The following is a 113,090-nucleotide window of genomic DNA, read 5'->3' as shown; positions in this document are numbered from 1 at the left end:
TAAGTCGCAGCTGGTGCGACCGGGTCAGGAAAACGGCTGGTGGGCCGATCTCTTCGAGATGGCCTCGGGTCTACCGGAAGCGACCGCTATCAATGACATGTACGATCCGGCGACGAGCCCGCTGCCGCTTATCAAGGCTCCCGCCTTGAACAATCTGCTGGTTCCAACCGCTCCCGGAAGCTTGGCGCCGTTCGGCTTGTCGAAGTCCGGCAACACGTGCACCGCAGATGGCGGCTTCAACGCTGCCGGCTACCTCATAAGCGGTGTCGCCACCGTGCGCATGAATACCTCGAACGTCGTTCGCGACGTCGCCGTTCCCGGCATTACCGCGCACGAAGCCAACACGATTTCCGAGCCGCAAAATAATACGTGCGAACCGATCCCCGGCATTCCGGGACTGCTTGCGGCCGTCGTCGACGGTGAGGCGAGCACGTTCTGGCCCGTGCTGGGCAGCTTTGCGCACATGGGCTCGAACCTTACCGAGGTGCGCGCCGCGGCATCGCTGCATCCGACTTTGGCGACCGTGTGGCTGGGAGCCAACGACGTCCTGAAGTACATGGGCAGCGGCGGACGCTTCGTCGGCGGCGACAACACCGTCGCTCAAATGAAGGCCGACGAACTCAACGCCATTCAAACGCTCAAGTATGCCGGCGCCAAGACCGTCGTGCTCAATCTGCCCGACGTGCTGCGCACGCCGTACTTCCTGAATATGGCGATCCCGAAGCGGTCCGCGTGCACCGCGTCGCCGGCGCACACTCCGGTGCAAACGTACGCATTTTGCGTGCTGGTCGGGCTCGGGCTCTTCACTCCCGCGCAAGCCAAGACGACCATCGAGCAGTTCGCGACCGCCTACCATCTGACGACGCCCAACGGATGCAAACCGGGAACGGTCGCGACCGCATGCGGCTATCTGACGCTTCCGGGAGCTCTCGACGCCCTCAACTACTACCTCGCGCATTCCTCGACGTTTCCGAATCTCGACTGTTCGGGACCGAATTTCACTAAGCCGTGCGTAGCCGGCAGCGGCATAGGCTCGTACTACATCACGCCGCAGTTCGCCGGTAAGATCCAGCAGCTCAACGACAACGTGAACACGGGTATCGGCGAAGCTGCGACGTACACGCAATCGGCCTTCATCGACGTGCGCGCGATCTTCGACGGAATTCTCAGCGGAGATCCGTCCAATCAGTACTTTGCCAAGGCCATCTCGATCAATCCCGGAAAATGCTGCACGCTGGCGTCCGCCCAAGGACTGGTGAGCTTCGATGGTCTGCATCCGTCGAACACGGGCTACGCGTTGATCGCCTACTATGTCATCAAATCGATCAATCAACGGTACGGCCAGCACATCCGCGAGATTAACGTCAGCGCTGCCTACGCCGGAACGCGGTGCTCCAACAAGCTGGAGTGCTTCCCCGACGTCTACGCGCCGCACTAATGGACGAACGCATCGGTCCGCGCGAGCTCCAAGCTCGCGCGGCCGAACTCAAAGTCTTCGACATTCGCAAAGAGCCGGACGACCAAAAGATTCCCGGATCGATCCCCTTTGAAGGCGCGGCCATCGAAATCGGCGCCGACGTTCCATTCGGCAAGGACGATGAAGTCGTGCTCTATTGCGGCAGCGGCAACTCGTGCAGCCGTATCGCCAAAACGCTGCGCGAGCGCGGATATAACGCGGTCGCTCTTGAGGGCGGTTATAAGGGTTGGGTGGCCGAGGGTCTGCCGACGGATGAACGCGGCGAGGCATAAGCTTCTCGCGCTAGCCGCGCTCGCCGGCGTCTGCGCGTGCAGCGCTCCGAGCGCGGGACCAATTTCCGCATTACCGGCCGCATCCTCATCGCATCGCGCCAGCGAACGCAGCCGCGGATTGCTCTCAACGATCGTCGGCGTCGGCGACAGCCTCACCGCCGGATATCAAGCGGGTGGATTCCTCGGCGCGACGGGAATGAAAAATCCGCTGTATCCGGGCCAGCTCGTTCCACCCGGACAAGAGAACGGGTGGTGGGCCGACGTCGATGAGATGGCATCGGGATTGCCCGAAGCGACAGCGATCGATCGCATGTACGATCCGTCGACGAGTCCGCTGCCATTAATTAAAGCGCCGGGTCTCAACAATCAACTCGTTCAGACCCTGCCTAGCGATTTCGCACCCATAGGCTTGTCGAAATCCGGCAACACGTGTAGGGCAGACGACGGATTTAACGCCGCGGGATACGTGCTGGGCGGCCTTCCAGCGGTTCGCATGAATCCGGCTTCGAACCTCATCCGTAACGTAGCGGTTCCCGGGATCACCGCGCACGAAGCCAACACGATCGCGATGCCCCAAAACAACACGTGCGAGCCGATACCGGGTATTCCCGGACTCCTCGCAACCGCCGTCGACAACGAGGCCAGCACGTTCTGGCCGGTTCTGGGCAACTTCGCTCACTTGGGACCGAAACTCACTATGGTGCAGGCGGCAGCATCGCTGCATCCCACCTTGGCGACGGTGTGGCTCGGCGCCAACGACGTGCTCAAGTACATGGGCAGCGGGGGCCGCTTCGTCGGCGGCGACAACAGCGCCGCGCAAGCAAAAGCCGACGTGCTCGACGCGGTTCAAATCCTGAAATATGCGGGCGCCAAGACCGTCGTCCTCGATTTGCCGGATGTGCTTCGCACTCGTACTTCATGAACACGGCGATTCCAAAGAACTCTGCGTGCAAGCCGCCGACGCAAACGTACGTTTACTGCCTACTCACCCAGAAGAAGCCGTTTGGAGTTGGGGTCTTTTCGCATCAGCAAGCGAAGGCTATTATTCGACAGTTCGCGGCCGCTTACCATATCGCGAGCCCCAAGGGATGTCAACCGGGAACCGTCAGAAACGCGTGCGGTTATTTAACGCTTCCTGGTGCGCTAAATTCGCTCAAGTACTTTTTGCACCATTCGTCCACGTTTCCCGACCTCGACTGTACCGGGCCCCACTTCACGAAACCGTGCGTCGCCGGCAGCGGCCTCGGATCCTATTACATCACGCCGCAGTTCGCCGGCAAGATTCAGCAGCTCAACGATAACGTCAATACGGGCATCCGGGAAGCGGCAACGTATACGCAGTCCGCGTTCGTCGACGTGCGCATCGTCTTCGACGGCGTCCTTAGTGGCGACCCCGCGAATCCGTACTTCGCAAAAGCCGCAGCGGTTAATCCAGGCACTTGCTGCAATCTTGCCAGCGGAGGCGGGCTCGTGAGCTTCGACGGCCTCCATCCTTCGAACACCGGTTACGCGTTAATTGCTTACTACGTCATCGCAGCAATCAACGAGCGGTACGGCCGGCACATCCGCGAGATCGACGTCACCAAAGCGTACGACGGAACGCGCTGCTCTAACAAACGGGAGTGCTTCCCCGACGTCTACGCTCCACACTAAGGTCGTGCGTTAAGCGTATATTCCGCGCAGCTTAAGCGCCTTCACCACGCGATCGATCGCCAGCGTGTACGCGGCAGTACGCAACGTAGCGTGCCGCGAGTTAGCGATCGTACGGATCTCGTGGAGGTTCGTGAGTAAGAAATCCTCGAGGCGTTCGTTGACTTCGGATTCTTTCCAAAAGTAGCCGGCGCGGTCTTGTGCCCACTCGAAGTACGAAACGGTCACGCCGCCGGCGTTGGCCATGATGTCCGGAATGACGACGATGCCGCGCTCCTTGAAGATGCGGTCGGCTTCGGGCGTCGTGGGACCGTTGGCGCCCTCGACGATGAGTTTGGCTTGGACGTTGGCGGCGATCTCCGGCGTGAACACCTTTTCGAGCGCCGCCGGCACTAGCACGTCGCACTTGCTGGTCAAAAGGTCGGCGTTGGTGATCTTGTCGCCGCCCTTGAAGCCTTCGAGCGTTCCGTGTTTGGCGGCGTGCTCCATCGCACCGTTTACGTAGATGCCTTCTTCGTTATAGTAAGCGCCGGTGACGTCTGATATGCCGACGACCTTACAGCCGCGTTCTTCGAAGAGCTTCGCCGCGTACTTTCCGACGTTGCCGAAACCTTGAATCGCAACGCTGCTCTGCTCGGGCTTTAGCCCCATTTCGCTCATCTCGTCGAGCGCGCAGATCGTCACGCCGCGTCCGGTCGCTTCGGTGCGCCCGCGCGATCCGCCAATCTCCAGCGGCTTGCCGGTGACGACGCCGGGGACGTTCTGCCGCACGTGCATCGAATACGTATCCATGAACCACGCCATGACTTGCGGCGTCGTGTTGACGTCGGGCGCCGGGACGTCTTTGTCCGGACCGACGACTTCCACCAGCTCGGCAGCATAACGGCGCGTGATGCGCTCGAGCTCGTTCATCGAGAGCTGGGTCGGGTCGCACGTGACCCCGCCTTTTCCACCGCCGAACGGAAGGTCGACGACGGCACATTTCCACGTCATCCAGAACGCCAGCGCGGTGACTTCGTCGAGTGTCACACCAGGATGGTAACGGATGCCGCCCTTCGCAGGACCGCGCGCGAAACTAAACTGTACGCGATAGCCGGTGTAGACTTCGAACTCGCCGGTGTCGCGCTGGAACGGGATTGAAAAAATGATCTGCCGCGAAGGGTTGGTCAGGATACGGCGCATTCCACCATCGAGTTCGAGCAGGTCGGCTGCATCGTTGAAATAGGCGATGGCGTCTCCGAAAACCGAGACTTCGCGAACGGCGGTACTCATAACGTTTTGTGTGCCTCCGGCCTGAAGACTTGGGCGTTGTGTCACCCTGAGCCTGTCGAAGGGCAAACCGGGACTCGTCGCGCGCTACACGTTGAAGCGGAAGTTGACGACGTCACCCTCTTGCATCACGTACTCCCGGCCCTCGCTCCGAACCAGACCGGCGGAGCGCAAGGCATCCATGGTGCGATATTTGACGTAGTCGTCGTACGACACGATCTCGGCGCGAATGAAGCCGCGCTCGATGTCGCCGTGAATCTTACCGGCCGCTTCGGGGGCCTTGGTGCCGCGATGGATCGTCCAGGCCCGGACCTCTTTCTCGCCGGCGGTCAGGAACGTCATGAGCCCCAGCCGATCGTACGCCGTCGCCGCGAGCTCGTCGAGGCCGCTGCGCTCGAGGCCCAGCTCGGCGCGGTACTCGATAGCCTCCTCCTCGGACAGTCCGGCCAGCTCGGCCTCCACCTTGCCGCTGAGTACGACGACCCGGCTTCGTTCCACGCGGCCGATGGCCTCAAGCGCCTGCGCCAACGGCCCGGGGCGCCCGATCTGCGCCTCGTCGACGTTGGCGACGTAGAGCAACGGCTTGGCGGTCAGCAAGAACGACTCCGCGGCCACCGCAGCCTCGACGCTTCCTTCCGGAAAGGTTCGCGCCGGGGTGCCGGCCTCGAGCGAGGCGACCAGCCGCTCCGCGGCGCCCAGGCTCTCGCGCAGCTTCGGGTTCACGCGCGCTTCGCGCTCGATCTTTTGAAGGCGTTTCTGCATCGTGGCAAGGTCGGCAAGTGCCAGCTCGATGTTGACGATCTCGACGTCGCGCTTGGGATCGGGATGCGTCTCGACGTGCGTGACGTTTTCGTCTTCGAAGCAGCGCACCACCATCGCGATCGCGTCGGTTTCGCGAATATGACTGAGAAAGGCGTTTCCGAGCCCCTGGCCCGAGCTTGCGCCGCGCACGAGTCCTGCTATGTCGACGAAGCGCACCGTCGCAGGGACGACGCGCTGGCCTGCGACGAGCTCCTGGAGCACGTGCAAACGCGCATCGGGCACCGCCACCTCACCAACGTTAGGCTCGATGGTTGCAAACGGATAGTTTGCGGCGAGAGCCTGCGCGGAGCGCGTGAGCGCGTTGAAGATGGTCGACTTGCCGACGTTGGGCAAGCCGACGATGCCGCATGAGAGTGCCATAAAGAACCGCCACCCGTTCGGCCGGCCATTCGGACGGACCTACCAAGCATGGGTACAACGCTCTTGGAGGCACCGGTGGCGGACGCGTCGGATAACGCTGACATGCGGCAGATGAAGGTCGACAAACTGGGGATCGACCTCTTGACACACGACCCCGTGGTCATTCTCAAGGACATGGACGGATCGCACTATCTGCCCATCCTCATCGGTCCGTTCGAGGCAACCGCAATCGCACTGGCGTTGGAAGGCGCACCGGTACCTCGGCCGCTATCGCACGATCTCATGCGTAACATCCTCGAGACGCTCAACGCTAACCTCGAGCAAGTCGTCATTCACGACATCAAGGACTCGACGTTCTTCGCAAAGCTGGTCGTGCGGACCAACGGCGACCTTCAAGAAATCGACGCGCGCCCGTCCGACGGCATCGCGCTTGCCTTGCGCGTGCAAGCGCCGATCTTCGTCTCCGACAAGATCGTCCTCGAGGAGGCGACCGCGGAAAAGAAGCCGGCCAACGACAACGAGATGCAGCGCTTCAAGAAGTTTCTCGACGACTTGAAGCCCTCAGATTTCAACCGTTAACCGCTAGACTTCGTTACCGCTTGGTTTAGACGCAGCTCGACGACCGTGCCGGCCGGCACTTGCACGTCGGTCTTCAGCGTCTGCGATAAGGCGTAGCCGCCCGCCGCACCCATCAGGCCGCCGTGCTTGCGATGCGTCATATGGCCGGCGATCGCACCGCCGAACATCATGCCGATCGTACGCAAATGGTGCGTCTTTGGATCGAACTCTTTCCACGAAACGATCGAAGCGTTTACCGGTTCCTTCGTCCCGTCCGGCAAGCGAATGTCGTCGAAGACGATCGTCATCGCCGGATTGCGCATCGGGCCGGCCGCGCGCACGTTCTCGACGTGCGCGTCGATCACGGCACCGTCGAGCGCGGGATTCTTATGAAAAAACGTATCGGTGTGCGTCAGGGTGAAAGTGTCGCCGTCGTGACTGACCTTCGTGCCGATCGCCTTGTCCAGCTTACCGTAATACGTGGTGCCGGCATTGACGACGACGGAGCCGCTCGCATTTGACGCCGCGTTTCCGCCGGCGTTCTGTGAGCTCACGTGGCGGTGTCCGCACGCGGCGAGCACTACCACCGCCGCCAGGGCGGCAACAAATCGCGTTTTCATCACAGCCTACCTACCGATTCTTTCTAGACTTTGTTGCAGGTGTCGTCTTCGATCTTGCGTCCGGGGTCCTGCTTACCCTTGATGGCCCAAAAGTGAAACGCGTAGTGCGTCGGCGTCACGCCGTAAAAAATTGCCCGCGTATTGGGCGTCGCGCGATCGGCCACGTCGAAGCCGTACTCGGTCCATCCCTCGCCAACCGGGCCGGGATTGTACCAAAATCCCATGCTGCCGTCGCTGCCGGTGAACACGCCTTCGAACGAGTCGCTTGCCGGGACGTAGGTCAGCATGAAGTTCGCCTGGCCGCGCGGCGTCGAGATGTACTGATCGATGACGGACTTGGACGGATACTTCCAGTGAAAACTCGTTTGATACGTTACCGGCGCCTTGAGTCGCGGAGCGTGCGCGACGCACTGCCAGGTGCCGATCAAATACGCGTACTCGGCAATGGAATGATGCCGCGTAGCCGCCGGTGCCGGCGCCGCCGAAAGAGCCGCGAACGCTGCCGCGAAAATTATTGCAATAAACCTGTTCACTAAATGTCCCACTCCCATGCGTTCCACCAAGGTGTTGCCGTCATGTTCGGGCGGTAGTTGCGTAAATCATCCGATCGCACGATCAAACGCCTGCCCTCAAATTGGCGCAGAGCATCGCAACGGTCTGCATCAGAGGTCCAAAATGTACGTTTTGAGATCGTGCTCGTTTTCAGGTGTTTTTGGAACGATGCCGAGGTATTGGAAGCCAAGTTTTTCAAAGACGTGGGCTGCGCGATCATTTTCAACGAAGCAACAGCCTTCAATCTGCTGAAGGCCGAGAGATTCCTTGGCAAAAGCAAACACCGCCTTCAAGGCTTCGGTAAGGTAACCGCGATTCCGATACGGCTTAGCGATGATGAAATGAACCTCGCCCTTCGCCTTGTCTTTATCCATCGGAAGATCAACGAATCCAACAAATGCTCCGCTCCGGTCTAGGAGCACCCAAAGAACAGCTTGCCCTCTGACAAATAGAATCTTGCGTAAGTAAAGAAGTGTGCTGACCTTACCAACGTCAGCCGGTTGGAAGTAGACGGATTGTGCGACCTCAGGGTCCTGATGCAACTGAAAAATATTTTGAGCATCCCCCATTTGAACAAGGCGTAAGTCTAGCCGTTCCGTTTGCAGGGAATGGTTCATGAGGTTAGCTCGTGTCGTTTGCGGACAATCTCAATACGCCCACTCGTTGCGCGGCCACGCCCAGTGTAGTATTCGCCGTCAAGATGGACCTTTGAGTCCTTCGACCTTATGTCAAACCAGATGGTGCCGCGATGAGCGTGCATTGATCCAATCGCAGCGCTTGCCGGTTCATTCCAATATTCGTAAACTAGACGCGGCACGTCGGTATCCAAGACGCTGATTCCGGTAACACCGTTAAACGAATGCGATTGCGGAAACTGGCCGCGAATAATGATCTTCGTCCAGGTCTGGGTAATCGTAAAATCACACTTATAGCTCTCTTCGTGGTCGTCATGGCTGGTCCAAAGGTGGCCGTGGTATTGGCCACCCAGATACGGGATTTTGACGATGCCAAACCTTCGTAGCAATCCCCAGCGCCAAATACAATTCGAAAATAAGCCGCGCAAGAACAGATAGATCGGCATAGGGGTCGGCAACGACATCCACCACGGCATTTGAAAATGGAACGCCTCTACGATCTTGTACAGGAGATAAGCGAGAGCCACAGCGATGACCGCAAAGACGTACGCCAAGGTGTCACGTTCGTTTGAATCGGTAGAATAGGGATAAAAGCGGCTAATCATTTGCCCCAATCATTCCACGCCTTGATGGCAGCCGTCTTAAATGCCTTAGCGTTGGCTATGGGCCAGTAGTCCGGCTTGTCGCGACAGAGCCAGAGAAGCCCACATTGTGCAACGAGTTTGCCCCATTGCTCGTCCGTCAATCCATTCATCCATTTGAGAACTGCTACGACCGTATCCTCGTGCCGGGGTTTGAATAAATCGGTCGGTGCGTTGTAGATCAGGCACGAAACAAAATACGACGGAGCAACGCCATCTGCAATAAGATTATTGGCGGAGCAGTGATTACGAAGATTCTTGAAAATGCGGACGGTTGGTTTAAAACGATAACTAGTGTTCTTGTTCATTACGACCCCATTATCGTAGTGCTGCCTGGGGTAGTTGATAACTTGACGGGCGGCATTACGAGTCCAAAACGTGATGCCTTCCTTTGGCGTCGGAAGACGCGCTGACTCATCCTTTCGGAAATCACGATATCGAACGCAGGGCACTACATCAGCATCAAGGCGACCAGATTTTCCAGTTACCTGGATGCACTTATTTCGCAATGTTATGAGGCTTGACCCGTAGTAGTCCGTTAGAGTCCGTTCTACGGCGCTGCGAAAGTCGTTGAACGAATGCGAAGGCGACCCGGGAAACTGACGTTCAAACTCAGCCTTTTGAGACTCCGTGAGGTCGTCAACGTCTTTATAGAAAAAGTCCGTTGCCTCGACGACAACATCTACGTCCATGTCACCGTAAATGCTCGTTGAGTTACGATACGACCCTTGCAGATATACGTCGTAAGAAAACTCTTTGAGCGCCGTCGATTTTGCCGCGTCGGTTGCCGCTTTGATCGACGCGTAAGTGCTTTCGGCGGCTTTCTCAGCGCCGACGTTCGCCCACGTTTCCAACTGCTTTTCGGGAATTGCCATCTAGGCCGACCTCCTCGGTCAAATCGGTGTTTGTACGGCTCTATGATGGCTGACGCGGGTGCCATATGGTTGGCATTCAACGCCGCTCGAACAGATGTTCGATGCGCGATGACGTCGTCCCTTGGCCGGTAGCTAGCCGAAGCCTAGAGCCGTTGCGGCGCGCCGTTGGCGGTGGATGCAGCGGGACACTCAAGCGACCGCCCTTTGGCGAGCTTGGGGACCATTGCGCCCACCTCTTCGCCACTGAGCGTCTGGCGCTCCAGTAGAGTTTCGGCAATCCTAGCGATCTGCGGCCCGTAGCTCCGAAGGAGATGATTGGCCAGCGCGGCTAGGTGGCCGGCATGGGCCCGCGGTCGCCATTTCGCAATGCTAGATTCGGTAGAAGTAGAACCGATACGCAGCGAGCCCCGACGACAAAAACGTGACCCATTGCAAGTGCTCGTGGTGTTCACAACCACCATGATAGCGGAATCCGTAGTGATGGTAGCCACCATGGTAGTCGCCGCTGCCACTCAGATAAGGCGCCGCAACTAGCAGCAGAATGATGGCGATAGTGTCTGCGATAATGCCGCCCTGAGCATTAGACTGGGCTGCTGGCGTCGTTGGTGTGGCGCGGCCATAGGTAAGGGTCCTCTTGGAATCAGTATAGCAAGTTAATGGGTGCGGGTAGTGCCGATATGGCGAAGAATGCTGAGGGCGGATTGAGACCAATGGCCCACACAGAGCATGTTGACGGCTGACCAAACCGGAACCGCTTATTTCATGGATTCGACAAATAAGTGTCGAACTGATGGTACCGGCTTCCGGGGCTAAGCAAATGACGGTTAGATGGAATTAACGATATGGGCTTTTTGAAGAAGCTCCTTGGGGGAGGCTCCGATAAGGCTACTCAACTTGAGCCGCCGCCGACTGATGCGGAGTTCGAGGAGGCTGAACAGCGTCTTAGCGAGGCCATGGAAAAGTCACCACACAGGGCCAGCCCGGAGATCACTACTATGTCAACAGCATTGTACGAACTTTACTCAAAGCGTGGAGATTACCTAAAAGCGACTGGAGATACGCAGGGCTTTCTGCTCAATACAGCAGACGGTTTGAGTATGTATACCATGGCCGCGCAATCAAACTATCACACGGGTTGGTTTAGAAAGGCTATTACGGCGCTTGAGACCGGCCTCGCGTACGCAAATGAGGCCCGCAAAGTAGCGTCTTCGAGCCCTCATATACCTGCGATCAATGAAGAACAGCAGGGGATTGAGGACCTACTCAAGACTTATTCATTGGAGTTAGAGGAGGGCCAGCAAGCGGTCTTGAGCATTTGCACGGCCCTTCGCGACGCTGGCACTCGGGTCACGAGTGATGGGGACCCCATTTGGAAGGTTCGCGGACTAAAAGCGTACGTTCTTGCCCTGAGCGATGCCGTAGCGTCGGTCGTTTACGCAGTTGTCGCTCCTGGAACGTTTGGCCCTTATGCCGATATTTGGAAACAAGATAAAATTGTATTTTGGGAGTTGGCGTCATTCCTCGGATACTACTTCGCCACCAGAAGCCTGACAGAAGACTCGGTGATAAATAATGAGGGCGACACGATCTTGTCAGTGATCGCTTCGATCTGGCCGCCAAATGAGCGCATGCAGGCGATACTCGGTCGATATGAGGAGTTAATCAAAAACCCCCAGGAGATGAAGGATCGCAGAATTCTTTGGCACACGCACCCCAAAGCCAACGACGACAATGCGCGCAACGTGGTTTACGAATATATCGTCAACGAGCTTATAAACGGCCCTGATCTCGGTGGAAGCTTCGAAGGAAACCTCGACAGTCCGGAGTGCATCCTTCCTTCAGAAGGCATGTTCATGAAAATATACATGCAAAATATGGCTATGCAACACATCAAGGAACTGAAGGCTATTGCGGCTGGTCTGTAGCTCTCTGAACTAAGTATCTCGCTCACAAATGGCTGACGGGCTTCTAAAAAGGGACCTTTTGCTGGGTGTCCCAAAACGGTTTTTCGGCACTAATAGGGTGGCCGGGGTGGTAGCTAGCCGACGCCCCACACCCGCGTCTGGATCGGTTCCCCCGGCTCTCTTTCCGCAATAAAAAATCGCGTCTTTTTGGGCGATTTTTGCTCTCCTACTTATCAATTTCTCGTATCCCACTAATAGCGAAAAACGGGGACGGCAGCACACGTTACCCTTATATATCCCACTCCCAAGCGTTCCACCACGGTGTGGCCGTCGTGTTCGGGCGGTAGTTGCGTAAATCATCCGATCGCACGATCAAACGTCTGCCCTCATACACCGGAATATAGGGGACGTCGTTCCACATCAACAGGTTAGCTCTTCGGTAAACCGGCGCGCGAACCGCCGGATCGTCGCTCCGCAGTCCCGCGAGCTCCAAAGCGTCAAGTCGCGGGTCGCAGAAACGATAAATGTTTTGTCCCTTGGGGTACCAACGATCGCAGCCGACGAAGTTCGAGATGTCGGGATCCCAATTGATCGTGTTGCTGTAGAACGCCGTGTCATAGGTTCCGCCGTAGACCGGCCCGTCGGGCGCGAAGATCGTGCGGTAGGGATAGTTCTTGATGGCCAGCGCCACGCCGGTTTCGTGCAGCGCCGCCTGAAGCAAAAGCAGCGCGCGCTGTGCGTTGGTGAAGCCGGCGATCGTCGCTACGGTGATCTCGAGCCGCACGCCGTCGCGAGCTCTGATTCCGTCGGACCCTCGGCGCCACCCCCGCGCGTCTAAAACGTGGTTTGCGGCTGAAAGGTCTTGGCGACGCAGCGGTAACACTTCGTAACCGATCGAGGTAGGAGCGACGACATTGCGCGCCTGTTCGTACAAACCAAAGGTAACGTCGCGAAGGATGTCGTCATAGGGAACGCTATCCGCAATCGCTTCGCGCACCGCAAGGTCGTGCAACGCAGGTTTGCTCGCGTTGATGATCAGCGCGGCTTGAGTGTTCCACGGGGCGGTACTCACGAAGACCCCCGGTACGGCTTTGTACGTCGAGAGCAGCGAGGTTTGAGGCGCGACGATCAGATCGAGCCGGTGCGCTTGCAGTTCGTTGGCTATCGTCTGGTCGGTAGGAATGAAGCGCAGCTCGATGCGCTCGAGCTTCGGGCGCCCCCTAAAGTAGCGATCGAAGCGTTTTAGCACGATGCGGTCGCTGCGCTCCCACGAAACGAACTCAAACGGTCCCGTTCCGACGGGATGGGCGGAGAGCGTTCCGGTGTTGAAACTCCCTTCGCTCCCGAGCACGTGCGCGGGCAGAATTGGTTTTCCGCCCTCTTGCAGCGGCGCGAAGAAGCGCGAAACGAAAGGAGGATAGCGATCGCGCAAATGCACCACGACCGTGTAAGCATCGGGAGCATCAATCGAAGCGACGCGGTCGTAGCCTTCGTGTTCGAAGGTATTATTGTGCGGATCGATCACCGCGTGCCAGGAAGCGACGACGTCCTTGGACGTAAACGCTGCGCCGTCGTGCCACAGCACGCCGCGACGTAAACGATACACGTACGTTCGCCCGTCGCGCGAGATCCCGCCGTTGGTTAGGCTCGGTACGGTCGACGCGAGATCGCCGATGAGGCGTCCACGATCGTCGGCGACGACGAGATACGAATAGATCAGCGACGAGACGTCGTAGGTGACGTCCATCTCCGAGAGATACGGATTGAGATGATCGGGATCGGAAAGATCGGCGATGCGCAGCACGTGCGGGACGGTCCAGGGATGACGCCCACCCGCTCCCGTCGACGCGGTGCGCGTGCATCCGGTCAGCAGCGCGAGCGACAGTGCAACAAATACGGCATACCTCATCCCGCGTAAAACTTCGAGGGGACCCGCGCCGCACCTCGAAAGAGCCGCGCGATGGAACAAAGCGCCGAAATCGGAGTTTTTGGAGGATCGGGCTTCTACTCGCTGCTGGAACGTCCGCAAGAGCAATGGATCGAGACGCCCTACGGTTTGCCGAGCGATACGGTACACCTCGGCGAGATCGCCGGGCGACGCATCGCTTTTCTGCCGCGACATGGACGCGATCATCGGTTCCCTCCGCACAAAATCAACTATCGTGCGAATATGTACGCAATGAAGTCGCTCGGCGTGAAATGGATCGTCGGTCCGACGGCCTCGGGGTCGCTCAAAGCCGGCTATAAACCCGGCTCGATGGTCGTCTGCGACCAGTTCGTCGATCGCACGTCGGGACGCGTGGACACGTTCTACGACGGACCGCGTACGACGCACGTCAGCGTCGCCGATCCGTATTGCCCGACCCTGCGCCCGATTGCGATTTCGGCCCTGCGCTCGCTCGGTATCGAGACGCACGAGCGCGGAACCGTCGTCGTCATCCAAGGACCCCGCTTCTCGACGCGCGCGGAGTCGAAGTGGTTTCAAGACCAGGGTTGGGAAGTCATCAACATGACCCAATATCCCGAGTGCTACCTGGCACGCGAACTCGAAATGTGCTACGTCAACATTTCGCTCATCACCGATTACGACGTCGGACTCGAGGGCATGCCGCCGGTCTCGCACGTTGAAGTGATCGAGATCTTCAACAAGAACAACGCGCGCGTCAAAGAGGCAATCGGCACGATCGTTGCAGGCGTTCCGGTCGGCGCGGATTGCAGTTGCCGGCACGCGCTCGACACCGCGAGGTTATAGCGTGTCGTTCAAGCGGCAAATGCCCACCGTAGATCTCGCCATGTACGTACGAGCGATCCCGCTTCTCATTAAGCATCCGTCAATTCTCGCTTGTCCGCTGTTGGCGGCGGTCCTGGCGATTCTCGTCAATGCGGCGGTCGCGCCGCTGCTGACCAACGCCCTAGGTGGCGCCGGAGCCGGCCTCTTCGGCATTATCGTGCAGCTGATCTATCTCTGGGCGTTCGGGATCGCCATCATACAGGCCAGTCAAATTTGGCGCGGCCGGAAGGGCTCGTTCGACGAAGCGTGGGAAGAGGGGCGCGCCAAGTTCGGGGGCATTCTGCTCGCGGCCATCGGCTTTCAGTTCGTCGTTTGGGCGGCAAGTTATATCGGCTCGTTCTTCGGCGGCGTTTTGGGTTACGCGCTCTTAGCCGTAGCGGCGTTCTTTTTGATCTATACGATGCCGGCGGCTGCAATCGGCGGGATGCCCGGGTCACTCGCGATTTCCGGCTCAATCCGCGCGGTGCGTGCAAACGTGCCCGGCTCTATTCTCCTAGCAGTCGTGTTCTTCGTGCTGTGGTACGTCGTGCCGCCCTATCTTCCGTACGTTATCGGAAATCTTTCACAGGTTTTATTCAGCCTCATTATGGCCGTGTACGAAGCGATCGTTCTGAGCTACATGGCGTTTCCGTTTGCAAAGCAGTACGACGACGTCGCGTTCAGGGGGCGTTGGTAATCGCCATCCGTACGATTTCGCTCACCATCGCGGGGCTGACGTTGGTGCGCGCCAGCCGCTGAGCGTCGCCGATCTTGGCAAGAATCGCCACCGTCGCGCGATCGTCGAGCGCCGGCAGCTTCGCCAGACTCTCGGCATAATCGCGCATCAGCAGCCCTTTCCCGCCATTCGTGCTCAGCACTGCCCAGTCGCGCACGAGCGTTTTGATCGTTTGCAGACCGTCTTCGAGCGTTTCGCGCGTAGCCCAGGTTTGCTGGGGCGACTTGCCGTCGACGCTTTCGAAGAACCAGCGCGCGACCTGCGCGCGCAGGGAGTCTTCTTCACCTTCCAAAGCGGCCAAGGCTTGCGTCACGCTGCCGCCTCCAAGCGCCGCTCCTAGCTCCGCCTCGGATTGCGAGCGGCCGATACCGAGCAGAATCTCGCGTACGTGCGACTCGTGCAACAGTGCAAAGCGCACTTCGACGAGCCGCGAGCGGATCGTCGAAAGCAATCGCCCCGGCACCGGCGTGGTGAGCAGCATGATCACGTTGCGCGGGGGCTCCTCGAGAAACTTGAGCAGCGCGTTGGCTGCGGGCGGGCTGGCGAAATCGACGTCGCCGAGGAGCAGCACGCGCATCCCGCCGCTGTACGACTGCATCGAGAGCTGCCGCACGACGTCGCGCGCGGTGAGATCCTCACCACCGGCAAAGCCGGCGGCAACGTCGCGATCGCCGATCTTGAGCTGGCCTTCGTGTTCGAAGAAGTCCGGATGCCGCGCGTTCTCGCCCGCACCGAACAGCGCGCACGACGAGCACGTTCCGTCGTATCCGAGTACGCCGGTCTTGGGATGCGTGCAGAGCAGCGACTGCGCTAATCGCCGCGCGAACGTCTTCTTTCCGACGCCGGCCGGCCCGGCGAACAGGTAGGCGTGTCCCAGCGTCTGCGGCGTCAATCCGGAAAAGTATTTTTTGGGGCCTTCGAGGTCGACGACGTCGAACGTCAGCTCGCTCATGCAATGGCCTCGGCGGCGCGATCGATCAAGGTCGCGCCGTCCAGGGTAGCGTCGAGGACCAGATAACGATTCGACCCGCGCGCCAGCTCTAAGAAACCGTGCCGCACGCGCTCGTGAAATCCGTCATCCTCAGATTCCATGCGGTCGAGTTCGGGATGCCGCGCTCGCGTTCGCTCGCGCGATACCGCCACGGGCAAGTCGAGCAATAGCGTGACGTCGGGCTCGAGACCGGCGGTCGCGATGGCGCACAGTTCGCGCAGCATCGGCAGATCCAAGCCGCGGCCGTAGCCTTGGTACGCCAGCGTGGAGTCGACGAAACGATCGCACAGAACGAGCTTGCCGCCGGCCAATGCCGGGGCAATGACGTCGATCACGTGCGCGGATCGCGCGGCGTTGACGAGCATCGCTTCGGTCAGTGCGTCGATGGCGATCGCGCGATCCAGGAAGATCGAGCGGATCTTGTCGCCAAGGGGCGTCCCGCCGGGCTCGCGGGTGACGACGAGCTGCCGGCCGCGCAGCCGCTCGGAAAGTCCGGCGAGCAGGGTGCTCTTGCCGCTTCCCTCAATCCCCTCGATGGTGACGAACATGTATCGTTGCTCATTCTTCCACGAGGCGCGCGCCCATGCCTGAAGCATCCGGTGGATCGATCTTAGGGGACATGGTGGAGTGGTTTCTCGGACGTGCGGGCGACCGCCGGCAATATAAACGCCGCACCGGGACGTTTCATTTGTGGTGGCAAGCCGGAACGGTTGAGAAACCGGACATGAAGCCGGGAATCGGCATCGAGCTCTCACCCAACGGAATCCAGTTCCTTTTGCCCGACAAGATTGCGTCGGCGGAATACAATCTCGTGCTGCGCATTCACGATCACAAAATGCCCGTGCGCGTGCGGCACGTGCGCAACGATCAAGTGACGCACCACGGGCGCACGTGGAACCGCTACATGGGCGAGTTTACCGGCATCGCGGCCGACAACTGGGATCGCCTCTGCCGCTACGTCAACGAAGAAGACGAGCCGCAGGACCGGCGCAAGATGCAGAATCAAGAAATGGCCAAACAAACCGACGACGCGTACCGGCTGCTTCCCAAAGCGGTTCAGGACAAGATCGTCGACATGCTCGTCCAAAAGCATCGCATCGACCGGCCGCAGCCGGGGCAGACGCCGCTGCTAAAGCTCTTCTACGGCGGACTGGTAAAGCAGGCCGGAAAACCGCCGGCGCACCGCGTCAACGTCCACAGCCGTCTCTCGGTCAACGGCGAGTTCACGGCCTACGACACGCGGTTCCTCGTCAGCGACGACGGCACCGTAACCTTCGCCTAAGGCCGGCAGCAATAAGTCCGGCGAACGGTCTCAAACGAAGCCGCCGGCGACACCGACGCGACGCAAGTCGGCGCAGGCCCCCAGCGATCCGTCCGGCTCGCGCCACGCCATTTGGAACGATCCCATGTGAAAATCGTAGGCGTTCTCGGACTGCAGACGGACGCCCATTGCGGTCAGCTTCGTTCGCGTCGACGCGGGCAAACGCGACTCGATCGTCAGCGAGAAGTCGTCGCCAAGCCCGAACATCCGCGGCGCTTCCACCGCCTGCACGTACTCCAGCTTCCGATCGATGATATTCGCAAGCATCTGTGCGACCGTCCAATGCGGATTTCCCGGCGTTCCCAACGAAAAGACCGGGCGTCCGTCCTTCATCGCGATCGTGTTGCCGATCACGCAGCGCATCTTTGCGCCGGGAGCCAGCCACGTGTCGATCCACGCCGACATGTTGCCGAACGACGCGTGCGAGCCCACCATCGGGACGCCGTCGACGACTTGTCCCGGAATGCCGCCGCTCTGCAGCGTGTTCATCATCTGCACCCAGTTTCCGTCCGCGTCGACCACCGCGAGTTCGCAGCTTCCTACGGGCTGCTTCTCCTTCATCGAAACTCCGGCGGCTGCGAGCTTTTGCGATCCCCACGTCTTTTCGACGTGTCCGCTGAGATCGACCCTCGGACGGCTGCGATTGACGATGTTGCCGAGATGCGCGTGGAAACTGCGATCGAGCCACACGTCGAGCGGCGTCTCGAAGATCAGCGGATCGTTGACGAAACCGCACTGCTGCGCCGCGATGCGCAGCGCGTGCGCCATCGCGTAGACGGCTTCGGCGGAATCGGCGGCGTCGTACGCACCGTCGATGAAATCGAGCATTCCTAAGACGAGCGCGCAGAAGACGCCGGTTCGCTGCGGAAGCGGCAGCTGAACGATGTCGTATCCGCCGTGCGGATATCGCACCGGATCGCTCCAGCGCGGCGGCACGTCGGTCATATGATGCGCTTCGATCTTCCAGCCCATCGCGTTGGCGCGTTCGACGAAGCGCTGCGCCCAACGGCCGGTGATGAAATCGTCGGGCCCTTCTTGCGCGAGGCGCCGCAGCGTTTGCGCCAGCTCGGGATTGCGAAAGCGCGAGCCGACCGGACGCGCGAAACCGTCGGGCGCGAAGAGCGCGCGTCCTTCGGGAAAATACGTGTACAGCTCCCAGCCGTACATGGTCGCGGTGTGCTCAAAGGTCGAGATGTAGTGGCCCTCCTCGGCCCAATAAATCGATTCCTCGACGAGCGACGCCCACGGTTTGGAGCCGAATCGCTCGTAGAGTGCCTTGAGCCCCGGCATAAATCCCGGAATGCACGCGGACGGCTCGTGGCCCGGCGACGCGAAGGCGTTGTTGATGCCGACGATCGGCTTGAACGGCGGAAGGTCGTGCGGCATCGTGCCCTGCGAGTCGAGCGCGTAAACCGTTCCGGTTTTCGCTTCGTAAACGAGCGCCGTAACCAATCCCGCATGGTTGGTCATGAACGGCTCGACCGTCCCCTGCATCAAGCAGCCCGTGATGGCGGCATCGACGGCGTTGCCGCCGTCGCGCAAAACCCGCAGCATGGCGTTGGTTACGGCAGCGTTATCGCTGCTGCACACGGCGCGCTGGTTGCGCACGACCGACGTCGTACCTTGATCGCGAATCAAGGACGCGTCGTCGACGTCGGGTCGGAACGCCGTCACTTTAGGTAGCTGCCGCGCTCTCCGACGTCTTGAAGATCCGCACGCGACGGTTGGGCTCGAGTCCCGTGCTGCGCGATTGCAGACGATACCGCTCGGCTAACTGGTGCTGCATTCGCCGTACGTACGACGTCTGCGGCGACAGCTCGATCGCCTGATTCGTCAGCAGCACTTGGTAGATCGCCTCCTCCGCCTCGCGCAGACCGATCTCTTCCTGATCGATCGAGCCGAGGTTGAAGACGTCGCGAAGTGCGGATTGAATCTGGGTCGTGGTGTTCGTCTTGATCGAGTACAGCGGAACGTTGTCGGCGGCGATCTGCTTGAGCTTGGGCTGCTGCTTGCGCTCGAGCGTCTTGAGCGTCAAGACGACGTCGGCTTCGTCCCAGTTCCGGGCGATCGCCGCGTTGACGCGCAGATTGTGTATCGCCCGCTCGATCTTGTTGCGGGAGACGCCGTACGGGAAGATCGAGATCGGCCGTTCGCGCTCGTCGGCTTCGTGTTCGTGCTCGTAGGCGTCGTGAAGCTGCGGCATCGACTCGGTGTCGGCTTCCTGAACGACCGTGACTTCGCCGCTGGGCTGGCGCTGACGGATCTCGGGCTGCGGCTGGTACCCCCGCAGCAGCGCGTCGATCACATCCGCGGTGTTCTTGTGGATCGCCAGCCGGTCGCGATCGTGAATTTCGATCACGACGTCGAACGTTGGCGGCGCTTTTCGCTCGAGCACCGTCTTGCGGGTGCCGCGGCGACGCGCTTCTTCGTCCGAGAGCGTGACCGCGCTGATGCCGCCGACCAGGTCCGAGAGGGTCGGGTTCATCAGCAGGTTTTCCAAGGTCTGGCCGTGCGCCGTGCCGATGAGCGTGACGCCGCGTTCGGCGATGGTACGGGCGGCTGCGGCTTCGGCCTCGGTGCCGATTTCGTCGATGACGACGACCTCGGGCATGTGGTTTTCGACCGCTTCGATCATGACCGCGTGCTGCAGCGCCGGATCGGCGACCTGCATGCGTCGCGCCAAGCCGATACCCGGATGCGGAATATCGCTGTCGCCGGCAATCTCGTTGGACGTATCGACGATGACCACGCGTTTGCGATCTTCGGAAAGCACGCGCGCACACTCGCGCAGCATGGTCGTTTTGCCGACGCCCGGACGTCCGAGCAGACAGATCGACTTGCCGCCGCGCAGTACGTCGAGCAGAATGTCGATCGTTCCGTAAACGGCCCGGCCGACGCGACACGTCAAGCCCACGATCTTACCGGTGCGATTGCGAATCGCGCTGATACGGTGAAGCGTTTGCTCGATGCCCGCGCGGTTATCCGCACCAAACGGCGAGATGCGCGAGCAGACGTGTGCGATGTCTTCGTGCGTCACCGGCGTGTCGGTGAGATACGTAAAGTCATGCTCGAAACGGGCCTCGGGCGGACGCCCAAGGTCGAGTACGACTTCGATGATATCTTCGATGTTGCCGAGACGGACGAGCGCTTGCCGGATTGCGAGGGGGAAGATGTCCAGGAGTTGGGAGAGTTCCCAACTCGGGTTAACGGATGTGGCTCTGACCGCCAATACTGACCCTCACTTCCCTGAGGTAGTTTTGCTGGCCTTATCCGCTTTGCGCATAAGTCCCTGCCGCGAACAGGGGCACCCCGAGTGGGGGCGCGCAGGTGCTGGGTAAACACCGTGTCATGCGCGATCGAGATGTCCAGCGAGAGACCGAACGGAAGAACGCCGAGATGGAGCGCCAACGGCAGTTAGCCGAAAAAGAGCGGGTCAAAAAAGACGAGCGCCTTGGCGAAACCGACAAAACCGACGCGGATTCGTTTCCGGCGAGCGATCCGCCGACGCCGCCGTAGTTACGACTCTTTGACGACTCGGATGACTTTGAGTTCGTCGTCGTAAGGACCCTGAATGCGCACGCCGGCCTTGAGCTCGAGATGAAGATAGTCGAGCAAGTCTTGCGTGATCTCTTCCCCGGGCGCGATCACGGGAATGCCCGGCGGATACGGTGAGATCGTTTCCGCGCAGATGCGCCCTTTGGATTCCTTAAACTTGACGAACTCGGCCGGCGCCAGAAACGCGTCGCGCGGCAGCATGCGAATCGGCGGTATCTTCGGCAACTGGTAGCTGCCCCGATTGAGGCGTACTTCCAGGATGCCCGACGGGGCGTACATGTCGACGGGCCGATCGTCGCGGGCCATTTCCTCAAACGCCGTCACCAGTTTATCGGCCGCCTCGTGCGTCGTTCCGATCGTAAAAAGCGCGACGACGTTGAAGAGATCGGCCAGCTCGACTTGGATGTTGTAGCGGTGCCGCAGCAGCTCGGACGCCTCGTAGCCGGTATAGCCCAAACCCTTCACCGTAATCGCAACCTTGGTGGGATCGAGATCGAAGACGCCATTGCGGCCTTGCAGCTCCTCGCCCATGCAGTAGAGCCCCTCGATGCGATTGAGTCGCCGCCGGGTCTCCTCGGCGAGCTCGATCGTACGCGACAGCAGCGCCGCACCTTCGGTGGCCATCTGCTTGCGCGCGACGTCGAGGGACGCCACCATCGGCAGATTCGGCGACGTCGAAAGGAACATCTTGAGAACCGCCTTCAGACGGTCGAGCCGAACGCGATCGCCTTTTTGATGCAGCATCGCGCACTGGGAAAACGCCGAGAGCATCTTGTGCGTCGAGTTGATGCACAAATCGGCGCCCGCAGCGGTGGCCGAGAGCGGCAGCGCGGGATGAAAGTGAAAGTGCGGTCCCCAGGCCTCGTCCACGAGCAGCAGCTTCCCCGCATCGTGAACGATCCGTTCGATCGACGCGAGATCGGCTGCGACGCCGTAATACGTCGGCGAGACGAGGTAGACGGCGACGACGTCGGGATGCTCTCGTAACGTCCGCGCGACGGTCTCCGGCGTCACGCAGTGATCCATGTGCAGCTCTTCGTCGACTTCGGGCTGCATGTAGATCGGCGCGGCGCCGCTCATCACCAAGCCGCCCAGCATCGATTTGTGCGAGTTGCGCGGCACGGCGATCTTGTCGCCGGGGTTCACCGCGGTCATCATCATGCACTGATTGCCGCTGGTCGAGCCGTTGATCAGAAAGAACGTGTGATCGGCACCCCACGCCTCGGCGGCCAGCTCTTGCGCTTCGCGAATCGATTCCAACGGCTGCAGCAGGTCGTCGATGCCCGGCATCGGGGTGAGGTCGATCGCGCAGATGTTGTCGCCCACGAACTCGCGGAAGGCGAGGTCCATTCCGACGCCCTGAATGTGGCCCGGCGTATGGAACGGCTGCACGCCCGAATCGACGTAATCGAGCAGCGCTTGGAAATACGGCGTCTTATTCTGATCTAGCGGCATTGAGAGACGAAGGAAATCCCCAGGACGCGCCGCTTTTCCTGCTCGGCGGCTAGGTCTTCTCCACGCGCTCGTCGATCGAGACGTTATAGAGGAACAAGAACTTGCCCCATTCGTCGGGCAACGTATTGCGCTTGATTTGAATCCACGGAATGTACTTCGGCTGCCGCGGCTTGCGCTGCAGCGACATGTTCGCCTCGTCGGGCGTACGGTTGTTCTTACGGTTATTGCACCGCATGCAGGCGCAGACGAGATTCTCCCAGGTCGAAGCACCGCCGCGGCTCTTGGGCACGACGTGGTCGACGGTCATCAACCGCTCCCCGTGAAGGCCGCAGTATTGACAGGTGTGGTCGTCGCGAATCAACACGTTCTTCTTCGTCAGCGCCACCTTTTGCATCGGACGGCGGATGTAATACAGCATGCGGATGATCGAGGGCATCCGCATTTCGTACGTCGTCGAGGCCAGCACGCGATCGCGGCCGTGCAGCAGCTCGGCTTTGCCCGAAAAGATCATCTTCACGGCTCGCTGGAAGCTCGTGATATTCAGCGCTTCGTAAGTGAAGTTCAGGACGAGAACGTCGCTCATGCACAAAACTCTCTAGCGGTGCGATTCAGAAAGCGAGGCATCTACATGCCTCGCTTTCGTACAAACGTCATTCGCGTCTCGGTTAGCATTTGCGTTATTGCTAACCGTTGTTCGGGCCGCAACCTGTCTTTGACTCGTTCGAAGGCTGAGGTTGCAACGTCGATGGCGACTTCCGCCGAGGCGCGATCCGGTTGCTGCGCGTCGGATTCCGTGAGATATGCGTGGGCGGCCAGCGAGAGCGTGGCTATCACCTCGGTGAGCAGCGGCTCTACCGCGGGGATCTGGCCCTGAAACCCCGTTTGAGCTTCGGGCACAGTATCGGCCTGCGAAGTCATCTTGGGCACAAGAGTTAAGCGGCGGGGCAGTCCTTCCCTCGCAAAAGCGCTTCTTCTACCATCCTCAGAAAGTATTGGTGCACGCGCGGATCGCTCGTCAGCTCGGGGTGAAACGACGTTCCAAGCACGTTACGCTGACGCACCATCACGCCGTGGCCGCCTCGCTCGGCAAGCAGTTCGACCTGCGGCCCGACACGTTCGATCCACGGGGCACGAATGAAAATCGCGGGAAACGGCGGCTCACCCAACGCGGGCACGTCGAGATCGACTTCCGCCGATTCGTTCTGGCGGCCGAAGGCGTTACGCCGCACCGTGACGTCGATGAGATCGAGCGTCGGCTGCTCGAGATCCGCCACGTCGTGTGCGGCGACGATCATGCCCATGCACGTGCCCCAGAACGGCATGCCGGCGCGCACGCGGCCGACGATCGGATCGACGAGTCCGAAGCGGTCGAGCAGCTTCATCACCGTCGTCGATTCGCCGCCGGGAACGACCAGCGCGTCGACGCGGCGCAAATCGTCGAGCGTCTTCACCGGGATTGCCGTCGCACCGGCGCGCGCGAGCGCGGCGGCGTGTTCGTCGACGTCGCCCTGCAGCGCTAAAACGCCGACAACGGCCCTTCGACTTCGCTCGCTTTCGCTCGCTACGCTCAGGATGACACCTAGTTCCCTCGCGACGCCATTAGCTGCGATTCGTCGAGCGATCGCACGTCGAGTCCGGCCATCGCTTCGGCGGCGCCGAGCGAACGGCTCGCGTCCATGACGACCTTCGCGTCGGCGAAGTGGGTCGTCGCGTCGACGATCGCTTTGGCGAAACGCTTGGGATCGTTCGACTTGAAGATCCCGCTGCCGACGAAGATGCCTTCCGCGCCGAGCTGCATCATGAGCGCCGCGTCGGCCGGCGTCGAAACGCCGCCCGCACAGAACAGCACGACCGGGAGCTTGCCTTCCTTTGCAACGTCTTGCACCAGCTCGAGCGGGGCGCCCAGGTCGCGCGCGCGCGCCACGAGCTCTTCCTTCGGGACGACGGTCAGTTCGCGAATTGCATCGCCGATCGCGCGCATGTGGCGCACGGCCTCGACGATGTTGCCGCTGCCGGCTTCGCCCTTGCTGCGAATCATCGCGGCGCCCTCGGCGATTCGGCGCAGCGCTTCGCCGAGATCGCGCGCACCGCAGACGAACGGCGTCTTGAACGCGAGCTTGTCGACGTGGTACTTGTCGTCGGCCGGCGTGAGCACTTCGGACTCGTCGATGTAGTCGATGCCCAGCTCTTGCAGCACTTGCGCTTCGGCGAAGTGACCGATGCGCACTTTGGCCATCACGGGAATGGTGACGGCGTCCATAATGCCGCGGATCAGTTCGAGATTGCTCATCCGCGCGACGCCGCCGGCCGCGCGAATGTCGGCCGGAATGCGCTCGAGCGCCATCACGGCAACGGCGCCGGCTTCCTGGGCGATAACCGCGTGTTCGGGGGTGACGACGTCCATGATCACGCCGCCCTTGAGCATCTGCGCGAGTCCGCGCTTGACCGTAAGCGTTCCGGTATTTTCCATGTCCCTATCGTATCAGGCGATATTGCCGCCCGCCAATAATTACAATGGGGACGGTGACGGGGAGCTCGAGGGAGACTCGGTCGGTCCCTCGGTCGGCGGCTGATACGGGGTGGCGGTCGGCAGCGGCTTCTGCCGCCAGATCGGGACGTTGGGGTTGATCGTGGGCGTGGCGGTCGCGGTCGGCTTAGGCGTCGGCGGCAGCGTCGGCAGCGGCTGCGGCGGTATCCGCGGATCCGGAAAGCGTGGATCCGAAGCCGCCGAGAGCGTTTCCGAGCGCTTCCAGTCGGGCCCGTAAGGACCCGAAGATGCGTACGGCTCGGGCGTCACCACCGCTTGAATCGAGGGCAGAGCATGCTCGGTCGCCTGGCCGAGAACCCGGTCGCCCATGCGCTGGCCGATGCCGATAGCGGCGAGCAGCACGACGGCGCCCGCGGCGAGGACGAGGGTCGCAAAACGATTGGTCGGGTCGAGCATGAGCCGGTGGTTATTAGACGCGGGCTGCCGCAGGCACTACATCGAGCTTGGCCGCTCTTGCCCGCCGGTCCGTCGGCCGGCCGGAAAGGTTGAGTTGGAGCAGGTCGCCCGGGGCCATGTCCACGCGAGCCGTGTGCCCTCGGAACTCCACCAGGACGTTGCGCGCCTTATCGAGGTGATTGCAGAGAAAAATTCGGATCGCGCCCTGCTCGTCTTCAAACGCGATCGCCCCGACTTCCACGGGCGACGTCGTCACCTCGTCGCTAACGTCGCGGCCCGCGTACACGCACTCGAACGGCTCTTCCGCCGAGAGCTCCGGCATGTTGCCGTAGATCGTACTGTTGCGCAGATCGATGACGTACGTGCAGCGCTTGCCGCCCCAGTGCACGCGCGCCGCCGCGACCCATTGCCAGTCTTTTGGGCGCAACGGCGTCAGGTGCGGGCGCCCGCTGGTGCGATAGCCGTCGAGACCGCCCACCGTTTCGGCGACGCACCATAAGTACTTCGCGCCGGTCCAAGGCGAGAGATACATTCCGCGGTTGGAAAGCGATCCGCCGTCGAACCATTCGCCGAACTCGCCGGGGACGGTGTTGCGCGGACTGCCGCCTTCCATCGCCGCGTAGACGACCGCGAGAAACTTGACCGCTTGATCGATGCGATCGTTGCGTGCCAGCGCGAGCGCGAACCATAAGGTCAAGTCGGGCCAGATGCCGCCGAGCAAACCGAACCCGTACGACGGAAAGTACCAGGCGTCCGCGGTCGAGATCGTGCGCAATCCGACGGGTGTGACGAAGTCGGCCTCGAGCAGCCGGTCCAGAATCGCTTTGCGCTGCGGTGAGTCGGCGACGTTGAAGAGCACCGGAAAAATTTCGTCGGCCGTAAAGTTGTCCTGGTAGTTGCGATCCTGATCGTAGTTCAGGACGAACGCGCCCGTGTCGTCGTTGAAGAGATAGTCCATCATCGCTTCGCGCATGCTTTGCGCTTCGGCGCTGTACTTTTCCCAATGGTCGTTGTCGCCCGCGACGGCGCAGAGCATCGCGGCGGCGTCGAGCGCGAACACCGCTTCGGCGTTGATCTCGGTGACGGCGCCGTCGAGCGTGTAGTAGGGAATGATATTCCGCCACGACGAGATGCCGTACATGTCGACGCCCTTCGCGCGGCAGAAGATCAGCCCCTGATCGTCGCGCTGCGTGAGCATGTAGTCGGTCAGCTTGACCACGAGCTGCAGGCGGTCGCGCACCCATGCGTCGTCGAGCGTCGCGTTGTAGTAGTGCAGCATCGCGATGAGATGCAGCGGCGTGTCGTCGTTGATGTTCAGGTCGTAAGCCGTTTTGTAGCCGCTGACGCCGCGAATGTACTCGATCATCAGACCGTTCTCGTCGATGGCGTTATTGAAGACTTCGAGCGCGTCGCGGCTGAACTCGGGCCAAAAATAATCGAAGCCGTGCACGAACCACGACGTGTCGCGCGACACCAAAATGTCCGACGGCGGCGAGTTGGTCGATCCCCAGCCGTGCGGATACTCCTTGACGATGCGCAGCATGTTGGCTTTCGCCCACGCAACTCCGCGGCTGATTTCCGGCGACGGCGTCATGAAGCGCGCGTCGGCGAGGCGCTCGGCGAAGTATCGCTGCGTGTCGTGCAGCGCGCGCGGATCCTTGAGGAGCGCCTCGAGAACGGGCCGGCTCTTCTCGGTGCCGTCCTTATGGTAGACCACCGCCAGACGCAGCGACTCGCGCGCGCCGGGCGCCACCTTGATCGCGTATTCGAAAGCGCCGAAGATACGCCGGCTCACCAGCTCGGCCAGCTCCGGCGTGACGTCGCCGAAGTGCTGCACCGACTCGTCGGGCAACAGCGTCGCCGAACGCATGTACTCGAGCAGCACTTGCTCGCGCAGCGACAACTCGACCGCGGCGGGTTGGCGCGAGCCGCCCCACCACCGCTCGCTGCCGGTTTCCAAGTTCTTCGAGCAGATGAACCGGCCATCGTTCCACGCGCGCACTTGGTGCTCGGGTTCGCCGTAGAAGCGCTGACCGACGAGCATCGCCCACGGAAAGAGTGCGACTTCGAGCTCTTGCGCCCCGGGGTTGTAGAGCGTGACGTCGACGACGAACGCCACCGAGCGATCGAACGACGGGCCGTGCGGCACGTAGAACGCTTCGGTGACGTGCAGGCGGTTCTCCAGCGTGAACTCGGAGATCTGCGCGTACGGAAGAAACGTCAGCTCGCGCTGGATTTGATGCGGGAAAAGCGTGCCGTGGGCTTTCTCGTCGCGCAGCCGATACGCGATGTGATGCGTTCCGAAAATGATTTGGTCGGTGTCGGCGTCCCATAAGCCGCGCACGCCGCCTTTGGCGGTCGATTGCGCGTATGACTTAAAGTTGCCAAGCAGCAGTCCGTACGGTGTCTGCGATTCGTGCAGGACGTACGCGCAAAATTCGTTGTGCTGTGCGTCGTAGCTAATCGAGCCCATCTGTTCTTAGCGTTCCTCATGCGTCGCGCGAACCGGAGGCGCCTTCTGTCGGCGCGCCAAACCAAGGGAGCGTGGCCCAAGTCCTGTTTGCCCCCGCGAAGATCAATCTGACGCTCGAGGTGCTCGCGCGCCGCGACGACGGATACCACGGCGTCCGCAGCGTCATGGTGCCCCTCGCCTTGGCCGACGAACTGGCGATCGAGCCCGCAGCGGCCTTTTCGTTCGAGTGCGACCGGGGCGATCTCGGCAACGAGCGGAACTTGGCGGTGCGCGCGCTGCGCGCACTCGGGCTGGAGCCCAACGCCGCGCTGCGCCTGCGCAAACGCATTCCGTCGGAAGCCGGACTCGGCGGCGGCTCGAGCGATGCCGGCGCGGTACTGCGCGCTGCGGCCGATGGCGCGTTCGGACCGGTACCGGCGTGCGATTGGGTGGCCGTCGCGCGCTCGTTGGGCTCGGACGTCCCCTTCTTTCTCGCGGGAACCGGCGCGTTGGTCGAGGGCACCGGCGAGCGAGTCACCGCGGTCGGTGCGCTGCCGGCTTGGCACGCGTTGGTCGTCAAACCGCCGGCCGGCGTCTCCACGGCCGTCGCGTACGCCGAACTCGATAAGCGCGAACGTACGATTCGGCCGCGGAACGAGTCCGTCTCGCTTCGCATGGTCGAAGCGCTGCAGCGCGCCGAATTCGGCACGGTCGAATCCCTGATGCGCAACGACTTTCAAGACGCCATCGCCGCGCTGGTGCCCGAGGTTCGCATCACCTTGGACGCGTTGCGTGCCGCGGGCGCCGGGAACGCGCTGCTGGCGGGCTCCGGCTCGTGCGTTTTTACAATTGCGCCGGATCCGGCGCACATCGCGGAGGTCGATCGCGCGCTCGCGCTCGACGCAACGTACCGGCGCTTCGTCACCGCCTTTGCGGCGACGCCCGCCTGGCGTCCTTAGTGACGTACGACGCCGTCGTTTTGGCGGGCGGCCCGGTCGACGCGGTCGCGCAGCAGCAGCCCGGCGCTCCCAATAAAGCGTTCGTGGAGATCGCCGGCAAGACGCTGGTCGCGCGCGTGCTCGAACCACTGCGCGCGTCGGGTTCGATCGGTCGCATCGTCGTCGTGGCGCCCCCGGAGGTTCGCGGCCGCGCCGATCTGGCCGCCGCCGACGAACTCCGCCCGGACGGACGGCGCATCACCGACAGCTTGCGCAGCGGATTGTCGGGGTTTGACCCCGACGCCGACGTGCTGATCGTCGCATCGGATCTTCCCATCCTCAGCGTACCGGCAATCGATGACTTCGCCGCGCGTACGAGCGCGCTGAACGCCGACGTCGTGTACGGCTGCGTGGAGCGCAACGTGCACGTGGCGAGCTTTCCGCAAGTGCCGCACACGTGGGCGCGTATGCGCGACGGAACGTTCTGCGGCGGCGGCATCGTCGCGATGAAGCCGCGCGCGCTTCCGCTGCTCGAGCGCTTCATCGAACGCCTCGGCGCGGCGCGCAAACGTCCGATTCGGCTTGCGTCGCTATTCGGCTGGGACGTGCTGCTGCGGTTCGCGGTGCGGCAGATGACCGTCGCGCAAGCCGAGGCCCGTGCCACCAAGATTCTCGGCGCGCCGGTGCGCGCGCTGGTATCGCCGTTTGCGGAAACCGGAGTGAACGTGGACCGCGTCACCGACATTGCGCTCGCCGAAGCGCTCGTGAACGCGCGCAACCCATAGATGTTGCTCGATCTCTTCGACGGTGCGCTTGCCGATCGCGCTCGGGCCCACGCACTCGACGACCTGACGCACCGCGAGCTTCACGACGGAGCCTTACGCGTTGCCGCCCGTTTTGCCGAGATCGGCGTACGGGCCGGCGATCGGGTCGCGATCTACAGCGAAAATCGCCACGGATTCGTCTACGCCTACCTTGCCGCGCTCCGTCTGGGTGCGATCGCGGTGCCCGCCAACGTGCTCTACCGTGCAAACGATCTCGCGCATCTGCTCGGCGACAGCGCGCCGTCGTTGATCGTCTGCTCGTCGGCGTCCGCGCCGTTTTTAGCCGAGATCGAAACCGGCACGCGCGCGATCGACATGGCGGAGGTCGAGACGTGCGCGCGCGACGGGCACGTGCGACCGCTCGACGTGCCGCATCGGCCGAATCCCGAAGATCCGGCGCTGATCGTCTATACGAGCGGCACCACCGGCGCTTCGAAAGGTGCGGTGCTCTCGCATCGCAATCTCGCGGCCATCGTGTCGCAGCTGCGAGCCGCGTGGCGCTGGGAATCGAGCGACGTGCTGCTCGTCACGCTGCCGCTGTTTCACGTCCACGGCTTGATTGCGGGACTGACGTCGTCGCTGGCCGCCGGCGGCCGCGTGCTGCTGCGCGAGCGTTTCGATGCCGGCGACGTACTGGAACGGTTGAGCCGCGGCGACGTCACGATGTTCTTCGGAGTTCCGACGATGTACGTGCGCCTGATCGAACGCTTGCGCGAGACCGGCGCGCAGCCCCCGCCGCCGTTACGGTTGTACGTCTCGGGATCGGCGGCGCTATCGGAGCAGACCCACGCGGATTTTGCGTCGCTCTTCGGCGCGTCGATTCTCGAACGGTACGGCGCGACCGAGTTCGGCTTCGCGCTCGGCAACCGGTACGCCGGGCCGCGCGTCGCGGGCAGCGTCGGCATTCCGTTCCCGGGCGTGAGCGTGCGCATCGACGGCGAACTCGGCGAGCTGCTCGTTAGCGGGCCTAACGTTTTCTCCGGATATTGGAAGCGCCCCGAAGCGACGGCGGCGGCGTTTTCCACCGACGACGACGGCACGCGATGGTATCGCAGCGGCGACATCGCAGCGTACGATGCCCAGAACGACGCTTATAAAATCGTCGGGCGGATCAAAGAGCTGATCATCACCGGCGGCTTCAACGTCTATCCGCGTGAAGTCGAAACGACGATCGAAACGTACGACGGCGTGCGCGCGTGCGCGGTCGTCGGCAAACCGGACGCGGCGCGCGGCAAGCTGCCTATCGCGTTTATCGAAGCCGAAGGCAACGTGGATACGGCCGCGCTCGATGCATGGCTGGGCGAGCGGCTCGCAAGCTTCAAGATTCCGAAGGAGATTCGCGTCGTCGAACAACTCCCGCGCAACGCGATGGGCAAACTCGACAAACCCGCGCTAAGGACGATGCTTTAGAGCGATGTGTACGTAGCGCTCGCCATCGCCCCCAAGATTTGACCAGCCACGGCGGTCGTCTCTTCGTCGTGCGGGCCCAGCATAGCGCTCAGATAGAACGCGAACGCCACGTGGTGACCGTTGCGCGTTGTCATGTATCCCGCGAGGCCTTTTTCGACCACGCTTCCGTCGTTGAGCCAATCGGTGCCGCCGTTGGTTCCGGTCTTGGCGTGCACTTTGCCGCGGGCCGGCGAGTGTTTTTGAATGTCGACCAGCGTACCGTCGACGCCCATGATCGGCAAGCCGCGGTAGAGCATCGGATACCACGATTGCTTGTGCGCCCACGCGAGATAGTGCACCATGAAATCCGATGTAAAGTACGCGAACGCGCCTTCACCGTCTTGCTGCGCAGCGCTTCCCAGATCGAGTCCGGCGCCGCGAAGCATCGAGCGTTCGCGGGCGAAACCGGCGCGCAGATAATCGCTCTTGGCGTGCGCGAGATACACCGCCCACATAAAGGGTAGGAGCGCGGCGTGCAGATTGTCACTCACCTTGAGCGTGATGTAGGTATCTTCGGAAAGCGGCGGCGAGACGTGCTGCGCGACGAGGGTCTGGGTCCCGTACGGCAGCGGAGAGGCTTCGGCCGTCGCGGTAGCCGGTGATTCCGGCTGCATCGATACGCCTGCATCCTGCAAGGCTTTCGCAAAGGCATCCTGCGCAAACCGCTTTGGCTCGGGCACGCGGTACGCGTAGAGAATGCTCGGACCGGCAGGCTGTACGCCCTTGATCGTAACGGTGTGCCGGCCGTCGGCACCGGTAACGTCGTCGCTCATGTCGATGGTCGCGTCGGCCTTCGACCCCGCCGTGATCGCTTTATTAACGAAGGTCACGTACGCGGTTTGCGGCGACACGGCGATGGCGACCGGATCGCCGGGGTTCTTCCCGGGCGTCACGATGACGTCGACGACGTTGTCGTTCACAACGATCGGCGAGACGATGCACCCCGTCCCGCCTTCGGGCCCCTGATCTGGAAAGAGCGATGCGTCGACGAGCACTCGCCCGTCGATCGATTTGATTCCGGATTTTACGACCTGAATCGCCAGCTCACGCAAGACTGCGAGCGGATCGCCCGGCACCGCCTTGGTTCCCGGCGATCCGTCGTACGCGTGATCTTCATTTTCGAACGCGAGCGTCCCATTGGGCTGAATTCGTTGCGACAGATTTGGATCGCCGCTGGCAACCAGAACCAAGTCGCCGTGAAGTACGCCGCCCGTGTCCACCGGGCCCGTGCGATAGACCGGCGTCGTGTAGCGGAAGTTTGGTCCGAGCAGCGCGAGGCTCGTCCCCTCGGTCAAAAGCTTCGTCGTCGAAGCCGGCACCATAAGCGTCTGCTCGTTATGCGCGTAGAGCACGCGATGCGTATCGAGATCGTAAACTTCGGCCGCCACGATCGAATGGCGAAGACGGGGCGTGTGAAAGGCCGCTTGGACGGCAGCCGCTAGCGCGGCGGCAGCAATGATCACGAGGGCCTCCTAATCCGGCGTACGCCAGCGTTTGAAGAGCTCGTTGGCAATTCCGAACTGATCGAGCGCCTTGCCCACCGTATGCGCGACGATGTCGTCGACGGTCTGCGGGTTGGCGTACATGGCGGGAATCGGCGGCAGGATGACGGCGCCGATTTCGGCGAGCAGCGCAAGCGTGCGCAGATGTCCCAGATGCAGCGGCGTCTCGCGCACGATGAGCACTAGCCGGCGCTTTTCCTTTAAGCACACGTCGGCGGCGCGCACCAAGAGGTTGCCGTTCATCGAGTGGGCGATCGCACTCGCGCTCTTCATCGAGCACGGAATCACGAGCATGCCGTCGGTGAGAAACGAGCCGCTCGAGATCGCCGCGGCCAAGTCGTCGTCGCGATAGATCACGTCGGCGAGCGCTTCGAAATCGTCGCCGCTCATCTCGGTTTCGAGCTCGATCGTCCGCCGTGCAGAGGGAGTGAGGACGAGATGCGTTTCGACACCGCCGATCGCGCGCAGCGCCTGCAGCGCCATGTAACCGTAAGCGCTGCCGCTCGCTCCGCTGATCCCGACGATGATCCTTCGCATCCGCCCACAGTTGTACACAGGGTCAAGGTCCGCCTGGGAGCAAAGTGGTGCTGTGGTGGTCCTCGACGTCGCCGAACGCCGCGCGTTCCTTTCTTCAGCCGTACGCTGGTGCAGAACCGGCGACAAAATCGAGCTCGAACAGCTCGTGCGCTCGCCGTACTCCGGCGTCGATCACGATGTCGGGGCGGCGTACGCAACGCTCGCGTCGCGCGGCGTCGACCTCCTCGAGGCGATCGACGCGCAGCGCCTCGCCGTGCCCACCGCCGATCGCGACACGCTCTTAGCATTTGCCGGGCGGCTGCGGCGACTCACCGAACGCGCCGCCGAACTAGAGGACGAACCTCTGGAAGGCGCGATCGCGCAAGGATTCGGCATCGCCGATGCGCTTCGACCCGCTCAGCCTGACGCTGCAGCTCGGCACGATAGCGCGGTGGCGTTGTCTGAGGCAGTCGACGCCGAATCGCCGGGGCCGGTCTTCGCGCGGCAGCAGCATTTCAGCGCGTCGGCGCTCAACGCGTACGGCGAATGCGCGCGCAAGTGGTTTTACCGGTACGCCTGCGGAGCGGTGGAAGATCGCGGTTCGGCCGCGTCGGCGTACGGCACCGCCTTTCACAGCGCGCTCGAAGATTTTCACGGCGAGTTCGCGCGGCCGAACGCGGGCGACGAAGACGCCATGCGCGCGCGCATTCGAGAATACGTCAACTGGGCATTCGAGCGCCATCGCGACGGCTTCGAGACACGCGTCGCGTTCGAGCTGCAGGTCCGCCGCGCGCAGCGTACCGCGCAGCGTTACGTCGACTGGCTTCTCGCCGAAGCCAAGCGGGCGCCGTTTGCCGTGATCGGACGCGAGGTTCCGGCAAACGTCGAGCTGGGCGATCAAAAGTTCGTCGGTTTCATCGACCGCCTCGATCGCGACGAGCGCACCGGAACGGTCGCCGTCGTCGACTATAAGACCGGCAGCATCGCAACGACGGCCGCGGAGTACCGCGAAAAAATCCGAAAGTTCTCCGACGTTCAACTTCCCTTTTATTACTGGGCGCGCACGGCCGAGGGCGATCGCGTGGGGCGGCTGACGCTCGTGCCCCTCAAAGACGCCCGGCTCGACGTTCGGCCGGTGGTCGTGGAGATCGATCCCGCCGTCATACAAGATTTGGAACGCGCGCGCTCCCGAATGATCGACGTTAGTTCCGATCTGGCCTCGGGACGCGCCCGCACTTTTGACGCAACGGACGATCCCGAAGCGTGCACGTTTTGCGCCTACGCCGCGGCGTGCGCGCAAAAGCCGCCGCCGGAACGCGAGCGCTTCGGACGGTGATCGCCATCGACATCGACGACGAGCAGCGCATCGCAGTCGACACACCGTTCGACCGGTGCCTCGCGATTCTCGGCTTGCCGGGCACGGGAAAGACGCACGCGTTGAACGCGCGGATCGAGCGAGCGCGCCGCGAGCTCGCTCCGTCGGAGCCGCTAGTCTTCACCGGCGAGCGGCGCTTGGACGCCTTTGCGTTCGAAACGCTGGAGGCGTGCGGCGACCACGTGCGCCGGATCGACGACGTCGAAGCATCGCTGCTCTTCGAACGGGCCTGCGAGCCGCTCTTCCAACTCGAGTGGGAAGAGTTTGCGGCCGAACAACTCGATCCTGAAGTCCCCGGCCTGCGATCGCCCGAGCGATTCGTCGAGTCGGCATTTCGCTTGATCCGTAAGCTGCGCGACGCGCGCATTTCTCCCGCCGATTTTCTCGCGCGATCGCTCGGCGGCGCAACCGAGTTCTACGCCAAACCGCCGAACCTGGCGAGCCCAGCGCTCCTGGCGGCCACCAAACAAACGTATCACGACTCGCTCGACGTCACGCCCAACGAGCTGCGGCGGCAGCACCGGCGCGAGGTCGACCTGGCGAAGATTCTCGCCAAGCTGTACGAGTCGTATGTCCAGCTCGTTGCGACGACCGGACTAATGACCGGACGCGACGCGGTCTGCGCCGCGATCGACCGGCTGCACGGCCATCCCGCACTGGCGTCCGATCTGCGCGCCAAGCACCCCGTTGCGTTCGTGGACAACGCCGAGGATCTCACGACCGCCGAGCTCGCACTGCTGACGGCGATCTACGGTGAGACGCTCGACGGCGTGACGTTGTGCGGCGATCCGTCTTCGGCCATCGCCGCGGTACGCGTGACGCCGCCCGAGGCGGCGTTCGAACGCGCCGCTACGCGCGTCGAGCTGACGCTACAGCGGCGCTCGCCCGACGTCATCGACGCGGTTTGCCGCCGCATCTCGGGCAGCCACGAGCGCATCTCCGTGCCGCGCGACGCGGCGAGCACGCTAACGCTGCACCGCGCAAAGTCCGAACGCGAAGAAGCGGCGTTCGTTGCCGATCGCGTGAAAGCGTGGCTCGACGCGGGAACGCCGCCGCATCGCGTCGCGGTTCTGCTTCGCTCGATACGCGACGCCGAATTCTACGAACGCGCGCTGCTCGAGCGCGGCGTTTCGGTGGCGACCGGCGGCGACGCCAACGTTTTTTCCGACCGTCGCGCGCTCGACGCTCTGGCGCTCCTATGGAACGTCTACGATGCGTTCCGGCACGACTGGATGTTGCGCACGCTCTCGAGCGCGGCACTCGGCCTTTCGGACGCGTCGCTCGCGATTCTGTGCAGCGAACCGCCCAGTCCTCAAGCGCCGCTGTTTACGGTCGACGACGAACCGGTCCCGACGGCGCGCAAAAGCCGGTGGGATCCCAAGCGCGATCTGCGGCTGGGCTGGAACGTCGTGCGCGGCGAGCAGGACGCCGCGCTCGGCGACATCGCACGCAAGCGATTGGTGAAGTTTCGCGAGCAGCGCGCGAAATGGATCGAGCACGCACGCGCCGCATCGTTTGAGACGTTCGCCCGCGCGGTGTGGCAAGACGCGCTGGCGGTCGACGGCGATGACGATTCCGCGAGCGCGCGCGCGCAGCAGCTCGTCCTGCGACGGCTGCTGGCGAGATTGAACGCGTTTCTAGAAGAACATCCCGACGCGAAGCTCGGCGACGTGTTGGCGTACGCCGAACAGCGTGCGAGCACCGAGCTCGAATCCTGCGAGGCGACCGAATCGGACGGCTTCGTCTCACTACTCAGCGTCGAAGCCGCGCGCGGGAGGGAGTTCGACTACGTCGCCGTCGTGGGCGCCGGGGCCGGAACGTTTCCGCGCTGGTACGTTCCCGACGCCTTCCTGTTCAGCCAACGTTTGGGCATGGTTCCCAAGGAGAACGTCGGCGAATGCCGCGCGTCGCGCACGGCAAAGTTTACGTATTACGTCGCGCGCACCAAAGCCCGCGAAGGCTACAACGAACGCGAGCGGCGTGCGTTTATCTACGCCTTGCGCAGAGCGCGCGCCGGCGCCGTCGTGACGGCCTCCGGCGGCGTAACCCGCGGGACCACCGCACCCGAGTTTCTCGAAGAGCTGCGTGCAGTTACGAACCATCGCGCCTGAAGCGTACGCGCGCCTCGTTATGCCGCAAACCGCTCCGTTGTGGGGAGGCGGCGATCTCGATGCGTACGTCGCGAGATGGCTCGGCATCGCGCGCAGCCGATTCGGGCGAAAGCACTATCGGACGGTCGGGTTGTACGAGAATCGAACGCTGCTGGCGTCGCTCAAGGAGTACGACCGTACGATCCTCGACGGCTCGCGACGGTTACGCGCCGTTGGATTGGGCGCGGTCTTTACGCCGGAGGCGCTTCGCGGGCGCGGATACGCCACGGCGATGATTGCCGCCGTTCTCGATCGCGCGCGCAACGAAGGCTACGATGTAGCCTACCTCTTCTCCGACATCCGTCCCCAGTTCTACGCAGCAATCGGATTTAGAAAGCTGCCGTCGCGCGAAATCGTCTTGCGAGCCGACGCGCTGCCCTCCAAACGGCTAGCGGTCGTACCGTTGATCGAGAAGGACTGGGGCGCCGTTCGCCGCTGCTTCGATCTAGCATCGCGCGGGCACGTTCGTTTCGAGCGCACGCCGCTGGTATGGGAGTGGGTACGCGCACGCTTAGACCTGCAGCTGGAGCGTAGCGGCGGACAACCGTTTCATTTGACCGTGCGGCACGGGCGCGGGATCGGAGCCTACGTCTTAGGAGGTCGAATCCCCCACCGCGACGCCTACTATCTCTCCGAGTTTGGCTTTGCGGACGATCTGGCCGCATCGGTCGTTCCCGGACTCCTACGCGCTGCCGCCGGAGATCTACGCCGCATCGTTGGCTGGCTGCCGCCCCACGGCGCACGCGAACTCTTACCGCGCGGCAACATTCGCGCGCGTCGCGGCTCGGTGCTGATGGCGGCGCCGCTCTCCAGCGGCGGCACGCGATTGGTCTCCCACGCAACGCAGTCGAGTGCCGCCGACTTCTGCTGGGAAGCCGAACACGTCTAGAATAGCGACGCCTGTAAGGGCTCCCCGTCGACCAGCGAGGCGACGCGCGTACCCAACAGACGCACGGCCGCACCTTCGAGTCCGCTGCGGCGCAGACAGTGAACGGCTGCGTGAAAGATTTGACGCGCTTCTCGCGTCGGCTGCTCTAAGTGCGTTTGCCGTCCGAGAACCGTAAAGTCGGCGCGTTTGATCTTGATTCCGACCGTCTTTGCGCTGAGATTTTCGCGGACCAGCTTCTCGGCGAGTTCGCGAGCGTGTTCGCGCAGAATTTCCACCAGCCGCTCTTCGTCGCTCACGTCGAACTCGAAGGTCTCTTCGGTCGAGATCGATTTCGTTTCGCGATCTGTCTCCACGCGCCGGCGATCGATGCCGCGCGCCAGCTCGCGCACTTCGTCGCCCCACGAGCCGAACAGCTCGCGCAGCCGCGCGTCGTCGAGCGCCGCAATCTCGCCGATGGTCGTGACGTTGAACGCCAGCAAGCGCCGCTGCGTCTTCGGACCGATACCCCACAGCCGCCCGACCGGCAGCGGCGCCAAAAACGCCGCTTCTTCTCCAGGCACAATGGCCAGCAAGCCGTCGGGCTTGCACGCGTCCGATGCGATCTTCGCGATCATCTTACCGGTCGCCACGCCGGCGCTCACCGTCAAACCCGTCGTATCGAAGATCTCGCGCCGCAGCTCGACCGCGCGTTCCGTCGCCGCCTCGATCGAAACGTCGCCTACGTCGACGAATGCTTCGTCGAGCGACAAACCTTCGACCGGATCGCCGCGACGTTCCAATATCTCGAAGATGGCGCGCGATTCGGCTTTATATTTCGCCATGTCCGGGCGCACGACGACGAGCTCGGGACACGCCATCCGCGCCTTGTATAGCGGCATCGCGGAACGCACGCCGAATGGGCGCGCCTCGTACGACGCGGTAAGCACGACGGCGCGGCGGCTCGACCCGGCGATCGCCACCGGTTTACCGCGCAGATGCGGAGCGTCGCGAATCGCGACGCTGGCGTAGAAGGCGTCGACGTCGAAATGCGCGATCACCGGTGCTCGCGCTGCCGGCGACGTTGAGCTTTCTCCCGGTTACCGCAAGTCGTCATACTGCACCACGCGCGTGAAGCGTTCTTCGAACGGTCGTAATACGCGAACCGGCACGTCGACTTGCGACAGGCGCGCAGGCGGCTCCACGTTCCGTCGGAGATCGCATCGTACACGATAGCCAGCAACGCGCCGATGGTTGCAGTAGAACCGCTGCCCTGCGGGCGCAGCACCGGAGCGTTGCCTTCGATCGCGATCGCCACGCTCGTTCCGCGCGCGAACGGCTCGAGTTCTTTCCACGCTTGCGCGGCATCGAACTCGCCATTGTTGGCAAAGAGCGCGTCGCGCAGCGCTTCGCGGAAAGCGCGCAACCGATCGCAATCTTCGCGGTTCGCCACAGGCGCAAGGCCCGCGTCGCGGCACCATGCCGACGCCTCGCCCGGCGTCGCCAGGGCGTCGGGCCCATCCGGCAGCTCGAGCGTATTGACGAAGCGCCGCAGTAGATCGAGGCGACCGGGAGCTTCGTCGGATTCGGATAGGGACATCGCCCCTCTACAATAGCACCAGCAAAATGACTTGACAAGTTACCGTAACCGCTGTACGATACTTACAGGTTACTTACATCCCGCTACGAGGCCCAGAACGATGTTCCGCGATCCCCTCCGCACGACGCCGCTGGTCGCCGATATCACCGACGTCAATCTTCGACTGCGCGTACAGCGCGCCGATTCGGCCCTGTTCAACGTCTCCGACGTGCGGCTGCCGAATCTCCACATTCGTTAAACCTGGCGGGGACTTAGGCCGCCGCGCCCTTCGCGATCGCCAAAATCGTCTGCATGTTGCGCAGATCGTCGGCGTCGCTGCCCGGCGTCTCTAAGATGGCGGTGCGGTCGCGCAACTCGCGCCGCGCGAGCAGCGCGCGGAATCCTTCGAAGCCGATCTTCCCTTCGCCAATATGCCAGTGGCGGTCCCGGCTCGCACCAAGCTCCACTTCGGTATCGTTGAAATGGAACACCAGTACGCGATCGACGCCGATTGCCGCCTCAACTTTATCGACGAAATCGTTCACGCCGGCCGTCGTATTTATCGCGTAGCCGGCCGCCCACGCGTGTGCGGTATCGAGGCATACGCCGAGCTGCGGATGGCCGACGGTTTTGACTAACGTCCCCAGCTCGTCGATCGTTCCGCCCGCGAGCTGACCTGCACCGGCGGAATTTTCGAGGATCAAGAACACATTGGGCGCGACCTCCTCGAGCGCGGCTTCGAGCGCGCGACAGATCGCGACGAAGCCTTCGTTACGGTCGCGCGTGCCGTACGAACCGAGATGCGTGTTGACGAACCGAATGCCTCCGCGAGCCGCAAACTCGAGGTCGGCGCGCAGCAGGCGCAGCGACCCTTCGTAGATCTTGGGATCTTCGCTGGCGAGGTTGATGAGATACGGCGTGTGAATGACGCACGGATCCAGCCCTGCGTCGCGCCGCAGCGTTGCGAACGACTCGAGCGCGACGGGATCGATCGCGCTGGGACGGTAGCTGCGCGGATTGGACGAAAAGATCTGCAGCGCCGTCGCGCCCACGTTCTTCGCGTGTTCGACCGCTTTTGCATAACCGCCGCCCACGCGCACGTGAAGACCGATGCGCACGAAACGTTACTGCGCCGAGGGCGTCCGTGCGACGTAAAGGTACTGTACGTAGGACAGCGCCAGATACTTCGGCTGCTCGCCGAGCATCTCGCGGAGGCGGCGATCGAGTTCGTGGACGTAGCGATCGGAGCGCGACCCCAACGTGTCGGCAACGATCTTACGCGACCGCTCGTAGTTCAAATACTGCTCCAACGAAAGCGCGGTCTGCCACGGAATGACGCGCACCATTGGCGTCGTCACGGCGCCGGCGTAAAACTCTTTAAAGCCGCCTTTCAAACCGGATTGCGGCGGTTCGACGCCCATCTCTTTGGCCACGCGGGCGCGCAGCTGCGCGACCGGATCTTGATCCAGCAGCACCTTCCACCAAACGGCTACCAGGCCGCCCGGTTTAAGCACGCGCACGATCTCGGCAATGGCTTTCGCGCGATCGACGTGATGGAACGCCTGCGCGCTAATCGCCGCGTCGAACGTGCCCGGCTCGAACGGCAGCGCTTCGGCCGATCCTTCCACCCACGTCGCCGACGGATAACGCTCGCGCGCCTTGGCGAGCATCGGCGCGGAGACGTCGACGCCGGTGACGCGTACCGCGTTTTCAATCAATGGGCGGCTCGCTAAGCCGGTGCCGCAGCCCACGTCGAGAATGTGCTGGCGCGGCGATAAACCAAACCCGACCAGTGCGTTGTACAGCTCGGTGGAATAGCCGGTTCGGCCTGCATCGTAATGCGCGGCGAGAGCATCGAAAGTCGTCATCATTCCGCTACAAGATTGAGTTCGAGGGGTTGACCCGGGTCGAGCTCGAGCTGCGGCAGCTCGTCGAGCGAGCGCAGTCCGAACGACTCGAGAAAGAATCCGGTCGTCTTATACTGCATCGGACGGCCGACTACGTCTTTTCGCCCGGCTTCCGCGATCAAATTTCTGTCAAGAAGCGTGTTGACGACGCTGTCGGAGTTCACGCCGCGAATCGACTCGATCTCGCTCTTGGTCACCGGCTGCATGTGCGCCACGATCGCGAGCGCTTCCATCGCCGGCGTCGAGAGCGTCGTTTTCGGCGGTAAGAGATAGGCTTCGACCGCGGCCCGTGCCAGCGGCGACGTGGCGAAACGGTAACCGCCGGCAACTTCGCGCAGCACAACGCCGCGTTCGGCATAATCGGTCTCGATGCGCTGCAACGTCGCGGCGACTTCGACTTCGGTCGCGCGCACGAGCTTTGCGATCTGCTTGATCGAGAGCGGCTCGCCCGCGACGAAGAGCAGTGCCTCGACTGGAGCGGTCAAGCGCAGAACGGCGTCTTCGAGGAGTTCGGGGCTCTCCAAGAGTTCCGGGCTTTCTATTGCGGTACTCCTTCGGTTTTGCGGGTGTAAGCGAACAAACGAATGTCGTCGAAGAGCTCGGGCTGATCGAAATCGATGCGGTGCCGGCGAATCAGCTCCAATATCGCCAGGAACGTGACGATTACGACCTCACGCGTCATTCCGAGTTCGTGACAGAGCGCCGAGAAGAACACTTCTCCGTGCTCCTTGACGCTGCGCACGATGTAATCCATCGACGCGATCAGTGAAACGCGCTCGCGCGCGATCGACCGCTTCTCCGGGCGAGCCTGGCTGAGCATCGCCAGGAACGCGCGCTTGAGCTTCTCCGGATCGATGTCGTACCGCTGCACGATCTCGCCCGCCGGGTCGCCGGACTCGCGGTAAAAGAAGCCGCTCGACTCCTCTTGCCGCGAGCGCAGTTGTTCGCCCAGTTCGCGATACTTCGAGTAAGCGATCAAGCGCCGGCGCAGACGCTCCTCGACCTCTTCGGGCGTCTCGGCCTCTTCGTCGAGGAACTCTTGCGGAATGGGCGGCAGCAACGCTTTGCTCTTCAAGTACACGAGCGTTGCCGCAATTACGAGATACTCGGCCGCGACCTCGACGTCGAGTGCTTCCATCATCCGGACGTAATCGAGGTACTGTTCGGCAACGCTGGCCAGCGGGACGGTCGCGATGTCGAGCTGCTGTTCTTTGATCAGGCTCAACAGCAGGTCGAGCGGCCCGTCGAAAACGTCGAGCTGCACGCGGCAGCCACCCTGGTCGACCGGCGCCAGGGTTTCGGCGGACTCGGTCTGGTTCAAGACGTCTTTTGCGCTGCTACCGCGGGCTCTTCGCCGAACGCGGCCGGATTGGCAGCAATGTACTCGAGGGCCATGTCGATGAGGCGCTTCTCGTTGACGTACTTGAGCGTCTTGCGGGCCTGCGCGAGATCGAACCAGCGCGCGTCGTCGACCTCATGGTCGTGATTGGCCGGATCGCCCGACAGATAACGCATCAGGAAGAACGTCACCGACTTGCGGTGCTTGGCTTTACCTACGTAAAACCAATACGAGATCTCGTTGAGCCGGGTGACGATCTCGCCCCAGCAGCCCGTCTCTTCGCGAACTTCACGCAGTCCCGCTTGCTCGTTGGATTCACGAGCTTCGACGTGCCCCTTCGGCAGGGTCCAAACGCGTGGAGGCTCGCCGCGCCCGATCAAAAGCGCGTCGAAAGTCGAATCGCGACGACGTAAGAGCAGCCCGCCCGCTGACACTTCGTACTTGATCCGCATGTCATCAACCCGTGCTGGAGGACGTGGAAGGGGGCTCGTTGCCGTGCCCCCCGATTACTCCCATTATAGCCTCCGGGCCCAAGAAGAGCCTGCAAAAAGGGTAAGCCTTTTAACGTGATCCAGCCGCTTGCTTGTACTGCCCGTGAGAACGGCCTCCGATACGTCAGCGACGACGCCCCCGGCATCCGGCGGCTACGGCGCGGGCGGCACTTCACGTACGTGGGCCCCGACGGGCGGCCGGTGCGCGACCCTGCGGTTCTCGCCCGGATCCGAAGCCTCGCCGTTCCGCCGGCCTACGAGGACGTGTGGATCTGCCCCGACCCGCGCGGTCACATTCAGGCGACCGGCCGAGACGCGCGGCGCCGCAAGCAGTACCGCTACCATCAGCGCTGGCGCGAGGTCCGCGACGAAAACAAATACGCCCGCATGCTCGATTTCGCGGCGGCGCTGCCGCGCATTCGCCGGCGCGTCGCCGCCGATTTACGGCGCAAGGACCTCGATCGAGAAAAGGTCCTGGCGGCGGTCGTGGCGCTGCTGGAGATCACCGCCGTGCGGGTCGGCAACGACGAGTACGCGCGCGCGAATCAGTCGTTCGGTCTGACGACTTTACGCAACCGTCACGCATGGGTTCACGGCAGCAAACTGACGTTTCGCTTTCGCGGCAAGAGCGGCGTGGCACACGACGTGCGCGTCATCGATCACCGGCTTGCCAAAATCGTTCGCGCGTGCCAGGAACTGCCCGATCAACGGCTGTTCGATTACGTCGGCGACGACGGCGATGTGCATCGCGTCGGATCGAACGAAGTCAACGAGTACATCCGCGAGATCTCCGGCGGCGATTTCACGGCTAAGGATTTCCGGACGTGGATGGGCACCGTACGCTGCGCGGTCGCGCTCTCGCAGATGGACGAAGCCGCGACGGTTACCGATCGCAAGCGCAACGTCTTAGAGGCCGTGCGCGACGTGGCACGGCATCTTGGCAACACGGCTGCCGTCTGTCGCAAATGTTACGTTCATCCCGAAGTGCTGGCCGCGTACATGGATGCCGGCAAGCTCGAACAAACCGCGGCGTCAAGGCCGAGCACGCGTGGATTGCGAGCGGAGGAGCGTTTCGTAATTCAACTGCTCAAGCGGCGCAGCCATCCGAAGCGTTTGGAGCGTCTGCTGAAGCGTTCGGTCGCGCAGCGGTCTAGACGCAAGCCCGCAGCGGCGTGATAAGCTATGCGTGACATGGCGCTTCGCATTTCCGACGACAAAAAGCCCTACGTCGAATGGCTCGCAGGACGGCCCGTTCCCAAGGTGAGCCCAAAGCACCGCCACGCCGTGGTGCAGTGGGCGCTGTGCGGAATCGTCCGCCGCCTAGGTAAAGGCCGCGGAACCTGGGGCACTGAGTGGCGTTTCGCGCTGGACGAGCGTAAGGGAAAGCGGACGTCGCTCGTCCCCGACATTGCGTTCGTCTCGTACGAACGCTGGCGCCCGCTTGCGCAAGAGCAGCAGCAAGAGCCTCCCTTTGCGCCCGATGTCGCGATCGAAGTCCGCTCGCCGAGCGATCGGATGAAGAACGTGCTTTGGAAGGTGCAAGCCTATCTGGACGGCGGCGCGCTCCTCGTGCTCGACGTGCTGCCCGAAGAGCGGCGCATCGTCGCGTACGATCGCAACGGAGCCACGGAGTTTTCGTCGACCGACTTCTTCGAGCACGCAGCAGTCCCGTGGCTGCGTTTCGACGTCGCCGAAGCCTTCGCCGACCTCGAACCCGGCGAATAGCTACTTCGTTAGGGCTTCCACCGCAAGTCGGGCTGACGCGCGGCACGCGTTTCGTCGACGCGGCCGACGACGGTATTGACCGGAGCGTCGAGCAGCGCTTGCGGATCGCTCTTTGCTTGCGCGACGATCTCGCGCATCGCCTCGACGAACGTGTCGAGGGTCTCCTTCGACTCCGTCTCGGTCGGCTCGATCATCAAGCACTCCGGAACGATGAGCGGAAAGTACATCGTGGGCGCCATGTAGCCGCGGTCGAGCAGCGCTTTGGCGATGTCGAGCGCTTTGACGCCGGTATCGCGTTTGAGCTGCTGCGCCGAACAGACGAACTCGTGACGGCAGATCTCCGGATAAGGCGTCTCCAAGAACTCGGCGATTCGCACGCGCAGATAGTTCGCATTGAGCACCGCGAGCTGCGAGACGCGCTTGAGCCCTTCCGCGCCGTTGGCGTAAATATAGGCCAGCGCGCGCACGGCGTGCGCGAAGTTCGACCAGAACGAGCGCATCGGTCCGATCGACTTGGGCCGGTTGAAATCGAGCCGAAACGTCATGCGATCGCTGGGCGCGGCGTTGGCGTCGCCGTTTTCTTTCGACGTCGCCGTGACTATGGGCGTCGGTAAATACTCGACCAGATGCGCGGCCACGCCGACGGGGCCATGACCCGCGCCGCCGCCGCCGTGCGGAATGGTGAACGTCTTGTGCGTGTTGAGGTGCATGAGATCGAAACCCATGTCGCCGGGACGTACGTTGCCCATGATCGCGTTGGCGTTGGCGCCGTCGTAGTACATCAAGCCGCCGGCGGCGTGAACCGCGGCGGTGATCTCGTGCACGTGGTCTTCGAACAGGCCCAGCGTGTTCGGATTGGTCATCATGCAGACGGCCGTGTCCGGTCCAAGGACCTTCTTGATTTCGTCCACGCTGACGCGGCCGCGCGCGTCGCTGGGCAGCGAGATGACTTTGAAGCCGCACATCGCCGCCGACGCCGGATTGGTTCCGTGAGCGGTGTCGGGAACGATGACTTTATCGCGAACCGTCTCGCCGCGATCCTTGAAGTACTTCTTGGCGATCAACAGCGCGGCGAGTTCGGCATGCGCTCCAGCCGAAGGATTGAGGGAAAACGCCGCCATCCCGAAAAGCGAGCTGAGCGTCCGCTCGAGCTCCCACATCACTTGCAGCGCGCCCTGCGCAAGCTCGTCGGGCGCGTACGGATGCAGCTCGGCGAACTCACGTTTGCTCGCCATGGCGTCGTTCACGCGCGGGTTGTACTTCATCGTGCACGAGCCGAGCGGATAGAAGCCGAGATCGATGCCGAACGTCCGGTGCGACAACTTGGTGAAATGCCGGACCACGTCGAGTTCGCTGTTGTCGGGCAGCGGAAGATCGTCGCGCAAGGCCGCTTTCGGAAGGAACGTTTCGAGCGGCGGTCCGGCGTCGACGTAGCGGTTCGCGCGGCCCTCTTGGCCGAGCTCGAAAATCAGCGGCGACTGCGAGGTATCAAGCATGAGCGGGAACCCCGACGATTTCTTGCAGCGCGGCCGCCAACGCGGCGATATCGCCGGAGCTGGTCAGCTCCGTAGCCGTCATCAACAAGCAGTTTTTGAGCTCGGGATAGAAGCGCCCGAGTTCGATGCCTCCAAGAATTCCCCGCCCTTGAAGCTGCGCGAGAACGCCGGCCGCGTCGCGGTGGACGTCGGCGACGAACTCGTTGAAGAACGGCGCGGTAAACTTCAGATCGACGCCCTCGATCGACGAGACGGCCGTGGCGAGCTCGCGCGAGCGCTCCAGGTTGAGCGCTGCAACGTCGCGCAGACCGGTCTTGCCCATCAACGCGAGATAGATCGTCGCGATCAGCGCGCAGTGCGCTTGGTTCGTGCAGATGTTCGACGTCGCGCGCTCGCGCCGGATGTGTTGTTCGCGCGCCTGCAGCGTGAGCACGTACGCGGTACGGCCGGAGTTGTCCACCGTCTTGCCGACCAGACGCCCGGGAATCCGGCGCATGTGCGCCGCCGTGGAGGCGATGAAGCCGGCGTACGGGCCGCCGTAGGCGACTGGAACGCCGAAGCTCTGCGCTTCGCCGACGACGATCTCCGCACCCCACGATGCCGGCGCCGCCAAGGCGGCCAGCGACAGCGCTTCGGCGACGACCGCAATCGGAATCGTTTCGGCGGCGACGACGGCGTCGAGCACGGGACGCGACAACACGTCAACGTTGCCGAAGAAGTTCGGCGACTGCAGCGCGACAGCCGCGTATGCGTTGCTCGCTACCGCTTTTTCTATGGCCGCGAGATCGGTCGTGCCGTCGCCGGTGAACGGAACTTCATCGACCGAGACGTCGAGGCCGTCGCAATACGTCTTGAGTACCGCGCGATAGTTCGGATGAACCGCCGACGAAACGAGAATCTTCTTGCGCCCGGTCTCGTTGAGCGCCATGATCGCGCCTTCGGCTAGCGCGGTCGCGCCGTCGTAGACTGATGCGTTCGCGATATCCATGCCGGTGAGCAGGCAAATGTACGTTTGCCACTCGTAGATCGCTTGCAGATAGCCTTGCGAAACCTCGGCTTGGTACGGCGTATACGCGGTCAGGAACTCGCCGCGCATTGCGAGCGCCGCGATCGCGGGCGGCGCGTAATGACGGTAGGCGCCCCCGCCCAGGAACGAGCGAAGGCCGGCGGCCGAGTTTTTGCTCGCGAAGTGCTCGAAGCGCTTCGCGATTCCGTATTCGGGCAGTGCCGGAACGACGTCGAGCCGGTCTTTGAGCGCGACGGCGTCGGGAACGCGGAGTAAGTCGTCGAGCGATCCAACGCCGATCGCTTCGAGCATCGCCGCAATATCGGCTTCGGTGTGCGGTGTATACACGGTTTAATCCGTCGCGATTTTCTCGTAGTCGGCGGGAGAGAGCAAGTTTCCGGTATCGGCAGTATTGCCGACGCGCACTTTGAGCAGCCATCCTTGGCCGTAGGGATCCTTGTTCACCGCGGCCGGATCGTTGTCGAGAAACGAATTGACTTCCAGAACTTCGCCCGAGATCGGCGTGAAGAGATCGGAGACGGCCTTGACCGACTCGATGACGCCGACGTTTCCAAACTGCTCGATCTTGGCGCCGACCTTCGGCAGCTCGACGTAGACGATATCGCCGAGGGAGTTCTGCGCGTAATCCGTGATGCCGATCGTCGCCGTATCGCCGTCGATCTGCACCCATTCGTGCTCTTTGCTGTACAACAGGTTTCCGGGCACCGCCACGCTTGGATCTCCTTACTTTTGACGTTTGTAGAACGGCAGCGGCACGACGGTCGCATCGTGCTTGGTGCCGCGGATCTCGACTTGCAGCTTGGTACCGGGCGCGGCCGCGCGCGGCGAGACCAGCGCCGTCAGAATCGGTTTGCTTTCAACCGAGGGCGCGAGCGAACCGCTGCGCACTTCGCCGGCATCGGCGCCGTCGAAAAAGACGCGATACCCTTCGCGCGCCGGAGCGCGACCTTCCATGATCGCGCCGACGATTCTCGCGTACGTGTCCGCCGCGAGCTGTTCGGCCAGCGCTTCTTTACCGACGAACTGCGGCTTGTTCAACTTGAGCGCCCACGTTTGACCGGCTTGCACCGGCGTGATCTCTTCGGTCAGCTCGTGACCGTACAGCGGCATGCCGGCTTCCAAGCGCAGCACGTCGCGCGCGCCCAGCCCGCACGGCTCCAATCCATCCGCTCGATGCTCGCGCAGCAAACGGCTCCAGAGTTCGGGCGCTTGCGGACCGTCGACGAAGAGCTCGAATCCGTCCTCGCCGGTATAACCGGTGCGTGCGATCACTGCCGGAACGCCCTCGACCTGGCTTTCCGCGCAGAAATAATACTTCATCGACGCCAAGTCCAGACCGGCGACGTGCGGCTGCAGGATCGCAACCGATTTCGGCCCTTGAATCGCGATGAGCGCCGCACTGCCGTGGCGGCTCTCGAGCCGAACGCCCGACGACGGCAGATGCGCCTGCAGATGCGCCCACATCTTGTCGGCATTGGCGCCGTTGACGACGAGCAGCCAGCGCCCGTCGAGACGGTAGAAAATCGTGTCGTCGTGAGCGCCGCCGCGCTCGTTGCAAAAGATGTTGTAGCGCGCCTGCAGCGGTTTCATCGTTTCGACCGCGTTGATCGTCAGCGTATCCGCCCACGCCGCCACGTCGTCGCCGTACAGATAGAACTGGCCCATGTGCGAAAGATCGAACAGGCCGGCCCGGTGGCGAACGGCGTCGTGTTCCTTCAGAATGCCGGCGTACTGCACGGGCATTTCGAAGCCGGCAAACGGCACGCAGCGCGCCCCCGCGCCGACGTGCTCGTCGTACAACGCGGTCCGCTTAAGCGTCACTTCGGTGCTGTGGGCCATTTGGAATGACTGCCCGCCGGGCGCTCGTTGTCGTAGCTGTTGAGAAAGTTTAAGGTCGCGTGCGCGACGATCTTTTCACCGCTGCGCACGTAGACTTCGCCGTAGACGATTCGCCGGCCGGCTTTTAACACGCGCGCTTCGGCGATGAGATCGTGCGGCGGCAAGGCCGGACGCAGAAAATTGCACTGCAGCGACGCCGTCGTCGTATCTTGCTCGCGGCCGAAGATCGACGCGAGCGCGCAGTAGAACACGGTATCGCAGAGGCTGACGATCGCGCCGCCGTGAACCGCGCCCGTGCCGTTGGTGATCTCCGGGCGGAACGGCATGCGCATGACCGCCTTGCCGTGCTCCATGCTCTCGAGTTTGAGGTCGAGGAGGCCGACGAAGTTACCCTTCTCTTTTTCCCAGGCGTGCGGCGCCTGGCTGTAATCGATGCTCATGACTGTCGGGCCATCATTCCACGTATGGTGTCGTAAGCTTCCCGGAAGTTGAGGGTTCCGCCGTGCAGCCATTGCGCGCCGTCGACGGCCAAGGTAGCGCCGCTCACCCAGGCGGCGTCGTCCGAAGCCAGCCACAGCGCGGCTTTGGAGATATCCGACGGCTCGCCGAGGCGGCCGAGCGGCACCGATTTACGCACGAGCTCCTCGACGTTCGCGACGCTCCAAAGGTTTTTGTCGGTACCCTCGGTGTGAATCGGGCCGGGCGAGATCGCGTTTGCGCGAATCCCGAACTGCCCCCATTCGGCGGCCAGGGTTCGGGTCATCGCGAGCACGCCGGCCTTGGCACTCGCGGAATGCACCGCGCCGGGTTCGCCGCTCCACGCGTAGGCCGCGATGATGTTGACGATCGAGCCGCGGGACGCTTTGAGCGCGTCGAATGCGAAGCGCGTGCAATAGAACGTGCCGAGCAGCACGATGTCGACGACGCTCTTGAACCCGTTGGGCGAGAGTTCTTCCGACGGGCAGACGAAGTTGCCCGCGGCGTTGTTGACCAGCACGTCGATGCGCCCGGTGCGTTCGACGATCTCCTTCATCACGGCTTCGATGCGGGCCGCGTCGCGAACGTCGGCGGCGAGCCCGAACGCCTTTCCGCCTTCGGCCGCGATCGACGCGACCGTTTCGTCCAGCTTCTCTTGACGGCGCCCAATGACGCACACCTCGGCGCCTTCGAGCCCGAACGCGAGCGCCATCGCGCGTCCCAATCCCGTTCCGCCGCCGGTGACGACGGCAGTCTTCCCCGCAAAGCGATGCTGCCGGTCGACCATCAGAACGTATCTCCCGCTGCCGCAAGCGCGCGGCGTAAGTACAGCGGCAGCGAGAAGAGCCGCCGATGCGTGATCGCGTCGTAGAAAAAGTTCTGACCACGCAGCCCGCGCACGTAGGCGTCGACGGCCGGCGCATCGAGCGCGGCGAGGTCGACGCGGTCGCTGCAGGCCAGGAACGCCCAGTCGGTATCGAACGCCGGAACGTAGGTGAAGAACGACGTCACGTGCTCGTAGTGACGCCGCAACGTCCGCGCCATCTTACAGTGCAGCGAGTAGTTGTGGAACGAGGCCGTGCTGGCTTGCAGCACGTACACGCCGCCGTCGGCCAGCCGCGACTTGATGAGCTTGAAGACGTCCTCGTTGAAAAGGACGTTGCTCGGCGAGTCTTCCAGCGGTTCGGTGAGATCCGAGATGACGGTGCCATAGCGATCCTTGTCGTCGCGCATGAAGGCCAGCGCGTCGCCCACGATCACCCTCGCGCGCGGATCGTCGAACGCCCCGTCGGACCACTCCGGCAGATGCTGCTTGGAGAGCTCGACGACGAGGCCGTCGATGTCGACCATCGTGCAGCGCTTGACGTCCGAGCAGCGCAGGACTTCGCGCAAGGTCGCACCCTCGCCGCCGCCGAGAATCAGCACGTCGCCGCGATCGGCGGCACCCGCGAGCGCCGGGTGGACGAGACTCTCGTGATAGATCTTTTCGTCGCCCTGAGAACTCTGCGTGTCGCCGTCGAGAACGAGCATCTTGCCGAACACCGGCGTTCCGATGACGGCAACTTGCTGAAACTCCGAACGGCCCGCGTAATAGACGCGATCGATCGCGTGATGATGCTGCTCCGTGGGCGCCGACTCTTCGACGTACCACTGCCAGTGCTCGGTCTTGGGCATGGGAGCGCTCAGATTAGACGAAAAACGTCGGCCACCTATGAAAAACCCCGCCGGTGAGACGGGGTTTTCGCATGTTATCGCTGCGCCGCTACTTGCAGGCGGCGTTGAAGTATAGGGGGCCGGCCGGGAGTCCGTTCGGGAACAACGTGCCCACGGCACCTCCCGAAATTTTTTCGTTGATGGTGTTACCGCTTACCGTGGGCCGGATTGGAATCGAGAACCACGAGAACTTCTTGCCGTTTTGTCGCAGGATCGCGACGCCGCACGTTTTGCCGGGGAGCTTCTTCGCTTTGACCATTACGATCAGGTTTCCGCCGGTGAACTTCAGACCAGCGAACGGGTTGACCGCCTCGATGTAGATCACCGATTTACCGGCGGTCTTGGGAAGCGCCGGGAATGCCTTGCCTTTGAAGGGCTTGATGTCTTTAGCCTTGCCACCAACGGCGTCGACGAGCGCGAGGCTCGGATTTCCCTTGGAGTTGTTCTTGGGCATCGCGACGGTTACGGTGATGCCTTTATATGGCGCCAGCGTGAGGGATAGGCCCTTTGGCGGCAGCTTTTTGACGTTGCACGAGCCTTCGAAAATCCACGCGGGTTGAACCGCGTGCGTGTAGCACGGCCCCGTCGCCTCGGGAGTCACGGCGTTAAAACCGGGCGCGCCGCTCTGCGACGGAATCACGCCGTGTCCGCCGCACGCAGCGAAGAGGATTGCCGCACCGACGGCTGCGGCGACGTTGCGAACTGTAGAAAGACTCATGCTGCCCTCCGGAATTTGGGCGGACTATCTTGCGTGCCAAAAAGAAAAACCCCGCCGGTCAAGCGGGGTTTTGCTTGTTACGCTTACGAGCGGCGCGTTACTTGCAGGCGGCGTTGAAGAACAGCGGCCCGGCGGGTAGTCCGCTCGGGAACAACGTGCCGACGGCGCCTCCGGCGATCTTCTCGGTAATGACGTTACCCTTTACCGAAGGCAGAATCGGAATCGAGAACCAAGAGAACTTGGTGCCCTTTTGCTGGATGACCGCAACGGTGCAAGTATTTCCCGGAAGTTTCTGCGCGGTTACGGACACGATCAAGCTTCCGCCGGTAAACTTCAGACCGGGAAATGCGTTGACGGCTTCGATGTTGATCACCGATTTGCCGCGGCTCGTCGAGATTGGCGGAAACGCCTTGCCTTTGTAAGGCGCGATGTCTTTGGTCTTTCCGCCGACCGCGTCGACGAGAACGAAGGCGGGATTGCCCGTAGCAGTATTCTTCGGTATCGTCACCGTTACGGCGAAGCCTTTGTAGGCGGCGAGTGTGAACTTTCTGCCCTTCGTCGGCAGCTTCGAGATCACACACGATCCCTTGAAGATCCACGCCGGCTGGGGCGGATTAGCGGGACAGGTCGTCGGCGCAGTCGACTTACTTAGCATCGACGGCATGAACGCTGTCGATGGAACGACGCCGTGCGATCCGCCGCATGCCGCAAGTGCAACTGCCGCAGCCGATGCGACAACACCGGTGCGAATCATAGAAAAGCGCATAATGGAAAACTTTCACCTCACAGAGAGCGGGTCAGGAAAGGCCAGTTTGGACGTACAACGACCGTCGCCTGCCGAACGTTCCGGCAGGCGATATGTACGTTTTCCTGAGAAAGCGCTGCCTCGCCCCGCAGAGCGATTAAGCGGTGAGAACGCGCAGATCGCGATCCGCGCTAACGACGTGCGAGAACTCGCCGTCGCTCTTTTCGATTCCGCGCTTGAACTCGGTGGTGAGGACGCTCTTGGCTTGCAGCGAATCGGCCGCGAGGTCGCACGCGAGCCACGGGTCGGTATGGTCGCCGCACGTGTAGAAGTCCATGGCGGCGTAGCCCTTCTCAGGCCAGGTATGGATGGAAAGGTGCGATTCGGCCAGGATGACGGTGCCGGAAACGCCCTGGGGCTCAAAACGGTGAAAAGCGCTTTCCATAACGGTAGCGCGGGCGGCCCTGGCGGCCGCGATCATCATGGTGTGGATGCCGTCGACATCCGAAAGCAGCATCGGGTCACAGCCCGAGAATTCGCACACAATGTGCCGTCCGAGTGCCTTCAATTTCGTAGGTCTCCTTGACCCTGGGGGAATCCCACCTCCGGACTTCGTCGGCTGGCGCCTGCGGTGCAGTCACGTCCCCGACCTATCGACGAGCTCTTGCCGGCGCTTTTGCGGTGCACGGGCGACTCGCCGCGATGGCACGTAAGGGCGTGCCTCCCTTAAACCGTGAGCTGCGCCACCCGCAGCCCGTCTGGCCCTGCTCTTCACAGGGACCGGCCAACAATGATACGGCTACTAGGGTCGCCTGTAAACCCCTTAAGAACCATAATGTGTTTTTAAAGAAAGATTCTGAAGGTACTACTTCACTATCTTGACTATATAGTGGTTGGGAAGTAGGCTCAGAACGTATGGCGACAAAAATCGAGACCGCCGTCTCGCCCCAGGAGCTAATCGGCGACTATCGCCACGGCTTCCACGACGCGGAGAACTACGTCTTTAAGTCCGACAAAGGCCTGACGCCGGAAATCGTCGCGCGCATCAGCAGCATGAAAGACGAGCCGGAGTGGATGCGGGAGTTCCGCCTCAAAGCGTACGAGCTCTTCGCAAGCAAGCCCATGCCGGCGTGGGGCGATTCCAAGCTGCTCGGCGAGATCGATTTCTCGGACATCCACTATTACGTGAAGTCGACCGACAAGACCGAACGCTCGTGGGACGACGTTCCCGACGACATCAAGCGCACGTTCGACCGGCTGGGCATCCCGGAAGCCGAGCGCAAGTTTTTGGCCGGCGTCTCCGCGCAGTACGAGTCGGAAGTCGTCTATCACAACGTCAGTAAAGAGCTCGAGTCGCAAGGCGTGCTCTTCTGCGACATGGACACGGCCGTCAAGCAACATCCGGAGATCGTCAAGAAGTATTTCGCGACCGTCATTCCGCCGGGCGACAACAAGTTCGCCTCGCTCAACTCGGCGGTGTGGTCGGGCGGATCGTTCATCTACGTGCCGCCGGGCGTCGAAGTCAAGATGCCGCTGCAGGCCTACTTCCGCATCAACGCGGAGAACATGGGCCAGTTCGAACGCACCTTGATCATCGCCGACAAGGGCGCGAAGGTGCACTACATCGAGGGCTGCACCGCACCGAAATTTTCGACGGCGTCGCTGCACTCGGCCGTCGTCGAGCTCATCGCGCTCGAGGGCGCGTCGATCCGTTACACGACGATCCAAAACTGGTATCGCAACATCTTCAACCTCGTCACGAAGCGCGCGGTCGCGTACAAGGGTGCCACCGTGGAGTGGGTCGACGGCAACATCGGCTCTCGCTTGACGATGAAGTATCCGGCGATCTATTTGATGGGCGAGGGCGCGCGCGGCGAGATTCTGTCGATGGCGTTCGCGGGCGAAGGACAGCACCAGGACGCCGGCGCCAAAGTCATTCACGTCGCACCCAATACGACGTCGGTCGTCACGAACAAGAGCGTCAGCGCACACGGCGGCAAGACGACCTACCGCGGTTTGGTCGAGGTGCATTCGGGCGCGACGGGCGCAAAGACGCGCGTGCGCTGCGACGCGCTCATTATGGACGAAGAGTCGTCGAGCGACACCAAGCCGACGATGAAGATTCACGAGCAGCGCTCGACCGTCGAGCACGAGGCCAGCGTCAGCAAGATCGGCGAGGATCAGCTCTTCTACGCGATGAGCCGCGGCCTGTCCGAGGCCGACGCGACCGCCATGATCGTCAACGGCTTCTTCGACTTCTTCGTGAAGGAGCTGCCGATGGAGTACGCGGTCGAACTCAACCGCCTCGTCAAAATGGAAATGGAAGGCGCAGTCGGCTAGATAGCCTCCGCTAATCCAATAAGCAGTCTTTGCCGACTGCTTATTGAGCATGCGCTATCTCCTTCTTTTCTTTGTCGTCGCGCTCGCGGCGTGCTCGTCGCCTAACATGCGAGGCGCCCTGCCCTTCGGGGCTCAGGATGACAGGGCTGTGACGCCGATTCAGCACGTGGTCATCATCGTTCAGGAAAACCGGACGCTCGATAACATGTTTTACGGGTTCCCCAACGCCGACACGTTAGGATACGGCCGGATGAGCAACGGCCGGCGCGTGAAACTGCACGAAGTGTCGCTCGCCGGACCCGATATCGACAACACCTACGGCGACAGCGTCCGCAGCTACGACAACGGCAAGATGGACGGGTTCAACTTAAATCCGTCCAACGGCGGCACGGCCGGCCGCTACGCGTACGGCTACGTGAGCCGCACGCAAAGCGCGCCGTACTGGAAAATGGCCGAACAGTTCGAGCTGGCCGACCACATGTTTCCCACTGAACACGGTGAAAGCTGGGCGGCGCACATCGAGCTCATCGCGTCGACGACCAATATCGCGCCCACCAAGGCGCTCGTGGACTTTCCGTCGCAAGCTCCGTGGGACTGCGACGCGCCCGCGGGCACGACCACGCCGACGCTCAACTCCAAAGGCATCTATAAGAGTAACGGCCCGTTCCCGTGCCTGGTGCGATTGCGCACGCTGGCCGATACGCTCGATGCCGCCGGCATTTCTTGGAAGTATTACGCCCCGGCGATCGACGATTGGATTCAAGGCGCGTGGTCGCCGTTCGGATCGGTCAAGAGCGTTCGCTACGGACCGGATTGGCACAACGTCATCACCCCGTCGTCTTCGATTTTGAGCGACGTCGCAAAGGGCCGGCTCGCCGGCGTGACGTGGGTCGTGCCCGATTGGCAATGGTCCGATCACGGCGGCAGCGGCACGTCGCTCGGGCCGTCGTGGGTTTCTGCCGTCGTCAACGCGGTCGGTCAGAGCAAGTACTGGAACAGCACGACGATCTTCGTCCTGTGGGACGATTTCGGCGGATGGTACGATCACGTGCCGCCGCCGCAACTCGATTTCAAAGGTCTCGGCATTCGCGTGCCGTGCATCGTGATCTCGCCGTACGTACGGCCGGGAAGCGTCGTTCACACGCAATACGAGTTCGGCAGCGTCCTGAAGTTCGTGGAAGAGACGTTCGATCTGCCGGCGCTGGGATCGGTTGCCGACGGTTATTCGGACGCGCGCGCGGCGAGCATGCAGGACGGATTCGACTACACGCAAGTGCCGCTGACGTTTCACGAGATTCCCGCACCCACGCCGCCGACGTATTTCCTGACGGCGCGTCCCTCGGGACGCGTGCCCGACGAGTAAGCGGGCCCCGCCGCGGCCATCGACGAAGCGCGGGTCATGCGTAGAAAGGTAGCCAAGACCGCCAACGTCGCTCCGGGAACGACGCTTCGCGTCGTCGCCGACGGCATCGAGCTTCTGCTTTGCAACGCCAACGGAACGATCTACGCGATCGAAGACGTGTGCACGCACGACGGCGGTCCGCTCGATCAAGGAACGCTCGAAGGGGAAACCGTCGTCTGCCCGCGGCACGGCGCGACTTTCGACGTTCGCACGGGCGACGCGCTGACGCTTCCCGCCGTCATCCCGTTGATGACGTTTCCGGTAACGATTGAAGGCGACGACGTCTACGTCGACGCGTAAGCGCCCGGGATGAAAATCGCTCTCCGCACTGCGGCGGTCGTGCTGCTGATCGTCGCCGTCGCGATCTTGGCGCAAGTCGTCAATCTCGCTTTCGGCATGCGCGCGCACGCACGGTATACCGGCGTCGTCAGCGGATTGCCCTTGCGCGGCACGGTGAACGTTCTGCGCGACAATCGCGGCGTTCCCCACATCATCGCCGCCAACGCGCACGATCTCTTTTTTGCGCAGGGATACGTCGAAGCGTCGGACCGCCTGTTTCAAATGGACCTGCTCCGTCGCTTCGTCGAAGGCGATCTCGCCGAAGTCTTCGGGCGTACGGCGCTTGCGACCGATGAAGACGAGCGTTCCGTACCGGTGCGCTTTATCACGGGCGCTCAATGGCAGCGCATGGATTTGCGGTCGCGCTCGATCGTCGTCGCGTTTACGGACGGCGTCAATGCCGCGATCCGGCGCGAGCCCTTACCGGTGGAGTTCCGTTTGCTCGCATATAAGCCAAAGCCGTGGACGCCCGCGGATTCGCTGGCGATCGGTATGGCTGAAGTGCTCGACCTTATCGACGACTGGAACGCGATCGCACCTCGCGACGCCGCGTACCGAAAAGGCGGCGCGAAACTGCTCGCCGCGCTTTTTCCGCTGACCGATCCGTGTTACGACGCGCCGGTGACGCAAGGCTTGGAAGGGATGGCGCCGGGGAAACCGTGCCCTCAACGTCCGTCGCTGCTTTCGATACTGGCCGACGCGCGAGCGCCGGTAGGAAGCAACAACTGGGCGGCCGGCGCGCAACGCAGCGCCACCGGACGCGCGCTGCTCGCGAACGATCCTCATCTTGGCCTTTCCATTCCGGGGATTTGGTATCTCGTCGATCTGCATTCGCCGCAAATTCACGCCGCCGGCGCGACCTTGCCGGGAGAACCGGGCGTACTGCTGGGCCACAACGAGCACCTCGCGTGGGGCATGACCGACGGAACCACGGCGTCGCTATCGGTCTTCGCTCCGCCTAAGCAGCTCGACGCGGCCGGGTGGCGCACCGAAACGTTCGCGGTTCGATTCGGTGGGAGCGTCCAGCGCAAATTCTACAGCACCGCACGCGAGTTTGGCGTGACGACCGGCGACGGCCGATTCGTGCTCGTCCGCTGGCGCGCGTACGACCATCCATCGTTTCCGGGCACCGCGTTTTACGAGCTCAACGACGCTCCGTCGATCGAGGCTGCCCTTTCGGCGTTGCGCGCGTGGGAGGGTCCTACGCACAACTTCGTCTTGGCCGACTCGTCGGGCCGCGTCGCGTACCACATGGCCGGACCGATTCCCGACGATCCGCTCTGGGCAACCCGGTTTCATCCGCCGTCGGACCTAACCCGCTCGTATCCGCCGGTTGCGTGGGAGCTCATGCCGCACGTCGCGCCCTCGCGGAACGGCGTCGTCTGGTCGGCCAACAATAAAGTGTACGGTCCCGGCTATCCGCTGCGTTTGAGCCCGCAGTTCGCCGGGCCGTATCGTGCGTACCGCATCGCGCAGCTGCTGCGCGCGCGCAAACTCTACGACGTCGCCTATTTCACGCGCATGCAGATGGACGCACTATCGCTTCCCGAACTCGAGCTGGCTCGAAGCGCGGCACCGGCTCTACGCGCCGTCGATCCGGACTTGGCCGGCGCGCTGCTGCAATGGAATGGCGAAATGACCGGCGATTCCTCGGCGGCGACCGCCGCGCAATCGTTACGCGTCGCCCTCACGCACGGCATGAAGGGCCGCATGCCGGCGGTGCTCGACAACGTCGCGCACTCCCCGCGGAGCGTACGCGCAAACGTCGCGTGGCCCGCGCCCACGTGGGACGTCGCCGGCGCCGTTCCCGTGAAACACAAACTCTCCGCGCTGGGGATCGAGTTTCTCAACGGCATAACGCTGCCGGGCTACGGCGACTCGCTCACGGTGCACGTGCAATACGCGGGGTACTCGCAGAGTTTTCGCGCGGTGTGGGACGTCGGGAACTGGGACGCGGGCGGAATCACGCTGCCGCAAGGCGAGTCCGGCGAGCCGGGCTCGGGACATTATACCGATCAAGCTGCTGCGTGGATCGCCGGACGGCTGTGGCCGCTGCCGTTTTCCGACGCGGCGGTGCAGCGCACCGCCGTCGACCGCGAGACGCTGACACCCTAGGCGTAGCGCTTGCGTTCGTCGCGGCGATAGCCGATCGCGGCGATCGCCGCAAAGATTGCGGTATAGATCGCTAGACCGGCGAGCGCGTGCGCGGCGCCGCTTCCGCTCGAAACGCTCCACAAGAGATCGGCAAACTGACGCGTGGGCAAATACGGCGAGAGTTGTTGGACGGCGTGCGGCAGATACTGCGGTGGCAACCAAAGGCCGCCGGCGTAGGCAAGCAGCAAGTTCAATGCCGTTGCCACGGGAACGGCCGCGCGCGCCGACACCCAATACCCGATCGTGATGCCGATCAAGACGAACGGAACGCCGCCGGCGATGACGAACGCGGCGGCCTGCAGCCATTGCTGCGCGTCGAGATCGATCGGTGTCGTGAAGTGCGAAAAGACCGCGACGCATCCGGCGGCCAGCACCGCAAAAACGAGCGCCGAGACGATTCGCGCCCCGAAGCGTACCGCGATCGAGGCCGGAAGGGTGCGCAAATAGCGCTCCCACGGACGGCCGCGTTCGGCCGCAATACCGACGCCGAACTGATAGAGGCAGACGCCCGACACCGCAAACGCCATGAACGCGAGCGTGGTCGCGTCGGCGACCGGCGCTTGCGTTCGTGCGTACTGCAAGTCGAACAGCGCGAAAAACAGCGCCGGAAAGGCGACCGTCGGCACGACGTAGCCCGGCGAACGGAACAGATCGAGTAGCGCGATGCGCGCGTGGGCGCGCGTCAACAGCAGCGTGCTCACTTGTTACCTCCGGTCACGGTAAGAAACGCTTCTTCGAGCGTGGGCGGGACGATTTCCAAGTTCGAAAACGCGATTCCATCGCGCACGAGCTTTCGCACGTATTCGTCGGTGTCGTCGATCGTCACCGCGACGTCGCCGTCGCGGCCCGCGTAGCTCAAGCGGCGCGCGCCGAAACGCCGGCGCAGATCTTCGGACGAACCGTCGAAGAGCACGCGTCCCGCGTCGACGACGACGACGCGCGTCGCGAGCGCCTGCGCTTCTTCCAAATAGTGCGTCGTAAAGAGCACCGAATGGCCGCTCGCGTATTCGCGAACGACCTCCCACAAACGGCGCCGCGACTCGACGTCGAGCCCGGTCGTCGGCTCGTCGAGGACGACGAGATCGGGATTGCCGACGAAGGCGAGAGCGACGGCCAGCCGTCGCGATTCACCGCCCGACAGCGCACCCGCGCGGCGCTGCGACAGCGCCTCTAATCCAAAGGCCTTCATGACGTCCGCGGGCTTCGCGGGACGCGGGTAGTGCGTGGCGCCGAAGCGCACGATCTCTTCCACGGAGAGCGCGTCGGGAAAGCCGCTGTCTTGCGGCGTCACGCCGAGCCGCAAACGCGTCTGCGGATCGCGCGGCGAGCGGTCGAACAGCCGCACGTCTCCGGCGTCGGGCGCGCGCAGACCGATCGCGACTTCTATCGCCGTCGTCTTGCCGGCGCCGTTGGGCCCGAGAACCGCAACGATTTCACCGGAATCGACCTCCAGGGATACTCCGTCGAGCGCGCGCGTCGCACCGTACGACTTGCGCACGTCCTTCAAACTCAGAATCATGTTACGACGTCTCTTTCAACAGGGACTGCAATTGTTGGACGTGAGCGACGAATGCGCCGCGTCCTTTTTGTGTCAAGCGATATCGGGTGAGCGGCTTACGATTGACGAACGTTTTCTCTTCGTCGACGTAGCCCGCGTCGACGAGCTTGCCGAGATGCGCGCCGAGGTTGCCCTGCGTCACGTCGAGCGAACGCTGCAGCTCGGAGAACGCGATCCAATCCGACGTCAAGAGCTGGGCGATGATGCCCAAACGTATCTTCGACAACAGTAAGTCGTCCACGAGCTATTCGGCCGTCACCAATTCGGCGATGCCGAAACCGCAGTAGCCGGCGATCATTCCGGCGGCCAGCACGTACGCGCTGAGATGCGGCTGGACGAAGTTCGCGACGACCAGCGAAACCACGACCGCGATTCCGCAGACTTGGGCGCGCCGATTGCCGTGCAAACCGATATAAAAGAGCACGATCGCTTCGGCAAAGCTCCAAATCGCCGCCGAAGCCAGCCCTGGGAAGATGTTGAACGCGGCAATATCGACGACGAATGCCAAGCCCACCGTCAGCCACAGCACGTTCAAAAACTCGCGCTGCAGCAGCGATCTGCGAACTTCCGAGTTGCGCAGTGCACGGCCGCGTACGATCGAGAACGCGATGCACGCAAGCAACAACGCCGCCCCCGCCCACATTGAGGACTGAGGCAGATTTCGGGTCGCGACGAGATGGCCCCACACGGTAATGAGTCCCGAGAACGCGCCCCACACGACGAAGAACTCGCCGCCCCCGCAGAGCCGCTGCGACGACTCTGCGATGATGCGCTGGACCATCTCGATGTGGTCGCGCGCCTGCTCGGTGCTGATCTGTTCGTCCACGCTAAATCTCCCGCGTCGCAAGGAGCACCAGCGTTCCGGCGACGCCGGCGAGCGCCCAAATCGCGAAGGCGGGAAGCCCGGCAGCCGTCAAGCCGTTCCACAGCCATAACATGACGACGGCGTAGATTCCCCAGATCCAAAAGAGCTTTCCGGTGCAGACGTTTCCGGGGCCACTGTAATCGTGGTAGACCATAACAAGCCTTTCTAGACTACTCTATTTTATAGACTACTCTAGTTCTACCACCCTCGCCCCGGATCGTCAAGCAGGCAGTATCGTCGTTGACACGGCCAGGCCAGCCTGCTATCGTACCGTAGTCATGTACGCGATCATCGAGACCGGCGGCAAGCAATTGAGAGTCGCCGAGGGAGACGTCATCCGCTGCGACCTGCTTACCAGCGAGGTTGGTTCGGACGTCACTTTCGAGAAGGTCGTGCTCGCCGGAGCCGGTTCCGACGTGAAGGTCGGGGCCCCAGTGCTCGACGGCGCCACGGTGACCGGCACGGTGTTGCGCCACGGGCAGGATAAGAAGATTCTCGTCTTCCGCTACAAGCCGAAGAAGCGCGTTCGCAAGCTCAACGGCCATCGCCAGCGCTTCGCGGAAGTCAAAATCACCAAGATCACGCTCCCGTAGGGGCCCTCGTGGTAGACGTCACGTTTTACAGGGACAGCCAGGAGAGGCTGTCCTCTGTTTTTGCGCACGGCCACGCCGATTTCGGGGAATACGGCAACGACATCGTCTGTGCGGCCGTTTCGGCGATCTTGCAGGCGCTGCGCCTGGGGCTCGAGACCTACGCGGACATCCCGCTCGACGCCAACCAGGAACCGGGCGAGTTGCACCTGCGGTGGCCCGAGAACGCTCGCGACGACGCGGCGCTTCGCGCGATCGTGACCACGGCCGAGTTGTCGATAGAACGGATCGCCGAACAGTATCCCGAACAAGTCCGGCTCACACGCGAACATGACCGGCGTGCAACACCGCGGCCTCCGGCGTGGTATTAACAGGGCAAAGGAGCACCCAATGAACTCCAACACGGGCGCAAACGGATACCAGGGCGCTTTCGGCAGCGGCCAACCGCCAAGGCAAGACGACGACGCGTCGGGCGAAGTCGGAAAGGCGCTGCTGGTCGGTTTTCTCGGCGGGCTGGTTTCGGCCGCCGGCTATCTCGTCTACAAGCGGCTGCCCGACGAACAGCGCGAGAAGATCAATAATCAGGTGCGCTCGATGGTATCGCAGCGCATCGCCGAGCTGCGCGAAAACCTGAACATCTAAAGGCGCGTCCGCGCGCCGCGCGGGCACTAGCTCCCATGTGAAAGCGATACTCATGATGACCGCGCACTCCGCGGTCATCGTGCTTTACGCTCGCGCGCTGCAATACTTCAATCCCAACCTGCACGCAGGTACCGCGGCGACCCTTGCAAGCGCAACCATCGCGCAATCCGATCGCGAGCGCATCGACGCTCGGCTCCTGGTCGCGCTGATCGCAGTCGAATCGCGCTGGAATCCCGGTGCCGTATCGAGCGCGGGAGCGCGCGGCCTCGGGCAGCTAATGCCGCAAACGGCGAACGGATTGGGCGTCGATCCTGACGATCCGCTGCAAAACATCGCGGGCGCCGCCTACCATCTGCGCATCTTACTCGACCGCTTCGCCGGCCGCGATCGCGAAACGCGCTATCGCCTCGCGCTCGCCGCCTATAACGCCGGAACGGCAGCGGTCGATCGCTACCGCGGCGTTCCGCCCTATCCCGAGACGATCGCGTACGTTGCGCGCGTCATGGCGCTTTGGCACCGTCTGGCGGGTGAGTAGGCGCCGGCTCGGGTGCGCGCGTCTCCTCGGAGACATCGGCCGCACGCTCCATCTCAGCCACGAAGGATTGCGAGGTGTTCTGAATCTCGCGCATGAACCGGCCGGCCTGCCGCATGATCCCAGGCAGCCGGTCCGGCCCGAACAGCAAGAGCGCCAGCACGGAGACGACCAGAATATCGGGCACTGAAAACACAGCTCTACTCTTCCTCCCCGCGGAAGCGCCGCCTAGCAGGGCAACCCTCTACGTCCAGCCAAGCTGGCCAATCCGCTTTGAAGATCATTTACACCCGCGGCAACCGTACCGAGACGCTGGCCTCGCTGGCGACGCTACGCAAGATCCTCAACCGATTCGTCGCACATCGGGTGTTTTATGAAATTTCCAGCCGCAACACGCGCGGTCACGAATTCTTCTCTACGAAGAACGTCTTCGTCGTCGGGCTCATCGAGGTCACGAACTTCGAGCATCTCAAGATCTTGATTTTCGACGCGTACAATCAAGCGCATTCGATCGAGATCCTCAATCCGCAGACGATGCGCATCTACGACGAGATGCCGGGACGCGGGTTTGCCGTGTCGTTCATTAGCGAGAACGAGGGGGGCGTGGAGACGCGCTGCTACATTCGCGACGACGGCGAAGACGAGAACCGCATCAACGAGAAGACCGCGCTCGAGAAGATTACGCTGCCGCAGCTCTTCGAGTATCTGGAAGAGATCACCGCGGTAGAAGCGATCGGCAAATCGAAGTAACTTCGGCGACTCTTAGCCCAGCTGGAAAAGTGCGTCGGTAACTTTTCCCGGCTCGACGCGCAGCGCGGCGAGCACGCCTGGCGTGCGCAACGCTTCGGCCGCTAAGCCGAATGCTAAGTGCTTGGGGTAGTAACCCTCTTCGGCGCGATTGGCCCCTTCGACGAAAATATTGAACGCTTCGCGGCTGAGCCACACGCTGGCCGTACCTTCGGGGAGCTTGAACGCCAGCGTGTCGTAGCGCGGCATCGCGGATTTTTCGTTCCCCGCCAAACCGGTTTCCGGGAGGCGCGCCGCCGTGGTGCGCGCATCCTCAACCGGCTCCAGCTCGAGAAGCTTCTCACGTGGAACCACGCCGGCAAGCGTCGCTCCGACGTGCTGGTCGTCGAGCAGCGCCAAGAGCAGCGCGCGCGCAGTGATGAACGGCTCGCGCAGCTGCTGCGCGTAGCGGCCCGAGTTGCGCATGACGACGAGAAGGTCTTCGGAGAGTGGAACTTGATCGAGCTGCTCGCTGCTCATAGCCGTTCCCTTGGCCGAGAGCGTTTGCGACCCTCCATTCTCAGGCCCGTACGTAATGCGCGAACGGCTTCGTCAAGCCGGCCGGCCCTTTTGTAGGCGGAGCCCAGGTTCACGTAGGCAACGGCGTATTCGTGGTCGGACGCGATCGCGTCGCAGTAGGCGGAAATGGCTTCGTCGACGCGCCCCTCTTCGAGCAGCAGGTTTCCGATGTTGGTCAGCGCCGGCGCGTAGCGCCGCACGCACTCGAGCGCGCTTTCGAAGTCGGCGCGCGCGTCGTCGCGCCGCCCGAGATTGATGCGCGCGACGCCGCGCTTGTTCAGGTAGAACGCCCGCTGACGCGCGTGCGGCGCATCCTCGATTTCGCGCGTGAGCAGCGGCTCCGCCGCAACGAAATCGCCGCGATCCAGCGCGCCCAAGGCATTGGGTGCCGCGCGCTTTGGCTTCGCGCGGGATGACAGGAACGCAAACAAACGGAACACGGTGGCCTGATGTTCACGATCGACCTGGTCACGCTCTTCCCGGAGGTCTTCGCACCGTTCGTCGGCCTGTCGATCGTGGGACGCGCCGTCGACGCCGGCATCGTCGAGGTGCGCTACCACCATCTGCTCGACGAGCTGACCGGCAAGGAGCGGGCGGACGATTCGCCCTTCGGCGGAGGAGCGGGAATGGTTCTGCGGCTCGAGCCGATCGCCCGCGCCCTCGATCGCGTCCTCGCCGAAGCGCCGGCCGGCGAGCGCCGCGTCATCGCCGTTACCAGTCCCGGAGGAAAGCCGCTGAACCAGCCGGAGGTCGAGCGGTTCGCCGGCCTCGACCGCCTCATCGTGATCTGCGGCCACTACGAGGGGATCGACGATCGCCTCGGGTCGCTCTACCCGATCGAGGAAATCAGCCTGGGCGAGTTCGTCTTAACGGGCGGCGAGATACCGGCGCTGGCGATCGTCGACGCGACGGTGCGGCTGCTGGCCGGGGCGATTCGCCCGGAATCCCTCGCCAGCGAGTCCTTCACCGCCGGGCAACTCGACTATCCCAGCTTCACCCGCCCACCGGTCTTTCGCGGCGTGGCCGTCCCCGAGGTGCTTCTCTCCGGCGACCACGCCAAGATCGCCGAGTGGCGCCGCGAGGAGTCCCGGCGGCGGACCGCCGCCCGGCGAGCCCTGTCGGACTCAGCCTTGCACGCCGAGGAACGCCCGTGATAACATACCTTGGTTTTGGGGGCTAGCCCCCATTTTTTCCCTACGCCTCTACTATAGAAGAGTGCCATGAACGTCATCGACGCCCTCAATCGCGATCAGCTCAAGGACGGAGTTCCGCAATTCCGCACGGGTGACACCGTGAAGGTCTACTCGAAAGTCGTCGAGGGCGGCAAAGAACGCGTGCAGATGTTCGAAGGCGTCGTGATCGTGCACAAGGGCGGCGGCGCTCGCGAGTCGATCACCGTTCGTCGCGTCGCGCACGGCGTCGGCGTCGAGAAGACGTTCCTCGTGCACAGCCCGCGCGTGGAAAAGATCGAAGTCGGAAAGCGGGGCCACGTGCGCCGCAGCCGGCTCTACTACTTGAGCGAGAAAGTCGGCAAAGCCGCGCGGATCAGGGAAAAGAAGGTTGTCAAGTAGCCTGCCCTGACACCGCTGCAGTTACTCGGACTTCTCGGCGTTTTTGCGGTCGCGCGCTTCGCGCTCTCGAGCAAACCTTTTCGCGGCGCCGGCCCGCACGGCTCGGCCGTCGCCGTCGTACGCGAGTATCTCGACGCGCTTATCGTGGCGGGTCTCGCCGCGCTCCTGCTCATTGCGTTCGTCATACGAACGTACTACATTCCGTCGATTTCCATGATTCCGACGTTGACGGTTCACGACGTGCTGCTCGTCGACCAAATGGCCTACCGCTTCGGTCACCCGCACCCGGGCGACGTTGCCGTGTTCATGCCGCCGGTGCCCTCCGAAGGCAACGCGTTCGTCAAGCGCGTCGTCGGCGTCCCCGGTGACACCATCGGCATTTCCGACGGTATCGTCTACCGGAATGGAAACGCGCTTACGGAGCCGTACGAGAATCAGCAGCCGAAATACGATCTGGAGATCAAGAACTACGAGATTTACGTCGACGGCCAGCCGCTCGATCCCAAAACCGCCGACGTTCCGCCGCGACGCTTGTGGCAAGCGCCAAACCGGATTCCCGACGGTTTCTATTTCATGCTCGGCGATAATCGCAACTACTCGGACGATTCGCACGTCTGGGGCTTCGCACAAGGCAAGAACATGACGGGTCGCGCTTTTCTCATTCTTTGGCCGTTCAACCGGATGCGCGTCCTGAAATGACGCCTTCCGAGCTCCTGGCCATCGTCGCCGCAATCGTCGTTGCGCGCATCGTTCTCTCCCTGCGCCCGGTGGTGGCGCGGTCGAGCGGTCAAAGCACGGCGATCGCACGCGAGTTTCTCGATCCGTTTATCGTGGCCGGCATCGCCGCGTGGGTGCTGATCACGTTCGTCGCGCGAACCTACTACATACCGTCGGGATCGATGCTGCCGACCCTGCAGATCCACGACGTACTGCTCGTCGACAAGTTCGAATACCGCTTTCATCATCCCAACGAAGGCGACATCGTCGTCTTTCCACCGCCGATTCCGACGCCCGACGACTTCATCAAGCGGGTCGTCGGGCGGCCGGGGGACACGCTTAGTGTCCAGATGGGAACCGTCTACGTCAACGGCGCCGCACTGCGCGAGCCGTACATCACTCCCGACCATCGTCCGGTATACGAAATGGCCGTGCGCAACTACGGGATTTACGTGAGCTACGGCGCCGGTTGGCAGCGCTTGGATTCGGCGTCGGCCAATATCCCGCCGAAATCGATGTGGACGGCGCCCAACACCATTCCGCCGCACTGCTATATCATGTTCGGCGACAACCGCAACGATTCGGAAGATTCGCACATTTGGGGTTTCGCGCAGGACGGCGGCGGATTCACGACCGGTCCCCGCAAAGGCGAAACCGGCGGCTTTACGGGTCGCGCGTTTCTCATCTTCTGGCCGCCATCCCAGGCACGCGTCTTATAGTCACGAACTAGAGCGCCTGTGTCTGCCTTGCTGCAATGGCGCTCGCTCGCACGTATAACGCTGCAGCTTGCAGTTCTCGCGCTGCTGGCAGCGGCGTTCTTCATGGCGCCGCGCCAAGTGTCGGGCATGTCGATGGAGCCGCACATCGCGCCGGGTGAATACGTGCTGATCAACACGTTTGCGTACCGCGTCGGCGTCCCGCGACGACAAGACATCGTCGCGTTTCGCCGCGACGGCGACGCGCGCGGCCTCTTCATCAAACGCGTCATCGGGCTGCCCGGCGACCGCGTGCGCGTCGATCGCGGCACGGTGGTTCTCAACGGCTCGCCGCTGCTCGAGCCGTACGTACGCTATTCCGACAATCGGAGCTTCGCCGAGGTCACGGTACCGCCGGGGTCAGTCTTCGTGCTCGGCGACAACCGCGCGGTTAGCGAGGATTCGCGCGTCTTCGGACCGATTGCCGACGACCATCTCATGGGTCGCGCCATGGCCGGTCTCTGGCCGCTATCGAGCGTAGGCGCGCTGTGACAGGCGGTGCGGAGCGCGTCATCCAGTGGTATCCGGGCCACATGGCGCGAGCGATGCGCAAGATCGCCGAATATCTGGCGCTCATCGACATCGTGGTGGAAGTCGTCGACGCGCGGGTACCACGTAGTGGGCGCAACCCCGCACTCGATCGCCTCGTAGGCAGACGAGCCCGTCTGCTCGTGCTCGACCGGCACGACTTGGCCGATCCGCACGTCACCACGGCGTGGATCGATCGGTTCGAACGCGACGGTCTCACCGCGATTGCCATCGACGGCCGGTCGCCGCAGAACGCGGGCCGCGTGCGCACCGCCATACTCGCGCTCGCAAAAGCCCGTAAAGGCGTCTCTCGCGCGCTGATCGTGGGCATTCCCAATTCGGGCAAGTCGTCGATCATCAACGCGCTCTTGCGCCGCGCGGCCGCCAAGACGGAGGACCGCGCCGGGGTCACGCGGCAGTTGCAATGGTTTCGCCTCCCTCCCAACGTGGAGCTGATGGACACACCCGGAATTCTCGTTCCGAAAATCGCGACGAAAACGTCGCAGTGGAAACTCGCGATATGCGGCGCCGTCCCGCGCGAGCGCTACGATCCCGAAGAAGTGGTGCGCGCGTTCGAGTCGTGGACGGCGGATCGCTACCGCTCGCGCAAGATTCCGACGCTCGACGAGTTCGCCGCCGCACGCGGTTTCGTGCGGCGCGGCGGCGACGCCGACTTCCACAATGCGGCGCAATCGTACGTGCGCGCGTTCAACGACGGGACGTTTGGGCGAATCTCGCTGGAGAACCCGGAGGACGGCGATGACGCCTAGACAGCGCAAAACGCGCAACGCCTACGAGCGCGAGCGCCGGCGCCTGCATCGTCTGCACCAGTTCGAATACGCGGCACGCGCGCGCGGATTCACGCTGGTGGGCGGGATCGACGAAGTCGGTCGGGGTCCGCTCGCTGGACCCGTCGTCGCCGCTTGCGTCGTGGCCGACAAGCCGCTGCTCATCAAAGGTCTCAACGATTCCAAGCAGGTGCGCCCCGATCTGCGCGCCGAGATCGCCGAGCAGATAAAGGGCGACGCAATCGCGTGGTCGATCGGCGCTGCCAGCGTCGGCGAGATCGACCGGCTGAACATCTACTGGGCCAGCGTTCTGGCGATGGAACGCGCCATCGAGGGCTTGGGATGCGAGATTCACTATCTCATCACCGACGCCGTGCGCATACGCTCGTTTTCCGGTCCGCAAGAACCGCTCGTGCGCGGCGACGCGCGCTGCGCGGTCGTGGCGGCGGCGTCGATCGTCGCGAAAGTCTACCGCGACGCACTGCTGGTCGAGCTCGATCGTGAGGACCCGCGTTACGGGTTCGCGCTGCACAAGGGCTACTCGACGCCGCTGCACATGGAGGCCTTACGGGAACACGGCCCGAGCGTCCACCATCGCGCCAACTGGGCCCGCGTTCGCGACGCGCAGCTCTCCCTCGGACTCGAAACCCTCGAGGAGCTCGAGGCGGTCGCCGAAGCCGCTCCGGCGTGAGCGCTGCAAAGGGACGGACGGGCGAAGATCTCGCAGCGGCGTTCCTGACCGCCGCCGGATACCGGGTTCTGCAGCGCAACCTGCGGCTGCCGGGCGGAGAGATCGACGCACTCTGCCTCGACGGGTCGACCCTGGTTGTGGTCGAGGTCAAACGACGGGACACGGCCTCCTTCGGCTCGGCGCTGGGTGCCGTGGATGCGCGCAAACGCGCAACGCTGCGGCGCATTGCCGAGGAGTACGCGCAGTTCGTGGCTCCGACTGCCAAGATACGGTTTGACGTCGTCACCATAGACGGTAATCGCCCGAGCCTCCATAGAAACGCCTTCTAAGCTATATGGACCATCTCCAAGGACGGACGCTCGGCGGTCGATACGAAGTGATCGAGCTAATCGGCAGGGGCGGCACGGCCGACACGTACCGCGCCAACGATCGTACGCTCGGGCGAGACGTTGCGATCAAGGTCCTGATGGATCGCTCCGACGACACCAACGCGCGGCTGCTTTCCGAAGCCCGCGCGATGGCGCGATTGAATCATCCCCGCGTCGTGGCGGTCTACGACGCCGGCGAAGAAGACGGCATTTACTACATCGTCATGGAGCTCATCCGCGGCAAGACGCTGTCGTCGCTCGAGAGCGGCGAGCTCGGCTACAAACAGGCGCTGCTCTACATCGCCGAAGTCCTCGAGGCACTCGATTACGCCAACGATGAGGGCGTGATCCACCGCGACATCAAGCCGTCGAACGTCATGATCGTCGAAGGCGGCAAGCACGTCAAGCTCATGGACTTCGGTTTGGCGCGCCGCGCCAGCGACGTCACGCAGACCACGCGCACGGGACAGATCGTGGGAACGATATCCTACTTGGCGCCGGAACGATTCTTGAGCAAGCCCGCCGACGCGCGCAGCGATCTCTACTCGGTCGGCATCGTGATGTACGAAATCTTCACCGGTACGTTGCCGTTTCGCAACGACCGCGACGATATCGTCGCGACGATGTACTCCCACGTGCACGACATCCCGACGTCGCCGCGCGAGATCAATCGCAACATTCCTGAAGATTTGGAGCGCGTCATCCTGCGCGCGATCGAACGCGATCCCGGCTTGCGCTACCAGACGGCGCACGAATTTCACGAGGACGTCTGTGCGCTCATGGGCGCGCAGCCGCCGCCGACCGCCAAGAACAAGCCGCCGCGAACGTTCACTCCGGCCGACCGGAAAACACCCACCGATCCGATGCTGCGACAAGCACTCGATCGCGCGCTGGCCCCGGCGCGCAACCGCAGCGACGCGTTGGAGAACGTCCTCAAGGGAATGATCGCCACGCGGCGGCGTAACTACGAAGAGGCCCGCGACGCCTATTTGGTCGCGATGCACGAGCTCAAAGCAAACGGCAACGAAGTCGAATACGCCAAGACGGCCCTGAAATTCGGAGCCATGGTTTTACAGAAATCCGCCGACGGAAAGCGCGACCGGACGGAGCTGCGCGACGCGGTAAACCGGCTCAACGAATCCCTCAAGACCTTCCGCGAGTTCGGCCTCCAGGAAGCCTTCGCTCACGCGGAATACACGATCAACGCACTCGAACGCACCGCAATCGGAGTCATTTTCTAGCTACTCGATGGCCTCAACTCCAAAACCCGAGCTGCGTCGCAGCGTTACGCCCTGGGGCTCGTTCTCGTGGGGCTATTCCGACGTCGGGGCCGACATTTTCATCGGCCTGGGCCTCGTGCTGGGCGCCGCCGCCGGCGCCACCAACGTGGCGTTTCTCTTTGCCGGCATCGTCTACGTCTGCATCGGTCTGGCATACACGGAACTGGCCGCGACGTATCCCGTTGCCGGCGGAGGCCAATACTTCGTCCTGCGCGGGCTGGGCGATATCTTCGGCTTCATTGCGGGCTGGGCGGTGCTGCTCGATTTCACCATCGACATCACGCTCTTCGCTTGGACCGCGATCGACTATCTCGGCCAGCTCATTCCGGTGCTGGTCGGATCGTCGCATCCGTGGACGCACTTCCTTGTGACGCTTGCGGTGATCATGGCGCTGTGCGGGCTCAACGTCGTCGGCGTTCGCGAAAGCACCGCCTTTCAAGGCTTCGTTTCGGCGCTCGACGTCACCAGCGAAACCTGCATTCTGTGCTTCGGCTTCTTGTTCGCGTTCCGGCCCGATCTCCTCATCCACACGATGCGCGTCGACTGGCCGTCGCCGGAGCACCTTATGCTTGGAACGTCGCTTGCGATCATCTCTTTCGTGGGGTTGGAGTCGATCTCGCAGGCCGCTCAAGAGACGCAGCGTCCCGCGTCGATCATTCCGCGAACGTCGGTCGCGCTGATCTTGACGATTCTGATCTATGCGCTGGCCTATTCGAACTTAGCGTTAGGCTTCGTGCCGTGGCATCCAATCGTCGATGCGGCCGGCCATCCCGTTCAGTTCTGGCAGATCTTCCCCTCCACGTATCCGGGCGGCGCCGATAACCAAGGTAAAGCCGTCGCGTTGCTGGCCGCGCAGGTGCCGTACTTCGGCGCTCTCGCCGCCTTTTACGTCCCGATCCTGGGCGCCGTGCTGTTGACGATTTCGTCGAACTCCGGCGTTTTTGGAAGCTCGCGTATTGCGTATGCGATGAGCCACACGAATCTGCTTCCGTCGATCTTTCAGCGCGTCCACCCCCGTTACCGCACGCCCGCAATCTCGATTCTCGCGTTTTGCGGCTTGGCGATCTTGGAGCTCATCTTTGCGGCACTGCCTTCGCTCGATCCCATGGCGGTCTCGACCTACGCGAAATTCTTTCACGGTGAGGGCGGACTGGACTTTCTCGCCGACCTGTACGCCTTCGGCGCCGCGACGAGCTACTCGTTCGTCTTTCTCGCGCTCATCGCGCTGCGGTTAACGGATCCGCTCAGCCCGCGAAAGTTCAAAATTCCGCTCAACATCCCGTTCACGTTCCGCGGCGAACGCGTCGAGTTCCCGGTCGTCGGCGTGCTCGGTTTCCTCGGCATCTTCTCGATTCTGATGTTCACCTTGCAGACGCACCCGCTCGGCCGAATCTTCGGCCCGGGCTGGCTGGTGCTGGGCATCGTACTCTACTTTATCTATCGCAAGCGCAAGCGGCTTCCGGTGCTGCGTTCGCAGCGACGCGACTGGCGTAAGTCGCAAGTCGACATCCTGCGCAACGCCGGCGAACTCGAACTCATGGACGAATACGTCGCCAACGTCAAGGCCAGCGACGAGCGGCGCGCGCAGGCGGCAGCCCCGTGATCGCCTATCGCGCGTTCTTGGCCGGCGCGACGGCGCTCGCGGGCGTCGTCGTTGCGGTCCGTACGCTTGCATTCGGCGTGCGCATCGAGACCTTGCCGGGCATCGTTCTCGGCGCGGCCATGGTCGTGCTGGGCGTTCACCGTTTGTCGCTCATCGTCCGAGCTCGAAAAACCGCGCCGTGATCTACGAGAGTTCGTCGGTGCACGTCACGCTCGCGGGCGTAGTCATCGCTTGCGTGATCGCCGCTACGGTCTTTGCGACCCTATACTGGATGCTGCATCCGCCGGCGTCGTACGTCATGAAGATTGCGGCCGAGGCTGCAAGCGAGCTCGAACGCATGGTCGGCAGCATCATCGTCGTCTTTTCACCCGAGATCAACTCGGCGCACATGATGGCACTCGCCGTCAAGCTGGCGCGAGGCGAGCGATCCGAGCTGCTCGCGATCTATATCGTCGAAGTGCCCTACACGCTCCCGCCGGACGCCGAAATGCCCGAGGAGGAGCGGGCGGCCCTCGACGCCCTAGGCGCGGCCGAAACGATTGCCAATAGCAGTAACGTTACTTTCCGTGCGGAGACGATCAAGGCACGCTCCACGAAGCAGGCGGTTCTCGACATTGCCAAGCGTGAGAAGGCCGACCTGATCATTCTGGGCTCCTACCGGGAGGGCAAGTACAGCGGCGCACCGCTCGGACGAACGATCGAAGAGATCGCGGCGGATGCAAAATGCGATGTCCTCATCGGCGTAGAAGGAAAACACGGAACGCTTCTCATTGATGAAGGCGGCGGATTGCAATCGGCCGCCATTGCGAATCCTACGGAGGAATAATGCTCGCACTTCGGTCCTTTTCCATCGTCGCCGCGGCGGCGATCCTTACGGTACTCGCGGTGTCCGCGGCGCGCGCTGACAACACCGCGCCGGCCATTACCGCCTTCAACACCGCGTGGGCCACGACGAACGACTACACGTGCAAGCTTCAGTCGCACGAAGTGCTCGGCAACAAAACGCAGGATCGCCTGTATCAATATTCCTTCATGAAGCCGAACTTCGCCAAGACGCTCATCCTGTCGGGCGACGGGCAGGGCTCGGGCGGCGTGTGGTCCGGGGGCGACACCGTAAGCGGACATCAGGGCGGCATTCTCGCCGGCCTCCATCTCACCGTATCGGTTCACGATCCGCGCGCCACGTCGATTCGCGGTTTCACGATCCCCGACGGATTGCTCAACGTGATCGTCAACCGCTACGCCGCCACGGCCGGCACGCTCACGCAGTTCAAGGGCGGGAAGATCGGGGGCGTGATGACCGACATGCTCGATCTCAAACTGGCCGATCCCTCGAAGAACGACGGCATCAGCGAGCAGCGCCTCTATCTTTCGGAAGATACGCACTTCCCGGTGCGGCAAATCCTATTCTCCGGCGACCAAATCGTGCTCGATCAGAGCATCACGGATCTGAAAACGAACGTCGGATTGACTCAAAAGGACTTCTAGGCTTTGATTTCTCTCATGACATCGCGTGCGAACCTGGTCGCGAAAGCTTTGCTTTCAGTCTTTTTCGTTGGGATGTTGTGGGGGTGCGGGAGTAAGGCCGGGATCACGCCTAGCGTTCCGCAAGACGCGCCGCTATCTGAGGCCCGTTTGGCGCCGGGGAACTACATCAAGCACGTCGTTATCATCGTGCAAGAGAACCGCAGCTTCGAGAACCTTTTCGCGGGATGGAAGGGCGCGGACGCGCCGACGTTCGGCTACCTCCACACCGGCAAAAAAGTCTTGCTGCATCAAATGACGTACAACGGCGATTGCTTTCCGGTCGGCGGTACGCAGGAGTGCGACCTCGGTCACCTTTGGAGAGAGGCGATCACCGGTTGGAATCACGGAAAGATGAACGGTTTCGACCTCGAGGGCACCGGAACGGAGGGCTTCGGGCCGCCGGCCGGCACGGTTCCTTATGCGTATCTGGATCACGCCGAGATCGCGCCGTATCGCACGATGGCTCAAGACTACGTGCTGGTCGATCACATGTTCCCGACCGAGTTCGGTACGAGCTTTACCGCGCATCAAGATCTCATCGCAGGCACGACGCAAATCGATCCGACACATTCGCTCGTTGACATACCCCTGCCGGGACCACCCTGGGGCTGCGAGGCACCCTCGATCACGACGACGGTCCTGGTCAATAGGCAGCGGCAGCTCAGCGACGACGGACCGTTCCCGTGCTTCACGCAATATGGAACGATCGCGGACACGCTCGACGCGAAGAAGGTCTCGTGGAAGTACTACGCTCCCTCGATCAACGACGACACGGCGTTTGGTGGTCTCGTTTGGTCGGCTTTTAGCGCGATCAGAAAAGTCTATCTCGGTCCGGATTGGAAGAACGTCGTCTCGCCGGAGACCAAGGCGCTCACCGATCCCGCTAAAGGCGAACTTCCGGCGGTTTCGTGGGTGATTCCCGACTTGGATTGGTCCGACCATCCGATCACCACGAGTAACCTTGGCCCGCAATGGGTGGGCGACGTGGTCAATGCGATCGGTAAGAGCAAGTATTGGAAATCGACCGCCATCATCGTCTTGTGGGACGATTGGGGCGGTTACTACGACAACGCGCCCCCGAAGCAGCTCGATTACGTGGGCCTGGGCATCCGCGTCCCGTGCATCATCATCTCACCGTACGCCAAGCACGGATACGTTTCGCACACCCCGTACGAGTTCGGCAGCATTTTGAAGTTCCTGGAGCGGACGTTTGGTTTGGCGTCGCTCCACACGACCGACGTGCGCGCAACCTCCCTCGAGGACAGCTTCGATTTCACCCAAACGCCGCGCAAGTTCAAGGCCATCCAAACCAACGAGCCGCCGGCGTTCTTTATCAATCACGCCCAATCGATGAAGGCGCCCGACAACGACTAGCCTAGGCCTTTTGTAACACCCCTGTAACTCCCGGTGCAGTACCTTGTTCCTACGATGGGAGAGGGACGCTCCGCGCGAAAGCCCACGGGTTCGTCGACGTTGCGTACGGTCGCCGAGCTCATCCGCGAGACGCATCCGTCGCTTTGGGACGTTCTCCAGAGCGCCAGCCTGCGCGACGTGACGATCGGCCGTCTCCTCGAAGAGTCGAAGGCGGCGCGACGGGCGCACGCCGTCCCCACCCGCGGCGACGGCGGTTTCCCATTCCAAAAGCACCTAACCGAGCGCGAGGCGCAGGTCGCCAATCTCGTCGCGCAGGGCGATTCCAACAAGGAAATCGGCGAGCGTCTCAAGCTCAGTGCCAAAACCGTGAAAAACCACGTCTCGAACATTCTTCGCAAGCTCGCGCTGCAGCGTAGAACGCAGATCGCCATCCTGGCGCTGCGCCGGGACCGAACGAAGGCGTAGCGCTACGAGGCGCGCGTCCTTTCCAATCGCGCCACGAGCTTAACCTCCAAACCGCGCACGTAGTCTTCGAGTTCGCGCGCCCACTCCCAGGCGGGCGCGGTTCCTTCCGCCCACAACCGTACCTCGGTGAGATCCCTCCGTAGTGCCGCAATCTCGGATTCGGAGAGCCGATCGTTTCTCAAGAGCGCGAAACGGCGCAGAATCTCGCGGCAGGCGACGGTGACGTGCGCTCCGAGGCGATAGCCGTCGTCCTCGTGCACCACGATTTCTCGACCGCAACGCTTGCGCACGCGCGCGATCAAGACGCGCAGCATCAGTCCCGCCGAAGCGGAATCCTTGTGCGGGACCATCGCTTCGGCCAACTCGTGGATGCTCGCCGCCGCGCCGTGCATGCCGAGATAGCAGAGGAGCTCCGTCTCCCGGTTCGTCAACGCGACGCGCTCCCGCCCGCAGAAAAGCGCCTGCGATCCGACGATGAGGCGGTAACGCTGCGGCTCGATGAGATCGGCGTTGCCGTCGGTCATCGCGTCCGACCATAGACGTGGATAATGTACCAGCACCGTTCGCGGAATGCGCCGGCACAGCGCGTGAACCGCCGGCGACACGACGACGCCCGCACCATCCGGAATCGTCGATTGCAGCACGCTTGCCGCGTGGCCGGCTTCGCCGGCTTCCAAGTAGAGCAGCGCGGCGCGTTCGGGATGCTCGGCGCGCCATGCCTCCGCGGCGCTGCACAGGCGTTCGACCGCAACCGCGGCATAACGCCGCAAGATCGACGCGCGCACGAGCGGATGCAGCTCGTACGCGCCGTCGCGAAGGGCGACCAAACCGCTCGTCAGCGCGCGCTGCCGTAACGTGTCGGCGGCGACGCCGTAGAGTTTGACGATATCTTGATGCGTACACCGCGGAATCGCGGCGAACGCGATCGAGCACGAGCGCGAATCCTCGGGAATCACCTCGAAGATGTGCTCGAGCAAGTAGTCGTACAGGGAATCGAAGCTCGCCGATTCGAGCCGCGAACAGACTTCGTCGAGCGGCCGCTCGCGAGCGACGCGGGCGATCATCCGCACGCAGAGAGGCCATCCACGCCGTGACCTCCCAAACCAGCGCGGCTTGATCGCCGGAACATCCGAGCACGCGCTGCACTTCCGCTCGATCGAAGGCGAGCTCGGCTTCGGTGAATATGTAGGTTTCCTGCGGCAGAGCGAACCGTGCGAAACCCAGCTCGATGGGCATCCGCGCGCAGCAGACGACCGTTCGCGGGTGCGGCGTCACGGCCAGCAGGTCGCGCAGCAACTGCTCGCCGCCGTGGATTTGCGCGAGGCGCTCGCAATTCTCGAAGACGACGACACCCGCGAACGGCGCGCGCCACGCGCGGCGAGCCGGCTCGATCCAGGCGTCGTCTCGTCCGTCGTACTCAGGTGATTCACCATCGGCCCGCGCGTCGAACGCGCGAACGACGCGCCACGCGAACTCGCCGTCCGAAACCACACCGGACGCATCGATCACTCGCGCCTGAAAGAAGCGGCGCGAGAACTGCCGCACCAACGTGCTTTTGCCGAATCCCGCAGGCGCCCATAGCGCTACGACGCGCGCGTCTTTTGCGCTCACGCCGTCGAGCAGACGAATTCGTTCCAGGTCGGCCAAGGTGCTAAGCCTGCTTCGTCAAGCAAGCGGTCATTCTTGGGACGAAGCCGGGACTAAAGTCCCGCTCTTACAGAATTCTAATATGCTACGTCTTCGCGATGTACCGCTTGCGCAGTTCGTCGAGAATGACGGCCAAGAGAATGACCGCCCCGAGGACTACTTTTTGTAAGTACGAGTCGACGTTGAGGAGGTTCATTGCATTGTACAGCACGCCGATCAGCAGCGCGCCGAAAAACGTTCCGACGATGCTGCCGCGACCGCCCATCAAGCTGGTTCCCCCGACCACGACGGCGGCGATCGACTCCAGCAGCTCGTCGCCGGTTCCGGTCTGCGGCGAACCCGACGAGAACAGCGCCATATAGAGAAATCCGACGATCGCCGCGCACGACCCGCTGATCACGTAGACCAGCGTCTTCACCCGCGCGACGTTGATGCCGGCGAGCCGAGCCGCTTCTTCGTTTCCGCCGATGGCGAACACGTAGCGCCCGAATCGCGTCCGGGTGAGCAGCACCGAAGCGAGCACGATGATCGCGACCATCCAAACGACCGGCACGGGGATGTTCGGCAAGTGGAGCGCGCTCGTGACGCCGCCCAGGAACGAGCCGATGCCCGTGTTTTGAAAGTCGCTCGACTGTAGCGCCACCGGACGCCCGTGCGACAGGATGAACGAGGCGCCCAGCGCCATCTCGAGCATCGCGAGCGTCGTGATGAAGGGCGGCAAGTTGAGTTTCACGACGGGCAACGCATTGATCCAGCCCGCCGCCGCGCCGACGGCGACCGTCACGATCAAGGTGGCGGCGATCAGCGGAAAACCGCCGAACGGAAGACTGTTGGCAAAGCGCGCACCGACCACGCCCGTCAGCGCGACGAGCGAACCCACCGATAGATCGATACCTGCGGTGACGATCACGAACGTTTGGCCGACGCCCAGCAAGCAGTTGTACGTGATCTGACGCAGAACGCGCACGAGGTTGCTCGGCTGCAAAAACGCTCCGTGCGATGCGACGTTGACGATCGTCACCAGAATCACGAACGCGAGCGCGGCGCCGGCCACGCGCAGCCAGTAGCTTCTCGACTGCGTCACGCGGCACTCCTGGAAACGGTTGCGGCGGCGATGACCTTCTCGGGCGTCGCGTCGGCGCGTGAAAACTCGGCCGCGATGACACCGTCGCGAATCACGAGAATGCGGTGCGCCATGCCGAGCACTTCGGGAAGCTCGCTCGAGACCATGACGATCGCGGCGCCGCCGGCGAGCAGATGCAGCATCAGCTGATAGATCTCGGCCTTCGCGCCGACGTCGATACCGCGCGTCGGCTCGTCGAAAAGAAAAACCCGCGCCTGTCCGAGCAGCCACTTCGCCAGCACGACCTTCTGCTGGTTGCCGCCCGAAAGATTGCGCACGAGCTGTTCGATCGACGGCGTGCGTACGTGCAGGTCTTCGACCATCTTCTCCGCCGCCGCACGCTCGCGGCGGCCGTCGACCAGCAAATCGCGATCGACGTAGTCGCGCAGATGCGCGAGCGTCACGTTCTCGCGTACGCTCATGCCCAACACGAGTCCCTGACCCTTGCGATCTTCAGTGATGAACGCCAAACCGGCGGCGATCGCATCGTGCGGCTTGACGATGCGCACGCGCTTGCCGTTGACCGTCACCTCGCCGGCATCGGGAACGTCGGCTCCGGCGACCGCGCGTAGAATCTCGGTGCGTCCCGCTCCGACGAGTCCGGCAATGCCGAGAATCTCACCGGCCCGCACCGCGAACGAGACGCCGCGTACCGCCGGTGCACGCCGTAAATCTTTTACCTCCAGCGCGACCGGCGCGTCTGCGGCGACCTCCGGAAGCGGCGGAAACTGTGCGTCGAGCGTGCGTCCGACCATGGCGCGGATGATTTCGTCGACCGGAAAATCGGCCGCGCGGCGCGTTTCGATGGCGCGCCCGTCGCGCAGCACGGTCACACGATCCGCGATCCGCGGAAGCTCCTCCATACGATGCGAGATGTAGATAATGCCGGCGCCCGAATCGCGCAAGCGGTGTACGATCGTAAACAGCCGCTCGATCTCGCGATCGGTAAGCGCCGCCGTCGGCTCGTCCATCACGATGATGCGCGCGTGGCGCGCCAACGCTTTGGCGATCTCGACCAGCTGCTGCTGGCCGACGGAGAGCCGTGAGGTCGGAACGTTCAATGGGACGTCGACGCCGAGTTCCTCGAGCGTTGCTTTCGCGCGCGCGATCGCGGCTCGCTCGTCGAGAAAACCACCGCGCACCGGTTCGCTGCCAAGCGCGATGTTCTCGGGCGCGGTAAGTTGCGGAACCAGCGTGAACTCCTGATAGATCATGCCGATCCCCAGACGCTCGGCGGCACGCGGCGAATCGATTTGCACGGGCGCGCCGTCGACGAGAATCTCGCCGTGGTCCGCACGCTGCGCGCCGGCGAGAATCTTCATCAACGTCGACTTGCCGGCGCCGTTTTCACCGACGAGGACCAGCACCTCACCGCTTTCGAGCGTCAGCGAGACGTCGGAGAGCGCCTTTACGCCAGGAAAGCTCTTGGCGATATGACGCATATCGAGCAGGGGCGTATCGCTCAGGGCGCGGCTTTCTTGGCGTCCGACTGCGTGAACGTACCGGTTCCGAGTTTCACGAATGCGGGCGGCGTCTTGCCGCCCAGGTAGTCGTGAATCACGTCGATCGTCGTCGCGCCGATCTTCGTGGGAAACTGGATGGCGTCGCCGTACATGCCGCCGGCAGCAATTGCCTTACGCGCTTCGGGATCGGCATCGAATCCGACGATCGCGATTTTGCCGGTTTCGCCCGCGGCCTTCACCGCCGTGAGGGCGCCGAGCGCCGAATCGTCGTTGATGCCGAAGATGCCTTTGAGATCCTTGTGCGCTTGCAGAATGTCGCCGGCATCGCTGTTGGCTTTGTCGCGCGAACCTCCCGAATCGATATCCGCAACGATCGTCACGCCGGGGCAAGCCTGCGCGAGTGCCTGTTTGAAGCCCTTGACGCGATCTTGCACGCTCGTGACCTCGGGCTCGTCGAGAATCGCGACGCTTCCCGACGTACCGACGGCGGCGCACATGAGCTTGCCCGCTTGATATCCGCCCTGCACGTTGTCGCTGGCCACGTGCGCGACGACCTTGCCTTGCTTGCTCGTGCTCGCGATGTCGGCCGTGAAGACCGGAATGTTCGCGTTGTTCGCTTCCACGATCGCGCTGCCGATGGCTTGCGAGTCGAACGGCGTCAACACGATCGCGTCGACTTTCTTCGAGATGAAGTCTTCGACTTGGCTCTGCTGTTTGGCGTTATCGCGATTGGCGTCGACGACGATCAGCGAATAGCCGTATTTTTGCGCCTCCTGGCGCATCCCGGCCTCCATGTCCTGGTAGAACTGCGCTTCGCGATTCTGAATCGAGACGCCGATGGTTTTCCCGCCGGGAGCGGCCGAGCCGCCCGCCGATGCAGCCGAATTCGTCGCCGTGGAACTCGAGCTCGTGCACGCCGCCAAGGCAAGCGAGAGTAGCGCTCCAACGGTAAAAAAGCGGTAATTCAAGGCGTTCTCCTTACGGTCAGGGAGCCGTGTTCTCCACAGCATGCGACGTTCATCTTGTGCAATCTGTGGAGAATTAAGCGCTCGATGTAAACGTTCGACGGACAATTGTTACCAATCCAATAACTCCTGCTACGGAAACCGCCCCCCAGAGCGCTCCGGTGCCCGGATGTCCGTAAACGAAGGCCCCGGTCGAGAACAGGGCTCCGTAGATAGCAGCCAGGCCCAAAACCCAGCCCCCTAGGGCCTGGGCGGGCGAGTCGGGCGACGGCGGAAGGCCGGCCGCCGAACGGATTCGGGACCAGCCCGGACCCATCGGCCTCACTTTGGCATAGAATGCCTCGAGCGCGGCGTCCGGCGCGGGCGGGGTCGCAAACGTAACGACGAGCCAAACGACCGTGGTGATGGCGACCGTCACGAGCAGCACGGTCGTGCTCGCCGCGGGATGCCCGGCCTTGCCGGCGATGAAGAACCCGACCGACACCACGAACGACGCGAGCATCGCGCTTACCTCACTCCACGCGTTGATGCGCCACCAGAACCAGCGCAGCAGGTAGATCAGGCCCGTCCCGGCGCCGATCGAAAGCAGCAGGTTGAACGCGTCCTTGGCGTTGTCCAAGTACAGCGTGAAGACGACGCCCACACCCATCAGCGCGGCGGTGACGATGCGGCCGGCCAGCACGAGCTCGCGCTGCGTCGCATCTTTTCGTACGAAGCGCTGGTAGAAATCGTGCACGAGATACGACGTGCCCCAGTTCAGGTGGGTCTCGATCGTCGAACGGTATGCCGCGAAGATGCCGGCGACCATGAAACCGGCAAATCCCGACGGTAAGAAGACCAGCATCGCCGGATACGCGATGTCGTTGCCGATGAGGCTTGGCGCCACGTGCGGGAAGCGCGCTTGAATGTCGTGCAAGGTGGGATAGACGATCGTCGACGCGAGCGCGACCACGATCCACGGCCACGGCCGCAACGCGTAGTGCATCGCCGAGAAGGCCAGCGTGCCGAGCATCGAGTCCGACTCGCTGCGCGCGGCCAGCATGCGCTGCGCGACGTAACTGCCGCCCCCCGGCTCGGCGCCCGGGTACCATACCGACCACCACTGCACGGTCAGCGGGATAATGAAGATCGCTAATGCGGTCGGCCAGTCGGCAAAGTTCGGGAGAAGCGACAACAGGGACGGCGCCGTTGCCGAAACGTGCGCGATCAATCCATGCAGTCCGCCGACGCCCGGCGCGTGAATGGCGAAATACGCCGCGGCAAACGCCGACGTCATCGTGATGCAGAACTGAATCATGTCGGTCACCATGACGCCCCACAATCCCGCCGTGGCCGCGAAGATGATGGGCACGATCACGCAAATCAGCAGCGTTTCCCAACGCGGCCAGCCAAAGAGAATGCCGGCGATCTTCACCGCCGCGAGGTTCACCGTCGCGATGATCACGCAGTTGAAGAACAGGCCGAGATAGATCGCGCGGAATCCGCGCACGAACGAGGCGGCTTTCCCGGCGTAACGCAGCTCGTAAAACTCGAGATCGGTCAGCACGCCGCTGCGCCGCCACAATCGCGCGTAGAAGAAAACCGTCGCCATTCCGGTCAGTAGGAACGACCACCAGACCCAGTTCTCCGCGACGCCGCCGTCGCGTACGAGATTGGTGACCAGGTTGGGCGTGTCGGTCGAGAACGTCGTCGCGACGAGCGAGATACCGATCAGCCACCACGGCGCTTGCCTACCCGCCGCAAAGAACTCGGTGATGTCTTTTCCGGCGCGGCGCGCCAGGACGATCGCCGGCACGAACGTTATGCCGAGCGACAGCACGACGATAATGAGGTCGAGCCGGGTTAAGTGCACGGTCCACGATTAGGCTGCGATCGTCGCCGAGACCTTCGAGCCGCTCGAAAAGGACCGACGGCAAGCGCCGGTGCAGATACTAAAATGCCGCGCGTATTCAACGCGATTGTCGCCATTGGGATCTCGCTCGTCTTCTTCGGCGTTGTCGTCCCACCGATGTTCGGCGGCTACACGACGGCCTACACCGGTCTGCACGCTGGAGATATCGGAACGCCGATCTCGTCCGCGCACGTTACCATCGATCCCGGATCGCCGGCTGCGCGTGCCGGATTACGCGACGGCGATACCCTCGGCTGCCTAAATTTGCACGACTTCGAAACGCTCTTCCCGACCTTTCAGGCGGCCGGTTACGGCACCTCGCCGGTTCGCGGCTGCATCGTGCGCAACGGCCGCGAAGTGCCGTTCGAACTCGTTGCCCGCCCCGGGCCGCGCGCGGAGAGTCTCTATGGCGCAATCGGTTTCATACTGCTGCGCGTCTTCGCGTACGGCGTGTTTCTGTTCGTTGGGTCGGCACTGGTCATCTTACGGCCCTCGCTGATGACTTGGCTGCTTTTCGCCTTCTGCGTACTCACGTCGCCGGCCGCCGCGTCGAGCGACGCGTTACTGTCGTTATCGCCGGCAAAATATCTCGCTGCGATGCTTCCGCTGCAACTCGGACAGTTCTTGAGCACGGCCGCCCTGCTGCTTTTCACTTTGGTATTTCCGGACGCGTCGTTACCCGGCGGCTGGCGGAGCATTGCCTTTGGGCTCGTCTGTTTGGGAAGCATGGCGTCCGTCAGTTTGGAAGTCGTTCACATGGTTTCGGCCAGCGTGTCGGCGGGCGTTTTCGGCGGTGCGCTCGTCCGCAACGTTAACCTGGTCACTGCCGTTGTCGTCGTCCTCGTAATGTTGGGGCGTTTAGCCGGCATGCGGCCTGCCGATCGGGCACGCTTCGGTTGGGTGACATTCGGGATCGTAGTGGGCGTCGTAGCGAATTTTATGCGCTTGCTTCCTGGAAATTTTTTCCTCGGAACATTTGCCGGTACGCTCACCGTCATAATGCCGATTACGCTCATGTATGCGATCTTGCGGCGCCACGTCATCGACGTGCGCTTTGCGATCAGCCGCACCGTCGTTTACGGCGCGATCACGACGCTAATCGTCGGCATCATCGCGACGGTCGATTGGGTTACCAGCGTCTACCTCAACGGGCTTCGGATCGCACTCGCTATCGACGCGCTGGTGACAATTTGTTTGGGCATCGCGATGCATCGGCTGTACGGCGCGATTGAAAACGCGGTGGATTTCTTAGTTTACCGGCGCAAGCACGAAGCGGAGAACTACCTCAAGCGCCTCGCTCGCACGCTGCTTCGCGCCGATCGCGAGGACACGATCGATCGAGCGCTAGTGAACGATCCCTACGAAAAGCTCGAGCTTGCGATGGCGGCATTGTTTCGCACCGACGGCGATCGCTACTCGGCCGTGGCGTCGCTCGGCTGGAATCACGGAACGGACTTTGACCGCGAGCACGACGTCGTACGCTTTCTTACCACCGAACGCGCCCGGATTCAGCTCGGCGATTTTCGGCAAGCCGTTAAGGCCGAGCTCGTGGAATCGGGAACGTCGCCCACGATCGCCATCCCAATCTTCGAAGGCGACGATCTCCGCGGCTTCGCCCTCTACGGACTGCATCGCGACGGCACCAACCTCGACCCCGACGAGCAGGAAGTCCTCGAAACGCTCTGCCAGACGGCGGCGCAAGCCTACGTGCGCGTCGAGAATCTCGAGCTTCGAGCGCTGATGCGCCCTAGCGCGGTCGAGTTGGCTTAGTCGTCTAGATCGACGATCAAGCCGGAGTGATCGGTGAGGCCTTCCAAACGAAACCCGTGATCGTATTGCGCGCCGGTCAGCTTCGGCAATAAAGACTGCGATACGAACGCTTTGTCGATGCGCCAGCCGTTGCGGCGCTGCTCGGGCGGCGCTTTGCGAAACGGATACCAGCTGAACTCGCGCCTGTCGGGATGGAAGTGCAGCCAAGCTTCGGTCCAATACCGTTCGAGCTCGGCGTAGAGATCGGCCGTGCTGAACTCGTCTTTGAGCGTTTTGCGGCCGAGGTTGATCTCGACGTCGGTTTCGTTGCGTCCGGAGTTGAAATCACCAATACAGATTGCGTCGACGCCGCCCTCGTTATAGCGCGCGGCGGTCGCGATCAAGCAGCGCAGATGCGGACGCTTGCGGTCCTGCCCCGGCAGATAGACGCCGAAGACGCGCACGCTTTCGAACCGGGCCTCGATGACGGCATTGGGATATTCGTCGTCGGGCAGCCCAAAGGGATTGGCAATAGCTGAAAACTCGCGCGTCGACGCAATCAAAACGCCGTTGCCGCGGTGACCCTCGGTCGCGGCTTGATGCGCGTACCCGTGTTTGCCGAGGCTGCGGCGCAGATATGCGCCGGTCGCGTTATCGCGAAACTCCGAAAAAACGAGGACCTCCGCTTCGTGCGAAAGGCAGCGATCGACGAGCGCGCCGGCCGTGCCGCGGCTGCCGCCCGATCGAACGTTGACTCCGAGCACTCGCATGGTTCCCACGTTACTCCTCGAATGTACCGCGTCGATGCTTTTTGCCATGACTGCCTACGTCGTCGCCGATACGGCGCCCCTTCGCCATCTCGTGTACTCGTTCACGTACGAATCCAAACAGAACGGAACCGTCACGAGCGATCCCGGTTCGTCCGGCGCGCACAGCTTCACGGGACACCTCGCGGACCACGGAACGATCACCGCCGACATCATGCGCGAAGCGCCCGACCGCGGACTCGTGGTCGTCGTAAGCGAACAGGGAAGCGATACACGAAACGCCGCGGCCGTAACGTGTGCGGTTTACGGAAACACCCTCGTCGCCTGCGACCCGACTAAACCAACCAATAGCGAAGAGCTCACCTTGCTGCGCTTTCTGGGCGCCAACTTCGTCGATCCTACGAAGGTCGATGCCAACAATCACTGGCCCGTCTCGGCAGACGCCGGCGGCGTCAGCATAAAAGCCGACTACACGATAGCCAAAAACGACGACGGCGTATTGGCGATCGACGAGACGCGCCACGTCGAGGGGCACGGCTTCGGCGCCGTCACGACCGACGTTCAAACGAAGCTCACGTACAACGGACGAATGCAAGTGCCCATCTCCGTCGACGAATACGCCACCGAACGCAAAAACGCCGGGATGCAGGGCATTTCAACGACCGTCTTTCAAACGACCTTGAAGCTGTCCTCCGACTCGCTAGCCGGACACACGAGCGCCGCTTCACCCTAGTCGTCGCGCCCGTTGCGCGCAGAGGATGCAGCGATATGCTTTCGCTTGCGTTCTCCGCCGCGATGCTCGGCATCGAAGGCTACGTCGTCCGCGTCGAGGCCGACAGCGCCCCCGGTACGCCCGGACTGCGCATCGTCGGGTTGCCGGACCGCGCGCTCAGTGAAGCCGCCGACCGCGTGCGTTCGGCGATCTTCAACTCGGGTTTCCTCTATCCGGGCGGAAAGCTGATCGTGAACTTGGCGCCGGCCGACGTGCGCAAGGCCGGACCGGCGTTCGATTTGGCGATCGCGCTGGCGCTGATCGCGATGGACGAACAAATCGACCGTCTCGCCCTCCAGCAATACATCGCGCTGGGCGAACTCGCACTGGGCGGACGGCTGCAGCCGGTCAACGGGATTTTGCCGATGGTGCTCGGCGCTCGCCGCGCCGGCTTCACGAAACTCATCGTGCCCGAGTCGAACGCGGCCGAAGCCGCGCTCGTCGACGGCATCGAGCTCTATGCCGTCGACTCATTGCAGAGCGCGATCGCGGTCGTCGGCGGCAACGGCGCGCGCTGGCGCTCGCGGACGTCGCCGCCCGCATTGGAGCTTGCCGACGCGCTCGTGCACGGCGATCTCTGCGAAGTTCGCGGGCAGAGCCCGGCCAAACGCGCGCTCGAAATCGCCGCCGCCGGCGGTCACAACGTGCTGCTCGTCGGACCTCCGGGCTGCGGAAAGACGATGCTCGCCCGGCGCTTACCGCCGATCCTTCCGCCGATGTCGCTCGACGAAGCGCTCGACGTCACCAAGATCTATAGCGTTGCCGGACTGCTGCGCGGTGACGGCGGGATCGTGCGTGCGCGCCCGTTTCGTTTTCCGCACCACACGATCTCGCAGACCGCGCTCGTCGGTGGAGGCGCGACGGCCAAGCCCGGAGAGATCTCGCTCGCCCACCACGGCGTGCTCTTTCTCGACGAGCTGCCCGAGTTTTCGCGCAGTGCGATCGAAGTGATGCGCCAGCCGCTCGAAGAGGGGACCGTGACCATCGCGCGATCGGCCGGCACCTTTACGTATCCGGCGCGCTTCCAACTGGTGGCGTCGATGAATCCGTGTCCGTGCGGCTATCGGGGCGTGCGCAGTGCCGAGTGCCGATGCGACGACGGCGCCGTCGCGAAGTACGCCGGCAAACTTTCGGGGCCGCTGCTCGATCGCATCGACTTGCAGGTTGAGATCGCGCGCGTCCCGTTCGACGACATGATCCGCTACGAAGGCGGCGAGCGCTCGCACGCCGTGCGCGAACGGGTCGTCGCCGCGCGCGTCCGGCAGCAGCGCCGGTTCGAAAACGCGCAGGTAACCTGTAACGCCGCGATTCCCGCCAATGCGATGCGCCGATGGTGCGCGCTCGACGATTCGGCGGTGAAGCTCCTCGCTCGCGCCAGCGCGAAACGGCAGTTCTCGGCTCGCGCGTTGGATCGGATCGCGCGCGTCGCGCGTACGATTGCCGATTTGGCCGGCTGCGACGTCATTGCTTGCGAGCACGTCGCCGAAGCGGTGCAGTACCGCAGTCTCGAGCGATTTGGTATAGCGGCATAAGCGACGCCGTGCTATTATCAATTCCCCTAACGAAGGAGGCACCCATGAGCGCACAGACTGGGACCAAAAGCCTCGAGAAGAAATCCTTCGACCATGCCGACGAGACGCGAACGTTCGATAAAGGGACGGTCGACGTCGTCACGGTCGGCGGAACGCCAATTGGACTCGCTCACTTTCAACCCGGCTGGAAATGGTCGGAGTGCGTCAAACCCATCGCACAAACGGACAGCTGTCAGGCCGAGCACCTCTGCTATTTCATCTCCGGATGGATGAAAGTCGTGACCGATGACGGAGTTGAAATGGAATACGGGCCGGCCGACGTGATGTATCTCGCGCCGGGTCACGACGCTTGGATCGTCGGGGACGAGGAGTGCGTCGTCGTCGATTTCCTCGGTGCACGTACCTACGCAAAACGCTGATCGCGGCGATTCGGCCGAGCCCACGCGTTTTTTCACCGTGCGCTAATAGAGGTCGAGCCGAGCGCAACGCGCCTCGTGGAGCCGGTTGCCCCCTAAGCAAATTGACGATGCGCTAGCCTCGTTTAGTGCAGGCGAGCCCGCTGGTAAGACCCTGAGACCATGAATACGTCTACATCTCCGGTCTCGTGGATAACCAAGGCAGCGGCGCTGGCGGCCGCTCTGCTGCTGCCCGCGATTCCGCTCACCTCGCAAGCGCAGGTATTTATCGGCTTTAACATAGGAACGCCGCCGCCGCCTCTGCCTTACTATTCGCAACCGATGCTCACCACGCCGGGCCAAGTGTGGCAACCGGGTTATTGGGCGTACGGCGCTGCCGGTTACTACTGGGTTCCGGGTACGTACGTCACGCCGCCGAGCAGCGGGCTGTATTGGACTCCGGGATACTGGGGTTACGATAGCGGCTCGTACGGCGGCTCGTACGGTTGGAACAACGGCTATTGGGCGCCGCAAGTCGGCTACTACGGCGGCATCGACTACGGCTTCGGTTATCCCGGTGTCGGCTACAACGGCGGATACTGGAATAACGGCGCCTTCCTCTACAACACGGCTGTGACGAACGTCAATCGCCGATTCGTGACCAACGTCTACCGTCGCAACGTCGTCGTGACCCGCAACGGTGTCCGGTACGCGTTCAACGGACCGGGCGGCGTACGGGTGCGTCCCACCGCGAGAGAACTCGCCGTGATGCGCGAACGGCACGTCGCGCCGACCACGGTACAAGTAGAGCACGCACGAATTGCGGGCCAAGACCGCAATCTCTACGTGCGTTACAACCACGGGCATCCGCAAGTCGCAGCGGTTTCGCATCCGATCCGCACGACGCGCGCGCTGCCCCACTTTAGCGCGGTCACGGCCGCCGACCGGCGCGCCGCCGATCGGATGGTCCGCACGCGCTCCGCGGTTCGCGCCTCAGCCGCGCGCACTCGCGCCAACACTGCTGCAGCTCGAGGCCATCAGGTCCGCGCTGCCCGGGACAACGCCCAAGCGGCGCGCGCCCACGCCCAAGCCGCTCGAGCCCACGCTCAAGCTGCTCGGATCCACAACCAGCAGGTCCACACGCAAGCCTCACGCGTTCGCGCTCGAGCCGCGACGGTTCACGCGCGCACCGCAACGGTTCGCGCGCACCAGGCAACGGCCAACGCGCACGTAACGCGCCAAGAGCACACGAACAAACGGCCGCCGAACGGCTAGTTTAACCTAAGCGCAACCTACGGCGCCCCGCTCCACGCGGGGCGCCTTCGCATTTTGCCGATAACTCCTCTAGAGGCCGATACCCTGTTCACACTTAGGGTACGACCGGAGCGGAGGGTGCCGCCGATGCGAAAACTGTTTGCGTTCTTGTTCCGCGCTACGCTGCGCGACGAATATCGATCCGCGTTTCCTTGGCGATCGCTCGTTAAGCGCTAATCTGGAGTTCCGCAAATGACCTTCGTTGCGATGCGTCGTAGAGCATCGCACGGAGGACTTCCATTTGCTTGGAACGTTGACGCTTTTGCTCGCGCTGGCAACGCCTGCACCGGCGACGCTGGTCGACCCGTTCGTCGGCACGTCGGGCACGAAGATCGGCGGACCGATCGACACGTTTCCCGGCGCCGACGTTCCGTTCGGTATGGTGCAGTGGAGTCCCGACACCCCGTCGCAGAACGCAGGCGGCGGTTACGAATACACCGACAAAGCGATCACCGGATTTAGCCTCACGCATCTGAGCGGCCCTGGATGCAGCGTGTTCGGTGACTTCGGCATCCTGCCGGTGACCGGCGCGATCGACGATCCGGCCAACGCAAAGCAGCCGTTCAGTCACGACGGCGAAACCGCGTCTCCGGGCACGTACGCCGTCTCGGTTGGAAGCACGCCGATCAAAGCCGAGCTCACCGTAACGCCGCGCACGGGGATCGGACGCTTCACGTTTCCATCGACCCAGCAAGCCGATCTGCTGTTCAACGTCGCTTCGAATCAAGCCGGCGTGACCGCGGCGTACGTTCACGTCGACGGACCGGATCAACTCTCCGGATCCGCGACGAGCGGCTTCTTCTGCGGCATGGCCGACCAGTACAAAATCTACTTCGTCGCGCGCTTCGATCGGCCGTTCGCCGCACACGGCACGTGGAAAGCCAAAACCGTCACGCCGGGCTCCGACGAAAGCTCCGGTCCACAAAGCGGCGCGTACGTCACGTTCGATACGACGAGCAATCCGGTCGTCAACGTCAAGGTGGGACTCTCATTCGTCGACACCGGCGGCGCGGCGCGCAACTTGCAAGCCGAGAATGCCGGCTGGGATTTCAACGCCGTCGCGGCGCGCGCGGCGGCCTCGTGGAACGACTACTTGAGCCGCGTGAGCGTCGCGGGCGGCACGCCCGACGAACAGCGCACGTTCTACACCGCGCTCTATCACGTGCTGCTGCATCCCAACCTCTACAGCGACGTCGACGGACGCTATCCCGGCTTCGACGGGCGCATTCACGTCGCGCGGGCGCATCACGCCGAGTACGCCAACTTCTCCGATTGGGACATCTATCGCACCGAGGTTCCGCTGCTCGCGTTATTGGCACCGGGTGAGACCAGCGACATGATGGAGTCGCTCACCGATGCGGCGGAACAGGAGAACGGCTGGCTTCCGCGTTGGGCGCTGGTCAACGGTCCGTCGAGCGTGATGGGCGGCGACTCGATCGATCCCGTGATCGCGGGCGCTTATGCGTTCGGCGCGCGAGACTTTCAGGTACGCAAAGCGCTGCACGCGATGGTCAAAGGTGCGTCGACGATCGCCGGACCGCCCGGTCAAGGTTGGTACGTGCCTCGCTGGGAGCTCGAGGACGATTACTTGCACCGCGGTTTCGTCGTGAACACGCACACGACGTCGGTTGCACCGGTACCCAACGGCGCGTCGGAAACGCTGGAGTACGCGCTCGACGACTTTTCGATTGCGCGCTTCGCGCGAGCGCTTCACCAGCAGGCCATCGAGGACGATTTCATGCGACGCTCCGCGAACTGGGCGACGCTCTTCGACACCGCTGCCGGCGAAATGGCCGGACGCGACGCAACCGGCGCGTTCATGCAGGCGCCGATTACGGATAACGGGCAGAGCGGCTTCCAGGAAGGCAACGCCGCGCAGTACACGTGGATGGTGCCGCAAGACCTTCACGACCTCATCGCCGGCATGGGCGGCAACGCCGCCGCGGACGCGAAGCTCGATGCGTTCTTCACGCAGATCAACGCCGATCAAAATAAACCCTACGCGTGGCTCGGCAACGAAGTGAGCCTCGGCAGTCCCTGGGCGTACCTCTCCGCGGGCCAACCGTGGCGCACGCAAGAGATCGTGCGTCGGGCGTTGACGACGCTCTACGGACCCACGCCCGACGGATTGCCCGGCAACGACGATCTCGGTACGATGAGCGCCTGGTACGTCTGGAGCGCGATGGGGTTGTATCCGCAAAATCCGTCGGTGCGTCTGCTCGACGTCGGAAGCCCGCTCTTTACCAGCGTCGTGATTCATTCGCCGGCCGACGGGCCCACGATCGACGTCGAAGCTCCGAACGCATCGGCGTCGACGCCGTACGTTCAAGCGCTGCGCGTCAACGGTCAGCCGTCGCAGAACGCGTGGGTCGACGTGGCGCTGCGCGGAACGTTGCGCGTCGATTTCGATCTCGGCGCGGCGCCGAACACACAGTGGGGAATCGCGCCGGAGAACGCGCCGCCGTCGTACGCGACGGCGCCGGTTCGTTTCGCACCGGCAACCTCGGTCGGCATCGACGTGCCGGCGGTCACCGTGAAAGCGGGCAATCGTGTCGCAGCACAGGTCGTGCTCGACAATACCGCGGGTACGCAAGCGCAGGATCTGCACTGGGCCGCGACCGTACCGCCGGGGTTGCACGTCAATATGTCCGACGGTGCCGCGGGCGTCGCCGCCGGCAAAAGCTTGCCTATCGATCTCGACGTGACGGCCGGTACGTCGCTCGCAGGCGGATACTACGGAATCGTCTTCGGCGGAGCCGCCGCCAACGGCGCGCTGCTCGAAAAGCAAACGCTCGTGGTACGCGTCGACGGCGCGACGCCGCACGCCGTCGCGTGGGCGCAGAATCGTTTCGGCAACACGGTCGTGCCGGTCGACCTCGTTACCGGGGTCGTGGGTCCGCAGATCGCGGTCGGACAAGGACCCCGCGACGCGATCTTGCACGGCACGCGACTGTACGTGTGCGATCGCGATACCTCGCAGATCAGCGTCGTCGACACGGTTGCGCAGAGCGTCATCGCGACGATCAAGACCGGACGGAGTCCCAACGGTATTGCGATCGCACCCGGTGGGAACGCGGCCTGGATCGCCAACGCCGACGACGGCACTGTCCAGTCGATCGATCTCGTTGGTTTGACGGCCGGAAAACCGATCGAAGTGGGAGCGAACCCGCGCGCGATCGCGATAGCGCCCGACGGTAAGACGCTCTACGTGACCGACACCGGCGCGAATGCCGTGACGCCGGTCGACGTCGCGACGCGCTCCGCGCAAACGCCGATTCCCGTCGGCGGACGGCCGATGGGCATTGCCATAACGCCCGACGGCAAAACGCTCTACGTCGCGAACAACGGCGATAATACCGTCATGCCGGTCGAGGTCGCGACGCGGCGAGCGTTGCCCGCGATTGCCGTCGGCGTCAGCCCGATGCTCGTCGCGGTGAACCCCAGCGGCGCGCTCGCATACGTCAGCAACTATGCCAACTCGACGATCACGCCGATCGACGTCGCGACCAATGCGGCAAAAACACCCATTACGGTCGGCGGCGCGCCGTACGGGATCGTTTTTACCGGCGCCGGCAAGACGGCACTGGTCGTCGCGCGTCGCGACAACTCGTTGGTCACCGTCGACGTCGCGACCGGCCGCGTAAGCGCTCCCATCTTTCTGGGCAACGGTCCCTACACCGTCGCCGCGCCCTAACGAGGAAAAGATCGATGAACGTTCGTCAAGCGCACCAAGAAGAGTTTCCGCTGCTCGAAAAGATGCCGCACGCACTGCACTACAACCATCATCTTTCGTTCATCCGTCACGCGCTGGGAACCAAGGAGTGCCTGGTAGCCGAGATCGACGGTACGGTTGCCGGATTCGTGGTTTGGGATCGCGGCTTTTACGCCCGTCCGTTTTTGTGGATGCTGGGCGTCGACCCGGCGCACCAGCACGAGGGCATCGCCTCGACGCTCATCGAGCACGTTGAAAATCTCAACGCGGGACACAATCTCTACACGTCGACCAACGCGTCGAACGCGGCAATGCAAGGCTTGCTCGACAAACGCGGTTTCACCCAAACCGGCAGGCTCGAGAATCTCGATCCCGGCGATCCGGAGATCTTCTTCTTTAAGCCTTTGTAGTCAACTGCGGCACGGCGTCGCCGTCTAGTAAAACGCCGAGCTCTTGCGGCGAGAACTGCAGTCCCGACCAGAACGAGCCGAACTCGGCGTAACGCGCGCTGACCTCGTCAAAGCGCATTTCGTAGATGAGTTTCTTGAAGACGATCGGGTCGTCGGCGTAGAGATCGACGCCCCATTCGAAGTCGTCGTAGCCGATCGAGCCGGAGATCACCTGCGTCACCTGGCCGTGATAGGAGCGTCCGACGACGCCGTGCTCGCTCATCATCTTCGCGCGTGCGTCGAAACCGAGCAAATACCAGTTCTGCACCTCGCCGCGGCGCTTGTTCATCGGATAGAAGCACGCGTAGCGGCGCTCCGGAATCCGCGCCCACAAGCGCGGAGCGACGTGCGGGTTCTCGGCTTGCTTGCGCACGAGTTCGTCGAACGCCGCCTTCCATTCGGTCGATTGCGGCGCGAGCCCGCGCTCGCCGAGCTCTGCGTGAATCTTGCCGGTGGCGTCGTACAGCCCGAGCTCGAGCACCGACGCGTATGAGAAACGCGGCTGCAGAAAGTCGCGCAGCTCGAGCTTGTCGATGAGCGTTTGCGCGTAGGACAACCCTTCGAACGTTCGCGCGTAGTGCGTGAGCATCAAATCGCCCTTACCGCCCACCAGCTGCGCCAAACCCAAGTCCCCGTCTTCGGTGTTTTTGAGGTGGTCGATCAAGTCGATGGCGTGACCGCAATACTTATTGCGGCGCTTTTCGGGCAAAGCGTCCCACGCGCGGCGGTCGAGCGCGAACATCCGGTGGAGAATCCACCAGCCTTCGAGCGACTCGGGTACGTTCGGATCTCGCATATTAGCGCTTTGAGAGCGCCTTTGCACGCTTCATCTCGGCGAGCACTTCGCCTTCCAGCGTATCGGGACGTTCCCGGTACTTAGCCCACAGCGGCGGCGTGTGGGCGATGTCGTTGAGCACGCGGGCGTAGACGGCGTTGACCGGGGTCGGAACTCCCCGCTCGCGGCCCGCGGCCGCGACGGCGCCGTTGAGCACCTCGACTTCGGTCTGGGGCTTGGCCGACCGCAAGTCGAGCAGCAGCGACGGCGGCTTGGTGCCCCGAGCGCCCGCGATGCTGCGCGCGAGCAGCCCCCGCGCGACGGGACTGGGCAGCTGCGCGATCGCAAAGAGCGCGCGCACCGGATAGCGCGGCAGGTCGATGGCCGCGACGTTCATAGCCGCCATCACCGCGCGAACCTCGCGAACCATGCGAATCTCGAGCGTGAATATACTATCGAAGTGCACGAGCCGATTCGGCAGTACGTTGAGAATCGCGCAGCTCGCGTTGGCGACGACGTTGAGCGCGAGTTTGCTCCATTTGAGCGAACGCCAATCCTCGACCACTTTGACGTTCATGCCGGCCGCGGCGAACGTCGCGATGAGCCAGTTGTAGGCGTTGGTCCCCATCGGCGAGAGCGCGAGGCCGCCTTCTTTTCGAGCCACGGCGTGGCCGTCGCGATCGCGATCGACGGGCGTCGTCAGCGCGGCCGCGACCACGTTATCGGCGCCGAACGCCGCTGCGAGCTTTTCTTCGTTGCCCACGCCGTTTTGCGGCGTGACGAAAACGCATTTCTGCGGATATTGAACGGCTTTACGCAGCGTCTCGACCGCCGAATCCGTATCGTACGCCTTGGTGGTGACCAAGGCGATGTCGGCGTCGAACAGGCGCACGTCGGAAAGCGCGCGCGACGCGTACTCGACCTCGACGCCGGTTCGCGTCAGCAGATCGCCGAAGTACGTTCCCACGGCGCCTTTGCCGACGATATACACCTTCATCCGGTAGACCCGAATCCGCCCTCGCCGCGCATGGTTTCAGGGAGCTCCTCAATCACCTCGAACGACGCGCGCGAGACCGGCGCAACGATTAGCTGCGCGATGCGATCGCCGCGCCGCACGACGACCGGCTCGGATCCGAGATTCGCCAGCACCACTTGTACTTGTCCGCGATAATCGGCGTCGATGGTTCCCGGCGCGTTGAGGCACGTCACGCCGCTGCGAATCGCCAAGCCGCTGCGCGGGCGAACCTGCGCTTCGTACCCCGGCGGCAGCGCGATCGAAAAGCCGCACGGTATCAGCGCGCGCGCTCCGGGCAGCAGCGTCAACTCGTCGCGCAGAGCCGCGCAAAGATCGGCGCCCGCGGCGTGCTCGGTCATATACGCGGGAAGCGGCAAATCTTCGCCTTCGGGCAAGCGCTTGAGTGCGACGCGAACCATTGGGGTTGTCACTTGGAAAGAAGTGTCGATAACTCTTCCCGAAAACTCTCGATGTCTCGAAACGAGCGGTACACGCTGGCAAAGCGGATGTACGCCACGGGATCGAGTTTCTTGAGGGATTCCATCAGCTTCTCACCGACCATCGTCGAGGGAACCTCGCTCTCGCCGCGCGCGAAGAGCTCGCGTTCCAAATCCGATGCGACCGCTTCCATCTGGCTCTCCGAGATCGGCCGCTTTTCGCAGGCCTTGCGCAGGCCGGCCAAGATCTTGTCGCGGCTGTACTGCTCGCGCCGTCCGTCCTTCTTGACGACGAAGAGCCGCGGAGCTTCCATGCGCTCGTACGTGGTGAATCGGTGCTTGCAGCGCGGATCGAGGCACTCGCGCCGCCGCCGCACGACGGTCTCGTCGTCGCGCGAATCGACGACTCGGGTCTCACTCTTGCGGCAAGTTGGACAAGTCATAATACCCCACATGTAGTGGGCACTCGCATTATACGTTACTACCGGTAGTAAAAGCAAAAAGAGCCGTCGCATAGGACGGCTCCTTGATAATTGCGGCCGCGGAGCTTTTTAGCTGGCGGCTCCTATTTTGAACATTTTCGTTCCACAAACCGGGCACTTGCCTTCGGTTGCGGGGCGACCGTTCTTCATCGTGATCTGGACCGCGTCTTTGATTTCACGCTTGGTCTTGCACTTCACGCAATACGCTTCTGCTGCCACCTGCGGTACCTCCGTTCGGGCCTGGCTATTCCCTCGGGCCTTGTCGATTCCCCCCGAAGGCGGGATTGAGGGGCGATGCCGATCGACCGCCCCCTCTTCTTGCCCCGCGCCGCGCTCGAGGCGCTGCGGGGCCAGCGCGGCTTTGAGGCGACCGCCGTCGGCCTCTGGAGCGTCGGGGACCCGGCCGGCCTCGCTCGGCCCTGCGTAGCCGTCGTAGGCACCCGTGCCGCGACCAGCTACGGTCGCCGCGTGGCACGCGAGTTCGCCGCCGAGCTCGGCAGGGCGGGCTGCTGCGTCGTCTCGGGGTTGGCCCTGGGCATCGACGCCGCGGCTCACGAGGGGGCGCTCGAGGCGGGCGCACCGACGGTCGGCGTGCTGGGCTGCGGCCACGACCGGTTCTTCCCCGAACGCAATCGCCCGTTGGCCGAACGCATCGTCGCCGCCGGCGGCGCCGTGCTCTCGCCCTTCGAGCCGGAGCGCGCCGCGCTGCCGCATCAGTTCCTCCAGCGCAACGGCATCGTCGCCGCCCTCTCCGACGCCGTCGTCGTCATCGAAGCACCCGCTCGCAGCGGTGCGCTCAACACGGCGAGTTGGGCGGCGGGACGAGTTCCGGTGCTCGCGGTGCCCGGCGACGTCGATCGGCGCCACGTTGCGGGTTGCCACGCGCTCATTCGCGACGGCGCGACGTTGGCTCGCAACGCCGCCGACGTTCTCGAGGCGATCGGCTTGAATAAACCGCTGCCGCTGCCGTTCGACGATCCGGTCTTCGACGAGGATCCGCTCGCGCGAACGCTGCTCGGCGCGCTCGAGGCGGGACCGGCCGCCATCGACGACCTCGTCGTCCAAGCCGGCGCGGATGCCGCCGCAGTCATGGCGGCGCTCACCTTGCTCGAGCTGCGCGACGCAATCGCGATCGACGGTGCTATAGTGCGTAAATGATCGTACGCGTCGTCGCCGTCGACCGAATTCGCACGCCGTACGTCGCGCGCGCGTGCGAAGATTTTCGCGCGCGCCTGGGCGCCTATCACGCGTACGACGAGATCGAAGTGCGCGCCGGAAACGGGCGCGATCCGAACGCGGCGATGCGCGAAGAAGCCGAGCGCATCGCGCGTCATCTGCGCGAGGACGATCGCATTTGGCTCGTCGATCGCTCCGGGACGCAGCTCTCCAGTGAAGCGCTGGCGGTGCGCATCGGCGACGTAGGTCGCAGCGGCGCGCAACGTCTCACCTTGGTGATCGGCGGAACGTATGGTGCGACGGGCGCGCTGCGCGAGCGCGCCGAGTTCGTCTGGTCGCTTTCCGAACTCACGTTCTTACACGAGTGGGCACGCGCCATCGTGCTGGAACAACTCTACCGGGCGGCGAAGATCGCGCGCAATGAGCCGTATCACCACTGAAGGGGCACCGGCGTTGCCCGAGCACGCGCTCGAACACTTTGCATCGGCCGTCCAGGGCGCGATTGCGAAGCGGTATCCCGACGCCTCCGGGGTGAAGGTCGGCTTCGAAGCGCCGCGCCGGCCCGAGTTCGGCGATTTCGCGACCAACGTGGCGTTTTCGCTGGCGAAAGCCGCGCGGCGTTCGCCGCAAGACGTGGCGACGCAGATCGCCGCCGACGTGCGCGACTCGGACGCGGGCGAGCTCTTCAGCAGCATCGAGCCGGTTTCGGGATTCATCAATCTCCGGTTGATCCCGGGCGTCTGGCAAAACGTCGTCGGCAAGATTCTGCGCGACGGCGAGCGCTACGGTCAGTTTCCGTCCAACGGAAAACGCATTTCGCTGGAGTTCGGAAGCGCGAACCCGACGGGGCCGCTGGTCGTGGTGCAAGGCCGCTCGATGTCGTTGGGCGATACCTTGGCCAACGCGATGCGTTTCGCCGGCTACGACGTGTTCGTGGAGTGGATCATCAACGACGCCGGCGGCCAGCTCGACACGCTGGGCCGTTCGCTCTACGCGCGGTATCGCCAGCTCTCCGATGCGAACTATCCGTTTCCCGAAGAGGGCTATCCCGGCGATTACCTGATTCCGATCGCGCGCGCGATCGCGCAGCGCGACGGTGACAAGTGGATCGCCGCTCAGGAGCCGGATTGGCTGCCGTACTTCTCGCAATTCGGCCGCGACGAGCTGGTCGCGGAGCAGCGCAGAACGGCGCAGCGCTTCGGCGCGCACTACGACTTGTGGCAGAGCGAAAAAGAGCTGCACGACGCCGGAACGATTCGCGAGGGTATCGAGCGCTTACGCGAGCGGGGCCACACCTACGAGGCCGACGGCGCGCTCTTCTTTCGGGCGACCGAGTTCGGCGACGACAAAGATCGCGTGCTCGTTCGCCGCGACGGGCGCCCGACGTATTTTGCGATGGACGTGACCTATCACTACCAGAAGATGCAGCGGGGCGACCGCGTCATCGACATTCTCGGACCCGATCATCACGGCTACATCGGCCGGCTGCGTGGGCTCGCGTCGGCGCTCGGTTACGATCCCAACGCGGTGCACGTGCTGATCGCACAGCAAATTACGCTGATGCGCGGCGACGAACAAGTGAGCATGAGCAAACGCGCCGGCTATATCATCACACTCGACGAGATCGTCGACGAAGTCGGCGTCGACGCCGCGCGCTTCTTCTTCATTCTTCCCTCGGCGGAATCGCCCCTGACCTTCGACTTGAGGCTCGCGCGCGAGCAAAGCAACGAAAACCCGGTGTATTACGTGCAGTACGGACACGCGCGCATCTCGTCGGTCCTGCGCAACGCGTCGGACGACGACGTCGCGGCGGCGCGTTCCAAACCATCGCTGACCGCGCTGACGCACCCCGCGGAGCTCGCGCTCGTACGGCGACTGGCGGAGTTTCCCGAGACGGTGCGCGGGGTCGCCGAAGCGCTCGCGCCGCACCGGCTGGCGCGCTACGCGCGCGACGTCGCCTCGGACTTTCACCAGTTTTACACCGAGTGCCGCATTCTCACCGACGACTCTGCGACCCGCGCTGCGCGGCTGGGACTGTGCATCGCCACCAAGAACGTCTTGGCACGCGCGCTCGCCCTCGCCGGCGTGAGCGCTCCGGAAGCGATGTAATCGTGGCACAAGTAAAGCCGCTGCATATTGGCATCGTCGCCTGTTCGGCCGAAGGCGCGTCGCTCTGCTATCGCACGATCTGCGAAGAGGGCGAGCAGTTTTCGCGCGTTTACGATCATCCGGAGATCTCGATGCACTCGGCGCCGTTTTCCGAGTACGTGTCGCGAATCGACCGCGACGACTGGCGCGGCGTCGCCGAGATCATGCTCGCATCGTCGGAGAAGCTGGCAAAGGCGGGCGCCGACTTTCTGATCTGCCCCGACAACACGATTCATCGCGCGTTCGGCTACGTCGCGCCGCGTTCGCCGCTGCCGTGGCTGCATATCGGCGAAGTCGTCGCCGCCGAAGCTTCGGCACTCGGATACACGCGCTTAGCGTTAACGGGGACGCGGTACCTCGTGGAGAGCGACGTGTATCCGGCGGTGCTGTCGAAGCGGGGCATCGCGTTCGTGCGCCCCAATGCCGCCGAACGGCAAGAGATTCACCGCATCATCATGGACGAGCTCGTGCACGGTCTCTTCAAACCCGAAGCCGTCGTCTATTTTCAGCACACGATCGGCCGCATGAAAAATGAAGACGCCTGCGACGCGGTCGTCTTGGGCTGCACGGAAATCCCCTTGATCGTCAACGACGACAACGCGCCGCTGCCGACGCTCGACTCGACCCGGCTCCTCGCGCGCGCGGCGCTGCGGCACGCCGTCGGAACGACGGCGGCTACGCTGTAAGTTACACCGTTTCTTTTTGCGGTAACGGTAGCGGCGGAGCCGGAGCGGGCAACGGCTCCGGTTCTTTATATTGCGATTGTATCCACGGCGCCACGAAGTAGCGCCAGAGAATCTTGAGCAGCGCGGCGACCGGAATGCCCAGAATCAACCCGGGAATGCCGAAGAGTTCGCCGCCGGCGAACACCGCAAAGAACGCGACGATCGGCGAGACCCCGACCGACTCGCCCATGATCTTGGGAACGAGCACGTTGTCGCTGATGCGCGCCATCACGAACATCACGACTTGAACGCCGATGACCACGCCCCACCCTTGCGGGATGCTCAGCGGAATGGCGACGATCTGGGCGATGAGCATGCCGATGATCGGAATTGCATACGCGACCGCCGAGACGATGCCGATGATGAGTGAGAATTTAAAACCGAACATCGTGGTGATCAGCGCGATGACCAAGCCGGTGATCGCGCTGACCGTGACTTGCCCCGAGATGTAACTGCCGAAGAGCGTCGTGACTTCCGCGGCCAGACTGCGCGCGTCGTTGCGCCGCTTCGGTGGGAACATCGTCGCAAAGCCTTCGGCGATTTGCGAGTCGTTGAGCAAGAAGAATATCGATAAGATCACCGCGGAAAACGCCACGAAGAAGCCGGTGGCGGTGTTGACCGCGATCGCGCCGACGCCGGAAATGAGGCCCGTCACGACTGCCGTCGCCTGGCCGCTTCCGATCTTCTGAACGTTGATGCCGCCGGTCGGAAGGTTGAGCTGCGGGAAGTGCTGCTGAATCGAGAGTTCCAGGTTCGTCACCCAGTCTTGGGACGTCGCCGCATAACCGGGTAAGTTGCTCGCGAGCGTTTGCATTTGCTCGACGGTCAACGGCACGACGATGCCGATGAGCAAGGCGATGATCACCAGCAGCCCCAGGAAGACGATCCCGATCGCGACCGGCTTGGGCATTCGCTTCTCGAGACGGTTGACGATCGGTCCGACGCCGAACGCGATAAACGCGGCGATAACGAAGATCGCGATCGTCTTGGGGATGCGCACCGCAAGCCACCACGCTAGTGACGCGACGACGATCGCCGCAACGATCCAGCCCACGCGCCGCGCGAGCGAGCTGCTTACAGAGGCTTGCACAGCAGCCTGCGCTCCGTGACGTAGCCGCCGCGCTCGTAGAGCCGGCGTGCCGCGGTATTGTCCTCGGTCACCATTAGGGAGATATACGGCAGGCCGCGCCGTTTTGCCTCACTCTCGGCCGCGTCGAGCAGCGCTTTGCCCACGCCTCGGCCCTGCAGCCCGGGTTCCACGGCCATGTAGGCGACGAATGCTTGGGGTGTCGACGTGACCTCGTCCGGCAGGTCGTCGAGCAACAGGAGAAACCCGGCCGGAACGCCGTCGGCGACGGCCACGAACGTTACGTGCGATTGATTTTCCACGATTTCGAGTAGCCGGGTGAGCGCCAAATGGACCATCAGCTCTTGCGGATGGCGAAATGCCGCGACGCTGTCCATGACGGTACGCTCCGCAAGGCGCTCGATGAACTGCCGGTCGGCGGCGTTTGCGGGCCGAACGGCGACGTTCACGCGCGCCGCGATCCGGGATCGTCGATCGGTTCGCCGGCTTCGCATTGCGGACACGCGTCGGGATCGTGCGACACGATCGGCAGATCCAGCAGCGCGTGCGTCGGCACGCCGAAATCCGCCGGCGCGCGCATGACGATAATCCCAACTCCGGCGACGTGCGCGCCGGTTTGCCGCACCACGTCCATGACTTCGCGCACGGAAAGTCCGGTGGTAACGACGTCTTCGACGACGAGCGCGCGGTCGCCGGGGCCAAGCGTAAAGCCGCGGCGCAAGGCCGGCGCGCCCTTCTCTTTCTCGATGAAGATCGCTTTGGTACCGAGTTGTCGCGCGACTTCGTAGCCGAGCACGATGCCGCCGACCGCGGCGCTCACCACGACGGTGGGCTGCGTCGCACGAAACGCATCGGCGATGGAACGCGCGATCGGCTCGACGAGCTTGGGCTCCTCGAGAATGCGGAACTTTTGGACGAACCGGTTGCTGTGACGGCCCGAGCTCAGCCGAAAATGGCCTTCGAGCAGCGCGCCGCGTTCGGCGAGGGCTTGCGTCAAATCGGTAGCGGTCATCATACGGGCGCGTGCATTTCGTCGAGTACGGCGCGCGCGGCGGCCAGCGGATCTTCGGCTTGCGTGATCGGCCGCCCGACGACGAGATAGTCGGCGCCGGCAGCGACCGCTTGCGCCGGCGTCATCACGCGCTTCTGGTCGCCGTGCGCCGTTCCGGCCGGACGAATGCCCGGCGTGAGCGTGAGAAAATCGTCGCCGAAGAACCTTTTGAGATCGCGGACTTCGTGCGCGCTGCTGACCACGCCCGAACACCCGGCGTCGCGTGCGAGCGCCGCGAGACGCGTCGCGTTTTCGCCCGGGCCGCCGCCCAGACCCAGCTCCAGCAAATCTTCGGAAGCGATGCTGGTGAGAATCGTCACCGCAAAAACGTGCGGCACCGAGATGCCGAGCTCGCTCGCGCGCTCGTTGGCGGCGTCGACGGCCGCCCGCATCATCTCCAACCCGCCGAGCGCGTGAACGTTGATGATGTGCGCGTTCGGGCGAACCAGTTGGCGCATCGCGGCCTCGACCGTGCGCGGAATGTCGTGCAGCTTGGCGTCGATGAACGTGCGAACGTCGCGCGCCTCGCAATACGCGAAGATGCGCTCGGGATAGCCGTAAAGCGCCTCGATGCCGATTTTCACGATGACGTCGAGTTCGTAGAGCTGATCGATGAGGCGCTCGGCCTCGTCGGCGCCGGCGACGTCAAGTGCGACGATGAGTTGCGCCACGGGTTATCCTTGGTCTCCTTCGTATTCGTGTGCGGTGGCAAAACCGACGTTTGCCTTGCCTACGATCTCGCCGATCGAGGCCAGATTGCGGTTCAAAAGATATTCGCGCAACTCCTCGACGATGCGTTCGGGAACGCGCGGATCGGTAAAGTTGGCCGTGCCGATGCTGATTGCCGTCGCGCCGGCGAGCAAGAACTCGAGCGCGTCGCGCGTCGTTTCGATGCCGCCTTGACCGACGATCGGAATGGTGACCACGCGAGCGACTTCGTAGACCGCCAGCACGGCGATTGGCCGAATGGCCGGCCCCGATAAGCCGCCGGTGACGTTTCCGAGACGCGGATGCCACGTGTCGACGTCGATCGCCATGCCGCGCACCGTGTTGATGACGGCAAGCGCGTCGGCACCGGCGGCTTCGGCTTCGAACGCGATCGCGGTAATGTCGGTGACGTTGGGCGACAGCTTGACGATGAGCGTTTTGTCGGTCAGCCCGCGGCACGTGCGCACGACTTTAGCCGTCAAGTTCGGATCGCAGGCAAACGTCTCGCCCTCGCTTGCCACGTTCGGACACGAAATGTTCAGTTCGATTGCCGCGATTTCGTCGCGCGCGGCGAGGCGCTCGCAGACGTAGGCGTAGTCGTCGACGGAGAATCCCGCGACGCTGCCGATCACGCGCCAGGGACGCCGCCCGTACTTCGGCACCTCGTGCTCGAGGTACCAATCGATACCGGGATTCTGCAAGCCGATGGCATTGAGCATGCCCGCCGGGGTGTGAACCAGCCGCGGCGTCGGATTGCCCACGCGCGGCAGACGCGTCACGCTCTTGAGCACGACGGCGCCGATTTTGCGCAAGTCGGTAAACTGCGCGAACTCTTCGCCCGATCCGTAACAGCCGCTGCCCATCAAGGTCGGATACGGCAGCTCGAGCTTGCCCAGCTTGATCGCTAAGCTCGGTTGAGTCTCTACCATCTCAGCTCGTCGTTCCAAAAGACCGGGCCTTCTTTGCAGATGCGCGCGTTCACGACGTCGCTGCCGCCTTCCGATGCGGGCGGAAAACTCGGAGCCTGTGCGCTCGTGCGCACGATCGGTACCACGCACCCCCAGCAGCCGCCGACGCCGCATGCGAACGTTTCTTCCAGCGATAGCTGCGCGCGCACGCCGATCTGGGCGGCAACGCGCGCGACCGCGCGCAGCATCGGCGACGGACCGCAGGCCAAGACCACGTCGTGCTTTCGCGAACGCTCGAGCAAATCGGTGACGTAACCGTGATATCCTGCGGTGCCGTCGTCGGTCGATAGCGCGACTTCGCAGCCGGCATCGGCAAAGCGCTGCGCCTCGACGAGCAGCGCGGCGGTGCGTGCGCCGTAAAACAGCTGCACGCGCGCTCCCGCGCGAATCAGCGCTTGCGCCGGTAAGAGCACCGATGCGATGCCGACGCCGCCGGCGACGATCGCCACGTGCCGCGGCGAACCGCTCAGGTCGAAACCGTTGCCCAAAGGTCCTAGGACGTCGAGCCGCTCGCCGACGTGCAGCTCGGCGAGTTCGCGCGTGCGCTTTCCCGTTATGAAAAACAGCAGGCTCGCGCGCCGCATCTCCGCTTCGTAAACGCCCAGCGCCGTCGCCGCGGCTTCGCCGCTGGGAGGAATCGCCATGACGAACTGCCCCGGCAGCGTCGCGGCTGCTAACTCCGGCGCGTCAAGCTCGAGTAAGACCACGCCGGGGGCGAGTTCGCGCCGGTCGGTCACCAGCGTAGCGTGCACGCGCGAGGGCAGGTCCAGAGTCGTCACAGCCGCGCGTTTTCGCCGAATTTTTATAAAACTCCGCGAATTTCGCTGCACAACCTTGCGACTTTAACCGTTATACGGTATAGAGAGCAATAAAGAATGGAAAGGAGGGTCCGCAGATGGCAGGTCTTATCGTCTTCAAGTCGCTAGCCGACGCCCTTCGAGCCGGCTACCAGGTTTACGACCGGACTGCGGACGGATATCTCGTCAGGACCCGCACAACCGCCGGATGGGCAATGGCACTGGTATCCTGCAGGTAGATCGTCTTCCTTAAATTTTCATCTTCTGAACAGCAGATAAGCCCGTCGGCCTGAACCGACGGGCTTTTACTTTGGCGAGGGCGCGACTGCCCCGAGTCCTACGGACGGTAATCGGGAGGGCTCGGCGGTTTCTCGATCTCGGGGATTGGTCCCGGACGCCAGCCTGCATACGGACCCGACGGCGGAACGCTTCCAGCCGACGCGGCCGGCGGCGGCTGCGCGCCTTGCACCGTCTGCTGCGGACCGACGCTCACGCTGACGTTGCCGAGCTGGGCGCCGCTGAGCACCGCGCCGATAATCTGCGCGATACCGACGAACATCGGGATCAGACCGCCGAGCAGCCACGGGCCGTAGACGTACGTTCCGCCGTGATAGCCGATGAACGACAGGCCGATGAGCAGCGCCAATCCGATGAACGCGACTTGGATGCCGCGGCGCAGTTGATGTTGCGCGTAGTAACTCGGATCGTAATACGGCGCGGCAAACGTCCCCGGTGCCGGCGGCGGCCCGGGCGGCCACGCTCCGAACTTCATCGCTTTACGCATCATGCGCGGATCGGGCGACATCGGCGGCGGCACCATGCCGCGGCGAATGTATTCCATCCGTTCCTGATGCGCCATGTAGCGCGAAACGATTGCTAACGTCACGGGCAGTCCGATGACGAAGAAGAAAAATGCGACTGGGACGACGATTTCTGGTTCCATGGCGCTAGAGCGCTCCGTTCGTGGTAATGTGGATCGACCCATCCCGTGACGTCGCGCGCAGACTGGCGCTGCCGTTCCCGAGACGCATCGTGTAGTGTGCCGCGTCGTCGTCGCTGTCGCGACCGACGCGGTTTCCGTCGACGGTAATGCGTCCGTCGTCGGTTCCAACCTCGACGTTGAGATCGGCTCCCGGAGCGAATCCGAGCTCGATCCTGCCGTCGTTGGTCGACATGCTATTGTCACCGGTCAACGCAAGCCCGTGGGTGCGAATCGATCCGTCGTCGCTGTGCGCGTCGACCGTGCCCTTAACGTCGTTGAGACCGATGTGACCGTCTTGCGAGCGGACGTACACGCCTCCGGTAACGCCCGTAACGTCGTCGCCTTCAGAGTGCGTGATCTCCAAACGCGACGCCTCCGGCACGTCGACCTCGATGCGTTCGTCGGACATGCCCATCAAGAAGAATCGTTCGTGACGCGGCCGCGAAATCGCAACGCCGTCGGCGGTGCGCGAGACGCTCAATGGCGGAATCCCGCTATCGCCGGGGAAGCGCAACCCTTGCACATTGGTGAGATCGGTGACGTGCACCATCCCGTCGCTCGACGTTTTGACCTCGACGGTCGATTGCGGATCGTCGATCGTAACGTGCGGAGCCGTTCCCGCCGCCAGCGCCGGAAACGGTTTCCCGGCAAAGTCGTAGTGCCGCATTCCGGCCATTGCCGCTCCCGGACGGCCGAAGCCGATCGCGTAGAGCGCGATCGCCACGATGGCGACCTCGACGGCGACGAGCGCCGCAACCACGGACGACCGGCTCACGGTAGGGGGGACCCCAGCGGCTTTGCCGCGCGGGGGGCGGCGAAGGCGAAGCCGGAGCGCCAGCTAAAGTCGAAGGTCGGGCGCGGGGACGGGGCGGAGTGGAGGTGCGTGTTCATTTGTCCTAGGTACGGCCGGCGCGCCCCCCATGTTTCGTGCCCGATCCTGTCATCCCGAGCGCAGGCGCGAAGCGCCGAAGTCGAGGAACGAAGGGCGAAACAATTCGCTCGCGCGCGTGTACCTTGGGCGTGTCGGCAGTTCTCTTGGACAGGAAAGTGACGCAGCCCGAAGCAGCCGATGGCGACCTGGTCGCTATGGCCGTCCGGGGCAACCCGGACGCGTTTGCCGTACTCGTGGAGCGGTACGACCGAGCGGTCTACCACCTAGCTTTCCGCACTCTGCACGACGTCGAGGAGGCCCGGGACGCCACCCAAGAGGCGTTCTTCAAGGCCTTTCGCAGCCTGCGGACCTTTAAGCCGGGTGCCAAGTTCTCGACCTGGATCTTTGCAATCGCCTATCACGCCTGCTGCGACCGATTGAACCGCCGCAAACGTTATTCTAGTGAGGAGATGCCCGATCGCGCCGACGCCGGGCCGGGACCCGAGCAGCAAGCGATTGCGCTCGACGAAGCCCAACGGCTGCGGACCGCGATCGACGCACTCCCCGAAAAATACCGCACGGTCATCACCCTCTATCACTTGCAGGGCCGTCAATACGAGGAAATCGCGCAAGTGTTGGGACTGCCGATGGGTACGGTAAAAACACATTTATTCCGCGCGAAGGAGCAGCTGCGCAGGCTTCTGAGCGGGGCGGAGGTAACCGACCAATGATGTACCGCGACGACGACGCGCTCGACCGGGCCCTCTTCGCGCTCCCGCTGGAGGAGCCGCCGGCCGACCTACGCGCTTCGATTCTCACGGCGACGGCTTACCGTCCGGCCCCGATGTTCTCGGTTTTGGAGGTCACGCTCTTCGGCGCGATGGCCGCCGTTATCGTTTGGCTCGTCGCGCTGATCGCGATAGGCGGCGGAGCGCTCTTCGTCCACACGATCGAAACGATCGTTTCGACGGTCGCGCGACCGCTCTCGAACGTGACGACCTTGGCCTGGCTGGGGGCCGGTGCCGCGACGGCGTTCTGGCTGACGTTTTTCACCGGATCCCAACCTTTTACGCTCGCCTCGCAGAGGGTAGGACAGAGGGCCAGATAATCCGGCTTCATGCCCTATAAGATTCTCGTCATCGAGGACGACGCGGCGATCAGCCGCGTCCTGCAACTCGAGCTCGAACACGAGAACTACGAAGTCGACGTCGCGCGCGACGGACTGAGCGGTCTCGAAAAAGCCCTCAAGGAACCCGATCTCGTCGTTCTCGACTTGATGCTCCCGCGCATGGACGGCATCGAAGTTTGCAAGCGCATTCGCGCCAAGAGCAAGGTGCCGATCATCATGCTCACCGCCAAGGACCGGGTACCCGATCGCGTTGCCGGCTTGGACGTCGGCGCCGACGACTACGTCACCAAACCGTTTTCGACCGAAGAGCTTCTAGCGCGCGTTCGCGCGCGGCTGCGCGAGCGTTCGCCGCAAACCAACGTCATCGAATATCGCGACGTGATCATGGACCGCGATCGCCACGAAGTCCAGCGCGGCGGGAAGCCGATCGCGCTCACGGCCAAGGAGTACGCGCTGCTCGAGTACCTGCTGCTGCACCGCAACAAAGTCCACACGCGCGACGAGCTCTTCAACGGCGTGTGGGGCAGCGATTTTTTGGGCGATTCCAACTTGATCGACGTGTACATCCGCTACTTGCGAGGCAAGATCGACGACGGCTTCGACGACAAGCTCATCACGACCGTTCGCGGAGTCGGTTACACGATCAAAGACTAGGCTCCTAAATGTCTTTAAAATGGCGGATCGCCGTTTGGTACGCGACGCTGCTGATCGTGGTGCTCGCGCTGACCAGCGGCATCATCGCGTGGCGGCTGCAAGGCATTCTCTACGACCAAGTCAAGGTGTCGGTCAACTCGACGATGCGCTCGATCGTGCAGTTTTCCACGTCGGCTAATCCCTTCGTCACCGAAGACAGCTCGTCGCAATCGCTTCAGTTCATCCTCAGCAGCGCGAATCTCGCCAACTGGAGCTCCGCGAACACGTTCATCCAGGTCGATCGTGCCCGAGACGGCTACCTGCTGGCAAGAAGCACCAACCTCGGCGACGACACGATCCCAACGAATCCGTCCGTAAACGCCAAGCACGATACCGCGTATCGGCAAATCGCCATCGGCGGGCGACCGTTCTTAGTGGAAGATCGCTACGTGCACGAAGGCGGGAGCTCCGCCGTCATTCACGTCGCCGAACCAATCGACACGCTCAATCTGACGTTTGCGCGCGCGATACGCGCCATCGCGATCACGCTCGGCGCGGCTGCGCTCGCCGTCGTGATCTTTTCGATCGTGCTCGCGTCGCAAGCCACCACGCCGATCAACGAGCTCTCCGACGCCATGCGGAAGATCGGTTCGGAGGGACTCGATCGCCGGCTCGGCTCGCATCACCGCCGGCGGACCGACGAGATCGGCAAGCTGGCCGAAAGCTTCGACGACCTGCTGCAGCGTCTATCCGAAGCGTTCGCGCGCGAGCGGCAGTTCATCTCGGACGCGTCGCACGAGCTCAAAACGCCGCTGACGTCGATCAACGCCAACGCACAGATGCTGATGCGCTGGGGCGATCGCGATCCGGCGGTGCTGCGTGAAAGTCTCGAAACGATCGCGGGAGAGAGCGCGCAGCTGGCTGCGATGGTCAACGGCATGCTGACCTTGGCGAAGGCCGATCGCGGCGACGACATTCCCAAAGAACCGACGTCGTTAGCGCAAGTCGCTAACGAAGTCGTGCGCGGTGCCGAACCGCGCGCGGCCGAAAAGCACCTCACGCTCGAGTTCGAGCACCAGGCCACGCCGACGGTGTACGGCGAGCCGGGACTGCTGCGCCAGCTCGTTTCCAATCTCGTCGACAACGCCATCAAGTTCACCGAAAAGGGCGGCGTCGACGTCCGCGTGGGGGGCGACGAAGGGCGCGCTTGGGTGGAGGTCGGCGACAGCGGGCCGGGGATTCCGACCGAGGAGCTGCCCCACGTCTTCGATCGTTTCTACCGGGCAGACAAGGCGCGCTCGCGGACCGTGCCGGGGACCGGCCTCGGACTGGCGATCGTCCGCTCGATCGCTCGCGTGCACAACGGCGAGGTCTCGGTGGCCCGCAGCCCGGCGGGCGGTGCCCTGTTTACCGTGACCCTCCCCCGCATGACGGCACCTCTAGCGGATTCCCAATGATGACCCCAGCCGGCCGCCGATACAATGAGTCCGTGCGGAACCAATGGTGGCGTGGAGCGGCGACCTTCCTCCTCGCCCTGTCCTGTTGGGCGACGACCCTCGCGGCGCAAGCGCGCGCCGACGAGCAGATCGCCGTTGGGCCGAACCCCGTCGTCGACGTGCAGCTGGGAACCGGCAACGTCACCGTGCAGACGTGGGATCGCCCCGACGTGCAAGTCAGCGCCGACGGGACGGTTCAAGTGCAGCATCTGGAACCCAACGCCGTGGATCCGTACATCCAGCGGCAGCTTCCAGGCGGTTCGCACACGGTTCAAACGGCGTACGGCCCGGTCTCGCTGCCGGCCGAACCGTTCGTGCTCCCGCCGCTCCAAGGTCAGCAACACGACGGCATCAGCGCGCGCGGCAACGGCAACACGACGATCACGGTTCCGCGCGGCACGGCGCTCGTGATGGCGCACGTCGACAAAGGCCGCGTGACGCTCAACGACTATCGCGGCGTTTTCTGGGCGCAAGCGCACAGCGGCGGCATCTTTCTCAACCGCGTCAGCGGCAGCGGGTACCTCGAGTCGCTCAAAGGCCGCATCGTCGCGACCGATTCGAATTTCGACCGCCTGCGCGCGCGCAGCGCGACGAGCAACATGATCTTCAACAACTGCACGTCGCACCAAATCGAAGCGACGAGCCGGTACGGATCGATCGTCTACAACAACGGATCGTTCGAGCCGGGACTCGCGCGCTTTGACTCAGAGCACGGCAACGTGGCGCTCGGCGTTCGCGGCGCCGCGCAGATCGGCGCCCACAGCGAGAGCGGCCGCGTGATGTCGAACTTCTCGAACGGCACGCAACTGCGCGGCAACGAAAACACGACCCAAGCCCAAGTCGAAGGCGGCGGTCCCGTCGTTACCGCGACCAGTCGCGACGGTTCGGTGTATCTCTACAACGGCTCGCTCAACGCGCATCCGCAGTTTCAAGCGGAGTTGCGCGGAAATCGTGCCGGCGGCTTCGTGCGCGCGCCGGTGACGACGCGCTTCGCCCCGCAATATCCCGGTGCGCCGGGTCAATACGCTCCCGGGCCGCCGCGCGGATACGTTCCGCCGCAGGGACAATACGCGCCGCCGCAGCGTCAGTACGCGCCGCCGCAGCGTCAATACGCGCCGCCGCCGCGCCAATATGCGCCGCCGCCGCAGCAACAACACGGCCAACGTCAAGAGCAGCACCAAGAGCGCCGGGAAGAGCGGCACCAGAACAATCATCCGAACCAGCCTCCGCCGCGCTAGAGCAAGAACTTGCGCAGCGCGGTCATGTCGAGCTTGAACGTGTGCTGCGGCAAAACGGCTTCCTCGCGATAGCCGCACGCCTCGAAGAACTCCTGAGCCGCGCTGCGATGCGGGACCAGCACCGTCATCTTGTGACAGTTATAGTATTTCGCTAGGTCGTCGGCCGCGTCGAGCAGCCGGCGTCCGACGCCGTGGCGCCGCGCGTCTTCAGCGACGGCGACCTTTTCCACGTGCCCGAGCGACGCGCAAATCCGAATCGTCGCGGCGCCCACGACGCGCTCGCCGTCGCGCGCGACGAAATCGTGCGTCTGCTCGTGCCAGATCACGGAAAAGCCGTAGAACGTTTTGAGCGCTTCCCGCTCGGCGCCGCGATAGAACTCGGCAACCGCATCGGGCTGCACGCGTAGGATCTCAATCGCCAACGGCGGCGACTTCCGTGTCCAAATCTAAGCGCAAACCGTCGTAAGCCGCGATCACGCGTCGCCCGATCTCGTCCTCGAGCTCCTGCGCGAGCCGCTCCGGGCCGGCCTCGAGCATCTTCGTTCCGAAATGCTGAAAAACGGTCACCTTGGGGCGGATTTCCAGCGCGATGCTGCGCGCGTCTTCCCACGTGAGATGATCGACGTTCATCTCGTCGCGGAAGCGCAAGACGTTGACGATCAGCACATCGGGATTGCGACGCGCGTAGTCGCCGGCGAGCTCGTCGAAGTAGCGCCCGCACGGCAGGTACGCCACGCGCAATCCTTCGTACGCGAAGTGCAGGCCGTAGGTTTGCACGGCGTGCACGTGCGCCATCGACGTGCGCAGCTCGACCGGGCCGATGTGATACGGGCCGCCGCTTGGCGCGAGGCGCTCGAGACGCTGCACGAACTGCTGCGCGTAGGGCAGCACGACCGGCTCGCCTTCGAACGCGTCGGGCGGCGCCATCAGCGCGCCGCGGCGGCGAAAGCCGCCCGACGTCATCGCTTCGATCAGCGCGTTGACGTCGCCGGCGTGATCGAGGTGCTTGTGCGAAAGCACGATCGCCTCGAGCTCGCGCGGATTGCAGGGCGGCACGTGCGAAAGCGCGCGCACGAGAGCGCCCGGGCCGGGATCGACGTGAATCTGCGTCGTGCCGAAGCGCATCCACATACCGCCGGACGCGCGAAGCTGACGCGCGACGACGAAACGCGCACCACCGCTACCGAGAAAAAGTATCGAAGAGTTCAGGCGTGTTTGACTGCGGTCGACAACTCGTGACGATGTTCGTACAGCGCGAAGAACGTCTCGAGATTCGTGCGGTACGCGTCGAGCGCTTCGCTCCACATCCGCAGCGCAGCGTTGCCCGATTCCGTCAGCGCGTAGAACCGCCGCGCCGGTCCTTGCTCTTTTGGATCCCACCAGGACGAGATGTACCCGTCGCGCTCGAGCTGACGCAGCGCCCGATACACGGTGCCGGCGTCGGTTACGATATCGAACTTCTCGTTGAGTTCTTTGGTGATTTCGTATCCGTGCAAGTGGTGATCGGCAAGCATGACCAGCAGCCACGCCATGAGATAGTTTTTTGGCGTCCCCTTCGGCGGAAGGCCGCTTTCGCGCGCGCCAATCGATATCACCCGATCAGCAGTGGGTCTCATTGGGGTCGGTTCATTGCACCCCAACCAAACCTACACCTGTGTGAAAAGT

At 63.1% G+C, this 113,090-nt stretch carries 126 protein-coding genes (1 of these 126 cut by a window edge); 60 read left to right on the top strand and 66 right to left on the bottom strand.

What is annotated here, in order from left to right; translation table 11 throughout:
• The 4 genes in view from VGG89_08500 to VGG89_08485 are tightly spaced (each overlapping or abutting the next) and all read left to right on the top strand, a layout consistent with a single transcriptional unit that may run on beyond the window.
• Positions 1–1,438, top strand: the 3' portion of a protein-coding gene (locus VGG89_08500; protein HEY1976570.1) for a hypothetical protein. 239 nt of this gene lie to the left of the window's left edge; only the last 1,438 of its 1,677 coding nucleotides appear in the window; the start codon falls outside the window, past its left edge; the stop codon is at positions 1,436–1,438.
• Complete coding sequence (locus VGG89_08495; protein ID HEY1976569.1) at positions 1,438–1,749, top strand: rhodanese-like domain-containing protein; 312 nt, start codon at positions 1,438–1,440, stop codon at positions 1,747–1,749. The genes VGG89_08500 and VGG89_08495 overlap by 1 nt, the downstream gene beginning before the upstream one ends.
• Entirely contained in the window at positions 1,730–2,671 is a 942-nt protein-coding gene (locus tag VGG89_08490; GenBank protein ID HEY1976568.1) for a hypothetical protein, read from the top strand. The genes VGG89_08495 and VGG89_08490 overlap by 20 nt, the downstream gene beginning before the upstream one ends.
• Positions 2,668–3,402: a hypothetical protein gene (locus VGG89_08485; GenBank protein HEY1976567.1), complete on the top strand. Its 735-nt coding sequence runs from the start codon at positions 2,668–2,670 to the stop codon at positions 3,400–3,402. The genes VGG89_08490 and VGG89_08485 overlap by 4 nt, the downstream gene beginning before the upstream one ends.
• A 9-nt stretch (positions 3,403–3,411) precedes the next feature.
• Here VGG89_08485 and VGG89_08480 read toward each other — a convergent pair whose 3' ends face one another.
• Together VGG89_08480 and ychF are read right to left on the bottom strand one after the other, a co-directional pair.
• Positions 3,412–4,671, bottom strand: coding sequence for a Glu/Leu/Phe/Val dehydrogenase (locus VGG89_08480; protein ID HEY1976566.1), 1,260 nt, complete (start codon positions 4,669–4,671; stop codon positions 3,412–3,414).
• A gap of 84 nt (positions 4,672–4,755) precedes the next feature.
• Positions 4,756–5,850, bottom strand: a complete 1,095-nt coding sequence (gene ychF, locus VGG89_08475; protein HEY1976565.1) for a redox-regulated ATPase YchF — start codon at positions 5,848–5,850, stop codon at positions 4,756–4,758.
• Positions 5,851–5,898: 48 nt separating this feature from the next.
• Here ychF and VGG89_08470 point away from each other — a divergent pair, with 48 nt between their 5' ends.
• On the top strand, positions 5,899–6,429 hold the full coding sequence (locus VGG89_08470; GenBank protein HEY1976564.1) for a bifunctional nuclease family protein: 531 nt from the start codon (positions 5,899–5,901) through the stop codon (positions 6,427–6,429).
• On the opposite strand, the gene VGG89_08465 is transcribed toward VGG89_08470, so the two are convergent.
• The 5 genes from VGG89_08465 to VGG89_08445 all read right to left on the bottom strand — a co-directional run bounded on the left by VGG89_08465 (position 6,426) and on the right by VGG89_08445 (position 9,731).
• Positions 6,426–7,028: a hypothetical protein gene (locus VGG89_08465; protein HEY1976563.1), complete on the bottom strand. Its 603-nt coding sequence runs from the start codon at positions 7,026–7,028 to the stop codon at positions 6,426–6,428. The genes VGG89_08470 and VGG89_08465 overlap by 4 nt on opposite strands.
• 23 nt (positions 7,029–7,051) lie before the next feature.
• The gene (locus VGG89_08460; GenBank protein ID HEY1976562.1) at positions 7,052–7,561 is read right to left on the bottom strand and encodes a hypothetical protein; all 510 of its coding nucleotides are present in this window, start codon (positions 7,559–7,561) and stop codon (positions 7,052–7,054) included.
• Positions 7,562–7,690: 129 nt separating this feature from the next.
• Entirely contained in the window at positions 7,691–8,197 is a 507-nt protein-coding gene (locus VGG89_08455; GenBank protein ID HEY1976561.1) for a GNAT family N-acetyltransferase, read from the bottom strand.
• Complete coding sequence (locus VGG89_08450; GenBank protein HEY1976560.1) at positions 8,194–8,820, bottom strand: hypothetical protein; 627 nt, start codon at positions 8,818–8,820, stop codon at positions 8,194–8,196. Before VGG89_08450 ends, VGG89_08455 begins: the two co-directional genes overlap by 4 nt.
• Positions 8,817–9,731: a nucleotidyltransferase gene (locus VGG89_08445; GenBank protein HEY1976559.1), complete on the bottom strand. Its 915-nt coding sequence runs from the start codon at positions 9,729–9,731 to the stop codon at positions 8,817–8,819. The genes VGG89_08450 and VGG89_08445 overlap by 4 nt, the downstream gene beginning before the upstream one ends.
• An 842-nt stretch (positions 9,732–10,573) precedes the next feature.
• Between VGG89_08445 and VGG89_08440 the strand changes: the two genes are divergently transcribed.
• On the top strand, positions 10,574–11,656 hold the full coding sequence (locus VGG89_08440) for a hypothetical protein (GenBank protein ID HEY1976558.1): 1,083 nt from the start codon (positions 10,574–10,576) through the stop codon (positions 11,654–11,656).
• 268 nt (positions 11,657–11,924) lie between these two features.
• Here the strand turns inward: VGG89_08440 and VGG89_08435 are convergent, their stop codons facing one another.
• Positions 11,925–13,544 (bottom strand): peptide ABC transporter substrate-binding protein, encoded by a 1,620-nt coding sequence (locus tag VGG89_08435; protein ID HEY1976557.1) that lies wholly within the window; start codon positions 13,542–13,544, stop codon positions 11,925–11,927.
• Between the two features lie 51 nt (positions 13,545–13,595).
• Here VGG89_08435 and VGG89_08430 point away from each other — a divergent pair, with 51 nt between their 5' ends.
• Together VGG89_08430 and VGG89_08425 are read left to right on the top strand one after the other, a co-directional pair.
• Entirely contained in the window at positions 13,596–14,387 is a 792-nt protein-coding gene (locus tag VGG89_08430; protein ID HEY1976556.1) for an S-methyl-5'-thioadenosine phosphorylase, read from the top strand.
• A gap of 19 nt (positions 14,388–14,406) precedes the next feature.
• Positions 14,407–15,102 (top strand): hypothetical protein, encoded by a 696-nt coding sequence (locus VGG89_08425; GenBank protein HEY1976555.1) that lies wholly within the window; start codon positions 14,407–14,409, stop codon positions 15,100–15,102.
• Here the strand turns inward: VGG89_08425 and VGG89_08420 are convergent.
• Both VGG89_08420 and tmk read right to left on the bottom strand, forming a co-directional pair.
• On the bottom strand, positions 15,086–16,093 hold the full coding sequence (locus tag VGG89_08420) for a hypothetical protein (GenBank protein HEY1976554.1): 1,008 nt from the start codon (positions 16,091–16,093) through the stop codon (positions 15,086–15,088). The two genes, VGG89_08425 and VGG89_08420, sit on opposite strands and share 17 nt — an antisense overlap.
• Entirely contained in the window at positions 16,090–16,680 is a 591-nt protein-coding gene (gene tmk / locus VGG89_08415) for a dTMP kinase (GenBank protein HEY1976553.1), read from the bottom strand. Before tmk ends, VGG89_08420 begins: the two co-directional genes overlap by 4 nt.
• A gap of 35 nt (positions 16,681–16,715) precedes the next feature.
• Here tmk and VGG89_08410 point away from each other — a divergent pair, with 35 nt between their 5' ends.
• Entirely contained in the window at positions 16,716–17,414 is a 699-nt protein-coding gene (locus VGG89_08410; GenBank protein HEY1976552.1) for a hypothetical protein, read from the top strand.
• A gap of 30 nt (positions 17,415–17,444) precedes the next feature.
• Here VGG89_08410 and VGG89_08405 read toward each other — a convergent pair whose 3' ends face one another.
• Both VGG89_08405 and VGG89_08400 read right to left on the bottom strand, forming a co-directional pair.
• On the bottom strand, positions 17,445–19,127 hold the full coding sequence (locus VGG89_08405; protein ID HEY1976551.1) for a gamma-glutamyltransferase: 1,683 nt from the start codon (positions 19,125–19,127) through the stop codon (positions 17,445–17,447).
• 1 nt (position 19,128) lies between these two features.
• A complete protein-coding gene (locus VGG89_08400) occupies positions 19,129–20,682 on the bottom strand; it encodes a R3H domain-containing nucleic acid-binding protein (protein ID HEY1976550.1) in 1,554 nt (517 codons plus the stop codon).
• 119 nt (positions 20,683–20,801) lie between these two features.
• Between VGG89_08400 and VGG89_08395 the strand changes: the two genes are divergently transcribed.
• A complete protein-coding gene (locus tag VGG89_08395; protein HEY1976549.1) occupies positions 20,802–20,969 on the top strand; it encodes a hypothetical protein in 168 nt (55 codons plus the stop codon).
• On the opposite strand, the gene VGG89_08390 is transcribed toward VGG89_08395, so the two are convergent.
• The 6 genes from VGG89_08390 to VGG89_08365 all read right to left on the bottom strand — a co-directional run bounded on the left by VGG89_08390 (position 20,970) and on the right by VGG89_08365 (position 27,880).
• Positions 20,970–22,463 (bottom strand): aminotransferase class I/II-fold pyridoxal phosphate-dependent enzyme, encoded by a 1,494-nt coding sequence (locus VGG89_08390; GenBank protein ID HEY1976548.1) that lies wholly within the window; start codon positions 22,461–22,463, stop codon positions 20,970–20,972.
• 49 nt (positions 22,464–22,512) lie between these two features.
• A complete protein-coding gene (locus VGG89_08385; protein HEY1976547.1) occupies positions 22,513–23,046 on the bottom strand; it encodes an HNH endonuclease in 534 nt (177 codons plus the stop codon).
• Positions 23,047–23,395: 349 nt separating this feature from the next.
• Positions 23,396–24,034 (bottom strand): pyridoxal 5'-phosphate synthase glutaminase subunit PdxT, encoded by a 639-nt coding sequence (gene pdxT, locus VGG89_08380; protein ID HEY1976546.1) that lies wholly within the window; start codon positions 24,032–24,034, stop codon positions 23,396–23,398.
• Positions 24,035–24,042: 8 nt separating this feature from the next.
• Positions 24,043–24,933 (bottom strand): pyridoxal 5'-phosphate synthase lyase subunit PdxS, encoded by an 891-nt coding sequence (gene pdxS, locus VGG89_08375; GenBank protein HEY1976545.1) that lies wholly within the window; start codon positions 24,931–24,933, stop codon positions 24,043–24,045.
• 39 nt (positions 24,934–24,972) lie between these two features.
• Complete coding sequence (locus tag VGG89_08370) at positions 24,973–25,407, bottom strand: hypothetical protein (GenBank protein ID HEY1976544.1); 435 nt, start codon at positions 25,405–25,407, stop codon at positions 24,973–24,975.
• A gap of 13 nt (positions 25,408–25,420) precedes the next feature.
• Positions 25,421–27,880: an amylo-alpha-1,6-glucosidase gene (locus tag VGG89_08365; GenBank protein HEY1976543.1), complete on the bottom strand. Its 2,460-nt coding sequence runs from the start codon at positions 27,878–27,880 to the stop codon at positions 25,421–25,423.
• Between the two features lie 71 nt (positions 27,881–27,951).
• Here VGG89_08365 and ispE point away from each other — a divergent pair, with 71 nt between their 5' ends.
• From ispE to VGG89_08350, 3 genes are read left to right on the top strand one after another with little or no spacing between them, the layout of a single operon-like run.
• Entirely contained in the window at positions 27,952–28,818 is an 867-nt protein-coding gene (ispE, locus tag VGG89_08360; GenBank protein HEY1976542.1) for a 4-(cytidine 5'-diphospho)-2-C-methyl-D-erythritol kinase, read from the top strand.
• Positions 28,818–29,582, top strand: coding sequence for a nucleotidyltransferase family protein (locus VGG89_08355; protein HEY1976541.1), 765 nt, complete (start codon positions 28,818–28,820; stop codon positions 29,580–29,582). The genes ispE and VGG89_08355 overlap by 1 nt, the downstream gene beginning before the upstream one ends.
• The gene (locus VGG89_08350) at positions 29,583–31,031 is read left to right on the top strand and encodes an AMP-binding protein (protein HEY1976540.1); all 1,449 of its coding nucleotides are present in this window, start codon (positions 29,583–29,585) and stop codon (positions 31,029–31,031) included.
• Here the strand turns inward: VGG89_08350 and dacB are convergent.
• Together dacB and VGG89_08340 are read right to left on the bottom strand one after the other, a co-directional pair.
• Complete coding sequence (gene dacB, locus VGG89_08345) at positions 31,028–32,533, bottom strand: D-alanyl-D-alanine carboxypeptidase/D-alanyl-D-alanine-endopeptidase (GenBank protein ID HEY1976539.1); 1,506 nt, start codon at positions 32,531–32,533, stop codon at positions 31,028–31,030. The genes VGG89_08350 and dacB overlap by 4 nt on opposite strands.
• A gap of 9 nt (positions 32,534–32,542) precedes the next feature.
• Complete coding sequence (locus VGG89_08340; protein HEY1976538.1) at positions 32,543–33,109, bottom strand: UbiX family flavin prenyltransferase; 567 nt, start codon at positions 33,107–33,109, stop codon at positions 32,543–32,545.
• A 52-nt stretch (positions 33,110–33,161) separates the two neighbouring features.
• Here VGG89_08340 and VGG89_08335 point away from each other — a divergent pair, with 52 nt between their 5' ends.
• The 3 genes from VGG89_08335 to VGG89_08325 are packed head-to-tail and all read left to right on the top strand — an operon-like array spanning position 33,162 to position 37,502.
• A complete protein-coding gene (locus tag VGG89_08335) occupies positions 33,162–34,424 on the top strand; it encodes a PD-(D/E)XK nuclease family protein (GenBank protein ID HEY1976537.1) in 1,263 nt (420 codons plus the stop codon).
• Entirely contained in the window at positions 34,352–36,574 is a 2,223-nt protein-coding gene (locus tag VGG89_08330; GenBank protein ID HEY1976536.1) for a 3'-5' exonuclease, read from the top strand. Before VGG89_08335 ends, VGG89_08330 begins: the two co-directional genes overlap by 73 nt.
• The gene (locus VGG89_08325; GenBank protein HEY1976535.1) at positions 36,549–37,502 is read left to right on the top strand and encodes a GNAT family N-acetyltransferase; all 954 of its coding nucleotides are present in this window, start codon (positions 36,549–36,551) and stop codon (positions 37,500–37,502) included. Before VGG89_08330 ends, VGG89_08325 begins: the two co-directional genes overlap by 26 nt.
• Here VGG89_08325 and dinB read toward each other — a convergent pair.
• Both dinB and VGG89_08315 read right to left on the bottom strand, forming a co-directional pair.
• A complete protein-coding gene (gene dinB / locus VGG89_08320; protein HEY1976534.1) occupies positions 37,499–38,539 on the bottom strand; it encodes a DNA polymerase IV in 1,041 nt (346 codons plus the stop codon). The two genes, VGG89_08325 and dinB, sit on opposite strands and share 4 nt — an antisense overlap.
• Complete coding sequence (locus VGG89_08315; GenBank protein ID HEY1976533.1) at positions 38,536–39,078, bottom strand: CGNR zinc finger domain-containing protein; 543 nt, start codon at positions 39,076–39,078, stop codon at positions 38,536–38,538. The genes dinB and VGG89_08315 overlap by 4 nt, the downstream gene beginning before the upstream one ends.
• A 100-nt stretch (positions 39,079–39,178) precedes the next feature.
• On the opposite strand from VGG89_08315, the gene VGG89_08310 reads away from it, so the two are divergent.
• A complete protein-coding gene (locus VGG89_08310) occupies positions 39,179–39,316 on the top strand; it encodes a hypothetical protein (protein ID HEY1976532.1) in 138 nt (45 codons plus the stop codon).
• A gap of 13 nt (positions 39,317–39,329) precedes the next feature.
• Here the strand turns inward: VGG89_08310 and VGG89_08305 are convergent, their stop codons facing one another.
• From VGG89_08305 to VGG89_08285, 5 genes are read right to left on the bottom strand one after another with little or no spacing between them, the layout of a single operon-like run.
• A complete protein-coding gene (locus VGG89_08305; protein ID HEY1976531.1) occupies positions 39,330–40,175 on the bottom strand; it encodes a deoxyribonuclease IV in 846 nt (281 codons plus the stop codon).
• 6 nt (positions 40,176–40,181) lie between these two features.
• Complete coding sequence (locus VGG89_08300; GenBank protein ID HEY1976530.1) at positions 40,182–40,928, bottom strand: class I SAM-dependent methyltransferase; 747 nt, start codon at positions 40,926–40,928, stop codon at positions 40,182–40,184.
• A complete protein-coding gene (scpB, locus tag VGG89_08295; protein ID HEY1976529.1) occupies positions 40,925–41,488 on the bottom strand; it encodes an SMC-Scp complex subunit ScpB in 564 nt (187 codons plus the stop codon). Before scpB ends, VGG89_08300 begins: the two co-directional genes overlap by 4 nt.
• 14 nt (positions 41,489–41,502) lie before the next feature.
• Positions 41,503–42,285, bottom strand: a complete 783-nt coding sequence (locus tag VGG89_08290) for a segregation/condensation protein A (protein HEY1976528.1) — start codon at positions 42,283–42,285, stop codon at positions 41,503–41,505.
• Positions 42,282–42,755 (bottom strand): NUDIX hydrolase, encoded by a 474-nt coding sequence (locus VGG89_08285; GenBank protein ID HEY1976527.1) that lies wholly within the window; start codon positions 42,753–42,755, stop codon positions 42,282–42,284. Before VGG89_08285 ends, VGG89_08290 begins: the two co-directional genes overlap by 4 nt.
• Positions 42,756–42,869: 114 nt before the next feature.
• Between VGG89_08285 and VGG89_08280 the strand changes: the two genes are divergently transcribed.
• Positions 42,870–43,970, top strand: a complete 1,101-nt coding sequence (locus VGG89_08280) for a hypothetical protein (protein ID HEY1976526.1) — start codon at positions 42,870–42,872, stop codon at positions 43,968–43,970.
• A 15-nt stretch (positions 43,971–43,985) separates the two neighbouring features.
• Positions 43,986–44,519 carry a Uma2 family endonuclease gene (locus VGG89_08275; GenBank protein ID HEY1976525.1) on the top strand — a complete coding sequence of 178 codons (534 nt, stop codon included), beginning with the start codon at positions 43,986–43,988 and terminating at the stop codon, positions 44,517–44,519.
• A gap of 8 nt (positions 44,520–44,527) precedes the next feature.
• Here the strand turns inward: VGG89_08275 and gcvPB are convergent, their stop codons facing one another.
• From gcvPB to speD, 10 genes are all read right to left on the bottom strand, one after another.
• On the bottom strand, positions 44,528–46,015 hold the full coding sequence (gcvPB, locus tag VGG89_08270; protein HEY1976524.1) for an aminomethyl-transferring glycine dehydrogenase subunit GcvPB: 1,488 nt from the start codon (positions 46,013–46,015) through the stop codon (positions 44,528–44,530).
• Entirely contained in the window at positions 46,008–47,369 is a 1,362-nt protein-coding gene (gene gcvPA, locus VGG89_08265; protein HEY1976523.1) for an aminomethyl-transferring glycine dehydrogenase subunit GcvPA, read from the bottom strand. Before gcvPA ends, gcvPB begins: the two co-directional genes overlap by 8 nt.
• Positions 47,370–47,372: 3 nt before the next feature.
• A complete protein-coding gene (gcvH, locus tag VGG89_08260) occupies positions 47,373–47,753 on the bottom strand; it encodes a glycine cleavage system protein GcvH (GenBank protein ID HEY1976522.1) in 381 nt (126 codons plus the stop codon).
• Positions 47,754–47,765: 12 nt separating this feature from the next.
• Positions 47,766–48,863 carry a glycine cleavage system aminomethyltransferase GcvT gene (gene gcvT, locus VGG89_08255; GenBank protein HEY1976521.1) on the bottom strand — a complete coding sequence of 366 codons (1,098 nt, stop codon included), beginning with the start codon at positions 48,861–48,863 and terminating at the stop codon, positions 47,766–47,768.
• Complete coding sequence (locus VGG89_08250; GenBank protein ID HEY1976520.1) at positions 48,860–49,321, bottom strand: PaaI family thioesterase; 462 nt, start codon at positions 49,319–49,321, stop codon at positions 48,860–48,862. The genes gcvT and VGG89_08250 overlap by 4 nt, the downstream gene beginning before the upstream one ends.
• Positions 49,318–50,145, bottom strand: a complete 828-nt coding sequence (locus VGG89_08245) for an SDR family oxidoreductase (protein ID HEY1976519.1) — start codon at positions 50,143–50,145, stop codon at positions 49,318–49,320. The genes VGG89_08250 and VGG89_08245 overlap by 4 nt, the downstream gene beginning before the upstream one ends.
• Complete coding sequence (locus VGG89_08240; GenBank protein HEY1976518.1) at positions 50,145–51,032, bottom strand: hypothetical protein; 888 nt, start codon at positions 51,030–51,032, stop codon at positions 50,145–50,147. Before VGG89_08240 ends, VGG89_08245 begins: the two co-directional genes overlap by 1 nt.
• Positions 51,033–51,120: 88 nt before the next feature.
• Positions 51,121–51,789, bottom strand: a complete 669-nt coding sequence (locus tag VGG89_08235; GenBank protein ID HEY1976517.1) for a hypothetical protein — start codon at positions 51,787–51,789, stop codon at positions 51,121–51,123.
• 97 nt (positions 51,790–51,886) lie between these two features.
• Entirely contained in the window at positions 51,887–52,555 is a 669-nt protein-coding gene (locus tag VGG89_08230; GenBank protein HEY1976516.1) for a hypothetical protein, read from the bottom strand.
• Positions 52,556–52,691: 136 nt separating this feature from the next.
• Positions 52,692–53,102 (bottom strand): adenosylmethionine decarboxylase, encoded by a 411-nt coding sequence (speD, locus tag VGG89_08225; GenBank protein HEY1976515.1) that lies wholly within the window; start codon positions 53,100–53,102, stop codon positions 52,692–52,694.
• Between the two features lie 347 nt (positions 53,103–53,449).
• Between speD and sufB the strand changes: the two genes are divergently transcribed.
• The 4 genes from sufB to VGG89_08205 all read left to right on the top strand — a co-directional run bounded on the left by sufB (position 53,450) and on the right by VGG89_08205 (position 58,730).
• Positions 53,450–54,874 carry a Fe-S cluster assembly protein SufB gene (sufB, locus tag VGG89_08220; GenBank protein ID HEY1976514.1) on the top strand — a complete coding sequence of 475 codons (1,425 nt, stop codon included), beginning with the start codon at positions 53,450–53,452 and terminating at the stop codon, positions 54,872–54,874.
• Between the two features lie 148 nt (positions 54,875–55,022).
• Positions 55,023–56,237 carry an alkaline phosphatase family protein gene (locus tag VGG89_08215; GenBank protein HEY1976513.1) on the top strand — a complete coding sequence of 405 codons (1,215 nt, stop codon included), beginning with the start codon at positions 55,023–55,025 and terminating at the stop codon, positions 56,235–56,237.
• Between the two features lie 36 nt (positions 56,238–56,273).
• On the top strand, positions 56,274–56,576 hold the full coding sequence (locus tag VGG89_08210; GenBank protein ID HEY1976512.1) for a non-heme iron oxygenase ferredoxin subunit: 303 nt from the start codon (positions 56,274–56,276) through the stop codon (positions 56,574–56,576).
• Positions 56,577–56,585: 9 nt separating this feature from the next.
• On the top strand, positions 56,586–58,730 hold the full coding sequence (locus tag VGG89_08205; GenBank protein ID HEY1976511.1) for a penicillin acylase family protein: 2,145 nt from the start codon (positions 56,586–56,588) through the stop codon (positions 58,728–58,730).
• Here VGG89_08205 and VGG89_08200 read toward each other — a convergent pair.
• Genes VGG89_08200 through VGG89_08180 form a run of 5 tightly spaced genes read right to left on the bottom strand, consistent with a single transcriptional unit; the run spans position 58,727 to position 61,346 of the window.
• A complete protein-coding gene (locus tag VGG89_08200; protein ID HEY1976510.1) occupies positions 58,727–59,470 on the bottom strand; it encodes an ABC transporter permease in 744 nt (247 codons plus the stop codon). The genes VGG89_08205 and VGG89_08200 overlap by 4 nt on opposite strands.
• Positions 59,467–60,288: an ABC transporter ATP-binding protein gene (locus tag VGG89_08195; protein ID HEY1976509.1), complete on the bottom strand. Its 822-nt coding sequence runs from the start codon at positions 60,286–60,288 to the stop codon at positions 59,467–59,469. Before VGG89_08195 ends, VGG89_08200 begins: the two co-directional genes overlap by 4 nt.
• Position 60,289: 1 nt before the next feature.
• Positions 60,290–60,568, bottom strand: a complete 279-nt coding sequence (locus tag VGG89_08190) for a transcriptional regulator (protein HEY1976508.1) — start codon at positions 60,566–60,568, stop codon at positions 60,290–60,292.
• A 3-nt stretch (positions 60,569–60,571) separates the two neighbouring features.
• Entirely contained in the window at positions 60,572–61,153 is a 582-nt protein-coding gene (locus tag VGG89_08185) for a hypothetical protein (GenBank protein HEY1976507.1), read from the bottom strand.
• A gap of 1 nt (position 61,154) precedes the next feature.
• Entirely contained in the window at positions 61,155–61,346 is a 192-nt protein-coding gene (locus VGG89_08180; GenBank protein ID HEY1976506.1) for a hypothetical protein, read from the bottom strand.
• A gap of 124 nt (positions 61,347–61,470) precedes the next feature.
• Between VGG89_08180 and rplU the strand changes: the two genes are divergently transcribed.
• Genes rplU through VGG89_08160 form a run of 4 tightly spaced genes read left to right on the top strand, consistent with a single transcriptional unit; the run spans position 61,471 to position 62,959 of the window.
• On the top strand, positions 61,471–61,785 hold the full coding sequence (gene rplU, locus VGG89_08175; protein ID HEY1976505.1) for a 50S ribosomal protein L21: 315 nt from the start codon (positions 61,471–61,473) through the stop codon (positions 61,783–61,785).
• An 8-nt stretch (positions 61,786–61,793) separates the two neighbouring features.
• Positions 61,794–62,153 carry a ribosomal-processing cysteine protease Prp gene (locus VGG89_08170; GenBank protein HEY1976504.1) on the top strand — a complete coding sequence of 120 codons (360 nt, stop codon included), beginning with the start codon at positions 61,794–61,796 and terminating at the stop codon, positions 62,151–62,153.
• A 19-nt stretch (positions 62,154–62,172) separates the two neighbouring features.
• The gene (locus VGG89_08165; protein HEY1976503.1) at positions 62,173–62,424 is read left to right on the top strand and encodes a hypothetical protein; all 252 of its coding nucleotides are present in this window, start codon (positions 62,173–62,175) and stop codon (positions 62,422–62,424) included.
• A 52-nt stretch (positions 62,425–62,476) separates the two neighbouring features.
• On the top strand, positions 62,477–62,959 hold the full coding sequence (locus VGG89_08160) for a lytic transglycosylase domain-containing protein (protein HEY1976502.1): 483 nt from the start codon (positions 62,477–62,479) through the stop codon (positions 62,957–62,959).
• Here VGG89_08160 and VGG89_08155 read toward each other — a convergent pair.
• Positions 62,925–63,143, bottom strand: a complete 219-nt coding sequence (locus tag VGG89_08155; protein ID HEY1976501.1) for a twin-arginine translocase TatA/TatE family subunit — start codon at positions 63,141–63,143, stop codon at positions 62,925–62,927. The two genes, VGG89_08160 and VGG89_08155, sit on opposite strands and share 35 nt — an antisense overlap.
• An 86-nt stretch (positions 63,144–63,229) precedes the next feature.
• On the opposite strand from VGG89_08155, the gene VGG89_08150 reads away from it, so the two are divergent.
• Positions 63,230–63,706 (top strand): hypothetical protein, encoded by a 477-nt coding sequence (locus VGG89_08150; protein ID HEY1976500.1) that lies wholly within the window; start codon positions 63,230–63,232, stop codon positions 63,704–63,706.
• A gap of 12 nt (positions 63,707–63,718) precedes the next feature.
• Here VGG89_08150 and VGG89_08145 read toward each other — a convergent pair whose 3' ends face one another.
• The gene (locus tag VGG89_08145) at positions 63,719–64,222 is read right to left on the bottom strand and encodes a hypothetical protein (GenBank protein HEY1976499.1); all 504 of its coding nucleotides are present in this window, start codon (positions 64,220–64,222) and stop codon (positions 63,719–63,721) included.
• On the bottom strand, positions 64,219–64,701 hold the full coding sequence (locus VGG89_08140) for a tetratricopeptide repeat protein (GenBank protein HEY1976498.1): 483 nt from the start codon (positions 64,699–64,701) through the stop codon (positions 64,219–64,221). Before VGG89_08140 ends, VGG89_08145 begins: the two co-directional genes overlap by 4 nt.
• Positions 64,702–64,710: 9 nt before the next feature.
• Here VGG89_08140 and trmD point away from each other — a divergent pair, with 9 nt between their 5' ends.
• The 15 genes from trmD (at position 64,711) to VGG89_08065 (ending at position 75,928) form a co-directional block, all read left to right on the top strand.
• Entirely contained in the window at positions 64,711–65,415 is a 705-nt protein-coding gene (gene trmD, locus VGG89_08135) for a tRNA (guanosine(37)-N1)-methyltransferase TrmD (GenBank protein ID HEY1976497.1), read from the top strand.
• 66 nt (positions 65,416–65,481) lie between these two features.
• On the top strand, positions 65,482–65,832 hold the full coding sequence (gene rplS / locus VGG89_08130; GenBank protein HEY1976496.1) for a 50S ribosomal protein L19: 351 nt from the start codon (positions 65,482–65,484) through the stop codon (positions 65,830–65,832).
• Positions 65,833–65,838: 6 nt separating this feature from the next.
• Positions 65,839–66,531: a signal peptidase I gene (gene lepB, locus VGG89_08125; GenBank protein HEY1976495.1), complete on the top strand. Its 693-nt coding sequence runs from the start codon at positions 65,839–65,841 to the stop codon at positions 66,529–66,531.
• Entirely contained in the window at positions 66,528–67,268 is a 741-nt protein-coding gene (gene lepB, locus VGG89_08120) for a signal peptidase I (protein ID HEY1976494.1), read from the top strand. Before lepB (VGG89_08125) ends, lepB (VGG89_08120) begins: the two co-directional genes overlap by 4 nt.
• Before the next feature lie 18 nt (positions 67,269–67,286).
• The gene (gene lepB, locus VGG89_08115) at positions 67,287–67,796 is read left to right on the top strand and encodes a signal peptidase I (GenBank protein HEY1976493.1); all 510 of its coding nucleotides are present in this window, start codon (positions 67,287–67,289) and stop codon (positions 67,794–67,796) included.
• The gene (gene ylqF, locus VGG89_08110) at positions 67,793–68,602 is read left to right on the top strand and encodes a ribosome biogenesis GTPase YlqF (GenBank protein ID HEY1976492.1); all 810 of its coding nucleotides are present in this window, start codon (positions 67,793–67,795) and stop codon (positions 68,600–68,602) included. The genes lepB (VGG89_08115) and ylqF overlap by 4 nt, the downstream gene beginning before the upstream one ends.
• The gene (locus VGG89_08105) at positions 68,592–69,311 is read left to right on the top strand and encodes a ribonuclease HII (protein ID HEY1976491.1); all 720 of its coding nucleotides are present in this window, start codon (positions 68,592–68,594) and stop codon (positions 69,309–69,311) included. Before ylqF ends, VGG89_08105 begins: the two co-directional genes overlap by 11 nt.
• Entirely contained in the window at positions 69,308–69,640 is a 333-nt protein-coding gene (locus tag VGG89_08100) for a YraN family protein (protein ID HEY1976490.1), read from the top strand. Before VGG89_08105 ends, VGG89_08100 begins: the two co-directional genes overlap by 4 nt.
• A gap of 5 nt (positions 69,641–69,645) precedes the next feature.
• Positions 69,646–70,920 carry a protein kinase gene (locus VGG89_08095; protein HEY1976489.1) on the top strand — a complete coding sequence of 425 codons (1,275 nt, stop codon included), beginning with the start codon at positions 69,646–69,648 and terminating at the stop codon, positions 70,918–70,920.
• Positions 70,921–70,927: 7 nt separating this feature from the next.
• Positions 70,928–72,562, top strand: coding sequence for an APC family permease (locus tag VGG89_08090; GenBank protein HEY1976488.1), 1,635 nt, complete (start codon positions 70,928–70,930; stop codon positions 72,560–72,562).
• Entirely contained in the window at positions 72,559–72,744 is a 186-nt protein-coding gene (locus VGG89_08085; GenBank protein ID HEY1976487.1) for a hypothetical protein, read from the top strand. The genes VGG89_08090 and VGG89_08085 overlap by 4 nt, the downstream gene beginning before the upstream one ends.
• Entirely contained in the window at positions 72,741–73,388 is a 648-nt protein-coding gene (locus VGG89_08080; protein HEY1976486.1) for a universal stress protein, read from the top strand. The genes VGG89_08085 and VGG89_08080 overlap by 4 nt, the downstream gene beginning before the upstream one ends.
• The gene (locus VGG89_08075) at positions 73,388–74,050 is read left to right on the top strand and encodes a hypothetical protein (protein ID HEY1976485.1); all 663 of its coding nucleotides are present in this window, start codon (positions 73,388–73,390) and stop codon (positions 74,048–74,050) included. The genes VGG89_08080 and VGG89_08075 overlap by 1 nt, the downstream gene beginning before the upstream one ends.
• Positions 74,051–74,098: 48 nt before the next feature.
• Entirely contained in the window at positions 74,099–75,463 is a 1,365-nt protein-coding gene (locus tag VGG89_08070; GenBank protein HEY1976484.1) for an alkaline phosphatase family protein, read from the top strand.
• 33 nt (positions 75,464–75,496) lie between these two features.
• Positions 75,497–75,928, top strand: a complete 432-nt coding sequence (locus tag VGG89_08065) for a response regulator transcription factor (GenBank protein ID HEY1976483.1) — start codon at positions 75,497–75,499, stop codon at positions 75,926–75,928.
• Between the two features lie 2 nt (positions 75,929–75,930).
• Here the strand turns inward: VGG89_08065 and VGG89_08060 are convergent, their stop codons facing one another.
• Complete coding sequence (locus VGG89_08060) at positions 75,931–76,998, bottom strand: hypothetical protein (GenBank protein ID HEY1976482.1); 1,068 nt, start codon at positions 76,996–76,998, stop codon at positions 75,931–75,933.
• A 43-nt stretch (positions 76,999–77,041) separates the two neighbouring features.
• Between VGG89_08060 and VGG89_08055 the strand changes: the two genes are divergently transcribed.
• Positions 77,042–77,353: a hypothetical protein gene (locus VGG89_08055; protein HEY1976481.1), complete on the top strand. Its 312-nt coding sequence runs from the start codon at positions 77,042–77,044 to the stop codon at positions 77,351–77,353.
• A gap of 307 nt (positions 77,354–77,660) precedes the next feature.
• Here VGG89_08055 and VGG89_08050 read toward each other — a convergent pair whose 3' ends face one another.
• The 4 genes from VGG89_08050 to VGG89_08035 form a co-directional block, all read right to left on the bottom strand.
• Positions 77,661–78,659: an ABC transporter permease gene (locus tag VGG89_08050; protein ID HEY1976480.1), complete on the bottom strand. Its 999-nt coding sequence runs from the start codon at positions 78,657–78,659 to the stop codon at positions 77,661–77,663.
• A complete protein-coding gene (locus tag VGG89_08045; protein ID HEY1976479.1) occupies positions 78,656–80,140 on the bottom strand; it encodes a sugar ABC transporter ATP-binding protein in 1,485 nt (494 codons plus the stop codon). Before VGG89_08045 ends, VGG89_08050 begins: the two co-directional genes overlap by 4 nt.
• Before the next feature lie 20 nt (positions 80,141–80,160).
• On the bottom strand, positions 80,161–81,129 hold the full coding sequence (locus VGG89_08040; protein ID HEY1976478.1) for a substrate-binding domain-containing protein: 969 nt from the start codon (positions 81,127–81,129) through the stop codon (positions 80,161–80,163).
• Between the two features lie 73 nt (positions 81,130–81,202).
• Entirely contained in the window at positions 81,203–82,978 is a 1,776-nt protein-coding gene (locus tag VGG89_08035; GenBank protein ID HEY1976477.1) for a sodium:solute symporter family protein, read from the bottom strand.
• An 84-nt stretch (positions 82,979–83,062) separates the two neighbouring features.
• On the opposite strand from VGG89_08035, the gene VGG89_08030 reads away from it, so the two are divergent.
• Complete coding sequence (locus VGG89_08030; GenBank protein ID HEY1976476.1) at positions 83,063–84,787, top strand: hypothetical protein; 1,725 nt, start codon at positions 83,063–83,065, stop codon at positions 84,785–84,787.
• On the opposite strand, the gene VGG89_08025 is transcribed toward VGG89_08030, so the two are convergent.
• Entirely contained in the window at positions 84,784–85,536 is a 753-nt protein-coding gene (locus VGG89_08025; protein ID HEY1976475.1) for an endonuclease/exonuclease/phosphatase family protein, read from the bottom strand. The two genes, VGG89_08030 and VGG89_08025, sit on opposite strands and share 4 nt — an antisense overlap.
• Positions 85,537–85,582: 46 nt before the next feature.
• Between VGG89_08025 and VGG89_08020 the strand changes: the two genes are divergently transcribed.
• The 6 genes from VGG89_08020 (at position 85,583) to VGG89_07995 (ending at position 93,668) form a co-directional block, all read left to right on the top strand.
• Positions 85,583–86,266, top strand: coding sequence for a hypothetical protein (locus VGG89_08020; protein ID HEY1976474.1), 684 nt, complete (start codon positions 85,583–85,585; stop codon positions 86,264–86,266).
• A 35-nt stretch (positions 86,267–86,301) separates the two neighbouring features.
• Positions 86,302–87,837 (top strand): YifB family Mg chelatase-like AAA ATPase, encoded by a 1,536-nt coding sequence (locus VGG89_08015; GenBank protein ID HEY1976473.1) that lies wholly within the window; start codon positions 86,302–86,304, stop codon positions 87,835–87,837.
• A 44-nt stretch (positions 87,838–87,881) separates the two neighbouring features.
• Positions 87,882–88,256, top strand: a complete 375-nt coding sequence (locus tag VGG89_08010; protein HEY1976472.1) for a cupin domain-containing protein — start codon at positions 87,882–87,884, stop codon at positions 88,254–88,256.
• 159 nt (positions 88,257–88,415) lie between these two features.
• The gene (locus tag VGG89_08005; protein HEY1976471.1) at positions 88,416–89,507 is read left to right on the top strand and encodes a YXWGXW repeat-containing protein; all 1,092 of its coding nucleotides are present in this window, start codon (positions 88,416–88,418) and stop codon (positions 89,505–89,507) included.
• Positions 89,508–89,748: 241 nt separating this feature from the next.
• A complete protein-coding gene (locus tag VGG89_08000; protein ID HEY1976470.1) occupies positions 89,749–93,240 on the top strand; it encodes a GH92 family glycosyl hydrolase in 3,492 nt (1,163 codons plus the stop codon).
• 14 nt (positions 93,241–93,254) lie between these two features.
• Positions 93,255–93,668 (top strand): GNAT family N-acetyltransferase, encoded by a 414-nt coding sequence (locus VGG89_07995; protein HEY1976469.1) that lies wholly within the window; start codon positions 93,255–93,257, stop codon positions 93,666–93,668.
• On the opposite strand, the gene hemQ is transcribed toward VGG89_07995, so the two are convergent.
• The 4 genes from hemQ to nrdR are packed head-to-tail and all read right to left on the bottom strand — an operon-like array spanning position 93,655 to position 96,377.
• The gene (hemQ, locus tag VGG89_07990) at positions 93,655–94,503 is read right to left on the bottom strand and encodes a hydrogen peroxide-dependent heme synthase (GenBank protein ID HEY1976468.1); all 849 of its coding nucleotides are present in this window, start codon (positions 94,501–94,503) and stop codon (positions 93,655–93,657) included. The two genes, VGG89_07995 and hemQ, sit on opposite strands and share 14 nt — an antisense overlap.
• 1 nt (position 94,504) lies before the next feature.
• A complete protein-coding gene (locus tag VGG89_07985) occupies positions 94,505–95,479 on the bottom strand; it encodes a 2-dehydropantoate 2-reductase N-terminal domain-containing protein (protein HEY1976467.1) in 975 nt (324 codons plus the stop codon).
• Positions 95,476–95,916, bottom strand: a complete 441-nt coding sequence (gene dut / locus VGG89_07980; protein HEY1976466.1) for a dUTP diphosphatase — start codon at positions 95,914–95,916, stop codon at positions 95,476–95,478. The genes VGG89_07985 and dut overlap by 4 nt, the downstream gene beginning before the upstream one ends.
• An 8-nt stretch (positions 95,917–95,924) precedes the next feature.
• Positions 95,925–96,377 (bottom strand): transcriptional regulator NrdR, encoded by a 453-nt coding sequence (gene nrdR, locus VGG89_07975; GenBank protein ID HEY1976465.1) that lies wholly within the window; start codon positions 96,375–96,377, stop codon positions 95,925–95,927.
• A gap of 333 nt (positions 96,378–96,710) precedes the next feature.
• Here nrdR and VGG89_07970 point away from each other — a divergent pair, with 333 nt between their 5' ends.
• The 4 genes from VGG89_07970 to VGG89_07955 are packed head-to-tail and all read left to right on the top strand — an operon-like array spanning position 96,711 to position 100,426.
• Positions 96,711–97,574: a DNA-processing protein DprA gene (locus VGG89_07970; GenBank protein HEY1976464.1), complete on the top strand. Its 864-nt coding sequence runs from the start codon at positions 96,711–96,713 to the stop codon at positions 97,572–97,574.
• Positions 97,571–98,032 carry a 23S rRNA (pseudouridine(1915)-N(3))-methyltransferase RlmH gene (locus VGG89_07965; protein HEY1976463.1) on the top strand — a complete coding sequence of 154 codons (462 nt, stop codon included), beginning with the start codon at positions 97,571–97,573 and terminating at the stop codon, positions 98,030–98,032. The genes VGG89_07970 and VGG89_07965 overlap by 4 nt, the downstream gene beginning before the upstream one ends.
• A complete protein-coding gene (argS, locus tag VGG89_07960) occupies positions 98,013–99,701 on the top strand; it encodes an arginine--tRNA ligase (protein ID HEY1976462.1) in 1,689 nt (562 codons plus the stop codon). Before VGG89_07965 ends, argS begins: the two co-directional genes overlap by 20 nt.
• A gap of 2 nt (positions 99,702–99,703) precedes the next feature.
• Positions 99,704–100,426, top strand: coding sequence for an amino acid racemase (locus VGG89_07955; GenBank protein HEY1976461.1), 723 nt, complete (start codon positions 99,704–99,706; stop codon positions 100,424–100,426).
• A 1-nt stretch (position 100,427) separates the two neighbouring features.
• Here VGG89_07955 and VGG89_07950 read toward each other — a convergent pair whose 3' ends face one another.
• The 8 genes from VGG89_07950 to VGG89_07915 all read right to left on the bottom strand — a co-directional run bounded on the left by VGG89_07950 (position 100,428) and on the right by VGG89_07915 (position 106,833).
• A complete protein-coding gene (locus VGG89_07950; protein HEY1976460.1) occupies positions 100,428–101,555 on the bottom strand; it encodes an AI-2E family transporter in 1,128 nt (375 codons plus the stop codon).
• Positions 101,540–102,001: a GNAT family N-acetyltransferase gene (locus VGG89_07945; protein HEY1976459.1), complete on the bottom strand. Its 462-nt coding sequence runs from the start codon at positions 101,999–102,001 to the stop codon at positions 101,540–101,542. The genes VGG89_07950 and VGG89_07945 overlap by 16 nt, the downstream gene beginning before the upstream one ends.
• Positions 101,998–102,567 carry an orotate phosphoribosyltransferase gene (gene pyrE, locus VGG89_07940; GenBank protein ID HEY1976458.1) on the bottom strand — a complete coding sequence of 190 codons (570 nt, stop codon included), beginning with the start codon at positions 102,565–102,567 and terminating at the stop codon, positions 101,998–102,000. Before pyrE ends, VGG89_07945 begins: the two co-directional genes overlap by 4 nt.
• Positions 102,564–103,274: an orotidine-5'-phosphate decarboxylase gene (gene pyrF, locus VGG89_07935; protein HEY1976457.1), complete on the bottom strand. Its 711-nt coding sequence runs from the start codon at positions 103,272–103,274 to the stop codon at positions 102,564–102,566. Before pyrF ends, pyrE begins: the two co-directional genes overlap by 4 nt.
• Before the next feature lie 3 nt (positions 103,275–103,277).
• Positions 103,278–104,240: a dihydroorotate dehydrogenase gene (locus tag VGG89_07930; GenBank protein ID HEY1976456.1), complete on the bottom strand. Its 963-nt coding sequence runs from the start codon at positions 104,238–104,240 to the stop codon at positions 103,278–103,280.
• Positions 104,234–105,058: a dihydroorotate dehydrogenase electron transfer subunit gene (locus VGG89_07925; protein ID HEY1976455.1), complete on the bottom strand. Its 825-nt coding sequence runs from the start codon at positions 105,056–105,058 to the stop codon at positions 104,234–104,236. The genes VGG89_07930 and VGG89_07925 overlap by 7 nt, the downstream gene beginning before the upstream one ends.
• Before the next feature lie 355 nt (positions 105,059–105,413).
• Positions 105,414–106,019: a DUF6249 domain-containing protein gene (locus tag VGG89_07920; GenBank protein ID HEY1976454.1), complete on the bottom strand. Its 606-nt coding sequence runs from the start codon at positions 106,017–106,019 to the stop codon at positions 105,414–105,416.
• Between the two features lie 4 nt (positions 106,020–106,023).
• A complete protein-coding gene (locus VGG89_07915) occupies positions 106,024–106,833 on the bottom strand; it encodes a DUF4097 family beta strand repeat-containing protein (protein HEY1976453.1) in 810 nt (269 codons plus the stop codon).
• Positions 106,834–107,078: 245 nt separating this feature from the next.
• On the opposite strand from VGG89_07915, the gene VGG89_07910 reads away from it, so the two are divergent.
• The 5 genes from VGG89_07910 to VGG89_07890 are packed head-to-tail and all read left to right on the top strand — an operon-like array spanning position 107,079 to position 111,425.
• Entirely contained in the window at positions 107,079–107,660 is a 582-nt protein-coding gene (locus VGG89_07910) for a sigma-70 family RNA polymerase sigma factor (GenBank protein ID HEY1976452.1), read from the top strand.
• The gene (locus VGG89_07905; protein ID HEY1976451.1) at positions 107,657–108,037 is read left to right on the top strand and encodes a hypothetical protein; all 381 of its coding nucleotides are present in this window, start codon (positions 107,657–107,659) and stop codon (positions 108,035–108,037) included. Before VGG89_07910 ends, VGG89_07905 begins: the two co-directional genes overlap by 4 nt.
• 9 nt (positions 108,038–108,046) lie before the next feature.
• On the top strand, positions 108,047–108,712 hold the full coding sequence (locus VGG89_07900) for a response regulator transcription factor (protein ID HEY1976450.1): 666 nt from the start codon (positions 108,047–108,049) through the stop codon (positions 108,710–108,712).
• A gap of 8 nt (positions 108,713–108,720) precedes the next feature.
• Positions 108,721–110,148, top strand: coding sequence for a HAMP domain-containing sensor histidine kinase (locus tag VGG89_07895; protein HEY1976449.1), 1,428 nt, complete (start codon positions 108,721–108,723; stop codon positions 110,146–110,148).
• Positions 110,149–110,180: 32 nt separating this feature from the next.
• A complete protein-coding gene (locus VGG89_07890) occupies positions 110,181–111,425 on the top strand; it encodes a DUF4097 family beta strand repeat-containing protein (GenBank protein ID HEY1976448.1) in 1,245 nt (414 codons plus the stop codon).
• Here the strand turns inward: VGG89_07890 and VGG89_07885 are convergent.
• The 3 genes from VGG89_07885 to VGG89_07875 form a co-directional block, all read right to left on the bottom strand.
• A complete protein-coding gene (locus VGG89_07885; GenBank protein HEY1976447.1) occupies positions 111,422–111,847 on the bottom strand; it encodes a GNAT family N-acetyltransferase in 426 nt (141 codons plus the stop codon). The two genes, VGG89_07890 and VGG89_07885, sit on opposite strands and share 4 nt — an antisense overlap.
• On the bottom strand, positions 111,837–112,556 hold the full coding sequence (locus VGG89_07880; GenBank protein HEY1976446.1) for an MBL fold metallo-hydrolase: 720 nt from the start codon (positions 112,554–112,556) through the stop codon (positions 111,837–111,839). The genes VGG89_07885 and VGG89_07880 overlap by 11 nt, the downstream gene beginning before the upstream one ends.
• A 74-nt stretch (positions 112,557–112,630) precedes the next feature.
• Entirely contained in the window at positions 112,631–113,041 is a 411-nt protein-coding gene (locus tag VGG89_07875; protein ID HEY1976445.1) for a helix-turn-helix transcriptional regulator, read from the bottom strand.
• Positions 113,042–113,090: the final 49 nt, after the last annotated feature.

This window comes from Candidatus Baltobacteraceae bacterium, assembly GCA_036488875.1.
In the GTDB taxonomy this organism is placed as follows: domain Bacteria; phylum Vulcanimicrobiota; class Vulcanimicrobiia; order Vulcanimicrobiales; family Vulcanimicrobiaceae; genus JAFAHZ01.
This window is presented reverse-complemented; position numbering and strand designations above follow the sequence as displayed.

Excerpts from the sequence above, each read along its gene's own strand:
- VGG89_08445 (HEY1976559.1), bottom strand. The coding sequence starts at position 9,731 with ATGGCAATTCCCGAAAAGCAGTTGGAAACGTGGGCGAACGTCGGCGCT.
- VGG89_07965 (HEY1976463.1), top strand. The coding sequence starts at position 97,571 with ATGATCGTACGCGTCGTCGCCGTCGACCGAATTCGCACGCCGTACGTC.
- gcvPB (HEY1976524.1), bottom strand. The coding sequence starts at position 46,015 with ATGCTTGATACCTCGCAGTCGCCGCTGATTTTCGAGCTCGGCCAAGAG.
- VGG89_07895 (HEY1976449.1), top strand. The coding sequence starts at position 108,721 with ATGTCTTTAAAATGGCGGATCGCCGTTTGGTACGCGACGCTGCTGATC.
- VGG89_08165 (HEY1976503.1), top strand. The coding sequence starts at position 62,173 with ATGAACTCCAACACGGGCGCAAACGGATACCAGGGCGCTTTCGGCAGC.
- VGG89_08315 (HEY1976533.1), bottom strand. The coding sequence starts at position 39,078 with ATGTCCCTATCCGAATCCGACGAAGCTCCCGGTCGCCTCGATCTACTG.
- VGG89_08480 (HEY1976566.1), bottom strand. The coding sequence starts at position 4,671 with ATGAGTACCGCCGTTCGCGAAGTCTCGGTTTTCGGAGACGCCATCGCC.
- VGG89_08385 (HEY1976547.1), bottom strand. The coding sequence starts at position 23,046 with ATGAGCGACGTTCTCGTCCTGAACTTCACTTACGAAGCGCTGAATATC.
- VGG89_07970 (HEY1976464.1), top strand. The coding sequence starts at position 96,711 with ATGCCGATCGACCGCCCCCTCTTCTTGCCCCGCGCCGCGCTCGAGGCG.
- VGG89_08180 (HEY1976506.1), bottom strand. The coding sequence starts at position 61,346 with ATGGTCTACCACGATTACAGTGGCCCCGGAAACGTCTGCACCGGAAAG.
- VGG89_08245 (HEY1976519.1), bottom strand. The coding sequence starts at position 50,145 with ATGGTCGACCGGCAGCATCGCTTTGCGGGGAAGACTGCCGTCGTCACC.
- VGG89_08205 (HEY1976511.1), top strand. The coding sequence starts at position 56,586 with ATGAAAATCGCTCTCCGCACTGCGGCGGTCGTGCTGCTGATCGTCGCC.
- VGG89_08470 (HEY1976564.1), top strand. The coding sequence starts at position 5,899 with ATGGGTACAACGCTCTTGGAGGCACCGGTGGCGGACGCGTCGGATAAC.
- VGG89_08495 (HEY1976569.1), top strand. The coding sequence starts at position 1,438 with ATGGACGAACGCATCGGTCCGCGCGAGCTCCAAGCTCGCGCGGCCGAA.
- VGG89_07900 (HEY1976450.1), top strand. The coding sequence starts at position 108,047 with ATGCCCTATAAGATTCTCGTCATCGAGGACGACGCGGCGATCAGCCGC.
- VGG89_08025 (HEY1976475.1), bottom strand. The coding sequence starts at position 85,536 with ATGCGAGTGCTCGGAGTCAACGTTCGATCGGGCGGCAGCCGCGGCACG.
- VGG89_08275 (HEY1976525.1), top strand. The coding sequence starts at position 43,986 with ATGGCGCTTCGCATTTCCGACGACAAAAAGCCCTACGTCGAATGGCTC.
- VGG89_07875 (HEY1976445.1), bottom strand. The coding sequence starts at position 113,041 with ATGAGACCCACTGCTGATCGGGTGATATCGATTGGCGCGCGCGAAAGC.
- ychF (HEY1976565.1), bottom strand. The coding sequence starts at position 5,850 with ATGGCACTCTCATGCGGCATCGTCGGCTTGCCCAACGTCGGCAAGTCG.
- VGG89_07920 (HEY1976454.1), bottom strand. The coding sequence starts at position 106,019 with ATGGAACCAGAAATCGTCGTCCCAGTCGCATTTTTCTTCTTCGTCATC.
- sufB (HEY1976514.1), top strand. The coding sequence starts at position 53,450 with ATGGCGACAAAAATCGAGACCGCCGTCTCGCCCCAGGAGCTAATCGGC.
- VGG89_08240 (HEY1976518.1), bottom strand. The coding sequence starts at position 51,032 with ATGCCCAAGACCGAGCACTGGCAGTGGTACGTCGAAGAGTCGGCGCCC.
- VGG89_08075 (HEY1976485.1), top strand. The coding sequence starts at position 73,388 with ATGCTCGCACTTCGGTCCTTTTCCATCGTCGCCGCGGCGGCGATCCTT.
- VGG89_07905 (HEY1976451.1), top strand. The coding sequence starts at position 107,657 with ATGATGTACCGCGACGACGACGCGCTCGACCGGGCCCTCTTCGCGCTC.
- VGG89_07930 (HEY1976456.1), bottom strand. The coding sequence starts at position 104,240 with ATGGTAGAGACTCAACCGAGCTTAGCGATCAAGCTGGGCAAGCTCGAG.
- VGG89_08395 (HEY1976549.1), top strand. The coding sequence starts at position 20,802 with ATGCGCGATCGAGATGTCCAGCGAGAGACCGAACGGAAGAACGCCGAG.
- VGG89_07985 (HEY1976467.1), bottom strand. The coding sequence starts at position 95,479 with ATGAAGGTGTATATCGTCGGCAAAGGCGCCGTGGGAACGTACTTCGGC.
- VGG89_08490 (HEY1976568.1), top strand. The coding sequence starts at position 1,730 with ATGAACGCGGCGAGGCATAAGCTTCTCGCGCTAGCCGCGCTCGCCGGC.
- dut (HEY1976466.1), bottom strand. The coding sequence starts at position 95,916 with ATGGTTCGCGTCGCACTCAAGCGCTTGCCCGAAGGCGAAGATTTGCCG.
- VGG89_08390 (HEY1976548.1), bottom strand. The coding sequence starts at position 22,463 with ATGCCGCTAGATCAGAATAAGACGCCGTATTTCCAAGCGCTGCTCGAT.
- VGG89_08340 (HEY1976538.1), bottom strand. The coding sequence starts at position 33,109 with ATGCGAAGGATCATCGTCGGGATCAGCGGAGCGAGCGGCAGCGCTTAC.
- VGG89_08455 (HEY1976561.1), bottom strand. The coding sequence starts at position 8,197 with ATGAACCATTCCCTGCAAACGGAACGGCTAGACTTACGCCTTGTTCAA.
- VGG89_08160 (HEY1976502.1), top strand. The coding sequence starts at position 62,477 with ATGATGACCGCGCACTCCGCGGTCATCGTGCTTTACGCTCGCGCGCTG.
- VGG89_08020 (HEY1976474.1), top strand. The coding sequence starts at position 85,583 with ATGACTGCCTACGTCGTCGCCGATACGGCGCCCCTTCGCCATCTCGTG.
- VGG89_08015 (HEY1976473.1), top strand. The coding sequence starts at position 86,302 with ATGCTTTCGCTTGCGTTCTCCGCCGCGATGCTCGGCATCGAAGGCTAC.
- VGG89_08230 (HEY1976516.1), bottom strand. The coding sequence starts at position 52,555 with ATGCGCTTTTCTATGATTCGCACCGGTGTTGTCGCATCGGCTGCGGCA.
- VGG89_07880 (HEY1976446.1), bottom strand. The coding sequence starts at position 112,556 with ATGTGGATGCGCTTCGGCACGACGCAGATTCACGTCGATCCCGGCCCG.
- VGG89_08430 (HEY1976556.1), top strand. The coding sequence starts at position 13,596 with ATGGAACAAAGCGCCGAAATCGGAGTTTTTGGAGGATCGGGCTTCTAC.
- lepB (HEY1976494.1), top strand. The coding sequence starts at position 66,528 with ATGACGCCTTCCGAGCTCCTGGCCATCGTCGCCGCAATCGTCGTTGCG.
- VGG89_08195 (HEY1976509.1), bottom strand. The coding sequence starts at position 60,288 with ATGATTCTGAGTTTGAAGGACGTGCGCAAGTCGTACGGTGCGACGCGC.
- VGG89_08420 (HEY1976554.1), bottom strand. The coding sequence starts at position 16,093 with ATGAGCGAGCTGACGTTCGACGTCGTCGACCTCGAAGGCCCCAAAAAA.
- VGG89_08045 (HEY1976479.1), bottom strand. The coding sequence starts at position 80,140 with ATGCGTCATATCGCCAAGAGCTTTCCTGGCGTAAAGGCGCTCTCCGAC.
- VGG89_08210 (HEY1976512.1), top strand. The coding sequence starts at position 56,274 with ATGCGTAGAAAGGTAGCCAAGACCGCCAACGTCGCTCCGGGAACGACG.
- pdxS (HEY1976545.1), bottom strand. The coding sequence starts at position 24,933 with ATGGAAAATACCGGAACGCTTACGGTCAAGCGCGGACTCGCGCAGATG.
- VGG89_08410 (HEY1976552.1), top strand. The coding sequence starts at position 16,716 with ATGCCTGAAGCATCCGGTGGATCGATCTTAGGGGACATGGTGGAGTGG.
- VGG89_08435 (HEY1976557.1), bottom strand. The coding sequence starts at position 13,544 with ATGAGGTATGCCGTATTTGTTGCACTGTCGCTCGCGCTGCTGACCGGA.
- rplS (HEY1976496.1), top strand. The coding sequence starts at position 65,482 with ATGAACGTCATCGACGCCCTCAATCGCGATCAGCTCAAGGACGGAGTT.
- VGG89_08485 (HEY1976567.1), top strand. The coding sequence starts at position 2,668 with ATGAACACGGCGATTCCAAAGAACTCTGCGTGCAAGCCGCCGACGCAA.
- VGG89_07995 (HEY1976469.1), top strand. The coding sequence starts at position 93,255 with ATGAACGTTCGTCAAGCGCACCAAGAAGAGTTTCCGCTGCTCGAAAAG.
- argS (HEY1976462.1), top strand. The coding sequence starts at position 98,013 with ATGAGCCGTATCACCACTGAAGGGGCACCGGCGTTGCCCGAGCACGCG.
- VGG89_08235 (HEY1976517.1), bottom strand. The coding sequence starts at position 51,789 with ATGAGTCTTTCTACAGTTCGCAACGTCGCCGCAGCCGTCGGTGCGGCA.
- tmk (HEY1976553.1), bottom strand. The coding sequence starts at position 16,680 with ATGTTCGTCACCATCGAGGGGATTGAGGGAAGCGGCAAGAGCACCCTG.
- VGG89_08285 (HEY1976527.1), bottom strand. The coding sequence starts at position 42,755 with ATGCGGATCAAGTACGAAGTGTCAGCGGGCGGGCTGCTCTTACGTCGT.
- VGG89_08095 (HEY1976489.1), top strand. The coding sequence starts at position 69,646 with ATGGACCATCTCCAAGGACGGACGCTCGGCGGTCGATACGAAGTGATC.
- VGG89_08440 (HEY1976558.1), top strand. The coding sequence starts at position 10,574 with ATGGGCTTTTTGAAGAAGCTCCTTGGGGGAGGCTCCGATAAGGCTACT.
- VGG89_08010 (HEY1976472.1), top strand. The coding sequence starts at position 87,882 with ATGAGCGCACAGACTGGGACCAAAAGCCTCGAGAAGAAATCCTTCGAC.
- VGG89_08300 (HEY1976530.1), bottom strand. The coding sequence starts at position 40,928 with ATGATGACGACTTTCGATGCTCTCGCCGCGCATTACGATGCAGGCCGA.
- hemQ (HEY1976468.1), bottom strand. The coding sequence starts at position 94,503 with ATGCGAGATCCGAACGTACCCGAGTCGCTCGAAGGCTGGTGGATTCTC.
- VGG89_08365 (HEY1976543.1), bottom strand. The coding sequence starts at position 27,880 with ATGGGCTCGATTAGCTACGACGCACAGCACAACGAATTTTGCGCGTAC.
- VGG89_08105 (HEY1976491.1), top strand. The coding sequence starts at position 68,592 with ATGACGCCTAGACAGCGCAAAACGCGCAACGCCTACGAGCGCGAGCGC.
- VGG89_08310 (HEY1976532.1), top strand. The coding sequence starts at position 39,179 with ATGTTCCGCGATCCCCTCCGCACGACGCCGCTGGTCGCCGATATCACC.
- pyrE (HEY1976458.1), bottom strand. The coding sequence starts at position 102,567 with ATGATGACCGCTACCGATTTGACGCAAGCCCTCGCCGAACGCGGCGCG.
- VGG89_08370 (HEY1976544.1), bottom strand. The coding sequence starts at position 25,407 with ATGCTCGACCCGACCAATCGTTTTGCGACCCTCGTCCTCGCCGCGGGC.
- VGG89_08090 (HEY1976488.1), top strand. The coding sequence starts at position 70,928 with ATGGCCTCAACTCCAAAACCCGAGCTGCGTCGCAGCGTTACGCCCTGG.
- nrdR (HEY1976465.1), bottom strand. The coding sequence starts at position 96,377 with ATGACTTGTCCAACTTGCCGCAAGAGTGAGACCCGAGTCGTCGATTCG.
- VGG89_08250 (HEY1976520.1), bottom strand. The coding sequence starts at position 49,321 with ATGAGCATCGATTACAGCCAGGCGCCGCACGCCTGGGAAAAAGAGAAG.
- VGG89_08145 (HEY1976499.1), bottom strand. The coding sequence starts at position 64,222 with ATGAGCAGCGAGCAGCTCGATCAAGTTCCACTCTCCGAAGACCTTCTC.
- VGG89_08425 (HEY1976555.1), top strand. The coding sequence starts at position 14,407 with ATGCCCACCGTAGATCTCGCCATGTACGTACGAGCGATCCCGCTTCTC.
- VGG89_08450 (HEY1976560.1), bottom strand. The coding sequence starts at position 8,820 with ATGATTAGCCGCTTTTATCCCTATTCTACCGATTCAAACGAACGTGAC.
- VGG89_08030 (HEY1976476.1), top strand. The coding sequence starts at position 83,063 with ATGCCGCGCGTATTCAACGCGATTGTCGCCATTGGGATCTCGCTCGTC.
- VGG89_08465 (HEY1976563.1), bottom strand. The coding sequence starts at position 7,028 with ATGAAAACGCGATTTGTTGCCGCCCTGGCGGCGGTGGTAGTGCTCGCC.
- VGG89_08005 (HEY1976471.1), top strand. The coding sequence starts at position 88,416 with ATGAATACGTCTACATCTCCGGTCTCGTGGATAACCAAGGCAGCGGCG.
- trmD (HEY1976497.1), top strand. The coding sequence starts at position 64,711 with ATGTTCACGATCGACCTGGTCACGCTCTTCCCGGAGGTCTTCGCACCG.
- VGG89_08350 (HEY1976540.1), top strand. The coding sequence starts at position 29,583 with ATGTTGCTCGATCTCTTCGACGGTGCGCTTGCCGATCGCGCTCGGGCC.
- rplU (HEY1976505.1), top strand. The coding sequence starts at position 61,471 with ATGTACGCGATCATCGAGACCGGCGGCAAGCAATTGAGAGTCGCCGAG.